The sequence below is a fragment of the Mesorhizobium sp. M1027 genome (assembly GCF_040318745.1).
Lineage (GTDB): Bacteria > Pseudomonadota > Alphaproteobacteria > Rhizobiales > Rhizobiaceae > Mesorhizobium.
This window is the reverse complement of sequence record NZ_JAMYMW010000005.1, coordinates 57,672-173,014: the sequence shown is the minus strand read 5'-3', so window position 1 is coordinate 173,014 and position 115,343 is coordinate 57,672. Positions and strand designations below refer to the sequence as shown.

The 115,343-nt window shown below is 59.8% G+C and carries 85 protein-coding genes and 19 pseudogenes (1 of these 104 only partly in view); 69 read left to right on the top strand and 35 right to left on the bottom strand.

Features of this window, described 5'->3' with window-relative positions; genetic code table 11:
- From NKH50_RS11725 to NKH50_RS11710, 4 genes are all read left to right on the top strand, one after another.
- On the top strand, positions 1 to 683 hold the 3' portion of the coding sequence (locus NKH50_RS11725; protein WP_352494970.1) for a hemin-degrading factor. 385 nt of this gene lie to the left of the window's left edge; only the last 683 of its 1,068 coding nucleotides appear in the window; its start codon lies beyond the left edge, outside the window; its stop codon occupies positions 681 to 683.
- 853 nt (positions 684 to 1,536) lie between these two features.
- A complete protein-coding gene (locus tag NKH50_RS11720) occupies positions 1,537 to 2,754 on the top strand; it encodes a cytochrome P450 (RefSeq protein WP_352615343.1) in 1,218 nt (405 codons plus the stop codon).
- Positions 2,755 to 2,794: 40 nt separating this feature from the next.
- Entirely contained in the window at positions 2,795 to 2,986 is a 192-nt protein-coding gene (locus NKH50_RS11715; RefSeq protein WP_352752948.1) for a ferredoxin, read from the top strand.
- A gap of 355 nt (positions 2,987 to 3,341) precedes the next feature.
- Positions 3,342 to 3,962: a nitrogen fixation protein NifQ gene (locus NKH50_RS11710; protein ID WP_352879121.1), complete on the top strand. Its 621-nt coding sequence runs from the start codon at positions 3,342 to 3,344 to the stop codon at positions 3,960 to 3,962.
- A gap of 173 nt (positions 3,963 to 4,135) precedes the next feature.
- Here NKH50_RS11710 and NKH50_RS11705 read toward each other — a convergent pair.
- Positions 4,136 to 4,672 (bottom strand): annotated as a pseudogene (locus NKH50_RS11705) (transposase family protein); the annotation flags it as partial.
- Positions 4,673 to 5,065: 393 nt separating this feature from the next.
- Here NKH50_RS11705 and NKH50_RS11700 point away from each other — a divergent pair.
- Positions 5,066 to 5,755, top strand: coding sequence for a hypothetical protein (locus NKH50_RS11700; protein ID WP_352878841.1), 690 nt, complete (start codon positions 5,066 to 5,068; stop codon positions 5,753 to 5,755).
- A gap of 359 nt (positions 5,756 to 6,114) precedes the next feature.
- Here the strand turns inward: NKH50_RS11700 and dpdD are convergent, their stop codons facing one another.
- From dpdD to NKH50_RS11605, 19 genes are all read right to left on the bottom strand, one after another.
- Positions 6,115 to 8,385 carry a protein DpdD gene (gene dpdD, locus NKH50_RS11695; RefSeq protein ID WP_352878838.1) on the bottom strand — a complete coding sequence of 757 codons (2,271 nt, stop codon included), beginning with the start codon at positions 8,383 to 8,385 and terminating at the stop codon, positions 6,115 to 6,117.
- A complete protein-coding gene (dpdK, locus tag NKH50_RS11690; protein ID WP_352878835.1) occupies positions 8,382 to 8,921 on the bottom strand; it encodes a phospholipase D-like domain-containing protein DpdK in 540 nt (179 codons plus the stop codon). Before dpdK ends, dpdD begins: the two co-directional genes overlap by 4 nt.
- Positions 8,918 to 13,477, bottom strand: a complete 4,560-nt coding sequence (dpdJ, locus tag NKH50_RS11685) for a protein DpdJ (protein ID WP_352878832.1) — start codon at positions 13,475 to 13,477, stop codon at positions 8,918 to 8,920. The genes dpdK and dpdJ overlap by 4 nt, the downstream gene beginning before the upstream one ends.
- Positions 13,474 to 14,199 carry a hypothetical protein gene (locus NKH50_RS11680; protein ID WP_352878829.1) on the bottom strand — a complete coding sequence of 242 codons (726 nt, stop codon included), beginning with the start codon at positions 14,197 to 14,199 and terminating at the stop codon, positions 13,474 to 13,476. Before NKH50_RS11680 ends, dpdJ begins: the two co-directional genes overlap by 4 nt.
- Positions 14,196 to 17,300 (bottom strand): protein DpdH, encoded by a 3,105-nt coding sequence (gene dpdH, locus NKH50_RS11675; protein ID WP_352878826.1) that lies wholly within the window; start codon positions 17,298 to 17,300, stop codon positions 14,196 to 14,198. Before dpdH ends, NKH50_RS11680 begins: the two co-directional genes overlap by 4 nt.
- A complete protein-coding gene (dpdG, locus tag NKH50_RS11670; RefSeq protein WP_352878823.1) occupies positions 17,300 to 18,205 on the bottom strand; it encodes a protein DpdG in 906 nt (301 codons plus the stop codon). The genes dpdH and dpdG overlap by 1 nt, the downstream gene beginning before the upstream one ends.
- On the bottom strand, positions 18,202 to 20,787 hold the full coding sequence (gene dpdF / locus NKH50_RS11665) for a protein DpdF (protein WP_352878820.1): 2,586 nt from the start codon (positions 20,785 to 20,787) through the stop codon (positions 18,202 to 18,204). Before dpdF ends, dpdG begins: the two co-directional genes overlap by 4 nt.
- Positions 20,784 to 24,017, bottom strand: a complete 3,234-nt coding sequence (dpdE, locus tag NKH50_RS11660; protein WP_352878817.1) for a protein DpdE — start codon at positions 24,015 to 24,017, stop codon at positions 20,784 to 20,786. The genes dpdF and dpdE overlap by 4 nt, the downstream gene beginning before the upstream one ends.
- Before the next feature lie 805 nt (positions 24,018 to 24,822).
- Positions 24,823 to 25,542, bottom strand: coding sequence for a 7-cyano-7-deazaguanine synthase QueC (gene queC / locus NKH50_RS11655; RefSeq protein WP_352878814.1), 720 nt, complete (start codon positions 25,540 to 25,542; stop codon positions 24,823 to 24,825).
- Complete coding sequence (locus tag NKH50_RS11650; RefSeq protein WP_352878811.1) at positions 25,542 to 25,913, bottom strand: 6-pyruvoyl trahydropterin synthase family protein; 372 nt, start codon at positions 25,911 to 25,913, stop codon at positions 25,542 to 25,544. Before NKH50_RS11650 ends, queC begins: the two co-directional genes overlap by 1 nt.
- Complete coding sequence (gene queE / locus NKH50_RS11645; protein ID WP_352878808.1) at positions 25,913 to 26,545, bottom strand: 7-carboxy-7-deazaguanine synthase; 633 nt, start codon at positions 26,543 to 26,545, stop codon at positions 25,913 to 25,915. The genes NKH50_RS11650 and queE overlap by 1 nt, the downstream gene beginning before the upstream one ends.
- Positions 26,546 to 26,549: 4 nt before the next feature.
- On the bottom strand, positions 26,550 to 27,638 hold the full coding sequence (gene dbpB, locus NKH50_RS11640) for a DGQHR domain-containing protein DpdB (protein WP_352878805.1): 1,089 nt from the start codon (positions 27,636 to 27,638) through the stop codon (positions 26,550 to 26,552).
- The gene (gene dpdA / locus NKH50_RS11635) at positions 27,635 to 28,924 is read right to left on the bottom strand and encodes a tRNA-guanine transglycosylase DpdA (RefSeq protein ID WP_352878802.1); all 1,290 of its coding nucleotides are present in this window, start codon (positions 28,922 to 28,924) and stop codon (positions 27,635 to 27,637) included. The genes dbpB (NKH50_RS11640) and dpdA overlap by 4 nt, the downstream gene beginning before the upstream one ends.
- Positions 28,924 to 30,033, bottom strand: coding sequence for a DGQHR domain-containing protein DpdB (gene dbpB, locus NKH50_RS11630; RefSeq protein WP_352878799.1), 1,110 nt, complete (start codon positions 30,031 to 30,033; stop codon positions 28,924 to 28,926). The genes dpdA and dbpB (NKH50_RS11630) overlap by 1 nt, the downstream gene beginning before the upstream one ends.
- A gap of 26 nt (positions 30,034 to 30,059) precedes the next feature.
- Positions 30,060 to 31,025 carry a hypothetical protein gene (locus tag NKH50_RS11625; RefSeq protein ID WP_352878796.1) on the bottom strand — a complete coding sequence of 322 codons (966 nt, stop codon included), beginning with the start codon at positions 31,023 to 31,025 and terminating at the stop codon, positions 30,060 to 30,062.
- A gap of 460 nt (positions 31,026 to 31,485) precedes the next feature.
- Entirely contained in the window at positions 31,486 to 31,866 is a 381-nt protein-coding gene (locus tag NKH50_RS11620; RefSeq protein ID WP_352878793.1) for a hypothetical protein, read from the bottom strand.
- Positions 31,867 to 32,525: 659 nt separating this feature from the next.
- Positions 32,526 to 33,743: an MFS transporter gene (locus tag NKH50_RS11615; RefSeq protein WP_352878790.1), complete on the bottom strand. Its 1,218-nt coding sequence runs from the start codon at positions 33,741 to 33,743 to the stop codon at positions 32,526 to 32,528.
- Positions 33,744 to 33,800: 57 nt separating this feature from the next.
- A complete protein-coding gene (gene rpoN, locus NKH50_RS11610; protein ID WP_352878787.1) occupies positions 33,801 to 35,237 on the bottom strand; it encodes an RNA polymerase factor sigma-54 in 1,437 nt (478 codons plus the stop codon).
- Between the two features lie 70 nt (positions 35,238 to 35,307).
- Complete coding sequence (locus tag NKH50_RS11605; RefSeq protein ID WP_352466644.1) at positions 35,308 to 35,841, bottom strand: peroxiredoxin; 534 nt, start codon at positions 35,839 to 35,841, stop codon at positions 35,308 to 35,310.
- Positions 35,842 to 36,573: 732 nt separating this feature from the next.
- Between NKH50_RS11605 and NKH50_RS11600 the strand changes: the two genes are divergently transcribed.
- The 31 genes and pseudogenes from NKH50_RS11600 (at position 36,574) to NKH50_RS11455 (ending at position 65,136) form a co-directional block, all read left to right on the top strand.
- Positions 36,574 to 36,738, top strand: coding sequence for a hypothetical protein (locus NKH50_RS11600; protein ID WP_352798312.1), 165 nt, complete (start codon positions 36,574 to 36,576; stop codon positions 36,736 to 36,738).
- Between the two features lie 432 nt (positions 36,739 to 37,170).
- A pseudogene (nifH, locus tag NKH50_RS11595) lies at positions 37,171 to 37,363 on the top strand (nitrogenase reductase); the annotation flags it as partial.
- Positions 37,364 to 37,516: 153 nt separating this feature from the next.
- Positions 37,517 to 38,719 carry a cytochrome P450 gene (locus NKH50_RS11590; RefSeq protein ID WP_352878784.1) on the top strand — a complete coding sequence of 401 codons (1,203 nt, stop codon included), beginning with the start codon at positions 37,517 to 37,519 and terminating at the stop codon, positions 38,717 to 38,719.
- A 94-nt stretch (positions 38,720 to 38,813) separates the two neighbouring features.
- Positions 38,814 to 40,103: a cytochrome P450 gene (locus NKH50_RS11585; protein ID WP_352798315.1), complete on the top strand. Its 1,290-nt coding sequence runs from the start codon at positions 38,814 to 38,816 to the stop codon at positions 40,101 to 40,103.
- Positions 40,087 to 40,230 (top strand): annotated as a pseudogene (locus NKH50_RS11580) (ferredoxin); the annotation flags it as partial. The gene NKH50_RS11585 and the pseudogene NKH50_RS11580, both read left to right, overlap by 17 nt.
- A 168-nt stretch (positions 40,231 to 40,398) precedes the next feature.
- Positions 40,399 to 41,241 carry an SDR family oxidoreductase gene (locus NKH50_RS11575; RefSeq protein ID WP_352798338.1) on the top strand — a complete coding sequence of 281 codons (843 nt, stop codon included), beginning with the start codon at positions 40,399 to 40,401 and terminating at the stop codon, positions 41,239 to 41,241.
- On the top strand, positions 41,241 to 42,584 hold the full coding sequence (locus NKH50_RS11570) for a cytochrome P450 (protein ID WP_352879119.1): 1,344 nt from the start codon (positions 41,241 to 41,243) through the stop codon (positions 42,582 to 42,584). The genes NKH50_RS11575 and NKH50_RS11570 overlap by 1 nt, the downstream gene beginning before the upstream one ends.
- 154 nt (positions 42,585 to 42,738) lie before the next feature.
- Positions 42,739 to 43,731 (top strand): polyprenyl synthetase family protein, encoded by a 993-nt coding sequence (locus tag NKH50_RS11565; protein ID WP_352879117.1) that lies wholly within the window; start codon positions 42,739 to 42,741, stop codon positions 43,729 to 43,731.
- Between the two features lie 147 nt (positions 43,732 to 43,878).
- Positions 43,879 to 45,429: a hypothetical protein gene (locus NKH50_RS11560; protein ID WP_352878781.1), complete on the top strand. Its 1,551-nt coding sequence runs from the start codon at positions 43,879 to 43,881 to the stop codon at positions 45,427 to 45,429.
- Positions 45,426 to 46,327 (top strand): annotated as a pseudogene (locus NKH50_RS11555) (terpene synthase family protein). The gene NKH50_RS11560 and the pseudogene NKH50_RS11555 overlap by 4 nt, the downstream one beginning before the upstream one ends.
- An 85-nt stretch (positions 46,328 to 46,412) precedes the next feature.
- Entirely contained in the window at positions 46,413 to 47,462 is a 1,050-nt protein-coding gene (fni, locus tag NKH50_RS11550) for a type 2 isopentenyl-diphosphate Delta-isomerase (protein WP_352646372.1), read from the top strand.
- Positions 47,463 to 47,519: 57 nt separating this feature from the next.
- A pseudogene (locus NKH50_RS28990) lies at positions 47,520 to 47,697 on the top strand (ISKra4-like element ISMet1 family transposase); the annotation flags it as partial.
- A 225-nt stretch (positions 47,698 to 47,922) separates the two neighbouring features.
- The gene (locus tag NKH50_RS11545) at positions 47,923 to 48,249 is read left to right on the top strand and encodes a helix-turn-helix domain-containing protein (protein WP_352879115.1); all 327 of its coding nucleotides are present in this window, start codon (positions 47,923 to 47,925) and stop codon (positions 48,247 to 48,249) included.
- Positions 48,224 to 49,480, top strand: a pseudogene (locus NKH50_RS11540) (type II toxin-antitoxin system HipA family toxin). The gene NKH50_RS11545 and the pseudogene NKH50_RS11540 overlap by 26 nt, the downstream one beginning before the upstream one ends.
- A gap of 479 nt (positions 49,481 to 49,959) precedes the next feature.
- A complete protein-coding gene (gene nifH, locus NKH50_RS11535) occupies positions 49,960 to 50,853 on the top strand; it encodes a nitrogenase iron protein (protein WP_352571098.1) in 894 nt (297 codons plus the stop codon).
- A gap of 97 nt (positions 50,854 to 50,950) precedes the next feature.
- Positions 50,951 to 52,453, top strand: coding sequence for a nitrogenase molybdenum-iron protein alpha chain (nifD, locus tag NKH50_RS11530; protein ID WP_352878778.1), 1,503 nt, complete (start codon positions 50,951 to 50,953; stop codon positions 52,451 to 52,453).
- A 129-nt stretch (positions 52,454 to 52,582) separates the two neighbouring features.
- Entirely contained in the window at positions 52,583 to 54,124 is a 1,542-nt protein-coding gene (gene nifK / locus NKH50_RS11525; protein ID WP_352878775.1) for a nitrogenase molybdenum-iron protein subunit beta, read from the top strand.
- A 64-nt stretch (positions 54,125 to 54,188) separates the two neighbouring features.
- The gene (nifE, locus tag NKH50_RS11520) at positions 54,189 to 55,679 is read left to right on the top strand and encodes a nitrogenase iron-molybdenum cofactor biosynthesis protein NifE (protein ID WP_352879112.1); all 1,491 of its coding nucleotides are present in this window, start codon (positions 54,189 to 54,191) and stop codon (positions 55,677 to 55,679) included.
- A gap of 7 nt (positions 55,680 to 55,686) precedes the next feature.
- Positions 55,687 to 57,069 carry a nitrogenase iron-molybdenum cofactor biosynthesis protein NifN gene (nifN, locus tag NKH50_RS11515; RefSeq protein WP_352878772.1) on the top strand — a complete coding sequence of 461 codons (1,383 nt, stop codon included), beginning with the start codon at positions 55,687 to 55,689 and terminating at the stop codon, positions 57,067 to 57,069.
- Positions 57,035 to 57,532 (top strand): nitrogen fixation protein NifX, encoded by a 498-nt coding sequence (gene nifX, locus NKH50_RS11510; protein WP_352878769.1) that lies wholly within the window; start codon positions 57,035 to 57,037, stop codon positions 57,530 to 57,532. The genes nifN and nifX overlap by 35 nt, the downstream gene beginning before the upstream one ends.
- Before the next feature lie 17 nt (positions 57,533 to 57,549).
- On the top strand, positions 57,550 to 58,029 hold the full coding sequence (locus NKH50_RS11505) for a NifX-associated nitrogen fixation protein (protein ID WP_352878766.1): 480 nt from the start codon (positions 57,550 to 57,552) through the stop codon (positions 58,027 to 58,029).
- A 108-nt stretch (positions 58,030 to 58,137) separates the two neighbouring features.
- On the top strand, positions 58,138 to 58,842 hold the full coding sequence (locus tag NKH50_RS11500) for a response regulator transcription factor (RefSeq protein WP_502906851.1): 705 nt from the start codon (positions 58,138 to 58,140) through the stop codon (positions 58,840 to 58,842).
- A gap of 107 nt (positions 58,843 to 58,949) precedes the next feature.
- The gene (locus tag NKH50_RS11495; protein ID WP_352878761.1) at positions 58,950 to 59,837 is read left to right on the top strand and encodes a universal stress protein; all 888 of its coding nucleotides are present in this window, start codon (positions 58,950 to 58,952) and stop codon (positions 59,835 to 59,837) included.
- 335 nt (positions 59,838 to 60,172) lie between these two features.
- The gene (locus tag NKH50_RS11490; RefSeq protein ID WP_352878758.1) at positions 60,173 to 60,457 is read left to right on the top strand and encodes a hypothetical protein; all 285 of its coding nucleotides are present in this window, start codon (positions 60,173 to 60,175) and stop codon (positions 60,455 to 60,457) included.
- A 155-nt stretch (positions 60,458 to 60,612) separates the two neighbouring features.
- Complete coding sequence (locus NKH50_RS11485) at positions 60,613 to 60,774, top strand: hypothetical protein (protein ID WP_352878755.1); 162 nt, start codon at positions 60,613 to 60,615, stop codon at positions 60,772 to 60,774.
- 429 nt (positions 60,775 to 61,203) lie between these two features.
- The gene (locus tag NKH50_RS11480) at positions 61,204 to 62,511 is read left to right on the top strand and encodes a TlpA disulfide reductase family protein (RefSeq protein ID WP_352878752.1); all 1,308 of its coding nucleotides are present in this window, start codon (positions 61,204 to 61,206) and stop codon (positions 62,509 to 62,511) included.
- Between the two features lie 60 nt (positions 62,512 to 62,571).
- Positions 62,572 to 63,042: a DUF269 domain-containing protein gene (locus NKH50_RS11475; protein WP_352878749.1), complete on the top strand. Its 471-nt coding sequence runs from the start codon at positions 62,572 to 62,574 to the stop codon at positions 63,040 to 63,042.
- 25 nt (positions 63,043 to 63,067) lie between these two features.
- Positions 63,068 to 63,271 carry a CCE_0567 family metalloprotein gene (locus tag NKH50_RS11470; protein ID WP_352516014.1) on the top strand — a complete coding sequence of 68 codons (204 nt, stop codon included), beginning with the start codon at positions 63,068 to 63,070 and terminating at the stop codon, positions 63,269 to 63,271.
- The gene (gene fdxB, locus NKH50_RS11465) at positions 63,268 to 63,585 is read left to right on the top strand and encodes a ferredoxin III, nif-specific (RefSeq protein ID WP_352878747.1); all 318 of its coding nucleotides are present in this window, start codon (positions 63,268 to 63,270) and stop codon (positions 63,583 to 63,585) included. The genes NKH50_RS11470 and fdxB overlap by 4 nt, the downstream gene beginning before the upstream one ends.
- Positions 63,586 to 63,614: 29 nt before the next feature.
- Complete coding sequence (locus NKH50_RS11460) at positions 63,615 to 63,938, top strand: exopolysaccharide production repressor protein (RefSeq protein WP_352878744.1); 324 nt, start codon at positions 63,615 to 63,617, stop codon at positions 63,936 to 63,938.
- A gap of 193 nt (positions 63,939 to 64,131) precedes the next feature.
- Positions 64,132 to 65,136: a 1-aminocyclopropane-1-carboxylate deaminase gene (locus tag NKH50_RS11455; RefSeq protein WP_352878742.1), complete on the top strand. Its 1,005-nt coding sequence runs from the start codon at positions 64,132 to 64,134 to the stop codon at positions 65,134 to 65,136.
- Between the two features lie 424 nt (positions 65,137 to 65,560).
- On the opposite strand, the gene NKH50_RS11450 is transcribed toward NKH50_RS11455, so the two are convergent.
- Together NKH50_RS11450 and NKH50_RS11445 are read right to left on the bottom strand one after the other, a co-directional pair.
- Entirely contained in the window at positions 65,561 to 66,031 is a 471-nt protein-coding gene (locus NKH50_RS11450) for an Lrp/AsnC family transcriptional regulator (protein WP_352878739.1), read from the bottom strand.
- A 98-nt stretch (positions 66,032 to 66,129) separates the two neighbouring features.
- A complete protein-coding gene (locus NKH50_RS11445) occupies positions 66,130 to 66,723 on the bottom strand; it encodes a transposase (protein ID WP_352878736.1) in 594 nt (197 codons plus the stop codon).
- A gap of 1,035 nt (positions 66,724 to 67,758) precedes the next feature.
- Here NKH50_RS11445 and NKH50_RS11440 point away from each other — a divergent pair.
- Genes NKH50_RS11440 through NKH50_RS11430 form a run of 3 tightly spaced genes read left to right on the top strand, consistent with a single transcriptional unit; the run spans position 67,759 to position 72,588 of the window.
- Positions 67,759 to 68,820, top strand: coding sequence for a GHMP family kinase ATP-binding protein (locus NKH50_RS11440; protein ID WP_352878733.1), 1,062 nt, complete (start codon positions 67,759 to 67,761; stop codon positions 68,818 to 68,820).
- A gap of 10 nt (positions 68,821 to 68,830) precedes the next feature.
- Positions 68,831 to 69,892: a cysteine synthase family protein gene (locus NKH50_RS11435; protein WP_352878730.1), complete on the top strand. Its 1,062-nt coding sequence runs from the start codon at positions 68,831 to 68,833 to the stop codon at positions 69,890 to 69,892.
- Complete coding sequence (locus tag NKH50_RS11430) at positions 69,889 to 72,588, top strand: lyase family protein (RefSeq protein WP_352878728.1); 2,700 nt, start codon at positions 69,889 to 69,891, stop codon at positions 72,586 to 72,588. Before NKH50_RS11435 ends, NKH50_RS11430 begins: the two co-directional genes overlap by 4 nt.
- Positions 72,589 to 72,753: 165 nt before the next feature.
- Here NKH50_RS11430 and NKH50_RS11425 read toward each other — a convergent pair.
- A pseudogene (locus NKH50_RS11425) lies at positions 72,754 to 72,917 on the bottom strand (transposase domain-containing protein); the annotation flags it as partial.
- Between the two features lie 18 nt (positions 72,918 to 72,935).
- On the opposite strand from NKH50_RS11425, the pseudogene NKH50_RS11420 reads away from it, so the two are divergent.
- Positions 72,936 to 73,113: pseudogene (locus NKH50_RS11420) on the top strand (transposase); the annotation flags it as partial.
- A 43-nt stretch (positions 73,114 to 73,156) separates the two neighbouring features.
- On the opposite strand, the gene NKH50_RS11415 reads toward NKH50_RS11420, so the two are convergent.
- A complete protein-coding gene (locus NKH50_RS11415; protein WP_352878725.1) occupies positions 73,157 to 74,335 on the bottom strand; it encodes a M24 family metallopeptidase in 1,179 nt (392 codons plus the stop codon).
- A 38-nt stretch (positions 74,336 to 74,373) separates the two neighbouring features.
- Positions 74,374 to 75,192, bottom strand: coding sequence for a hypothetical protein (locus NKH50_RS11410; protein WP_352878722.1), 819 nt, complete (start codon positions 75,190 to 75,192; stop codon positions 74,374 to 74,376).
- 114 nt (positions 75,193 to 75,306) lie between these two features.
- Between NKH50_RS11410 and NKH50_RS11405 the strand changes: the two are divergent.
- Together NKH50_RS11405 and NKH50_RS11400 are read left to right on the top strand one after the other, a co-directional pair.
- Positions 75,307 to 75,546: pseudogene (locus tag NKH50_RS11405) on the top strand (transposase); the annotation flags it as partial.
- A gap of 398 nt (positions 75,547 to 75,944) precedes the next feature.
- A complete protein-coding gene (locus NKH50_RS11400) occupies positions 75,945 to 77,201 on the top strand; it encodes an ATP-grasp domain-containing protein (RefSeq protein WP_352879110.1) in 1,257 nt (418 codons plus the stop codon).
- A 51-nt stretch (positions 77,202 to 77,252) separates the two neighbouring features.
- On the opposite strand, the gene NKH50_RS11395 is transcribed toward NKH50_RS11400, so the two are convergent.
- The 3 genes from NKH50_RS11395 to NKH50_RS11380 form a co-directional block, all read right to left on the bottom strand.
- Complete coding sequence (locus NKH50_RS11395) at positions 77,253 to 77,429, bottom strand: hypothetical protein (protein WP_352878720.1); 177 nt, start codon at positions 77,427 to 77,429, stop codon at positions 77,253 to 77,255.
- A gap of 59 nt (positions 77,430 to 77,488) precedes the next feature.
- The gene (locus NKH50_RS11390) at positions 77,489 to 78,250 is read right to left on the bottom strand and encodes a LuxR family transcriptional regulator (protein WP_352878717.1); all 762 of its coding nucleotides are present in this window, start codon (positions 78,248 to 78,250) and stop codon (positions 77,489 to 77,491) included.
- Between the two features lie 1,200 nt (positions 78,251 to 79,450).
- Positions 79,451 to 80,134, bottom strand: coding sequence for a beta-eliminating lyase-related protein (locus NKH50_RS11380; protein ID WP_352878713.1), 684 nt, complete (start codon positions 80,132 to 80,134; stop codon positions 79,451 to 79,453).
- Positions 80,135 to 80,702: 568 nt separating this feature from the next.
- Here NKH50_RS11380 and NKH50_RS11375 point away from each other — a divergent pair.
- Positions 80,703 to 82,058 carry an aminotransferase family protein gene (locus NKH50_RS11375; RefSeq protein WP_352879108.1) on the top strand — a complete coding sequence of 452 codons (1,356 nt, stop codon included), beginning with the start codon at positions 80,703 to 80,705 and terminating at the stop codon, positions 82,056 to 82,058.
- A 142-nt stretch (positions 82,059 to 82,200) separates the two neighbouring features.
- On the opposite strand, the gene NKH50_RS11370 is transcribed toward NKH50_RS11375, so the two are convergent.
- Complete coding sequence (locus NKH50_RS11370; RefSeq protein WP_352878710.1) at positions 82,201 to 82,458, bottom strand: hypothetical protein; 258 nt, start codon at positions 82,456 to 82,458, stop codon at positions 82,201 to 82,203.
- A 752-nt stretch (positions 82,459 to 83,210) separates the two neighbouring features.
- On the opposite strand from NKH50_RS11370, the gene NKH50_RS11365 reads away from it, so the two are divergent.
- Positions 83,211 to 83,393, top strand: coding sequence for a hypothetical protein (locus NKH50_RS11365; protein ID WP_352879138.1), 183 nt, complete (start codon positions 83,211 to 83,213; stop codon positions 83,391 to 83,393).
- 1,408 nt (positions 83,394 to 84,801) lie between these two features.
- Here the strand turns inward: NKH50_RS11365 and NKH50_RS11360 are convergent.
- A pseudogene (locus tag NKH50_RS11360) lies at positions 84,802 to 85,987 on the bottom strand (IS3 family transposase).
- 359 nt (positions 85,988 to 86,346) lie between these two features.
- On the opposite strand from NKH50_RS11360, the gene NKH50_RS11355 reads away from it, so the two are divergent.
- The 5 genes and pseudogenes from NKH50_RS11355 to NKH50_RS28980 all read left to right on the top strand — a co-directional run.
- Positions 86,347 to 87,294 (top strand): aminotransferase class IV, encoded by a 948-nt coding sequence (locus NKH50_RS11355; protein ID WP_352878707.1) that lies wholly within the window; start codon positions 86,347 to 86,349, stop codon positions 87,292 to 87,294.
- Positions 87,295 to 87,391: 97 nt separating this feature from the next.
- Positions 87,392 to 87,490, top strand: a pseudogene (locus tag NKH50_RS28985) (acyl-CoA dehydrogenase family protein); the annotation flags it as partial.
- A gap of 26 nt (positions 87,491 to 87,516) precedes the next feature.
- On the top strand, positions 87,517 to 88,704 hold the full coding sequence (locus NKH50_RS11350) for a glycine C-acetyltransferase (protein ID WP_352878704.1): 1,188 nt from the start codon (positions 87,517 to 87,519) through the stop codon (positions 88,702 to 88,704).
- A 232-nt stretch (positions 88,705 to 88,936) separates the two neighbouring features.
- On the top strand, positions 88,937 to 90,190 hold the full coding sequence (locus NKH50_RS11345; RefSeq protein WP_352879106.1) for a D-amino acid dehydrogenase: 1,254 nt from the start codon (positions 88,937 to 88,939) through the stop codon (positions 90,188 to 90,190).
- 336 nt (positions 90,191 to 90,526) lie between these two features.
- Positions 90,527 to 90,643 (top strand): annotated as a pseudogene (locus tag NKH50_RS28980) (hypothetical protein); the annotation flags it as partial.
- 24 nt (positions 90,644 to 90,667) lie between these two features.
- Here the strand turns inward: NKH50_RS28980 and NKH50_RS11335 are convergent.
- Positions 90,668 to 90,840: pseudogene (locus NKH50_RS11335) on the bottom strand (transposase); the annotation flags it as partial.
- A gap of 507 nt (positions 90,841 to 91,347) precedes the next feature.
- On the opposite strand from NKH50_RS11335, the gene NKH50_RS11330 reads away from it, so the two are divergent.
- The 11 genes from NKH50_RS11330 to NKH50_RS11280 all read left to right on the top strand — a co-directional run bounded on the left by NKH50_RS11330 (position 91,348) and on the right by NKH50_RS11280 (position 102,791).
- Complete coding sequence (locus NKH50_RS11330) at positions 91,348 to 91,983, top strand: IS110 family transposase (RefSeq protein WP_352878701.1); 636 nt, start codon at positions 91,348 to 91,350, stop codon at positions 91,981 to 91,983.
- Between the two features lie 365 nt (positions 91,984 to 92,348).
- The gene (locus tag NKH50_RS11325; protein ID WP_352878698.1) at positions 92,349 to 93,941 is read left to right on the top strand and encodes an ABC transporter substrate-binding protein; all 1,593 of its coding nucleotides are present in this window, start codon (positions 92,349 to 92,351) and stop codon (positions 93,939 to 93,941) included.
- Complete coding sequence (locus tag NKH50_RS11320) at positions 93,941 to 94,882, top strand: ABC transporter permease (protein WP_352878695.1); 942 nt, start codon at positions 93,941 to 93,943, stop codon at positions 94,880 to 94,882. The genes NKH50_RS11325 and NKH50_RS11320 overlap by 1 nt, the downstream gene beginning before the upstream one ends.
- Positions 94,883 to 94,884: 2 nt before the next feature.
- Positions 94,885 to 95,766 carry an ABC transporter permease gene (locus NKH50_RS11315; RefSeq protein ID WP_352878692.1) on the top strand — a complete coding sequence of 294 codons (882 nt, stop codon included), beginning with the start codon at positions 94,885 to 94,887 and terminating at the stop codon, positions 95,764 to 95,766.
- A 1-nt stretch (position 95,767) separates the two neighbouring features.
- Positions 95,768 to 96,775, top strand: a complete 1,008-nt coding sequence (locus NKH50_RS11310) for an ABC transporter ATP-binding protein (RefSeq protein WP_352878690.1) — start codon at positions 95,768 to 95,770, stop codon at positions 96,773 to 96,775.
- Positions 96,772 to 97,845 carry an ABC transporter ATP-binding protein gene (locus NKH50_RS11305; RefSeq protein WP_352739271.1) on the top strand — a complete coding sequence of 358 codons (1,074 nt, stop codon included), beginning with the start codon at positions 96,772 to 96,774 and terminating at the stop codon, positions 97,843 to 97,845. The genes NKH50_RS11310 and NKH50_RS11305 overlap by 4 nt, the downstream gene beginning before the upstream one ends.
- 39 nt (positions 97,846 to 97,884) lie before the next feature.
- Positions 97,885 to 99,279 carry a CapA family protein gene (locus NKH50_RS11300; RefSeq protein WP_352878687.1) on the top strand — a complete coding sequence of 465 codons (1,395 nt, stop codon included), beginning with the start codon at positions 97,885 to 97,887 and terminating at the stop codon, positions 99,277 to 99,279.
- Between the two features lie 197 nt (positions 99,280 to 99,476).
- The gene (locus tag NKH50_RS11295) at positions 99,477 to 100,967 is read left to right on the top strand and encodes a M81 family metallopeptidase (protein ID WP_352878684.1); all 1,491 of its coding nucleotides are present in this window, start codon (positions 99,477 to 99,479) and stop codon (positions 100,965 to 100,967) included.
- 57 nt (positions 100,968 to 101,024) lie between these two features.
- Positions 101,025 to 101,165: a hypothetical protein gene (locus NKH50_RS11290; protein WP_352878682.1), complete on the top strand. Its 141-nt coding sequence runs from the start codon at positions 101,025 to 101,027 to the stop codon at positions 101,163 to 101,165.
- A 478-nt stretch (positions 101,166 to 101,643) separates the two neighbouring features.
- Positions 101,644 to 101,994: a transposase gene (locus NKH50_RS11285; RefSeq protein ID WP_352823664.1), complete on the top strand. Its 351-nt coding sequence runs from the start codon at positions 101,644 to 101,646 to the stop codon at positions 101,992 to 101,994.
- The gene (locus NKH50_RS11280; RefSeq protein ID WP_352879104.1) at positions 101,943 to 102,791 is read left to right on the top strand and encodes an IS3 family transposase; all 849 of its coding nucleotides are present in this window, start codon (positions 101,943 to 101,945) and stop codon (positions 102,789 to 102,791) included. Before NKH50_RS11285 ends, NKH50_RS11280 begins: the two co-directional genes overlap by 52 nt.
- Positions 102,792 to 102,942: 151 nt before the next feature.
- Here NKH50_RS11280 and istB read toward each other — a convergent pair whose 3' ends face one another.
- Complete coding sequence (gene istB, locus NKH50_RS11275) at positions 102,943 to 103,671, bottom strand: IS21-like element helper ATPase IstB (protein ID WP_027038551.1); 729 nt, start codon at positions 103,669 to 103,671, stop codon at positions 102,943 to 102,945.
- A pseudogene (gene istA / locus NKH50_RS11270) lies at positions 103,604 to 105,170 on the bottom strand (IS21 family transposase). Before istA ends, istB begins: the two are co-directional and overlap by 68 nt.
- A gap of 66 nt (positions 105,171 to 105,236) precedes the next feature.
- On the opposite strand from istA, the gene NKH50_RS11265 reads away from it, so the two are divergent.
- The 6 genes and pseudogenes from NKH50_RS11265 (at position 105,237) to tnpC (ending at position 111,581) form a co-directional block, all read left to right on the top strand.
- The gene (locus NKH50_RS11265) at positions 105,237 to 105,602 is read left to right on the top strand and encodes a hypothetical protein (RefSeq protein WP_352878678.1); all 366 of its coding nucleotides are present in this window, start codon (positions 105,237 to 105,239) and stop codon (positions 105,600 to 105,602) included.
- Positions 105,603 to 106,522: 920 nt separating this feature from the next.
- Positions 106,523 to 106,897, top strand: a complete 375-nt coding sequence (locus NKH50_RS11260) for a hypothetical protein (protein ID WP_352739261.1) — start codon at positions 106,523 to 106,525, stop codon at positions 106,895 to 106,897.
- Positions 106,884 to 108,053, top strand: coding sequence for a M20 aminoacylase family protein (locus tag NKH50_RS11255; protein WP_352878675.1), 1,170 nt, complete (start codon positions 106,884 to 106,886; stop codon positions 108,051 to 108,053). The genes NKH50_RS11260 and NKH50_RS11255 overlap by 14 nt, the downstream gene beginning before the upstream one ends.
- 74 nt (positions 108,054 to 108,127) lie before the next feature.
- Entirely contained in the window at positions 108,128 to 109,360 is a 1,233-nt protein-coding gene (locus tag NKH50_RS11250; protein ID WP_352878672.1) for a M24 family metallopeptidase, read from the top strand.
- A gap of 401 nt (positions 109,361 to 109,761) precedes the next feature.
- Positions 109,762 to 109,956, top strand: a complete 195-nt coding sequence (tnpB, locus tag NKH50_RS11245; protein ID WP_352878670.1) for an IS66 family insertion sequence element accessory protein TnpB — start codon at positions 109,762 to 109,764, stop codon at positions 109,954 to 109,956.
- 54 nt (positions 109,957 to 110,010) lie between these two features.
- A pseudogene (gene tnpC, locus NKH50_RS11240) lies at positions 110,011 to 111,581 on the top strand (IS66 family transposase).
- 77 nt (positions 111,582 to 111,658) lie between these two features.
- Here the strand turns inward: tnpC and NKH50_RS11235 are convergent.
- Positions 111,659 to 112,182, bottom strand: a pseudogene (locus NKH50_RS11235) (transposase); the annotation flags it as partial.
- Positions 112,183 to 112,303: 121 nt separating this feature from the next.
- Here NKH50_RS11235 and NKH50_RS11230 point away from each other — a divergent pair.
- Positions 112,304 to 113,047 (top strand): annotated as a pseudogene (locus NKH50_RS11230) (integrase core domain-containing protein).
- Between the two features lie 83 nt (positions 113,048 to 113,130).
- On the opposite strand, the pseudogene NKH50_RS11225 reads toward NKH50_RS11230, so the two are convergent.
- Positions 113,131 to 113,400 (bottom strand): annotated as a pseudogene (locus NKH50_RS11225) (IS21 family transposase); the annotation flags it as partial.
- A 227-nt stretch (positions 113,401 to 113,627) separates the two neighbouring features.
- Between NKH50_RS11225 and NKH50_RS11220 the strand changes: the two are divergent.
- Together NKH50_RS11220 and NKH50_RS11215 are read left to right on the top strand one after the other, a co-directional pair.
- Positions 113,628 to 114,719, top strand: a complete 1,092-nt coding sequence (locus NKH50_RS11220; RefSeq protein ID WP_352878667.1) for a D-alanine--D-alanine ligase family protein — start codon at positions 113,628 to 113,630, stop codon at positions 114,717 to 114,719.
- A gap of 125 nt (positions 114,720 to 114,844) precedes the next feature.
- Positions 114,845 to 115,261: pseudogene (locus NKH50_RS11215) on the top strand (IS66 family transposase zinc-finger binding domain-containing protein); the annotation flags it as partial.
- Between the last annotated feature and the right edge of the window lie 82 nt (positions 115,262 to 115,343).

Below are 115,343 nucleotides of genomic sequence, written 5' to 3'. Positions count from 1 at the left end.
AATTCTTTGATGCCACCGGCGAGGCGATGCACAAAGTACATCTCAGGCCCGCCTCGAACCTGCACGCCTATCAGAATCTGGCGGCAGAGCTTGTATCCTCCGACCAGGAGCCGATCATATCGGTCGAGGCGAGCGGGGCGCTCGATAATGCAGTGAGTCCAGACCAAGCCGCCACGGTCGACGACCTACGCGAGCACTGGAGCCGGCTGAGCGACGTGCATCAGTTCTACCATATGTTGAAGACCCTGAAGCTCAGCCGCTGCCAGGCGATGCGTATGGCCGACGAGGATTACGCCTGGCTGCTCGACAATGATGCCGTTGGCGCCCTGTTCCAACAGGCGGCCGAAGACGAGATGCCGATCATGTGCTTTGTCGGCAATCGTGGTTGCATCCAGATCCATTCCGGCCCGATCAAGTCGGTCAAGCAGATCGGGCCGCGGATCAATGTGCTCGACGAGAACTTCCATCTCCATCTTAGGACTCATCACATCCGCGAGGTCTGGGCCGTGCGCAAGCCGACGAGGGACGGTCACGTCACGTCCGTTGAAGCCTATGGCGCCGACGGCAAGATGATCGTCCAGTTCTTCGGCACGCGCAAGGAAGGCGAACGCGAGCGCAGCGACTGGCGGTTTCTGGCCGAGAGTCTGCCACGCGTTCCCGGTCCGACCGACCGGGATGTGTAGAGTGCCGACAGGCCCTCGGATTGAACCGGCCGCCATAGGACTCGGCACCACGTTCCGACAGCGGGTCGCGAGGAAATATAGGTCCATGTGCGATAGAGCTTGCCGTGTTAGCGCATACGCACGGTCAGGTGTGCACGCCGGAATTGACCGCATCGATACAGTCAGGCTCGTCGCCGGCCGGATCGCTGCGCACGAGTGCATCGCTCGTCTGACCGGAAACCCTTGCAGCGGCTACAACAACGCATATGCCATCAGCGCCGAACCGAAGCGGAAGCGCGGCCGGGTCTTGTCGGACCGCACCCGAACCTTGCGCTGGATCGCGTCGTTGCTCAATCCGGGCCGTGCGAGCGATCTCCTCGCTCGTCGACCGGAAGGCTGTGCAGCAGCAGCCAAGCCGAACAGCCCGATGTCGCGGACTTGACAAAACCGACCACGGATGTCGGTTGTCGGACGTTGTCCTAAGAGTGATGGACAGGTGATCATCAGCGGCGGGCCTAGTGCAGGCTGGCATTGCTTGGTGCAGCGCCATGGGTACGCCTATCCGGCACGCGACTTGCTTCGACAATTTGATCAGCAGGGCATCAGCAGTGCGTCACGGAGCTCAGAGGTGATTGACCAGCCTCTCAACCCTAACGGGGATAAGCGGCGGCTTTGCTTCATGACCGCAGCGCGGCGGAGATGCCCCTTCTGATCGACTTCGCAACCGATCTCATCCGCGCTGATGCAGGTGGGCTGTATCAGGCGACAGAATCTAGAAGGCGCCCGACAAGAGACGTGCCCATGCTGGAAATCGACTTTATGAACAGCGGTGCAATCTCAATCGAGCCATGAACGCCAATGTAGAGAAAACAAAATGGCGACCAACCCCGTTCCAGATCATGTCCCGCCCGAAATGGTGAGGGACTTCAGCCTGTTTACATCGCCAGGGATGCCACCAACACCCAACGGGGATCCACACGCAGCTGTCGCTTGCGTACATGACGGGCCTCCGATCTTTTACTCCCGCTACAACACGCAAGATGGCCGGGGTACCTGGGTCATCACCCGTGCCGCGGACCAGCGGAAGGTGCTGCAGGACGCAGAGACTTTTTCCAGCCATCGCAGCATCTTCTCCTCCATACTGGGTGAAAACTGGCCGACGATCCCGCTTGAGCTCGATCCACCGGCCCATGGCGTCTTTCGCTCACTGCTCAATCCGCTGCTTTCGCCAAAGCGGGTGTTGGCTTTGGAACCGGCTGTCCGCGAACGGGCGGTCGAGCTGATCGAAAGGATCGCCGCGTCGGGCACAAGCTGCGACGTGATGAAGGATTTTGCCTTTCCTTTCGCGGTGAGCACCTTTCTTCGCTTTCTGGGGTTGCCCGATGACCGACTCGATACATTCGTCGGCTGGGGGAAAGATCTGCTCCACGGCGACGATAAGGAACGACCTGTGGCTGCCCGGACGATCGTGGCATTCATCGACGAACTTGCAGCCATGCGCCGCCAGGAGGCGGTTGACGATTTCATGAGCTTTATCGTGCAGGCACAGGTCGAGGGCCGCCGGCTGACGGACACCCAAGTCCGCGGCATCGGCGTGCTTGTCTTCGTCGCTGGGCTCGACACGGTCGCAGCAGCTATAGGCTTTGACTTGGCGTACCTCGCGCGCAACCTCAAAGATCAGCAATTGCTGCGGAGCGAACCGGACCGCATCCCGCTCGCAACCGAAGAATTGCTGCGGGCCTATCCGCCCATTCAGTTGATCCGCGTGGCTACGAAAGATATCGACTTCGAAGGCGCGCCGATCCGGAAGGGGGACTATGTTTCCTGCGCCACGATGATTGCCAATCGTGACCCGGCGGAATTCGAATGCCCCAACACGATCGATTTGGAGCGGGAGGACAACCGCCACGCAGCGTTTGGCTATGGTCCCCACCGTTGCCTTGGCTCACACCTTGCCCGGCGGGAGATTGTCATTGGCCTGGAGGAGTGGTTGGCGCGCATCCCGGCTTTCAGGATCAAGCAGGGTACGGCACCGATAACCTCTGGCGGCCATGTGTTCGGGATCGAAAATTTGATCCTGGACTGGTCTTAGGCCCGCCCCGACCCGGGGCACAGACAATGGAGGCAGCGCCATGCGCATCATCGTCCAAAAGGCCAAATGCCAGGGTCACGCGCGATGCGCGGCGCAAGCGCCGGACATCTTCAAGCTTGATGACGAGGGCTATATCCTGCCTGGTGACATTGAAGTTGCGGAAGGGGAGGAACTGCCTGCATCGCGGGGCGCGCGATCCTGTCCTGAACGTGCGCTGGAACTCACCCGCTGACGCTTTGAATCAGACGTCATTCAACCAAGAGTCTGGCGGGCTTGAATGGGGTCGACCATGTGGCCGCACTGGAAAGGACGGCACGCGACCTCTGTCCCAGCACCGTCCACGTCCAACTCCGCGGGGGCATTCCCGGCGCCGAGGTGTTCCCCATGAGGCGCAAACTGCAGGGCAGGGGTTCGCGAACACCTCTTCCAATCACAGAATTTGCGTCAGAGCCGATGGACCAGACGAGAATTGCCGAACTACTCGACGCGAGGCGACCCGGAGTGCCATACCGAAGAACTGCCCGACCCATGTTGCGGCAGGCCGGGTCTCTGCATGATTTGATAGGACGAAACCAGGAGAACGCACCATATTTGCCCAACATTATGCCCGGCTCAGCACCGGCCAATGGCCGCACATCGAGCTGGAGAGGAGGTTCGACCAGCATGTGCTTGCCTGTGTGCTTTCACGTGCGCTCGAGGAGATCGATGCCGGCGAGGCGACGGCGACGGAGGCAACGGGACTTTCGCGCGCCGAGTTGCGCGATGTCCTGGTCCGCTGTTTCCCTGCTTTTCCTATCAACGCGTTTGCCTTGAAAGAGGTGAGCGAGCCCGAGCCGGATCTGGAAGAAGAACTTCTGCATGGACTGCTGCTGGCGCATGCCCGACATGGCGACCCGGCGAGCGCCCGCTTCGCCAAGATCATCGCCCGGCGTGCCATGCGCAATGACCACCTCTGGCAGGACCTTGGCCTTTTTAATCGAACCGACCTCGGCCGCCTGCTCGCCTCGCATTTTCCGACGCTGGCGGCTGGCAACACCCAAAACATGAAATGGAAAAAATACTTTTACCGAAAGCTCTGCGAGGCCGAAGGTTTTTCGCTGTGCAGCGCGCCCAGTTGCCGGGAATGCAATGATTTCGAAAGCTGCTTCGGCCCGGAGGAAGGCGAAAGCCGCCTCACACGGATCAAGGACGGCATCGCCTCGGATTGAGCGCCGCTTTCGTCAATGCTACGGCGCCAGCGCTCGCGCCGCGCCATATGTCTCTTGTCGAATGTCGACGGACGCCTTCGAGGAACTTGAATGCTGTGCGCTCGCGATGCTCGCTTCGGCGGGCCGTCATCATGGCGGTGCAGGACCCGACCCGCACCATGCCGCGATCACATCCGAAGGAACCGGACCATCGTCATCTTGTCCGCGGTCGCGTGCAACTGCGCATAAGCGAACTTGGACGTCCGATCGATGGCAACGAACAGGCGCAGCTTGTCCTCGGCGGTCTGCCTGGGCGATATCGATGTGGAAATAGCCGATCGGATAGGCCTTGAACTTCTGCTTGGCCGGCTAGTCGGCGCCCGTCTGCGGCAACCGCGAAATGCCGTGGCGCTGAAGGCAACCATGCAATGACGAGCGCGTCAGATGCGGGATCGTCGGCTGAAGGGCATAGAGACAATCATCGAGCGGCAAGAGCGTGCTTGCGAAAGGCGACGATGGCGGCTTCCTTGTCGAGCGACAGCACCGTCGAGTGCGGCTCTCTGGGACCGTCGGAAGGTCGGCGGGGTCGAGGTCCGGTTGCGCCACTTCGCGACCGTCTTGGGATCGATGCCATAGCGCTTGGCGAGCTTCTTCAGGCTCTCTTGACTATTTTGTATTGCTCGACGGATCGCCTCTGTCGTCGTGGCGCGGCCGTGTAGAACCTGACCCATAGTGCCTCCTTCCATTCCGTGGAAAAGATCGCACCATTAAAGCCAGGGATCAAACATCTAGCCTCCGATAACACTCACTTATCGCGGCCTACATCGCGTATTCGAATGCTCGAAGCCAAACCATCCTTTATTGAGGAGCCAGAGTTCTAAACAAGATTCTGAGCCGCGCTGACGTTTTAGCGAAAGACGATTTGAACTCGTCCATCAACTTCGGATTCCGTTGGACGTCAGACTCAAGCTGCTCCAACCTCTGATAACTCGTTTTCAAATGCTCGCGAGTAGTATCGGGGATTCCTTTTCGAGCCCGGACCTTGGTCAGCCACGCCTCAAGAGCCGACAACGCTGAAAGATATACCGTTCAAGACAAAATTTGTACGTCAATATAGCTTTGTGATGAACTCCGGCCGATCGCCGTCGCTTTGTCCATCCGCGTCCGCGCTTCGGACAGGCAACGTCCAAACAGACAATGAAGGTCGGGACTGTCGGGAAGCGACCGCCCGCGGCAAGAAGCTCGGCTTCCGCAGCCGATCGATTGGAGGCGGGACGGGTGCCATCACCCGCACTCTCGGTCTGCTTGGAGCGATTTTCGCCTGGGGCATCGAGAATGACCGCGTCACTGCGAACCCGGTACGGGCGTACGCGCTTTGCCGATGCTCAGAAGAAGGCGCTGCTGACTGCAACCAGTATCGCCTCCTCGCAGGTAGCCTGAGGGTGCTCGAGTGCAAGCGCGACCGCAACAACCAGCCACTTCACAGCCTGACTGGTATCGCCGGCATCCGCTTCATCGCCATGATCGGCGTGAGGAAGGAGAGTGCGAGCATCTCCGGTGAGAACGAGGTTGATGCGAACGGAAGCTGCATCGCCCTCGAAGAGACAAAGACAGGTTTCTCGCTCCGTCCGCTTGGTCGCGCTGCGTTCGCCACCATCGATGATCTGGACCCGATTTCCGATTTCGTTTTCGCCGCCGAGGCAAAAGGCGCCGGCTACAAGGATTGCCCGGTCTGTGGCGCACGGTCCAGAAGACAGCGCGGCAACTGGCGGCGGCCGCCACGGGGAGGTTCCTCCGCAGCCCGCAGCGCTTGACGGAGTCACCTTGCACAGCCTCAGGCACAGTTTCGCTGGCATTGCCGAAGGGCGCTTCAATGCCCACGATCGCTGCGCTCCTTGCCGCAATCGCGTCGGTGATCACATCGCCATACTCGTGCGCGGCGAGGCGCCGACCGCCCATATCGTACAGTTTCAGCCACGCGGACGAACTAAGACTACAGAGATGCGGGGTGCGGCGAAGCGGCGCGAGGATGCGGGAACCTCGAGTGAAATCAAGTCGCGAGCCGCATAACTGTCACGCACCATGTCCTGCCGAAGGGCCACCGACTCGCTCAATCCCGCGGGGCGGCACACGCAAACACGCGTAGGCGTCCGGACGAACCCGTCTCGCAGAATTACCTAATAGCGTCGCGCACCGCGTTCACCAGGCTCGCCGTTCCCTTGCCTGCCGCGTAGATGGGATCGCGACCGCCTAGAGCATCCTTGACGCAGAAGAAGGCCTGGTGACTGCTACTTCGCCACGCGAACACGAAGATGTCCGCTGTCCTCGCGAGGTTCGTAAGGCTCGAAGTGCACACCGTGTCAGAGTTCACCTCGACGGCGCAGGATGGGAAGAGCTCCCTCAGCGCTGACTTGGCGCGCGCGCCTGCCGCCTCCGTTAGGGTGTAAATTCCGATCGTCTTAGCCGCGAGCATCTCGCCGGTTTCGGCATCGTCGGCCGCCTTAAGGGCCGGGCGGAGGTCCGCAATGGCGGAAGGATCCACACCGTAGTCACGGGCCAAAAGCTTGATCGGCAAGAAATCGTGGGTGCCGAGCCGATGCGCAAAGCCATGCGATTGACTAACGACTTTGAGAAAAAATCGCAATCTGGCTTCGTTCGCTTCACTAGAGGGCGCTGGCGAAATCGCCAGAGCTTCGCATACGTCCAAGGACCACGCCAAATTGGCATATGACGCCACTCGATCTTGGATGGCCTCAAGGTCGGCGACTGTCGTCACATACTCTTGGGTGCTGAGCCCAAACTCGAGCAGCGCGGCGAGGATCGTACTCAGGATCTCAAGATCTCCGCGGGCCACGGCTTCGTCCATTGCGATCAGGAGCAGGATTACAGTCGCCAAAGGCTTAGTTGATTGCGTGGTAGGCTCACCCTCCGGGAAAAAGGCGGGCACTATAAGTGATAGGGAACGTCGCGCTACGTCGGCCGCGCCGTCGCTGAGATTCCCGATCAGGTTGGAAAATTCCCTGCAGAGCTGGACGTTGGACCGCAACGGAACGGCGTTCCACATCGCCCGGTCGTTAAGGACCTCGGCTTCTGCGGTCTCGGGAGGATATCCGGCAGCTAGACGCCGAGCCCAGCGCATCCAACCGGCTGGTTCAAGAGGCCCTTCAGTCTCCGACTCTTCCGAAGGAGCCCCATCGCGCAGGCTCTGTAGGCGCAAAACGAGGGCGCTTGGCAGATCCTCATGAACCGATGGTTGAGCGTCGAATGTGTCGAGCAGCCTGCGTCGGGCTTCCGCCGTGCCGATGAATTGGACGCACGACAGGAGCACGCTGAGCGATTTCCGGTGAAGCGGCTTGGCTAAGTAGAGTTCATATGCCCGATCGTACTGGCCGTCTTCGAATGCTGCTTCGGCCTCGTCCGGCAACTGAGCGACTGGCCCACCCTGCGCCTTGTCCACGACAGCGGACTCGGGTTTGTTCGACGCGCCGATGAATGCATCAGCCCAGGTTGCGTCCTCCGTGGGAAGTAGACTTAATAGCCCTTCGAGAATGGTGGGGTCCGGCTTTGTCTGGATGCTTTCATAGAGAACGAAGGCCTTTACCACGCGGCGTGTTCGGACGCCGTGGCGCGACGCGAACAGCCTCGGAAAGGGCTTGGCGACCCGCTCTTCGAACGCAAGGCGAACCGCTCGGGCGTCGCCTGCCACCTCAGCTTCATCGACATAGATTCGATAAAGAGCCTCGATGAGGTCCGACAGGGTCTGTGGCGGGAGGGGAAGGTCAGCGAGAGTTTTGATCGTCCAGTAGTCGCGAGCGATCTGCTCCCATTGGCCGAGCCCGGCCATGAGCCGGATATCGAGAAATCTGAGGTTCTCCTCGTTCAATCGGCCAGAGCCACGGAGTTCAGCAATAAGTGCTAGTGCACTCACTTCATCCCGAGAGAGCAACGCACGTTCCAGATCGGATCGCACCCGGCCTACGGGTCGCGGTTCGGTTCGGCCTAGATGAGGGCGTTGGCCGTCCAGCTTTGCCAGCAACGCGAGGCGCTCGCCTATTTTGTAGCTGTCGGGCCCCTTGAAAGCCAGGACTTGCTTGCCGAAGCGGGTCCGCATTGCCTCTGCGCTGGGGTTTGCAGAATCGGCGACCTGCAGGTGGGAAAGGTATGATGGTCCGAACCAAGCGCGGAGAGTTGCTCGAAGTCGCTGCTCGCCTTCTTTTGTTGAGGCCGTGGCATACCAGCCGGCTACGGTCCCATTGCGGTACAACGGTAGGATAATCGGCGCGTCGGACGCCCCATCCTTCAGCCTCAACAACCACGGCAGGACGGCGTCGAGCCTATCCGCGGGGGCGGCGCTTTTTTCGATGTCGGCCCAGATCAATTCGTTCGGCGCGCCGAAGAACCGCTCCAGCCACGGGCGCTCGGTTTCGGAAAGGCCGGCAATCATCCCTCTGACCTTCCATAGGATTCGAAATTCACTCGGGCCTCAGCGATCCTTTGGAGGGCCGTGTCGTAGACGACGGTCTCATCGTTAAACTCAAGGCCGCGATACGTGAGGTTCATCGATCCCGTCAGGAGCCCACGTTTCAGCAGAATGCCTTTGACGTGCAGATGTTTGCGCCTAACAATTTTCAATTTTTCTGATAGCCCACCCTCCTCAGCGCCAACCGTTAGCGCGTCCAAAAACGCGCCATTGTGCTCGTCAAAATTGGTGGCGATGCCAATGCTGGTCCCGCGTGCCATAAGATAGAGCGCAATCTCAATAAGACGCACCTCGCGCGCGCCCCATTCCGGATTGACGGCACTGAAGCCTCCGGCGCGGTTGTCGAATAACACCACATTGCTGATCCAAGGGCTGACCAGCCACGCGCGTTGTCCTCCAGGAGAAATCAGTTCGCCCAAAAACATCATCTGAAGCAGTTCGCGAACCACGTTCTGGCTGGTGGCGAGGCTCTTGAAGATGCGTCGACTTTCAAACCTCATTGCACCGCCTCCGCGATATCGAGGTCGATCTCGAAGGCGTCCTGTACACGCCGCACCGCCTGAACACGGGCGTAAACAGAGAGATAGTCGGCTTGTACGGGGTTCGTGGCGAGAAAGCTCAGCGCGTCCGCTAGATCGGATGCCGCGTTCATAGGGCAGATCAGGGTCGCGGCACCTTCGATTGCCAATCGTGCGAGGCACAGTTCTTCCCAGCCCTCAGTGTGGATGGCGATGACTTCAAGCCCGCGACCCAGGTGGGGTTTCAGCAACAGTGGCTCTGCGGACGGCAAATCGCGGAAAGCTGAATACAGACTTAAGCCAGATCGGCGGATGTGGGCGCCGCGAGGCCAGAGGAGGCTGTAGATGACGGAAAAGCGCCACTGATCGGGGTTGATAGTAGGGACCTCAATGCCAGCGTCGACGAGCGCAGCGTCGATGTCAGCGCGGCGTGCGAGGCGATAGGCGATGACGCGCGCATCCAACTCTACGCCGAGCCGTACCTCCTCCGAAGACCAACGAGTCAGTGCCGCGAGCAGGAAGCTATCGCTCGCAGGCCCGGACCCAGGCCGCAATATCCTATTTGCGAGGGCGACAATAAACGCGTGGAAGGTGACATACCCTTCTGCCGCCAAGGTGTGCCTCAGTTCGGTGAAGCGAACATGGCTCTGCTTAGCGCCATATGCTGACCGATATCGGGCCGTAACATCAGCAATATCGCCACCCGGATGCGTCTCCAATTCCTCAAGAAAGCGAACCATTTGGAAATCGCTAAGCAGAAAATCATTGTCCCGCAGAGCGGCGGTCATGAGGCTGAAGAACCGGCGAGGATCATCCGCATACTGCTTCAGAACATCTTCGATCAGGCCATTGCCGCCTGGTGAAAGTTCACTGATCCAGACTTCGCGCGACGAGGCCGCGAAGACATCGTCTGGCTCGCGCGGCCCGGGGTCGATGTCGGCGACCAGGCTGTCGACGTCAATATCGGGGCACAGGCTCGCGATGGCATTCATCGCCGCCGCCGCGACCGTGACCGAGAAGCGTTCTTGTAGCCATGGCTCCCAGGATTGACTGACCGGGATCCAGAGGATCGCCGCCAGACTGTGGAGGTCGGCGACGACGGCGGGGTTTGCTAGGTGGATCGAAAGGGACTGACGCAGCTTGTCTTGCGTGTTGCCATGGGCGTCGGCGTCGTCGACGACGGCCGACTGGAAAAGGATTGTCAGCGTCGCACCGAGCGAAAGGTCGGCGACATCGGTTGCGAGGTTTTCCGCCGCCTCTCGCAGCGAGATCGACTTGGCGATGGCTTCGTTCGACAGGGCGGCGAGCAGAAGATGAGCCAGCCATTCCCGCGCGAAGACGTTGTCGACGCTCGCCAAGTACGGCCCACGGGTCGCCTGGTGATGGAAGCGAGCCGTACGCATGGCGCGATAGAGGGCACTGCCTTCACCCCCGAGCGATGACCAAAGCGCCTCGGGGTGAGCGAGCTTCAAGCACAGCGCATCGGTGTTGAGGCTGTATCCGACGGCCGCTGGATTGCCGTCAGCCTCGAAAGTAAAAGTCTTTTGAGCAGTGCTACCGTTTTTGTACTTTATCTCGGCCGCGCTAGCGACCGCAAAACGCCGAACCTCCACTGGGGCGAGGTTTTGGTGCGTGAAGAATCGAACCTCAGAGACAAGGCTCGACCAAGGGTCCCGTTGAGGCATCTCAAGGACGAGACCGCTCGCCCGCGCAACGATCTGAGTGCGCCACTCCAGTCGAGCCTGGGAGGTGTCGAGGATGTTATGCGGCGTCTGCTCTGTGATGATCCGCAGAGGTCGATGGACGGGGTAGCGGAAGATGCCTATGTCCGTCGTCACCGCCCACTCGCCGAGCGGCTCTGCCTCCAAGATCGACGCCAGGGCAACGCTTTGGCGAGGACTAGTGTCCAAGGTGGGACACACCCAGTGCCGCTCCGCCGCGTGGTTCAAGGCGAACCGGCGAGAGACCCTGCCGGGCGCGAAATCGCGCATCGCCTGCAAGATCGGCATCACCTGAGGAGCGGGGGTCTGTCCGCCCCTGGAAGGCAGAGCGATGAGGACTTCCGGCAAGTTCAGATCGCTGAACAGGTTGGCGGGCGCGAACTCCGGCAACGGGGAGTTATTAATCACGGTCTCGGGGCTGGAGCCCTCGGTTCGCCACGCGGTTTCTAGCCGTCGAAGGGCTGTCGGCAGGACCTCGGTCAGAAGCGGACGGGGATAGTCCCAAAGGAGAAGCGCGACTTCCTTGTCGTCAAGCCGGAGTGCGCGGCCGAGAAAGGCTGCGTAACGGTCACGTTCAGCGGGTTCACTAAGGATGCGTGTGATGGCGCGTGCCATCCGGGCTTGGCGGTCAGTATCGGCGCGCCAAGTGGTCGGACCGCTGAGGTTTCGCCACACGCTACCGTCTGACGCCGCGTCGAGTTGTTGGCCTAAATAGTCGAGCGTCGCGTAAACCGACTGGATCCGTCGGACGTAGCGGTTGCCCGTCGGCAGAGTTCGCACCGCCAACTCGGGATCGAAAAGAAGATCGTAGCCCTGGTAGGCGATGCGGTCGCGCCCGTAATCCGATAGGACCACAATTGTCCAAGGCCGCATCCGGCGGGGGCGGCCGGCCCGGCCTTTCCTTTGCAGAAACTGAGCGACATCCCGGGGAGCCTTGTGCTGAATGACGGCCCCAACTAGGGGGTCGTTGTATCCAACTTCCAGGGCGGCGGTGGCCACGACAATGTCGAGGTTCTGACCGACGCCCGGATCCAACGACATGACACGTCCGACGGCCTTACGGTCGCCGCTATTCAATTCGTGCCCGATATCGAGCGGAGCCTGCCAATCCTGGCCGTGACGCTTGCGCAACAGACTTGCCGCTGGGCGTCTCAAAATGGCCAAACCGCCCTGAGGGTGCTTCTGGGTGTCGAAGTTCCCCCATGAGTTTCGGCCCTCGGCATCCAGCATCGCATAATACATGCGGTTCGTGACATCGAGGTCGTCGGTGAACAAGAACAGGCGCTCGCCGAAGACACCGTGGCTCTTTCGCTCGCGTGGGTTATCCAGAATCCTCGAGGTAAGCATCGCGGCCTGAATCGTGGTCGACATAAGGGCCGCCTGAGATACGGGGTCGCCTCTAAGCGCGAGCATGTACTCGGCGCCCTCGTCGATCATGTCCGATGCGATCGTCGTAATCTCGACCGACGCCTGCTCTGGAAGGCCCGTCAGCTGGGCCAGGAACTTGGCGCCATCTCGCAGCGTTGCCGACAACCCGACAAAGCTAACTGGCTTTCGTAGCAGCGTGCGCCAGCGGCGCAAAAGGAACGCGACCTGCGCGCCGGAGCGACCCGAGTAGGTGTGGACTTCATCCAGCAGCATCATTTCGACGGGGCGCTCTGCTTTAGCGCCCAGCCCAAAAAGGTGATGTGTCTCGGAGTCCGCCATCCGTTGGTTCAGCATCTCCGTCGTGGTGAAGAGGATGTCCGGGCTCTCTGAATTCAGACGCTCACGGGTCAGGATGATCTCGTCCTCCCGGATGCGATGGCCACACGCATCGCAACGGAGGTTCTCCAAATTCCGGTTCCGGTCCTCGTTGAGCCAAACCAAGTTGCCCTGACAGCCCTCTGTCGGGCACCGTATCGATTCACAGACAATGCCATCCCGATGATCGGGCCACTTCCCGCGTTTCTCATCGCCGTACCCGTGCTCGGCTGCCTTCATATTCACCGGCGTAGGGCCAAAGAAGGTGGCGATCAGGACCTTTCGCTTTCCCTGAGCGGCCAAAGTAGCGTCGAGAGCGCGTGCTTGGGAGTAGACCTCGGCGAATTGGTCCTTCAGGAGCTCGTTGCGGGGGTATAGAGCGAGAACCTTAACCCAGCGGGTGCCCGACCTATCACGCCGAATATGTGCGGCGATCTGCGCCATTGCTGGCAGGTAAAAGGCCAGCGTCTTGCCACTACCGGTTCCCGCACTCACCAGGGTGGCCTGAGACGATGGGCTGTCGAGGCCAGAGAGAATGCGTTTGGTGGCAGCCACCTGGAACTTCGACAGCGTGAAATCAGAACCGTAGCCCCGTACGAGGGCGTCGAGTGCGCTGCGGGCCTCGTGATCACCAACTGCTTCGGCTATCTCGGCAATCGCGGCGTCGGCCGAGATGGTTCGCTTGGGATATCGCCGGCGTCTCCAAATGAAACGGAAGTCGGCGACCAGCGTCGGCGCGTCCTGCCAACCGATCGGGCCGGAGTGCTTGGGAAAGAGCTGCCGTAGCCGAAACATTAGCCTGACGCCCTCGGCCATCCTCGATCGAAAGCGCTCTCCGGGTTCCTCCCCGACGTCGAAAACCAGAGTCCGCTGGAGGAGCTTCTCAAGCACATCCGAGGCGTGAAGAATTGTTAGACCATCAAACGAGGGGAGCGCGTTCAACACATCATCGATGATCTCTCGAAGCTCTTGGCCGGTTAGGAACGCGTCGACTAAGCCCCATGAAAGCAGACGAGCCTCTTGCTGCTCTATCTGGTCCAGGACGGTGATCAGCAGTGCATCGTCGGGGGTCATGGCTGGCGCGAGGCCCGGATCAGATAACCTTCCGTAGCTTTGTTGTCGGCGAGCCACTTCAACACTTCGGCGGTCAACAGGGCTAGCGGAGCTCCGCCGCTCTGAACCGCAGCCAGAAATCGCTTCACTTCGGTGCCAACCGCGAAATCAAACTTCTCTGAGATCCGCACCAGATCGCTCGCAAGTTTCTTGGAGGTCTCAACGGTTGCGGCGCTCGTAGGCACTGTCTGGAAAAGAACCGAGAACTGGCTGTAAACCTGATCGTACTCGTTAAGAGCCTGCACATTTTGCGGCGTGCGGGCGATCCGTTTGTCGATCACGCTTGGCGTGTCGCCAGAGTAGACAGCAGTGCGAAAATCTCTCCAACCGTCCAGGAGAGCTCGCTCGATGTCGTTGATCGCCGTGTCTCCGTCGCTCAATAGCGACGTCCATCCCGTTCCCTTCTTTAGGGTTGCGGATTTTTTCTCGGTCCGAAACTTTTCCCTGACTGTGGTGGCTCTCTTTCGAACATTGCTGAGGCTTGTCGGCGGCTGGATCTTGACGCCCAAGCCAGAGAGCATTGTCTGCTGCCTGACTAAGTTCGCAACGGCCTGCGCTGACGTCCCCAGCTCTTTTCGCAATACCGCCAGATCGCTGGCCTCCTTCGCGTTCGCCGTGAGACCTTGAAGTCGAGTCAGCTTCTGCCGAAGCGCTGAAACGCGAAATGGGAGTGCGTCTTTCATTGGAACTCACTTACGCTGTCGTTGGCGAGTAGGGTCAAGAGCGCGTCAATCTCGTCTGCGATTTTGGCCGGATTGGCCTGTTCGTGAGTGGAATAAACACGGTCGACGGTCTGCTCGGCGCCGGTGACGATGACATCCACGATGTTTAAGAACGAGACGGTGCGGTCTACCGATGAGAGATCCAGTGAACCGAGAGCGTTGAGCACCTTGGGCAATTGCTCGGCGTTGGCTTCATCAACGAGCGTCGCCTTGTTGACGAGGTCCACGATTGGGGTGCTTCGGAACTCTATAAGGCGCCGCTCGAAGTCCTTCAGACTAATGTCGTTGCGGGTCCAGTTCGACGTCGACATTAGCAAAGACGCGACCTGTTCAAGCTCTTCGATGAAGGCGCTCTTGTCGAAATCGGCATCAATGTAGCCGCTCAATTGTGCTCGGAAGTCGCGTAACTTCCGAATGACGCTCTGCAATTGAGCCCACAATCGCTTCGCGTTTAGCGGGCTCAGATAGGCTCGCGTCTCCGGGTTCAGGTCCTCTGGCAAAGCGGTTTCCGCCTCGATATCCTTTTCGCCGGCCGCCAAGCTGTCTAGAAGACGCACGCCATCTAGGCCAAAGAGCACCGAGCCGGTTCCCTGGAATGTACCCAGGAGATCAAGCAAGTCCTTCTGAAGAGTTTTTCGGGCCGGTGCGCCGTTCACGTCGCCCCAAACGGAAGTTCGAACCTTCTCCCAGCCTTCGTCGAAGGCCTGGGGCTCCATGGGTGGCAGCTGTTCGAATGTTGCGGCGAGGAGGGCCGGCACGTTGTTCAGCTTCACTGGCGGCGTGAGCCCGGCAACGCGAGCCTGCATGATGAGCCCCCTCGTGATCGCGCTGATTTGGCGACTTGCCTCATCCAAGAGCATGGGCCCAAGTTGCGCGGCTAGCTTGTCAACGAGGTTGCACGTTGCAACGTAATCATCGTCTGCACCCTCGTAAGCCCATCGCTGTTGGTTTCGCGTGTACCTCAAAGCTCCGAGCATAGCGGCGCGGATCCGGCCGTCTTCATCCTCGAAGCGCTCACAGACATGAAGGACCCGCTTGGCGGGAGCGTTGCCCTTGGCATTGGCGATGTGGATTGAGCCTGGACGGATCGACTGCGGTCGTAAACGCAGAGCCGGCCAATTGATCGCGTCCTTGATCATTCCTGCCAACGCCGATCGGATAGCGTTGGCCTCGGCCTGCCCCAATGGGGTTCCGGCCGACCAAGCATCGACTTTGGCTTGGAGGTCGCTGAACCAAGGGTCAGGACCTGTTGCGGCGCGGGAAGGGGCAGGTGTACTGCGCGCTGGCCTTAATGTGGCGGCAGTCGGCGTGGCTTCGACGGGTTCTTCCGGCGCCAAAAAAGTGATGCCGTCCAACTCCGCCGGCGTAGGAAGCCCAAACCCCTTAAAGATGCCTGGCGGCACGCCTGCGATGCCTTCAGACGTCGTCGGGTTTCCGCCCCAAATGGCCAACAATGGGCCAAGGCGTTTGCGGTTCGCCTCCGTCTGGCCCGCCCGTCTGACCCAGCCGACGAGCCAGGAGTTCGGGAGCACGGCCTTCTGATCTGCGGAAGGAAAGGCCTTTGCCTGGAACTCGCTGCGTAACAGCAGCGTGTTGCGCAGGATGAAGTTGATAACCTTGCGGGGGTTAAGGACCAGCTGCCCGTTTTTGACCAAGTGTGCGTCAACTAAGGCTGTGATTGCCTGTCGATTGAAAGGAAATAAGGGATGGCCAGCACGCGATGCCCCGAAGGCGCCAAGAAGGTCCTGGGCAGCGTCGTCATCTTCGTCGCGCCACGTGCCAAGCCAAGAGCCTGCGGTCTGCCCATCAGAGTCGGCGAACTTCCGCCGAAGAGAGTCCTCGCCCCATCGCGCAGCGTTCAGATAGGCGCCAACGAGTTCCACAGCGGATGCTCTGATCTCCTCGTCGGACAGATCGCGACCGCCAACCACCCATTCGCGCTGGGCTCGCGTGTAAATTGTCTCGCGAAATGCGAGCACGCCGTCGGTCAGGGCGATTGCAGTCCGCATCGTCGCGCGCACTGTCTTCCCGTCCCGTTCGCCTTCCTGGATAGAAACTTTCAAAAGAACGTCTTGAATGCCTGAAAGGGCTGCGAAATCCTCCACGAGCAGAACGAGTTCCTTTCCCTCATCGAGAAGAGTCTTCCGAACTGCAAGAATGATGTCTTGTAATGTGATTCCGCCCGTAGACTGTTGGAGTTGAAACACGTTTCCGATTGCAGGGTCGATAGCCTCATTCAGCAGATCTATCGCAACAACTACCCGGGCCGGGTCGGCGCTGGCCACGATCGTTTTGTAGTACTGACGAACTGGAAAAGAGGCATCACCCAGATTCACACTATTCGGCAGGACGAGATCGGCAGGAGTGAACTGCGTCTGATCGACGGCCTCGTCGTCGGCTTCGTTGCGGCCCCGAAGAGAACGCGAAACCACTCGCGACAACACGTTTTCTACGAAATGCTGCGAGAGGGCCGGATCGGAAAAGAGCTTCGGCAAGTCCCTCGCGTGACCGATCTTGGGTCGAAGGTCTGTCCGTTCTGGATGTCGCTGGGCCTCGGCCTCCAGCTTCCTGCGAATATCGGCCAGCGCGTTCTCTAGATGCGCCCGAAAAGTGACGGCAGCGGTCGCGACGTCGACTTCGGCGACGGCCCGCTTGAGTTCCTCACTAGCGTCCTTATACCGGGCGTTGTCCTTGAGGGGCTCGAGGATCAATTCCACAACGTTCCGAAGGCTCGCGCTCTTTGGGATACGGATTACGTGAAGCTTGTCGCGCTTCGGTGATCGCTGGAGCTGCGCGTCAAGCCAACGAATGATATGAGATTTCCCCGCACCCGAGGCGCCGGTGATCGGAAACAAGAGGGTCCCGCCCGGCACGTTGTCCGTCAGAAAGGCGTCTAGCAGATCCTGCTCGCTGACAACCGTGTGCGTGCCGGTGCCAACGTCGATCGTCACCAACGATGAGGGCTGGTGGACTGCCAAAAGAACGGCGACATCCGCGGTCTCGGCCTCGTTCTTGATGCAGGCGTTGACCTGGGATTCCAGTGGCCAGTAGTTGTCCAGCATTACGCGGCTCCGGTACGGGCGGGGCCGCGACGAATGTATGGGAAGGAGCGCCAGCGGCGCCCTCCGAAACCTGTCATCTGAAGGCCTTCTTCGTTGTCGTCTCGTTGTTCGAATTCGAGTTCGGCCGCGTCGACAAGGCGTTCGATTGCCCTGGAGAGCGAAGTCGACAACACGCCCTCGGCGGCAGGCTCCCAGGTCGAATCCTTGAGGGTTTCCTCGACCCGGGCGCGGTACAGGCCGGTGTCGAGCACCGGTAGAATGTCCGCTATTTTGGCAAGGAAGGCGCGGGCGGGGAGCGGCGCGTTGCTGTCAAACACGTCGTCGAGGACCCCTCTGAGGGCCTCAGTAGGATCGACAACGAAGAGCGGGCCTTCGCGGCTGAAGCCAAGATATGTCATCCAGGACTTCAGCGTGTTGTAGCGGGTGTCGTTCTGGAGCATCCGCTTTTGCGGGTCCTTCACCTGGACCGCCTCCAAGGCCTGAATTGCGGCATGGTTCGAGGTGTCGAGCGTGTATACGTCCTGCGCCAGCATCCAAGACAGACCACGGCTCAGGTCTGCGCTTCTAGAGCCCTCTTGCTCCCAGAATCGAGCATTGTTTTCGGTCAGCAACGCGATCTCGCGCGCGACGGCTGGTAGCAGCGTCTCCACTTTAGAGACATCGCTTCCGAGGCGAGATCGATAAGGTTCCCTCAGCGCCGTGAGATCGTCGACCGTCTCGAACAGACCCAGTTCTAACCATCGCAGAAATGACCCGTTCAGCTTCGACTTCTCGACAATTTCGAGATCACTCCCGCACATCGCGAGGAGATCTCCGCGCGACCGGGGCCCGAAGCGAACCGACGCTCTGACGAGCGTGATCAGCGTGTTCACCTGGCCGTCGCTGGCTTGGTTCAGCACCGTCATTGGCGTGCTCCCGAACGGAACTGCTCTAAAGTCAGCGTATTGGCTCCGACCTCACCCAGTCGCCGACCGGGATGATATGGATCGGCAAGCGATGCCGAGGCAACAATAAGGTGCAGCGCCCGCGACATCTCAAAAACATGGTGTGGCGGCGAACTCTGCTCCGAAAGAATGCTCACTCGGATCAGTGGGGCGGTAGACGGGTTTCTGACCTCGTCCTCAAGCGTTTCCAGCAGCACCATTCCGCTGGGTGATCGTCTGTGCAGTGTCTTGAGCGCCTGAGTCGCCGACCTAAAGCGGCGCGACACAGCAACCTCGCGCGCGTTGAAAACGGCGACCGCATCCGACGCGATGGATACTGCAGTTGCGTCGTCCCAAGGGTCCGGAAGGGTCAAAATGATCGGGGCCGCAGCTGAAAGATGCGGAAATTTGGTCATCCACGCCGAGATGTCCTGCCTTACTATCCGCTCGATGCCTGAGACTGCCGGTTCAGCGTAATCCATATTGGTGACGTCATCGCGCCGGTGGCTGGGACAGCCGCCACACGCGCTTGAGACAATAACGGCTCGGCCAGGCGCGTAACTCTGGTAGAGGCCGTGCAACAGTTCCCCGATCTCGTAGTTGCCGCTGATCAACGAGCTGAGCAGTCGGCCATTATCCTCCGCGGCGACAAACGCGCGGGACCGCTCTGAAGCGATCAGCGAGGAGAAACCTGCCTTGTCAAGGTGGTTGCCGAAGTTCACCTCGATGATACAGCGCGTGTAGTAGAACGCCCAATGATCCTCAGTGCGACGATCAAAGTCAGCGTCAGTCTCATCAGTACTCTGCTCTAGGACTTCTGGGGCCATAGCGTCCAGGTCCAACAGACCCGCTCGAGCCATCATGATTAGGGTTCGCATGTTCCAGGCCTGATTGTAGTCGGTCTGGCGGCGAAGTTTGGGTGGCACGGTCGAGACATCGAGCAAGAACCGGCGCCCCACATTGTTCAATTTCGTGGCGTTTCGATACATTGCTTCCCAGCGATCGAACGCGAGTTCGTCACTGATCAGCGATGGCGAGGCGATTCGTTCTGCGACTTCGACATCCGCCTTGCCGTATATCATCAACGATCCTGCGGGGGCACCGTCACGACCACCTCGACCGACCTCCTGGTAGAACCGATCGACCGTTTCGGGCACGGCGGCATGTATCACGGCCCTTACATCGCTCTTGTCGATGCCCACACCGAACGCCGAGGTTGCGACGATGATGTCTATCAGATTTTGAGACCAATCTTCGATGATCTTCAGCCGTTCGGAGTCCGGTGTCTTGCCGTGGAACGTGGCGACGCGGCCGAATCCTTCCGCCTGAAGGCGCCGGCGCCAAGATCCAGCGTCAGCGCGCTTTGTGACGTAGAGGATGAGTGGGCGAGGAGCGTGGCGGACCGCCTCGAGTATTTTCGCTTCTTTGGCGGCGGAGTCGTCCTCTCGGTGTATCCAGTATTGCGGCTCGGGGCGAAGGTGGACGGACGCGACCATCTGCACGAACTCCGGCGGTCCAAACAGCGCGTCGATCGTCCCGATGGCATCCGGCGTGAGGGTGGCGGACATCAAAATCGTCCGGAACGGTTCGTTCCGGCACTCTCGTAGCAGGCCGCGACGAATGCCCGCGATCATCTGGAATGCGGGTCGAAAGCCATCGCCCCACTGACTGAGCAAATGTGCTTCATCAACGATGAAGTAGTCGAGCAGACCGGCCTTTGCAGCGTCGTATAAGGCCGGGAGCAAGGCACCCGTCACGGCTTCCGGCGAACAGTAGAGCACCCCCTGGCGTCCTTGCCGAATAGCCGCTTTGATAAGATTCTTCCTCTCGACAGAGAGGCCCGCATGCCAGGCGAGGTGGAGCTCCCCTGCGCCGGTACGAGCCCTTGCGGCCAGCCTTTCTGACATCTGCCGAGCTTGATCTAGGGCGAGCGCTGTCGTCGGCACGACGCAGAGCGTCAGACCGCCCTCGAGGCCTCTTACCAAGACCGGCGCTTGCGCGACGAGGCTTTTCCCTGAACCGGTGGGCAGGCAGACGATGAGAGTGTCGCCGGGGCGCATCAAAAATACGCTTCGCACTGCCTCGCGTTGGCCCGGCGAAACGTAGGAAGCAAAACCGCTGGGCTCCGCCAGGAAGGGGTCTATTGGGGTGGTCCAATCCTTGCGCACGATCGCTTGCCGAAAGACATCCTCGAACACGGGGACGTCTGATCTCGACAGCCAGGTCGGCGCCCATGGCAGAGCTTCGATCAGCAGGTCGCGATCTGTCTGGCTATGGGCACTGACCCCGAACCGGGCCCATTCCGATTCGCTGGGCCAAGGATTCGTCAGTGGCACCCTAAATTGCGCATTCGCGCCGGCCTGCAGCGACTCCCGCCGCAAGATGTGCTTGAGGATCGGAATAAGGTCAGCAATCGGCAACGAGCCACGGCTAACGCTCGCTGCCAGAAGGATGTGCCGCGCCCTTTCGAAGAGGCCGTCTCGCGCGCTCGCTGGAACAGGGACAGCAGGCCAGCCTGCGAGGACTTCGTAGAGGTGTTCGAAATCAAGAACTGGTCCAGTCATGCACGTGCCAACGCTGCAGCGACCGCCAAGTTCTTGCCGATGAACGATGCGGTGACCGCGTCGAGCGAGACCCGTGGCGACCGGATCCCGACGATCAATTGCTCGGACAAGCCTCGCTCAAGTTCGAGATCACGCAGGTCACCGACTTCCGAACGATGCGCGCGAGCTTGCAGCAGACCGAGGCGCGCTGCATCGGCCATTTCAGCGCGCCGGGCCGCCTCATCTAACCCCTCGTTCAAAAGTGGAAGGGCCCTCAGGCATTCCTCCGCTCGCACTCGGGCTCGGCGACAAACTTCCGGCCATTCCTCTATATGGGGAAGCCCCATTTCCCTTAGGATGCGCCAACGCCTGGGATTCAAGTTGAAGTCCCGCCCGCCTTGGTCGCCGGCCTCGATCGCATAAGGTTTTGACAAAGCGGCGATCAATGCCGCATCCCTCACTTCTAGCAAATCGGCGTCAAGCCAGAGGGTATGGAAGAAGGGTGCCAAGGCCATGTCGCCCCTGCGGCCGACGGATGAGAGCGCCGACGACGTGAGATGACCAGCTAGGTCAAGCACCTCCACTGCAGGCCTAACATCCGTTTCGACGACGAAGTCAAATCGAAAAAAGAGAGGGCCGGCCCCATCCGGGGTTCCTAGCGCGTGCCGCCACACCCCTGTTGAACGACCTCGTTCGTCCCGCTGAGTGATATCGCTGAGACCTGTGAGGAGCGGATCACCATACCTCAGGACCCGAGCGCGAGCGGAACGCCCCTGCCGCGAAAGAGCCGAAAGGCGTCGATAGGTATACGGGGTGGTCCAAACATCGCCACCGACGACCCTCAGCTCAGTGTCGATCGCCGGTCGGCACCGTTGCACGAACGCTTCGAGCGGAATGAGCGTGTGGCGATCGCCCGTCAAATACCGGTATCGGAAAACGCCTCCAGGCGCCGATGAAGCTTCCCTCGCGTCCCGCGCATAGGGATCCTGTCCACGGTCAAACTGCAGCGTTGTTTGCACCCACCCGCTAATGTCAGCTTCGATTTGACGCCATTGATCGTCGAGGTCCGAGAGTGCGTCGAGAGTTTCGGCCCGCGGGGCACCGAGCGCGTCCAATGCGTCCTGTTCGTCGATGCTCTGGATCTCACGCTCGATACGTCCGTCGTCACCGCCGTCTTGTCGGAGAAGTTCCTCGACTCCCTCTACGCCCTCCGCGAGCAACAGCTTGGGCAGGTCTTTGACCACTTCCTCGGTCAGATACTGAAGGCTTGCGATCGATCGATCGAAGACCTTGAGCCCGTCATCCAGGTAACGTGTCCAAGCGACCTCGAGAGGATCACTGTCGCAACAAAGCGCGAGTGATTTGACGGCGCGACCAGATCCATAGCGGTCTACTCGCCCCAGACGTTGTTCGACGCGGTTGGGATTTAAGGGCAGATCGAAATGGACGACGACCTTTTCGCCGCCCTGGAGGTTGAGCCCTTCTTCGGCGCGGTAGTCGCAGACGAGTACCGGTCGGCTCAGGTCGTCGCAAAACGCCCGCCAAGCCTCGCCCGTGGGATCGTGTCGATCGACAACGACCCCAAGACTCGTAGAAAGGCTAGCCGCCAGCGCGTCAGCGGTCTCCGGATCAGAACAGAAAACGATAAACTGCACCTTCGGCAATGATCGCGCGTCAATCGCCCGCGCAAGCGCCTCAAATCTGTCAGCTGACCGTATGGGATCCGTCAGCGCGGCCGCGGCTCGCTGATATATCTCGGAGGCACCCAGGTCTGACGGCGACCATCGTTGGCGGACGCCATCGCAGGCGTACAACCTATATCCCAATCTTTGTTCAGCGAGGTCGAGCGCTGCGGTGAGGCGAACTGACCCTGGATCGCTGAGATTTTGTTCCGACATCTCCGCAAGACGCCAGTCTTCGGCGAGATCGGCCGCCCGCGATGTGGCGACAGAGGTGTAGTGGACCTCCTCCAGGCCCGCCCGATCGGGCGTCACCCCGTTGACGCTCCGCCGTCGATGACGCAGAATCCGTCGATGCAGTCGATAGACCTCGCTCAGGTGGTCTCGAACCTTGGCGATAGCTTCGACGAGTTTGGGGTCGTCCTCAGCGGGCATTTTCGTGAGAAGCTCCCGTAGCCGACCGGTCTCCTGCCCTAGACGCAGGTCGTCCGGGAACAATTCCAAGAGTTGGTCCAAAGTATAGTCGAGGTAGAGGGCGTTCTCAGGAGTGAGGGTGGCGACAATCTCGGCCAAGGCCTTCCGGCTTTCGATGCGGCGCCGGAACGCTTCCTCGCTATCGAGCGGATAGCCCTGGGGGTCCAACAGATGCAGCATGCGGAGAAAGCCACGTTCGTTGTGCAGGGCAGGCGTCGCGGAGAGGAGCAGGACGCGCTCGATTCGCGGGGCCGCTTTCACTAGAAGGTCGTAGACCGACACCGATTCCTTAGCTCCGTCAGTAGCGACGTGATGCGCTTCGTCGATTACCAGCATCGTCGCTTTCGCGACGTGCGAGGCGATGCGTTCACGGCCAGAGAACGGCTCGACAAAGATCGCCTTATCAAGCAGATCCCCGAGGAAAAACTTCGCCGACAGCTCCATCCGCCATTGGGAGACCAACGCGTCTGGTACAATCACAACGATGTAAGCCGTCTCGCGATCGTCGAGAATGCATTGGCGGATCAATACGCCCGCTTCGATCGTCTTACCCAGCCCAACCTCGTCCGCGAGTAGGTACCGCTGGACCGGATCCTGCAACACCTTCCGCACCACCTCGATTTGATGAGCCTCCAGATCGATTGCCGATGAAGGGAGCGCGGACATCCCTAGCGCGGCCGAACGCTGTTGCAAGAGCGTGCGCACGAAAGGGCCCCGTCCATCACCGAAGCGCGGCGTCTCGCTGATTCCAGCACCCAAAAATGACGTTGGATCACTTATCGAGCGATCCCAGCGGACAAAGACCTTAGAGATCGGTAGGTAGAGCGTCTTGCCGTTCGGGAATCTGACCAACTGGCTGTCGCCGTGGTCATCAAGAACCCGACCTACTTCCCAAGAGCCGACTGTAGCGTCGGCGGCATAAACTCGAGTTTGAGCGGCTATCGAGACGGAGCGGAGTTCCGACGACGAGCACTGCCTAAGTAAGGGCTCCAACATCGGCGCATCAAAATATTCAACCGTGCATGTCGGTCCGTCCTGCGACAGCAGCTTGCCGATCCCCCAACCGGCTAATTCACCAGAGATCGCTTTTACGAACACGCAAGATCGCTCGCCGGTGTGCGTAGGGTGCTCGAACCTGCTCGCCGTGCGAAATCAACCCGCTTTAGAATCATTGTGGTCCACCCCCTGAGCAGACTAAACCATTCACGCCTCAGCTAAGCAACTTTCAACATCGCTCCCAACGTTATTTGGAGGCGTTATGGCGCTTGGAACATCTTATCGAACGTCGACGCTTGGCCGCAGGCGGCCAAAGACGCGTTATCCGGACGCGTTGATCAACGCTCTCGACTAAGGCGTCAATATGCCAAGCCGGCGATCCCGCGACCTAACCCAGACCAATACCGGTAGTGCCGCAGCGACCATCCATAACTTACCAAGGATCTGCCCTAGGAGAAGATCGAGACTTCCGAACGCGAGGGTGAGAAAAACGATGCTGTCTATGATCAAGCCCACCACACTGCTGGCAGTCGCTGCTACAACAAGCCGCGACGTTGTAGCGGCGTGTATACAAAAGATCCGCCGTCTCCGACAGGGCGAAGGCGGCCGTTGAGGCGATAACCAACATAGGAGGCGCAAAGAAAGCCGAAAGAACCGTACCGACAGCAATGGCGGCAAAGGACCAGATGAGGCCGAGCCGTCGCTGGACAAGATCGCGGAGAACCAATGCTGCGCCAATCGCGAGAACGCCGCTGGGTGCTACAATGCCCGGCGCAACCGGGATGAGGCACGGCCCATCCGGGGCACAGACAGTGCCACATTTCCGATGAGCCAGTTGGCAAGCGGGATTGTGCAGGTGAAGGCGACCAGGAATAGCGCGCCTTCGATCCTGCGTCTGGTATCCAGATTAGACATCGACTGTCTCCCGAACCACTGAGCGGAAGTTTTGATATCCTCGGGCGCGCAGTTCACAAGCCGGGCACTCGCCGCAGCCACGACCCCATTCGTGGGTGTGCTCGACGTCGCCATTGTAGCAAGTCAACGTGCGGTCACGGATTAGATCTAGCAGGGGAGTTCCCCCTAGATGCTCCGCAAGAGACCAAGTCTGCGCTTTGTCTACCCACATCAGTGGCGTCTCTAGAGCGAAGCGGCTCTGCATGCCGAGATTGAGGGCAACTTGAAGCGCCTTGATCGTGTCATCTCGACAGTCTGGATATCCTGAGAAGTCGGTTTCACAAACGCCTGTCACCACATGCTTCAGACCTCGGCGGAAGGCCACTGCGGCGGCGAAGGTGAGGAAAACGATATTACGACCGGGCACGAAAGTGTTCGGTAGACCGGAAGACGTTGTGGCAATTTCAACTTCACGCGTCAGCGCAGTGTCGCTGATTTGGCCGAGCACCGACAGGTCAAGCACACGATCCTCACCGAGCTTTGCGGCCCAGGCCGGAAAAGCTGTCGTCAAGCCAGCACGGAACTCGATACGCGCGTCGAGTTCTACGCGATGCCGCTGACCGTAGTCGAAGCCAATTGTCTCTACTCGCTCAAACCGGTCGAGAGCCCAAGCCAAACATGTAGCGGAATCTTGACCGCCGGAAAAAAGTACGAGCGCGCTTGAATTGGACATTATTGTGTTTCCGTACCGTAGAAACTACAGGCTCCCGTGTCGCTATCGCGTCTTACGGTCACTCGCCATAAGTTCGGACAAATGGGGGCGACTTTCCGCCAGATCCACGACGAAAGGTTTTCCATTGTCGCGGGTCCAAGGTCATTAATCTCGTCCAGAAAGCGGTGGTCGAGACCATCTCGAGCCTCTTCGAGAGCCTGATCGAGCAGTCCTAGATCGATGACCATGCCACTCTCCGGATCAGGACGGCCGCGGACGACTACTTCTGCGCGGTAGGAATGCCCATGAATCCGGCGGCTCGGCTCGACTTCAACCTGACGTTGGAGCGTGTGCGCCGCGTCGAAGCGAAACTCCTTGCTCAGTTCGTACATTATCTGATCCCCATGAATTTGTGAGTTTGGAGAGATAGGCGCCAGTGCGGATGCTGCAGGCAATAGGCTATCGCCGCGGCCGTATTTGTTTCGACCATAGGACCGTCGAGAGGCTGCAGAAGGAAATGGTCAAATGCGAGATTCTCAAAGATCGCAGGATCCAGGCCCACTTGCGGAAACACCAGTTTCAGTTCATCTCCCGTTGTTTGCGCTAAGGTTGTCGCACCCTTGGGACTAACGGTTATCCAGTCAATCTCATCGGGGGCCGCGAGCGTTCCATTGGTCTCTAAGGCAATTTCGAACCTGCGACCGTGGAGTGCCGACACAAGCTCATCCCCAACCTGTAGAAGCGGTTCGCCGCCCGTGAGAACGACAAATCGCTCGGACGTCCCGGCGCCCCACATATTCTCGATGGCGACTGCCAAAGAAGACGCATCGCTGAACCGCCCACCACCAATGCCATTGACGCCGACAAAATCGGTGTCACAAAAATTGCAGACAGCTTTTGCTCGGTCGCGCTCCCGGCCACTCCATAGATTACAACCCGCAAACCGGCAGAAAACGGCCGGCCGCCCGGTGTGACGACCTTCGCCCTGCAGCGAATAGAACATTTCTTTTACTGCGTAACTCATGGTTTCAGGCTGCCCTTGCGGATTCGGCCAGGCGTCGCTTGAGGACCTGGACTAGGTAAAGTGATAATTGGCGGACATCAGACGGAACGTTCTGAAGCCCGTTCCAACGTCGGCGCTCGGCGCCGAACTCCCACTCGCCCTCGCTCCAAGCAGTCTTTCCCTTTAGCAGCCGCAATCCACTCGCGAATTCGTCGCGTGTGGCAGCACCGGTAACGCTGTTGAGAAAGTCCATGACATATCCAAGCGCGACAATGCCCGTGCCATGGATCAACCGAGAGGTCTTGGGCGTCTTGTCGGCCCAATCTTCTGCAAAGACGTGTTGCACAGCATGATAGAACTCGCTCATCATCGTGACGCCTTGATCTAGCAGAAGCTCATCCTCGCCGGCATAGAGACGCAGCGCGCCGTCACTCAGCGAATTCATGATAACCCTCTGGAGCACAGTGTCCCGGATCACCCCTTTTGGATTGGTTTGCTGCTTGATCAAACCTCTCAGCGACGACCCCTTGCGATAATTGAGAGCCTCAGTAGCAAGTGCCGCTTGTGATCGGCTGGACATGCGGTGCGGCAGGTCTCCCACTTTGGGGAGGAGCTCGTAAACCAGGGCCTTTGGGAGCGGGCGGGTGTTGTTCACGAGGATGAACTGCTTTTGCAACTCCTCCTCGGTCTGACAGATGAAGCCCGACACGAGCACTTCAAAATCACGGCTTCGAAGTTCAGACAGGGCTGTAAAGCGCTGTTGCCCATCGACGATCCAACCAGGTGGGCCGTCGGATGTGTCGATCACCAGTTGGCAGAGTCGGTTTTCTGGGCTCGCTGCCGGCTCGAGCCGAGCATGACCCATGAAAGCCACGACGATGGCATTGGGCAAGATCGCGTTCGGCTTTTCGAGATAGTCACGGATTTCGCGAATGTGCCCCGCGATCTGCGGTCGCTGAAAACCTTGCAGGGCGCCGCCATCATCGCGACCCGCCCGCTCGATTCTAGCAATGCGTGCAACCTGCGCAGCATCCGCAATGAAGGTGAAGACCGTCAGCTTCTCGCTCTGAACCGGCGCCAGCGCATCAAACCGAAGAAAATGATCCTTATTCATAGGCTCTCTCGTCGAAATTCGCTCAAATGGGTGTGAAAGACGTGGAGGTTGTGGATGCCGCGTCGTTTGTTACGATTTGAGGTGCGGAAGATCACGGCCTCTACGCCGCTCTCCCGACAAACTCGGCAGCTACATCGCTCCCAGGGACGATCGCCAAGGGTTTGGGCGTAGACCTTGCGCTGACGGGTTGCGGCGTCGGCACGACGGCTTGGTGACACCTCGTCGTGCCAGTTCAGGGCGGCCCAATAGTCCATCACGGCATCAAGGCTTTGGTCCAGGGTCGCGCCACCGTCAGCGTAAGCGCGGACGCCGCGAAGCGCGGCGTCTTCAAGACGCCTCGCGTCTTCCTGGTTGAGGCTGCCTTCCAGCGCCTTATGCTTGAGCTTGTTGTTCTGGGTGGCCTGCGGAATACGAATTGCGGTGTAGTACGAGAGGTCGCCGCTGGGCGTCCGTACCCAGTAATTTTTCCGGGCATCCTTGAAGGCGCGCAAGAGCGGTGACGTCGTATCGAAACTGGTTACACGGTACTGCTCCAGTACGGCCAGTTCCTCGATTTTCCCAAAACCGAGAAGATGCAGTCGAACCCGGTCGGGGAGAGCATCACGCAGAGCTTGTAAGACTCGGCGAATCTGATCGATCCTCAACGGCACGGTGCCGCCGATCGCCAAATAGTCGTATCCCATGCTGGCCAGGTTGCGGGCAGCTTGCGCCATACTCTCAGCCGACCAACCCTGTATGACCCCCATCGGAGTGAAGCCTGGGCCTATGCTCTTGGCAGATTTGTAGAACTCAGTCGCGTTCTGCAGCGTGATCTCGTAGCGACGGCGCACATCAGCTGGCACGTCGTCCAGGACCCGCGTTACCCCAAGGTCGTCAAAGTCGAAGATAAGGTGATCTGGCGAACATCCATGCGTGAAACCGGCATCAGCATAGAACTCCGCTGTGTCGTCGGCCTTGTAAGGCGGTTCCGGCAGGTTCCGATAGGTGAAGGCGCCGCAGTCGCCTATCAACAAGCTTCCCGGAAATCGATCGATCGGATAGCGCAGAAAGCGTCGAGCGCCCTCCCGACGAAAGCGCATCAACTGAGCTTCTGAATATTTTCCTGGCTGGCGAGCATCGCCGACGATGCCGCGGGAAACCAGGATACCGTCATACGGTGCTTGTTCTAGGAACTCGTGTGGGTACTGGTCATCACGGTGAACCGATCGACCCGCGCCGTTGCGATCAGCAACAAAGTCGTACTCTGGATCGATCGTATCAACGCTGTCAGCGAAAACGAATTGCATTACGCGACCTTTGCAAAGGCATGCATGTGGTCAAGGCGCGCTAGATGCCCAGACAACAATTTAATGTCGCGCCCGACGTTCTGAATCTCGTTCCAGTCGCGCTGCAACTCCGCCCATCTGCCACTCGTCCAGCGACAGTATGGAGCGATGCGCGCCAGCGACCCGGTCGCATGGAGCAGCAGGTCGGTACCAGGAGCCGCGCGAGACATCATGCGGTCCATCAATAGGCTCATCGCTTCGATGCCGGCTGAATGCATAAGCCGGCTTTCGGTCGGTGGACGACCCCACGCCTCAGGAAAGACGCGGCGCACAGCAGTCCAGTAAGCGACAAGTGTGCGGTACATTGCATCGACATCGGCGGGATATTCGGGTGTCGCCTTGTACGGAGCGAGAGCGCCAAGAGCGCTGTTGATGCTATTACGAATTGCCTTGATCAATGCTGAGTCCGTGATCACGGCGATCCCAGAATCTTCAGAAAGCCTTTTGATCAGGCCTTGGAAGGGAGAATCGGGAGAAGTCTGAAGGAGATTGACGAGTTCGCTCGGGATCTTCCGAGACGACAAGTCACGCGGAAAGGCGGTGTCCACTTCTGGGAGCAATTCGTTGATTAGCCGAGGATCGAGCGGTTTGGCTTTGTTGACCAAGATGAACTGTTCGCGATGAACGGACAGTTCCTCCGACACAAAGGCGACGACGGGAACCGGAAAGCTCTTGTTCTGAGCTTGCGATAGTGCAATCGAACGCTGCTGGCCGTCGACAATCCAAGCCGCTTTTGGTCCGTCGTTTGGAAGCGGGATTCGCAGTGTTCCGGCCTCGCACGACTTTACGTCGCCGCCCGGCTTTTCGCCCCGTGTCTGGGTGAAACGCGCGCGCGGCGATAGCGCGAGAATGATCGCGTTTGGGAATAGCACGGGCCCCTGATCAAGGAACTCCGTGATCGCTTGAACATGGCTCTTAATGCCTTTGCGCTGAAATCCCTGCAAGGAGCCTTCGCTGTCACGGTGGACGCGGCTGATCTCTGCAAACTTGAGAAGATCGGCACCGGCCACAAAGAATGCATAGACAGCCTTGTCTGCCTGTTCGGTACGAACGGCACGAACAGCCAGCATTGCTTCGGTGGTCCTTCGCGGACGGGTCATGCTGCTTCTCTTAGCTCCATAGCAGTCCGGTAGAGACGACTGAACCGCGATTGCTCGCACGCGACCCCATCTTCATCTCGAAGCGCACGGAGGATTCGTGCAATACCTGATTGTGTGTGAAGCCGTGCCAAAATTAGCTGGAGGATCTCCGCGTCATTGCGGCGCGGCCGCAACACGCGTTCGGGGGCCGTCACCGAGTTCATAGCCGCCTCCACTGCTGCATAGTCGGCATCCCGGTCATATGAGCCGCCGTTGAAGGCCACCAACCGAGCAAAGTGGAGCAAGGCTCGTTGAGGAAAGTCGGCTCGAGTACCCGGTAGGATCGTATCCAACCGATCGTCATACGGCACAAGCGATGGGCGGAGTGCGACCGGCAAGGCAGATGCAAGGGACGCGCCGAAGATTCGCAATCGCGCCCTGGCTTGAGGTTCCAGTTCACTGAGGCTGTTGCCCACCATCTCGGCATAAGGACGGGTGAGTGCTATCAGCACCCGTCCTGAATTTTGGCCGAACACATCTGTCCACTGATCCGAATGCGGACCTGACAGCAGGTTGGAAAACCAAGCGCCGACATCGAATTCATTTGAAATCCGGTGGGCGACAGACTCCGCGTATCCGTTGGAGACGGTGAGCCCATAGACGGGGACCTGCCGGTCGGCGGCCACCAGGCCCAATCCGGCAGAAATAATGTAGAGTCTGCCCTCAGCGATCTCTGCTGCCTGGGTCGCTAGTCCAAACCCGCGACCAGCATAAAGTGCTCCAGCAAGGAGTTCGGGTCGAAGGGCGCGTAGCTTGTCTATCCAAGCAGTTTGGACGGCATGCTGCGGACCAATTGGCAAAGAAATAGGCGTTGCAGCGAAAGGTGGTCGCTTCTTCTTTCGAAGGGTGCAGATGGTGATGACCACGGCGTCGGGTGCGCTCCCGACATAGCTAGCCGACGCGATATTCGTTGTCGATTTCATCGATAACTGCGCCTCAAATGACCTTTGTTGATTTCGCGCAATGGATATTGTTGCTGCATCTAGCGTATCGTGGCATGGCAAGCCACAACATACAGACAGTATCACAATTGCGGAAAAACAGCTACAGGAAATCGCACGGTTTTCAATTTGAAGGACGAACAACTGCTGGCCTCAAGACGGGTGGTGTTTGAGGGCTGCAGTAAGTGGGGCATTTGTGCGCTACTTCGATGGCGGAAATGTCAGCCAACGATCTGTGCGGTCAGCCGTCTTGGCGCCTCTACCAAATCAAGAGATATTCGATGACGGCCTGTTCCGCGATAAGGGTGAGCGCCGCTCGTAGACATTTTCCCGAGGCAAAGACAGCTTTTGAGGACACGGTGTCGCTTGGCGCTTCTAGGGGGTTCCGCCATCAAAATCGTGACCTTTGCCGCCACCTCTTCAAGGGTGGCGGTAAGGCGGTCTATTTGCGACGCGGTTGCCGCCAGTTCAGGGCCGTAACGGTAACGAGATACTCCGGGTTTTGGCTTAAAGACTGAAGATGCGTGGCGGTTTTCGTGCGAAGGCGCAGCCCGGCTTCCAGCGCGTGTTCTGTTCGCGCCGACAGGTCATGCTGCATTTTGCGGATCTGATTGGGATTCTGCCCGCGCTGGAGCGAAAGCGCGGTCAGATAAAGTTCGATCGCATGGATCGCCGACAATCTGAACGGCGCGCCTGTCAACGGCTTGCCGGGTCGGCCTTGTTGAAGGAGCAAGTTTGCCGCCTTGCGGTATTCTTCCGCCAGTTCGTGAGGCTGCTGCGGGGATGCAAGCTCACCGGGATACTTTCGTTGTTCGATCGTCATTTGCGCAATGTGACGAATCTAAGGGAAGCAATTCGTTGAGCAGAAATCATGGCGCTGTCGTATATCGCTTCCAGCGACGTTCGCTGCAGCCGGGCTGTCGGTCAGAAAGCCATCGGCTGACTTAGTATAGCGACGGCTCGTTGAGATGCGTTAAAATCGGACCAGACCGCACTGGATCGAGTCGGTCAGCCTCTGCGAGTGCCCAACATTTCCATGCTTCCAGTGCGAGGCATCCATATCAGCCGAACCTTCATTGATCGCGCGACGGACGCGCTCAAGAAGCGCGCGAATGTCTGCAGCTTGACGTAGTAGTTCGCCACTGGTCCGCAGGTTTTGGAGGCGCTGTTAGTTGAGTTGTGTCAACCGTTCTTGGCGCTGTTTTTCCTATCCGCTCTTGCTCTGCACGCTCCTCAGCTTCTCGCAGGCTAAGACCGAACTTTTTCTCTCCCGCCACGATGCTGAAGTAGGCGGGACGGACATCGCTGCGCGAAGGCGCTCCGGCAGATCCGTTCAAGGCGGGTCCGTCTGGCAAGTCCCGGCAATCTGCTCGACCGCCTGCTCAAATCCGGCAAGGTCGAAATCCGCTTGCCGCGCCCTGAAAGTAATCCGAACCGCCAGGAAAGTGAGCTGCGCTGCTGAGGACTCTTCTGTCAGACGGTCTAGGTTTCGCGCTTCGGGCCGAGCAGGAACACTATGAGGGCAGCGAGGAACGTGGCAACAGCACTGTAGGCAATGGCACTGGTAATCCCGGCATTGTCCACCAATAGTCCGCCGAAAATCGCGCCGGCTGCGATTGCCACTTGGAATGCTACGACCATCAGTACACCGGCGCTTTCGGCCTGCTCCGGAACGGCCCGCCGCACCATCCACGTCTGTAATCCCACCGGCACGGCGCCGAAAGCAAAGCCCCACCCGGCAACCGCAATCGCCGAGGCGAAGGCCGATGCTCCCACCGTCAGCAGCGAAACAGCGGCTATCGCTATGAGCAGCGGTGCAAGGGCCGCGACTGCCTTGAGACTGTACTCGGCCAGAAGCCCGCCGGCCAAATTGCCGAAGAATCCGCCGATGCCAAAAGCAAGCAACACAAGCGAGATCGTCTCGACGTCCAGCGCGGGAATCTTCTCAAGGAAGGCGCGGATATAAGTGATTCCGGCGAAGTGGCCGGAAGCGACCAACAGGACGACCAAAAGCGCAACTTTGACCATCGGAATCTTAGCCACATCCAGCAGGCTGCGGACGCTAGCCACTCCAATCGGAGGCAGCCTCGGAATGGTTATGAGTTGCACCAGCAGTGTAGCGGCGCCGCCGGCTGCGGCGAGCATGAACGCGCTTCGCCATCCCCAGATATCGCCCACATAAGCGCCAATTGGAGCTGCGCAAACGGTAGCCACGGAAACGCCGGTGAGGATGACCGACATGGCGCGCGGCAGGAGGTGGCTTGGAACGAGCCGCATCGCCAGTGCTGCCGACATCGACCAGAAGCCGCCGAGCGCTATGCCGAGCACAACGCGTGCAGTCAGGAGAACCGCCAGCGACCACGCGCCGGCCGCCAGAACGTCCGACAGGATCAGCAGCAGCGTCATGGTCCACATGACGGTCCTGCGGTCCAGGCGCTTTGTGATGATGGCCACCGTCGGCGCCGAGATCGCCCCGACGATAGCTGTCGCCGTCATCGCCTGTCCAGCCGCTCCCTCGCTGATACCGAGATCATGCGCGAGGGGCGTGAGCAGGCTGACAGGCAGAAACTCTGCCGTGACCAGCCCGAAGGTGCCCAAGGAAAGCGAAATGACCGCACCCCATGCGGGACCAGACGGTGGGACGGGCTTTTCTGGGTCGTGCAGAACAGCGGCCATGACGCCTGCTGCGGATTGGGTCATGAACGAAGTCTCCACTGTGATGCAATGCAACGTGATGTTGGCCGCCTTGACCCAAATCTAAAAACACAAGCGCATTTCCCGGCGGCGTTGCACGGAGGAGGGGATGTTCATTGCTTCGCGATATTTTGTGACGGTGCGGCGCGCAACATCGATGCCGGTTTCCTTCAGCCGGACAGCGATGTCCTCATCGGAAAGCACGTCGCCGGGAGATTCTGCGGCAATGATCGCTTTGATCCGATGCCGGACAGCTTCGGCGGAGTGCGCATCGCCGCCTTGGCAGGACGCGATCGCGACGGTGAAAAAATACTTCAGTTCAAAGACTCCGCGCGGGGTAAGCATGTACTTGTTCGAGGTCACCCGGCTTACCGTCGACTCGTGCACGCCGATCGCGTCAGCGACGGTTCTGAGATTGAGAGGCCGCAGGTGGGCGACGCCATGTTCCAAAAAGGCATCCTGCTGACGCACGATTTCAGCCGCAACCTTAACAATGGTCTTGGCGCGCTGATCGAGGCTGCGGATTAGCCAGGTCGCGTTTTGCAAGCATTCGTCGAGAAATGCTTTATCTTTCGAATTTTGGGGAGTTTGACGCGAGACTTCGGCATAGTAGCTTTGGTTGATCAGCAGCTTTGGCAGCGTGGCAGGATCAAGTTCGATCTGCCACCCGCCTTGCGGCGAGGGCGTGACCCAGACGTCGGGTATGATTGATTCAGACGCACCGGATTGGAATCGGTTCCCAGGCTTGGGATCGAGCGCCCGAATCTCATGCATCATGTCGAGAAGGTCTTCTTCATCGACGCCGCAATGCTGCTTCAGTGCCTCAAAATCGCGTCGCGCAAGCATTTCAAGATTGGCAACCAAGGATGCCATTGCCGGGTCGAGCCGATTTCGCTGGCGCAACTGAATCTCGAGGCATTCTCTGAGACTTCGCGCAAAAACTCCCGGTGGATCAAACTGCTGCAAGGTTCCGAGAACCCGTTCCACAACAGCCTCATGGACATTCAGGCTCTCGGCCAGCTCCAAAAGGTTTGCCCGAAGATAGCCAGTATCTTCCAGATCGGCGGCAAGCTGGCCAGCGATCAGCCGCTCCTGTGGTGTGAACGCAGTGAGGGCGATCTGACGAGCGACATGGTCGTGCAATGTTTCGGCGAGGGTGGCAAACTCGTCGAGGGAAGGGCCATTGCCCGGCGGGTTGTTGGTCGTGTTGCCGAGTGATTTCCATTGCCCGAGCCGTTCAGGCGACCCTGCCCCGGGCGGTCCTTCAACGGCGTTTGCGCCAGGGCCGACAGGCTGATCCGCTCCCGAAATCGAAACATCGCCAAAAGGCCCGCCATCGCTTGATGCAGATTCCAAGAGCGGGTTCTTCTCGATTTCCCGCTCCACGAACTGATGCAGTTCAGTATGCGCCAGTTGCAGCAAGCGAATCGACTCAATGAGTTGAGGCGATGCGACCATGGATTGCTTCTGGCGCTGAAGCAGGCTTGCTGAGGATTGCATGGTGAGCGCGATAATCCTGTCGAGGGAGCCTCTTGGGGCGGGCAATGGCACCAGTGAGACGTTTTCTAGGTCATGCGGCGGCTTTCAGCGTTTCGAGAACGTTTTGCGGAGATGAGACGCCATAGGGGTCGGCCTCGCAGTTGTCGGAGAAACCTTCCTCCTCGAACCACTGCTCCACCACGCCATTGTTGATCAGGGCGGCGTAGCGCCAGGAGCGCATCCCGAAGCCGAGATTGTCCTTTGCGACCAGCATGCCCATCTTGCGTGTGAACTCGCCTGAGCCATCGGGGATGAGCTCGACCTTCTGCAGGCCCAAGGACTTCCCCCACGCATTCATGACGAAGGCATCGTTGACGGAGACGCAGTAAATCGCGTCAATTCCCTCCTTCTCAAACTCATCATAGAGCTCTTCGAAATTGGGCAGTTGGTAGGTCGAGCAGGTCGGAGTGAAGGCGCCAGGCAGCGAGAACAGGATGACGCGCTTGCCGGCAAAGTAGTCGTCAGATGTCTTTTCTTCCCAGCGATATGGATTTGGGCCCTGGACTGACTCATCGCGAACACGCGTGAGAAAGGTGACGAAGGGAACCTTCTTTTGAACGGTCATCAACTTGCTCCTCAGGAAAAAACTGGCGCGCCGGATTCTGGCAGAGGCTGGCGCAATACCGAGCAAAGGCTCGTATGCCGGGCATGAATTGAGGCCCTCGCGGCTCGCACCCTCCTTTTTCCATCCCGATGTAGGGGAACGTCTTGGCTGCTGGTCTTCGTCACCCGAACGCCATCGATCTGAGCAAGTGGAGGCTGTCGAGCCGCTGGGGCAATCTTTCCACGGCTATGGCGCCGGAAGCGGCATCCATCCCTCGCGCTCGTGCCCGGGACAAAGTGATAGCGGGCCCGAAGTAGCCAATATCGAACGCGTGTGGAGGCCTCAAATGTGACTTCACGCAAGAGACCCGCGTTACTGAGCTGGTTCGGCGTATTGTCGAAGTTTGCCAGTGACACGACCTTGGCTTCGGTGGCTCTTTGATGGGGCTGTTGGGCACTCACATGCTGATCAGAACCGGTAGACGGCAATTGCGCGAGCGCCATGTGTTGGCGTGCCGCCATCGGACCAGCCGTGCGCAAAGCGGCTGCCGAGGAGGGACCTCCGGAGGAGATGATGTACCGATGTTCAGCGGGAACAGGCACCGTCTCCTCAGGCCACGGTCTAGAGCTTCGCGTGTCGGGCATGGCGCAAGTCGCTTTCATCGTGTTTTGATGGGCTCTGACCAGGAGCAGCAAGCGGCGTGCCATTTCAAATAGAGATGCTTTTGGAGCGATCCTTTTTCTTGGGAGGACCGTGTCTTCAAGACCGGGCGCGCCCTATAACCGCCTCGTCAGCACGCTCGACAAGGGTGCTGTATGGTGCGGATATGCGGCGCTTCCGCACCGGCTGGACCAAGACGAACCGAAAGCCGAGCCGATGCCCTACCTCACACCGGCGGGCACTGCAGCGATTTCGTAGCGTCTGCCGCAAACGTGTTCTTGCGTGCGCAGGCTCGGCTTTCGCGAACATGCGCCTGTCGCAGCAACCATGAGCGCGCGCTTCGGCAAGCGCCTGACTCCGTGAGGATCGAATTCCCCAATCGTGTCTGTTTGCCACCCTCTTATGTTCGAAACTGGACCAGAATGTCGCAAGCCCGACCGAAAGGTCGCCGAGGCGTACTATCCGACACTGTTCTGTCGCCTTTGTTGGCCCGCGGCACCGGCCTATTTCGCCGAGCTCTTGTCTGGCCTCAGGCTAACCCAATGAAAAGCAATCACAATTTTTTTCTTCTGCTGGGCCGGCCAAATTGGCACGAGTTTTGAAGCTCCTTCGTTGCGGGCCGGGAGCCGCCGACCGACCTTCATTTCGTGAATGGCACCGCGATCGATGGAACGAAGAAAGAAAAGCAAAATGTCAAATCCGCATCAGATAGCCTTCTATGGGAAGGGGCCTCGGCGAAACCGCCCCCTACCAAACAGGCTCGCCGCCCTTGTCGACCCTTGCGCAGGAAATCTTGATGGCCGGCTGCGACTCAAAGGCCCGCCACACTCGCCTTATCCTGAACTCGAAGGCGCAGGATGACGTTCTGCATCTCGCCGCGCGGTATGCCTAGGCAGTTACACGTTGGCCGACCTTGATAATCGAATCGGGCTACGCTGCGGAGGACGTCGTCTACATGCCTTCCTAAGCCATTCGCTGCCCGCAGCGCCTGCCGGTCACCTCCCGCCCTTCCATCGCTTAGAGATCAAGTGCCACCATGTCCGAACAACCCTTGCCGACGCTGCCGATGTGGCGCGTCGATCACATCGAGCCCTCGCCCGAGATGTTGGCGCAACGCGCCAACGGTCCGATCCACCGCGTGCGCTTCCCGTCCGGGCACGAAGGCTGGTGGGTGACAGGCTACGATGAAGCCAAGGCGGTGCTGTCCGACGCGGCGTTCCGGCCCTCGGGAATGCCGCCGGCGACATTCACCCCGGATTCGGTGATTCTCGGATCGCCGGGGTGGTTGGTCTCGCACGAGGGGGGCGAGCATGCCCGGTTACGCACGATCGTGGCGCCGGCCTTCAGCAACCGCAGGGTGAAGCTGCTCGCGCAGCAGGTCGAGGTGATCGCCGCGCAGTTGTTCGAGACACTGGCGGCCCAGCCCCAGCCCGCCGACCTGCGGCGCCACCTCTCCTTTCCACTTCCGGCCATGGTCATCAGCGCGCTGATGGGCGTGCTCTACGAGGATCACGCCTTTTTCGCCGGGCTGTCCGACGAGGTGATGACGCACCAGCATGAAAGCGGCCCGCGCAGCGCGTCGCGCTTGGCCTGGGAAGAACTGCGCGCCTACATTCGCGGCAAGATGCGGGACAAGCGCCAGGATCCTGGCGACAACCTGCTGACGGATCTGCTCGCGGCGGTCGACCAGGGCAAGGCGACCGAGGAAGAGGCGATCGGCCTGGCGACGGGCATGCTGGTGGCGGGGCACGAGAGCACCGTCGCGCAGATCGAATTCGGCCTGCTGGCCATGTTCCGCCATCCGCAACAGCGCGAACGCCTGGTCGGCGATCCATCCCTGGTGGACAAGGCGGTGGAGGAAATCCTGCGCATGTACCCGCCGGGCGCGGGCTGGGACGGCATCATGCGCTATCCGAGTACCGACGTGACCATCGCGGGCGTGGAAATTCCTGCGGAGAGCAAGGTGCTTGTCGGCCTGCCGGCGACGTCGTTCGATGCGCGCCATTTCGACGACCCGGAAATCTTCGACATCGGACGCGACGAAAACCCGCACCTGGCGTTCTCCTACGGGCCGCACTACTGCATCGGCGCGGCGCTGGCCAGGCTGGAACTCAAGGTGGTGTTCGGTTCGATCTTCCAGCGCTTTCCCGCGCTGCGCCTGGCCGTGGCGCCCGAAGAACTGAAGTTGCGCAAGGAGATCATCACTGGCGGGTTCGAGGAGTTCCCGGTGCTCTGGTGATGCGCGGACGCCGCCGGGAATCGCGATCTTCTCCGCAATTTGCCGGCGCTCCTGGCGCGCGCCGGTCAGATCAGCCAGCCAACAGGTAACCAAGATGGACGTGCAAGAAACCACGGCAGCATGCCGGGACGCCTTCGCCGAACTGGCGTCGCCAGCGTGCATCCACGATCCGTATCCATTCATGCGGTGGTTGCGCGAGCACGATCCGGTGCATCGCGCGGCGTCGGGCCTCTTTCTGTTGAGCCGCCACGCCGACATCTACTGGGCGCTCAAGGCCACGGGCGATGCTTTTCGAGGACCGGCGCCGGGCGAACTGGCGCGCTATTTCCCGCGTGCGGCGACCAGCCTGTCACTCAAGCTGCTGGCCTCCACGCTAGCGATGAAGGAATCACCGACGCATACGCGTCTGCGCCGGCTGATCTCGCGCGATTTCACCATCGGCCAGATCGACAACCTGAGGCCGACCATCGCTCGCATTGTCGCAGCGCGCCTGGACGGCATGGCGCCTGCGCTGGAGCGCGGGGAGGCGGTGGACCTGCATCAGGAATTCGCGCTGGCCTTGCCCATGCTGGTTTTCGGCGAACTGTTCGGCATGCCCCAGGACGACACGTTCGGGCTCGTCGCCGGCATCAGCGCCATTCTGGAAGGCCTGAGCCCGCACGCCAGCGATCCCCAGCTCGCCGCGGCGGACGCGGCCAGCGCCAGGGTGCAGGCCTACTTCGGCGACCTCATACAGCGCAAGCGCACCGATCCCCGCCACGACATCGTGTCAATGCTGGTCGGCGCACACGACGACGATGCCGACATGCTGTCGGATGCGGAATTGATCAGCATGCTCTGGGGCATGCTGCTGGGCGGCTTCGCCACCACTGCCGCGGCCATCGGCCATGCGGTCCTGGCGATGCTGGCGTATCCCGAACAGCGGCACTGGCTGAAGGGAGATGCCGTGGGGGTGAAGGCATTCGTCGAAGAAGCCCTGCGCTACGACGCGCCCGCCATGTTCAGCTCCATTCCGCGTATCGCCCAGCGCGACATCGAACTGGGCGGCGTGGTGATCCCGAAGAACGCGGACGTGCGCGTGCTGATCGCGGCCGGCAATCGCGACCCGGACGCCTTCGCCGATCCCGACCGCTTCGATCCCGTGCGGTTCTACGGCACCAGTCCTGGCATGTCGATCGACGGGAAGATCATGCTGACCTTCGGCCACGGCATCCACTTCTGCCTGGGTGCGCAACTGGCCCGAGTGCAGTTGGCCGAGAGCCTGCCGCGGATCCAGGCGCGCTTCCCCACGCTGGCATTGGCCGAGCAGCCGACCCGGGAGCCCTCCGCGTTCCTTAGGACGTTCCGCGCGCTGCCGGTGCGGCTGCATGGGCAGGGGGGCTGAGATGCGCGTCCTGGTCGATCAGGATCTGTGCGGAACTACCGGGCAGTGCGTGCTGACGCTGCCGGGCACCTTTCGCCAGCGCGAACCGGACGGCGTGGCCGAAGTGTGCGTGGCGACGGTCCCGCAGGCGCTGCACGCCGCCGTGCGGCTTGCGGCCAACCAGTGCCCGGTCGCCGCCATTCGGGTCATCGAAAGCGACGCTGGCCATGACGAGCGCGCCAGCGCCGACCCTGCGCCTTCTCCGGCGGAGGCCGAGCGGCATGCTGCGAAAGACCAATACAATTCAGGAGACACGATGGGACGGTTTGAAGGCAAGGTGGCCGTGGTGACCGGCGCTGGCGCCGGCATCGGCAAGGCATGCGCTCTCGCCATCGCGCGCGGGGGCGGCAGAGTGGTGGTGGCCGACATTGATGGCTCGGCGGCCATCGCCTGCACCGCGCAGATCGCGGCCGAAGCAGGCCACGCGCTGCCCATAGGCATGGATATCGCCGATGAGCAGGCGGTGGCAGCGCTGTTCGAGACGGCGGAGCGGCACTTCGGGGGGGTCGACCTGCTGGTGAACAATGCGAGCGCCATGCATCTGACCCCGCGCGACCGCGCGATCCTCGACCTGGACCTAACGGTCTGGGATCAGACCATGGCGACCAATCTGCGCGGCACCCTGCTCTGCTGCCGGCAGGCCATCCCACGGATGATCGCCCGCGGCGGTGGCGCGATCGTCAACATGTCGTCGTGCCAGGGACTCAGCGGTGACACCGCGCAGACGTCCTACGCCGCGTCGAAGGCGGCGATGAACATGCTCTCGGCTTCGCTCGCCACCCAATACGGTCATGCGCAGATCCGCTGCAACGCCGTTGCGCCGGGTCTCGTCATGACCGAGCGTCTCCTCGCCAAGCTGGACGAGTGCATGCAACGGCATCTGCGCCGTCACCAGCTCCTGCAGCGCGTCGGCCGCCCCGAGGACGTGGCCGCGCTCGTGGCGTTCCTGCTCTCCGACGATGCTGCGTTCATCACCGGCCAGGTCGTGTGCATCGATGGCGGCATGCTGGCGCATGTGCCGACATACGCCGACGGTGGCAACAGCTGCGCCGCGCGCCCTGCCGGCGACACCGAATCGGCGGCGGCGGCGCGCTGCTGATCGACATGCTGCTCAACCCGCTCAACCGTCGGCACCGGCTGCGATGCGACATCCCGGTCATGCCTGGCGCTTTCCCCCTGGTCGGGCATCTCCCCGCCATTGTCTGCGACCTGCCGCGCCTGCTCCAGCGCGCAGAACGGACGCTGGGCAGCCACTTCTGGCTGGATTTCGGCCCTGCCGGACACCTGATGACCTGCGTGCATCCGGATGCGTTCGCACTGCTCCGGCACAAGGACGTGTCCTCGGCGCTGATCGAAGAGATCGCGCCCGAATTGCTTGGCGGAACGTTGGTTGCCCAGGACGGCGGCGCGCACCGGCAGGCGCGCGATGCGATCAAGGCGGCGTTCCTGCCCAAGGGGCTGACCCAAGCCGGCATCGGCGACCTGTTCGCGCCCGTCATCCGGGCGCGGGTGCAGGCCTGGCGCGACCGCGGCGAGGCAACCATCCTGCGCGAAACCGGCGACCTGATGCTCAAGCTCATCTTCAGCCTCATGGGAATCCCCGCGCAGGACCTGCCGGGATGGCATCGCAAGTACCGGCAACTGCTGCAGTTGATCGTCGCGCCCCCGGTCGACCTGCCCGGACTGCCGTTGCGGCGCGGCCGCGCCGCCCGCGACTGGATCGACGCGCAGTTGCGCCAGTTCGTCCGCGACGCGCGCGCGCATGCTGCGCGCACCGGGTTGATCAACGACATGGTGAGCGTCTTCGACCGCAGCGACGATGGGCTCTCCGATGACGTCCTGGTCGCCAATATCCGCTTGCTGCTGCTTGCCGGTCACGACACCACTGCCTCGACGATGGCCTGGATGGTGATCGAGCTGGCGCGGCAGCCTGTGCTGTGGGACGCCCTGGTCGAGGAGGCGCAACGCGTGGGCGCGGTGCCGACCCGGCACGCGGACCTGGCGCAGTGTCCGGTCGCCGAGGCGCTGTTCCGCGAGACGCTGCGCCTGCATCCGGCGACCACGCTCCTGCCTCGTCGCGCGCTGCAGGAATTGCAACTCGGCCAACGGCGCATTCCCGCGGGCACCCATCTGTGCATCCCGCTGCTGCATTTCTCGACCTCGGCGCTGCTGCACGAGGCGCCTGATCAGTTCCGCCTGGCGCGGTGGCTGCAACGCACGGAGCCGATCCGGCCGGTGGACATGCTGCAGTTCGGTACCGGCCCACACGTCTGCATCGGCTATCACCTCGTATGGCTGGAAATGGTGCAGTTCTGCATCGCCTTGGCGCTGATCATGCACAAGGCCGGGGTGCGGCCGCGGTTGCTGAGCGGCGTCGAAAAAGGCCGGCGGTATTACCCGACCGCACATCCGTCCATGGCAATCCGCATAGGCTTCTCATGAGCTGGCATCGCATGCCCCGTGTGGCGAGGCAGCGGCGCCGGCGAGGCGCGGCATTGCTGCACTCAGCGCACGCGCTCGGTGCGACGCCGGCAACACCGCTGCGGCTTGGCGCTCGCTGTGGCCATCTCGTGTCAGGTACAAGGACATGAAGAACATGCAGACCGGTTCCACGCTACACGACGACCGAACTGGCGTTTCCGCGCTCGGCGGATTGGGCGCGCAGGCGCGCGGCGCATCCGGCAGGCTGCTGCCGGAGATCTGGATGCAGGACGGCGCAAAGCGGGTCGAACAGGCGCTGGCGCGTCTTCTCTGCGCCGAAGACGACGGTGAGACCGAGCTGATGGCGGCGATGCGCTACGCCACCTTGCATGGCGGGAAGCGCACCCGCGCCTTGCTCTGTCTGGCTGCCGGCGCACTGGCCGACACGCCGGCGCACATGCTCGACGACGTCGGCGCCGCCATCGAGATGATGCACGCCTGTACCCTGGTCCACGACGACCTGCCCGCGATGGACGACGACGTGCTTCGCCGCGGCCTTCCGACCGTGCACGTCAAGTTCGGCGAAGCCACTGCGATCCTGGTCGGCGATGCGCTGCAGGCGCACGCCTTCCTGACCCTGGCGAGCCTGGATGCGCCGGGCGACAACCGTATCGCGCTCGTGCGCGAACTGGCGCAGGCCGTGTCCGCCGAGGGTGCCGCAGGCGGGCAGGCCATGGATCTGTCGCTGGTCGGAAAGCACGCCGAGCTGGACAGGATCGTGGCGATGCACCGGATGAAGAGCGGAGCTCTAGTGCGCGCGTCCGTTCGCATGGGCGCGCTATGCTCCATCGCGGAGGATGCCGCGCACGCTGCGCTTTACTGTGCGCTTGATCGGTACACCGCCTGTTTCGGGCTGGCGTTGCAGGTGATCGACGACATTCTCGACGCCACAGCGGATACCGCGACGCTGGGCAAGACCCCGGGTAAGGACGCGGCGGCGCAGAAGCCGACCTGCGCGTCGATCATGGGGCTGCAGGCAGCGCGCCAGTTCGCGCTGGATTTGTTGCGCGACGCCGGGGAGGCCATCGTCCCGCTGGGGCCGCGTGCGGAACGGTTGGCGCAGATGCTGCAGCGGGCCAACGTGTATCTGTTCGCGCCATACGCATGAGCGCGCCCGTCCGCATGGACTCGCCCCTGTGCTGCTGCGATCGGCCGGCGGGCGGTGCATGCTGCACTGTGTCCGAACCGGCGGCGACGTGCGCGGCGTCTGCCCGATCCTGGTTCTCGTTAGCCCTCTGCAGAAGGAACATCCCGCGTGAACGCGCTGTCCGAACAGATCCTTTCCGAATTGCGCCACCTGCTGAGCGAGATGAGCGACGGCGGCAGCGTCGGTCCGTCCGTCTACGACACGGCGCGAGCTCTGCAGTTCCACGGCAACGTCACCGGTCGGCAGGACGCATACGCGTGGCTCATCGCGCAGCAACAGGCCGATGGCGGATGGGGAAGCGCGGACTTCCCGCTGTTCCGCCATGCGCCCACGTGGGCGGCGTTGCTGGCTTTGCAGCGTGCCGACCCTCTTCCCGGCGCTGCCGACGCAGTCCAGGCTGCAACCCGGTTCCTCGAGCGCCAGCCCGATCCCTACGCGCATGCGGTGCCGGAAGACGCGCCGATCGGCGCGGAGCTGATCCTGCCGCAGTTGTGCGGCGAGGCCGCATCCTTGCAGGGCGGCGTGGCGTTTCCGCGCCACCCGGCGCTGTTGCCGTTGCGGCAAGCGCGCCTGGTCAAGCTGGGGGCGGTGGCGACGTTGCCGAGCGGCCATCCGTTGCTGCACTCCTGGGAAGCCTGGGGGACGTCGCCGACCACCGCATGCCCGGATGACGACGGCAGCATCGGCATCAGTCCGGCGGCCACCGCCGCGTGGCGTGCGCACGCCGTGGCACAGGGGAGCACGCCGCAGGTCGGGCGCGCCGACGCGTATCTGCAGGCGGCATCGCGGGCGACGCGCAGCGGCATCGAAGGTGTCGTTCCCAACGTCTGGCCGATCAATGTGTTCGAGCCATGCTGGTCGCTGTACACCCTGCATCTGGCTGGGCTGTTCGCGCATCCCGCGCTCGCCGAGGCGGTGCAAGTGATCGTCGCAGAGCTCGACACCCGCCTTGGCGTGCGCGGTCTGGGCCCGGCCTTGCACTTCGCGGCCGATGCGGACGACACCGCCGTTGCGTTGTGTGTCCTGCGCCTTGCAGGCCGCGACCCGGCGGTCGATGCGTTGCGCCATTTCGAAATCGGCGAGCTGTTTGTCACCTTCCCCGGCGAGCGCAATGCCTCGGTGTCGACCAACATCCACGCCCTGTATGCGTTGCGAATGTTGGGAAAGCCCGCCGCCGGCACCAGCGCCTACGTCGAGGCCAATCGCAACCCGCACGGTCTATGGGACAACGAAAAATGGCACGTTTCGTGGCTGTATCCCACCGCGCATGCGGTCGCTGCGCTGGCGCAAGGCAAGCCCCAGTGGCGCGACGAGCGCGCGCTGGCGGCACTGCTGCAGGCGCAGCGCGGCGACGGCGGCTGGGGCGCCGGTCGCGCGTCCACATTCGAGGAAACCGCCTATGCGCTGTTCGCGTTGCACGTGTTGGACGGGAGCGAAGAGCCGACAGGGCGCCGGTGCATCGCGCAGGCGGTGGGGCGTGCGCTGGAGTGGATGCTCGCCCGCCATGCGGCGCATGCATTGCCGCAGACGCCGCTGTGGATCGGCAAGGAACTGTATTGCCCCACCCGGGTGGTGCGCGTGGCCGAACTCGCCGGGTTGTGGCTGGCGCTTTGCTGGGGGCGGCGCGTCCTGGCCGAGGGAGCAGGAGCGGCGCCATGATCCAGAACGAACGCGCGCTGCAGCAGGTGCTGGAGTGGGGGCGTTCCCTGACCGGGTTCGCCGACGAGCATGCTGTGGAAGCGGTCAGGGGCGGCCAGTACATCCTGCAGCGCATCCACCCGAGCCTGCGCGACACCAGCGCCCGCACCGGCCGCGATCCGCAGGACGAAACGCTGATCGTGGCGTTCTATCGCGAACTGTCGCTGCTGTTCTGGCTCGACGATTGCAACGACCTTGGCCTGATCGCGCCGGAGCAGCTCGTCGCGGTGGAGCAGGCGCTGGGGCAGGGCGTGCCGTGCGCGCTCCCCGGATTCGAGGGCTGCGCTGTGCTGCGCGCTTCGCTGGCCGCGCTCGCCTACGATCGTCGCGACTATGCTCATCTTCTCGACGATACCCGGTGCTACTGCGCGGCGCTGCGCGCCGGACACGCGCAGGCGGCAGGGGCGGAACGCTGGTCCTACGCCGAGTACCTGCACAACGGTATCGATTCGGTCGCCTACACGAACGTGTTCTGTTGCCTGTCGTTGCTGTGGGGGCTGAACATGGCGACCTTGCGCGCGCGTCCGGCGTTTCGCCAGGTCCTGCGGCTCATCTCCGCGATAGGGCGCCTGCAGAACGATCTGCATGGCCGCGACAAGGACAGGTCGGCCGGCGAGGCCGACAACGCGGCGATCCTGCTGCTGCAGCGCTATCCGGCTATGCCTGTGGTGGAGTTCCTCAACGACGAGCTGGCCGGCCATACGCGCATGCTGCACCGGGTGATGGCGGAAGAACGCTTTCCCGCGCCGTGGGGACCGTTGATCGAGGCCATGGCGGCCATCCGCGCGCAGTACTACCAGACCTCGAACAGCCGCTACCGCAGCGACGCTGGGGGGGAGGCCAGCGTGCGCCGGCCTGAACGCGCGGGAGGCGGCGGCGTGCGCGCGCTGCCGTCGGTCCGATCCGACGCAACGCCGTCGCCCGATGAGACGGATGGAGCGAGCATGAGCGACACCGCCCTGAGCCGGCGCAAGGACGACCATCTGGACATCGTGCTGGATCAGCGAACGGCGCCGGCCACGGTCGCCGCCGGCTGGGAGTACATCCGTTTCGAACACTGCGCATTGCCCGAGTTGGACCTGACGCAGATCGACCTGCGCGCCTCGCTGCTGGGCAAGACCATGCGCGCGCCGCTGCTGGTCAGCTCCATGACCGGCGGCATGCCACGCGCCGAGGCCATCAACCGGCATCTGAGCGAGGCAGCGCAAGCCTTGGGGATCGCCATGTGCGTCGGTTCGCAGCGCGTGAGCCTGCAATCCCGCAACTCCCAGGGGCTGACGCGCACGCTGCGCCGCCTGGCCCCAGACATTCCCTTGCTGGCCAATATCGGCGCCGCGCAACTGCGCGAGGCCGACGGCCTGGACCTGGCGCGCCGGGCGGTGGATGCGCTGGAGGCCGATGGACTCATCGTCCATCTCAATCCGCTGCAGGAAGCGGTACAGCCGGAGGGCGACCGCGACTGGCGCGGCGTCCTGGCGCAGATCGCTCGCGCCGCGCGCAGCGTGGGCGTGCCGATCGTGGCCAAGGAAGTGGGGTCGGGCCTATCCGCCCCGGTGGCCTGTGCGCTCGTCGAGGCGGGCGTGGCGGTGATCGATGTCGCCGGCGCCGGCGGCACCAGTTGGGCCGCGGTGGAGGGCGAGCGCGCCCGCGATGCCGCCGACCGTGCAGTGGCGATGGCGTTCGCCGATTGGGGGATTCCGACCCCGGCCAGCGTGCAGGCGGTACGTCGGGCGCTGCCAAAGGTGAAGCTGATCGCGTCGGGCGGGATCCGCGACGGCGTCGACGTGGCCAAGGCCATCCGCCTGGGCGCGGACATCGCCGGGCAGGCGGCCGGCGTGCTGCGAGCGGCTACGGTATCCACCGAGGCGGTTGTCGCGCATTTCGAGATCGTCATCCGCCAGTTGGCCGTCGCCTGCTTCTGCACCGGCTCGGCTGATCTGGCGGCGTTGCGTCAGGCGCGCTTGTTGCCCTCGGCGCATCTGCCCGCCGGTTGATGCCAGCGTCGCCCGCACGTGGCGGCGGGCGCCTAGTCTTACTGAGTCAGAAAGGATGGAAAGCGCTACCGGGCTGGGCTTCGCCGTCGCCACCACTCTCGCCGAGTCGGCGGTGAACTCAGTCGTCGGGAAACGTATGGTCAAGAAGCAGCAGATGCGCTGGTCACTTCACGGTGCGCATATGCTCGTGCAGCTCCGGGCGGCGGAGATCAACGGCGAACTTCGCAACCGGCTTCGGGCGCCTTTCCGACAGCCAGAACTGAACGGGCCGCCAATAGCCTACGCGCTTTACCGTCTATCTCAGCTGCGCTGTCGATTATGTCCGCAGCCAGGGCATCGATATCCCGCCGAGTTGCTCTCCCAGGTCGCACCGGTCCCTTGGGCTCATATCGCACTCACCGGAGCAATGAGATACCTTTGCGTATCATCGCGCATTGGAATTGATCGTATAGGTATCATGATGGCATCTGAATCGGAAATTCTGCGCGAAATCGGTCGGCTTTTCAGGCAGGCGAGGCTGGCCGCTGCCATGACGCAGGAGCAGGTCGCTGATTTGGCGGGTATATCCCGTCCCCGCTATCGCGACATCGAAAAGGGAGCCGCAGCGGCGCGTGCGACGACGCTCATGAATATCGCTCGCGCACTCGGTCTGGAAATGATGATGGTTCCGCAAGTCATGGTGCCGGCTGTCCAGGCTCTATTGCGTCCGAATGATGATGACGATCGACCCGCTTTTGTTCCTCAACCTGACGATGACGATCATGGCTCCAGTTTTTCGCCCCGCTAAGACGATCCCGTCGCTGGACGTGCTCTTGAACGCACTGAAGGTCGGCACAATCGTTAGGACGCCGGGCGATTTCAATGCATTCAACTTCGATGAGGCCTACCGCGCGACGGGCGGCTTTCCGGTTTTCAGCCTGTCGTTCCGGGCAGCGACGGGAGGATTGCGGAAAGATCCGAAGCCTCTGGCGGGCGCCTTGCCCGCTTTCTTCGCGAACCTACTGCCGGAGGAGAAATTGCGCGAGGCGATGGAAAAGCACCACGAAGGCATTGTCCGGCCAGGCAATGATTTCGATCTTTTAGCGGCGCTGGGCGCCGATCTGCCGGGAGCCGTACGGGCGTTGCCCAGTGACGGCGCGATAGCGGTTTCGCAGGATGCTTCAAAAGATAAGCCCAAGGCACGGTTCTCACTTGCCGGCGTGCAGATGAAGCTGTCGGTCATGAAGAACACTGGAAAAGGCGGTGGCCTTACCTTGCCGATGGACGACGAGCAGGGCCGGTACATCGCCAAGTTCCCTTCGGCGGCGTTTCCGGGCGTTTCCGAGAACGAATTCGCCAACCTGGCGCTGGCTGCAGCGATCGGCATGGAGGTTCCTGAATGCGAACTGGTCGAGAAGTCCGATTTTGAGGGCGTTCCCGAAGAATTCAACACGCTGTAGGAGGGCAAGGTCCTTCTTGTCAAACGCTTCGATCGCGGCGCCGATGGCGAGAGGATACACATCGAGGATTTCGCTCAGGTCTTCGGTGTCTATCCCTCGCGCAAAAATGAGGGGGCCGCTTATCACGACATAGCCTTGGCCCTTGGCGTAGCCGTCTCGCCTACGGCGGCTCTCGAATTCGTCCGCCTTCTGGTGTTGACGGTCATCACCGGCCATGGCGACATGCACCTGAAGAACTGGTCTTTGATTTATCCCGGCAACGGCGACAAGCCGGTGCTTGCACCAATCTACGACGTTCTGTCGACCGTGCCATATATTCCCGCCGACGCCATGGCGCTTTCGCTTGGAGGGGAGCGCTCGTTCAAGGCGCTAGCAGCACCGCGATGGAAAGCATTCGCGAACCGTGCAAGGCTTCCGGAGCCGGCAGTCCTGAAGGCAGTGGTCGAGACCGTCGAACTCGTCAACGAGCACTGGTGGCATCTGCCTGAGCGCGACGTTGTCGCGGCGAAAGTGCTCGAGCGGATCGACGAACATGTGAAGGCGATGACGCCGATACTGAACTCCTGCGCCGATAAGTGAGCCGAGCCTCTTGGGTTGATGATATTGCGGATGATCGCCCGCAGCCCCGAATTGCTGGCGGTGGCTCGCAGGTATGCCAGCGTGGCGCAAGATTCCGCGCAGTGTCGATGAGGGCACGCGAGACCAAGCACGTCAGCTCGCCGGAACAGGAGAGTTCGCAGCATCCCGCAAAAACGCAAGAGGGTCGAGATGCTGTTCGCCCACCTCAACACAACGATGCGGTCCGAACGAATGCGTGACTGAGGATCGCGATCCGACGCTTTGTGTCGCCATTGTCGGGTCCGCTACACGGCTTGTTCCGACGATCCTTTCTGCGGCTTCAAGCTAAATACCTGAAAAACAACCACAAAATTATTCTTCGATTCGACGAGCCAAATTGGCACGAGTCTTGAAACCTTGGGTGCGAGGCGGCGACAGCTGCCCGACCGGCATTCGTGTCGCGGCAGCCGCGATGAATGGAACGAAGGAAGGAAAGCTACATGTCAGGTTTGCGTCAGATCGCCTTTTACGGCAAGGGCGGCATCGGCAAGTCCACCACCTCCCAAAATACCCTCGCCGCCCTTGTCGACCTCGGGCAGAGAATCCTCATCGTCGGCTGCGACCCCAAAGCCGACTCCACCCGCCTGATCCTGAACGCGAAGGCGCAGGATACGGTCCTGCACCTCGCGGCAGAGGAAGGTTCGGTGGAAGACCTCGAACTCCAGGATGTGCTCAAGGTCGGCTACAAAGGCATCAAATGCGTGGAGTCGGGCGGCCCCGAGCCGGGTGTCGGCTGCGCCGGTCGCGGCGTGATCACCTCGATCAACTTCCTCGAGGAGAACGGCGCCTATGACGATGTCGACTATGTCTCCTACGACGTGCTCGGGGATGTAGTGTGCGGCGGTTTCGCGATGCCGATCCGCGAGAACAAGGCTCAGGAAATCTACATCGTCATGTCCGGCGAGATGATGGCGCTCTATGCCGCCAACAACATTGCCAAGGGTATCCTGAAATACGCTCATTCGGGTGGCGTGCGGCTCGGCGGCCTGATCTGCAACGAGCGCCAAACCGACCGCGAGCTCGACCTCGCCGAAGCGCTGGCTTCCAGGCTCAATTCCAAGCTCATCCACTTCGTGCCGCGCGACAACATCGTCCAGCACGCCGAGCTCAGGAAGATGTCTGTGATCCAGTATGCGCCGGACTCCAAGCAGGCCGGGGAATACAGGGCGCTGGCCGAGAAGATCCATAACAATTCGGGCCAGGGCACCATCCCCACCCCGATCACCATGGAGGAGCTCGAGGACATGCTGCTCGACTTCGGCATCATGAAGACGGACGAGCAGATGCTTGCCGAGCTTCAGGTCAAGGAAGCGGCCAAGGCGGCCGCACAGTAACGACCGCTGCCGAACGAGGCGCGGCCTTGACCTGCCGCGCCTTTCAAAGAACGGCGCCTCGTTGGTGAGGCGTCACCCTAACCTTGAAAGGGGTCCCATGAGCCTGGAATACGAGAATGACGGCGCCCTCCATGCGAAGCTTATCGAGGAGGTGCTGTCGCAATATCCTGACAAGGCGGCGAAGCGTCGCAAAAAGCACCTCAGCGTCGCAAAGAGCGGCGACGAGGCTGGCGAGGAAAGCGAGGTCCTTTCCGAATGCGAGGTCAAATCGAACATCAAGTCCATCCCCGGAGTGATGACGATTCGCGGTTGCGCCTATGCCGGCTCGAAAGGCGTGGTGTGGGGTCCAGTCAAGGATATGGTCCATATCTCGCACGGCCCGGTCGGCTGCGGGCAATATTCCTGGTCGCAACGCCGCAACTACTACGTCGGCACGACCGGCATCGACACGTTCGTCACGATGCAGTTCACCTCCGATTTCCAGGAGAAGGACATTGTTTTTGGTGGCGACAAGAAGCTGGAACGGATCATCGACGAGATCGAGGAACTGTTTCCGCTGAACAAGGGCATGAGTGTGCAATCCGAATGCCCGATCGGTCTGATTGGCGACGACACCGAAGCGGTGTCCCGCAACAAGGCCAAGGAGCACGAAAAGACGATTGTGCCGGTACGCTGCGAGGGCTTCCGCGGCGTCTCGCAATCGCTCGGCCACCACATCGCCAACGACGCGATCCGCGACTGGGTGTTCGAGAAGAAGGACGTCCAGTTCGAGGCCGGCCCGTACGATGTCAATGTGATCGGCGACTACAATATCGGGGGCGACGCCTGGGCTTCGCGCATCCTGCTCGAGGAGATGGGCCTGCGCGTGGTCGGCAACTGGTCGGGCGACGCTACGCTGGCCGAAATAGAGCGAGCGCCGAAGGCCAAGCTCAATCTCATCCATTGCTACAGGTCGATGAACTACATCTGCCGGCATATGGAGGAAAAGTATGGCATCGCCTGGATGGAGTACAATTTCTTCGGCCCCTCCCAGACTGAAGCCTCTCTGCGCAAGATAGCCAAGCATTTCGGGCCGGAAATCGAGGCTAAGGCCGAGGCGGTCATCGCCAAATACCGGCCCCTGGTCGATGCGGTCATAGCCAAGTACCGGCCGCGCCTCGAAGGCAGGACGGTGATGCTCTATGTCGGCGGGCTGCGCCCCCGTCACGTTGTCACGGCATATGAGGACCTGGGCATGGTTATTGTCGGCACTGGCTACGAATTTGGCCACAACGACGATTATCAGCGCACCGGCCATTACGTGAAGAAGGGCACGCTGATCTATGACGACGTGACTGGTTACGAGCTGGAGAAGTTCATCGAGGGGATCCGTCCTGATCTCGTGGGCTCCGGCATCAAAGAGAAGTACCCGGTCCAGAAGATGGGCATACCGTTCCGTCAAATGCATTCCTGGGATTATTCCGGCCCGTATCACGGCTACGACGGCTTCGCCATCTTCGCCCGCGACATGGATCTGGCCATCAACAACCCGGTCTGGGGCCTCTACGACGCTCCCTGGAAGAAAAAAGCCGAGCCGTCGGCGGCGATCGCAGCCGAATGAAAAACCTGGCCTCCCGGAAGCCGGGAGGCCGTTGAACGCCTGTGGCCCTTTGTCCGCGGGAGACCTGAAACGTTTCGACGTCCCTGTGCCGCCGTATGGCGCGGCCAGATGGAGAAGAGGTAACCACCCATGCCGCAGTCGGCTGAAAAAGTTCTCGACCACGCGCCCCTGTTCCGCGAGCCGGAATACAGGCAGATGCTCGCCGAGAAGAGGCTGAATTTCGAATGTCCTCACCCGGACCAGGTCGTTACCGACCAAGGCGAATTCACCAAGACGTGGGAATACCGCGAAAAGAACCTCGCTCGCGAAGCGCTTGTCGTGAACCCCGCCAAAGCCTGCCAGCCGCTCGGCGCGGTGTTCGCGGCCGCCGGTTTCGAGCGAACCATGTCCTTCGTCCACGGCAGCCAGGGCTGCGTGGCCTACTACCGCTCGCACCTGTCGCGCCATTTCAAGGAGCCTGCTTCGGCAGTTTCCTCCTCGATGACCGAGGACGCGGCAGTGTTCGGTGGCCTGAAGAACATGGTCGACGGGCTCGCCAACACGTACCAACTCTACGACCCGAAGATGATCGCCGTCTCGACCACTTGTATGGCGGAGGTCATTGGCGACGACCTGCACAGCTTTATCGAGAACGCCAAGGACGAAGGCTCGGTCCCGCGCGACTTCGACGTGCCCTTCGCCCACACGCCGGCCTTCGTCGGCAGCCATGTCGACGGCTATGACGTCGCGGTCAAGGGCATTTTGGAGCATTTCTGGAAAGGCGAGGAGCGAACGGAAGCCGAGAGAACCATCAACATCATTCCGGGTTTCGACGGCTTCTGTGTTGGCAACAACCGGGAACTCAAGCGCCTGCTCGATCTGATAGGCGTTTCCTATACCTTCATCCAAGACGCCTCTGACCAGTTCGACACGCCGTCGGACGGCGAATACCGCATGTACGACGGCGGCACGAAGATCGAAGACGTGAGGAAGGCACTCAATGCCGAGGCGACACTTTCGCTACAGCATTACAACACCCGAAAAACACTGGAGTATTGCGAGGGGGTAGGGCAGGCGACTGCCTCGTTCCATTACCCGCTCGGAGTCCAGGCGACCGACGACTTCCTGATGGAGGTCTCCGCGATTTCCGGCAAGCAAATCCCCGAGGCAATCCGCCTGGAGCGCGGCCGACTTGTTGACGCCATGGCGGACAGCCAATCCTGGCTGCACGGTAAGAAATATGCCATCTACGGCGATCCGGACTTTGTCTACGCCATGGCCCGCTTCATCATGGAGACGGGCGGCGAGCCGACCCATTGCCTCGCCACCAACGGCACCTCGGCATGGGAAGCGGAGTTGAAGGAACTGCTTGCATCATCGCCCTTCGGCAAGGACGCTCAAGTCTGGGCGGGCAAGGACCTCTGGGCCATGCGCTCGCTGCTCTTCACCGAGCCGGTGGACCTGCTGATCGGCAACTCCTATGGCAAGTATCTGGAGCGCGACACCGGCACGCCGCTGATCCGGCTGACGTTTCCGATCTTCGACCGGCACCATCACCATCGCTTTGCGCTCATGGGCTACCAAGGCGGGTTGCGCGTCCTGACGACGATCCTCGACAAGATCTTCGACAAGCTCGATCGCGAGACAAGCGAGACGGGCGTGACGGACTATTCGTATGACCTCACCCGCTAAGGGTGGCGGCCGGCTCTTCGGTGAGGCCGCTCGTCTTCCCGAAGGGACTTCGGAGACCAACGCAATGTCCTCGCTCAGAGCCAAAATCCAGGATGTCTTCAACGAGCCTGCCTGCGAGCAGAACCGCGGCAAGGATGCCAAGGCGCGCAAGGAGGGCTGTTCGAAGCCACTGACCCCCGGGGCGGCGGCCGGCGGCTGTGCCTTCGATGGCGCCAAGATCGTGCTGCAGCCGATCACCGACGTCGCGCACCTGATCCATGCGCCGCTCGCCTGCGAGGGCAATTCCTGGGACAACCGCGGTGCGGCTTCGTCCGGGCCAACGCTGTGGCGCACGAGCTTCACGACCGATCTCACCGAACTCGACCTGGTGATGGGGCGGGGCGAGCGGAAGCTCTTCAAAGCGATCCGCGAGATCAAGGAAGCGTATGGGCCGCCGGCTATCTTCGTCTATCCGACCTGCGTGACGGCGCTGATCGGCGACGACATCGAGGCCGTCTGCAAGCGCGCGGCGGAAAAGTTCAGCCTACCGGTGGTGCCGGTCAATGCGCCAGGCTTCGTCGGCTCCAAGAATCTCGGCAACAAGCTTGCCGGCGAGGCGTTGCTCGAGCATGTCATCGGCACGGTAGAACCGGACGACGCCGGACCCTATGACATCAACATTCTTGGCGAATTCAACCTCTCCGGTGAATTCTGGCTGGTGAAACCGCTCCTTGACCGGCTCGGGATCCGGGTGCGGGCCTGCATTCCGGGTGACGCGCGTTACCTCGACATTGCTTCCGCGCACCGCGCGCGGGCGGCTATGATGGTGTGCTCGACCGCGCTCATCAATCTCGCCCGCAAGATGGACCAGCGGTGGGACATCCCCTTTTTCGAGGGCTCCTTTTACGGCATCACCGACACCTCGGAAGCGCTCCGACAAATCTCTCGGCTGCTCGTGAACAAGGGTGCCGATCCGGAGATCCTCGGCCGCACCGAGGCATTGATTGCAGAGGAGGAGGCGATCGCTTGGAAGAAGCTCGCGGCCTACCGGCCCAGGCTCAAAGGCAAGCGCGTGCTGCTCAACACCGGCGGTGTGAAGTCCTGGTCGGTCGTCCATGCGCTGATGGAGATCGGCATCGAGATCGTCGGCACCTCTGTCAAGAAGTCGACCGTCGAAGACAAGCAGCGCATCAAGCAGATCCTCAAGGACGACAACCACATATTCGAGCAGATGGCAGCGCGCGAGCTTTACGCCATGCTCTCAGAACACAAGGCCGATATCATGCTGTCGGGCGGGCGCACGCAGTTCATCGCGCTGAAGGCCAAGACACCCTGGCTCGATATCAACCAGGAGCGCCAACATCCTTACGCCGGCTATGACGGCATGGTGGAACTCGTACGCCAGATCGACCTCGCCATTCATAACCCGATCTGGTGCCAGGTGCGGGAGCCGGCACCATGGGATTGCCAGCCTGCGGTGAGGGAGGAACTGCCGCGCACAAAGAGCGAGACCGCGACTGTCCAGGCTTTCAAGAAATTCGCCGGCACGATGGCCGACGAACTCGGCGAGTGTTGAGGAGGCCATGGTCCGCATCCTTCCCCAGACCAAAGCGGCGGCGGTCAATCCGCTGAAGTCATCGCAGCCGCTGGGTGCCGCCTTGGCCTTTCTTGGCGTCCACGGTGCGATGCCGTTGTTCCACGGCAGCCAGGGGTGCACCAGCTTTGCGCTCGTGCTGTTCGTTCGGCATTTCAAGGAAGCCATCCCCTTGCAGACAACGGCGATAGACGAGGTGGCGACGATCCTTGGCGGGGCGGACCATCTGGAAGAGGCGATCCTCAACCTCAAGGCCCGCACAAAGCCAACGCTGATCGGGGTCTGCACGACGGCGCTGGTGGAAACCCGGGGCGAAGACTGCGCAGGAGATATCGCCAATATCAGGCTGACGCGCACGGAAGAACTCGCGGGTACGGAGGTGTTGCTAGCCAACACACCGGATTTCGACGGCGCGATCGAAGAGGGCTGGGCCAAGGCTGTCACCGCGATGATCGAAAGGATTACGCGTCCCGGCGAGCAGGCGCGGCAGTCGAAGAAGATCGTGATCCTGCCTGGCTGGAATCTCACTGTGGCTGATATCGAGCATTTACGTGAGATGGTTGAAAGCTTTGGACTGAAGCCCGTGATTCTGCCGGACGTCTCCGGCTCGCTCGACGGTAGGGTGCCCGACCGCTGGATCACGACCACCTATGGCGGCACCAGTGTCGAGGATATCCGTGAGCTTGGCACGGCCGAGCAATGCATCGTCATCGGTGAGCATATGCGCCGCCCGGCCGAGCTGCTGCAGAGGTTGACCGGCGTGCCTTACGTGCTGTTCCGGTCGCTGACTGGATTGAAGGACGCCGACCGGTTCGTCTCGCTGCTGTCCGCGGTTTCGGGCGCGGCGGCGCCGGCTGAGGTGCGCCGTCGCCGGACGCAGTTGCAGGACGCGTTGCTCGACGGACATTTCCACTTTGGAGGCAAGAAAATTGCGATCGCTGCTGAACCAGACCAACTCTACCAACTCGCGAGCTTCTTCATCGGCATGGGCTCCGAAATCGCGGCGGCGGTCACCACGACCGATATGTCGAAAATTTTGGAGGAAGTACCGGCGCAGTCGGTTCAGATTGGCGATCTCGGCGATTTGGAAGCGCTTGGCGCCGGCGCTGATCTTCTCGTCACCCATTCCCACGGCCGCCAGGCGGCGCAGCGCCTCGGCATTCCGCTCATGCGCGTCGGCTTCCCGATCTTCGACCGCCTCGGCAGTCAGCACAAGCTCACAATCCTCTACCAGGGGACCCGCGACCTGATCTTCGAGGTTGCCAACATCTTTGAAGCCAACCGGCACACGCCGACGCCTGAGGCGCTTGATCCACTCCGTAAGCGAGAAATGCCAGATGAGCTCCGTTCGTCGCCTCTCGCTCGTCACTGACGAGGTTCACGCACCGACGCCGGAACGCCAAGCCGGCGCATTGCGCGTGGCTATCGCCACGCAGGACATGATGAACCTCAACGCTCATTTCGGTTCGGCCAGGCGCTTCGCCGTCTACGACGTGACGCGCGAGGAGTGGAATCTCGTCGAAGCCGTGGCCTTCGATGACGTTTCCGACGAGAGCGGGAAGCATCGAACTGATGGCGACGACCGCATCACCCCGAAGGTGGAGGCGCTGAAGGGCTGTCATCTCCTGTTTTGTCTGGCTATCGGGGGGCCTTCGGCAGCCAAGGTTGTTTCGGCAAAAATTCATCCGATCAAAGTGCCGCACCCCCAAAGCATCCAAGAGGTGCTGTTGCGCACGCAGATGATGCTCAGGACGTGTCCTCCCCCTTGGCTGCGCAAGGTGCTGGCGCAGGCAGGTGTCGCCGAACAGAGACCGTCCTTCGAGGTCGAGGACTAAAATGAGGAGTGGGCGAAATGTCTGACGCCGTGGTTAGCCCTGCTGTCGCCGAAGACGAGGCGGCCCTTGCCACCCCGTTCGTCAAATGCCTCGTGCGGCTGGTCCGGGCTCATGATTCCCACGGGTCTTGGGAAGGCAAATCGGACGCCGAGCTGCTAGGCGACTTCATCATCACCAGGGAACAGCGCCGTGCGATCCCGATCATCGGCGATCCCGATCCGGATGTGCTGTGGAGGCTGGAGATGTTTTACACCGCCGTCGGGCTTGCGATCGAGGAGCGCTCCGGCCTGATGGCATCGCCGATGATGGAGATGAGCCATGAGGGCTTCGGGCGCGTGCTTCTCACGGCCGGGCGGTTGGTCGTTCTGTCGAAGACCCTGCGCGACGTCCATCGGTTCGGCTTCGAGACGTTCTGCAAACTCGCCGCGGTCGGTACCAAATTGGCCGGCGATGCGACCGCAGCCATTGAGGCTCATCCCGAGGTGGCGCGGGCGTGATGGAACCGATTTTCGAGCAAGGGGATCATGTCAGGCCTTGAGGACATGCCATGGCCAGCCCACTCAACCGAGGCGGCCGATGCCGATTTGGTTCTTGGGGTAGCGCCGATGAAGCCACTGGTCCTGATCTGTTCGCAAGATGCTGAGTTGTATCTGTTCCTCAGCCACATTCTGGGAGTGGACGGCTTTACGAGTGAGCCGGCAGGCGGGGTGAAGGAAGCACTTGCATTTGCCGATGAGCGGGAGCTCCAGGCGGTAGTGCTGGACTGCGGGCCAGCAAGCGCGACAGGCTCTACAATCTGCGCCCGGCTCAAGGGGGAGCCCCGGACCGGCGGCCTGCCCGTTATTGCCCTGATCGCGCCCGGCGCCGAGAACCAGCACCTCGATCTCTGGAAGGCAGGCATTGACGAGAGCTTTGTGCGGCCCTTCGCGCCGGCCAAGCTGCTTGACTGTCTACGGATGAAGCTGGCGCTGCCAAAGCCGGGTTCAAACGGGATCGAAAACGGCAGCTGGCTCTGCTGCGGCAGCCTTGAGATGAAGCTCGATGCCCACCGAGTTCGCGGCAATGGCCACGACATCCATCTCGGACCGATCGAATTCAACCTGCTGCGGCATTTGCTTGAGAATCCCGGCAAGGTCTTCAGCCGAGACGAGCTGATCGCCGCGGCCTGGCCGGACAATATCCACATCGGTGCACGCACCGTCGACGTCCATATCAGCCGGATCAGAAAGGCGCTGAAGACGGCCTCGCCCGGCAGCGTCATTCGTACCGTCAGGTCGGCCGGCTACTCGCTCGAGAAGCCGGACGACTGAATAGCGAACGGATGTAGTGCCACTCTCCATCTTCGTCGTGCTGAGGGCAAGTCTTGCGGCTTCGAAACGCGCCTACAGGTACGACATACTTAGAAAGAAGCAGTCAGATGGCCTTCAAAAGCGTACTCAGTGTGACGGGAGCCGACCACCCCGATCAGGACGTCAGAACAGCTGCCGGCTTGTGTGCCGAGGTCGGCGCGTACCTTTCCGTACTGATTATGTCGCCTCCGCCGCTCGCTATGTCGCCTCCGCTGCTAGGCGATGGCATCCCCGCGTGGCCTACGCAACGCGCACAGGCCATTGCCAGACTGGAAAAACGGTATAGGCAAATCGAGAGATTTTCACAGGACATGGCCAGACTGGAAACAACATCCAGGGAAATTCACAAACTGCTGAGAGCCACGTGGCGGTGCTATGATGTCGATATTGCCAACTGCGATCAGGCCAGCGTCGGTGATGCGGTGCGAAAGCGGGCGCTCTGCAACGACCTGACAATCGTCGGCCCCGCACTTCTCAACGACATTAACCTCGGACCCCTTGTTATCAACGGCAGCTTGTTTGATACCGGAAAGCCGGTGCTTGTCGTGCCGGAGGGCGCTGAGGCGACTCTGTCGCCACGGCGCGTGCTGGTCGGCTGGGATTCGCGAGTCGAGGCGTCCCGTTCGGTTCGGGAAGCGCTGGATCTGCTAGCCGGTGCTGAGGAAGTTCGTGTCGCACTAGTCGATCCCGAGGCGACCTGCACCGGAAACGGCGCCGAGCCGGGAGCCGACATCGCTGCCTATCTCACTCGGCACGGTGCTCGGGTGTCGGTTGACCGGCTGGCGAGCGCCGGCAAACCGGTGGCTATGGTGCTCGCGCAGCACGCAATCGACACGTCTGCCGATGTGATAGTCATGGGAGCTTATGGCAGCCGCCGGCTGCGCGAGCGGCTCTTCGGTGGCGTGACGAGATGGATAGTTGGGAAGCCGCCATTGCCGCTGTTTTTGGCTCGCTGACGGGTTCCGAAGCAGCACCGACACTGTTCGAAACTCTACTCACTGGGTCACTATCCTGATGCCAAGTCGGAGAAAGATCGCGGCAAACGTGCAAGCTTCGCGAAGCTTCTCGGAGCCAATCTGCACGCGCCGCCCGAGAACATCCCGGACGTCTCCAGCGCGCTCTCCGGGTTCTGCTCGCCCGAGATGATCCGTAACGCGGAGACCAACGGCCGGCAGAGGTACAGGCGCTCCTCAATGCGGTCAAAACCGGGGCTCCGCAGGTCGGCGTCAGGTCGAGAAAGAGCGTCGTTTCAGCGCGGCAGGCCGAGTTCGGACCCGTAGCCGGCATCGTATTGGCGTATCACGATTCCCTCACCACTGGCCGGGAGCTGAACACCCACCGTGCAGCGGCCAAGGCACCGACCTTCGAGTCGGACGGTCGGGCTCTTGCCGGCCTCGGCGCGAACGATGGCATCAATCACGTTGTCATCGCCTGGGATGGTAGCCGGGTCAGCGGCGAGGGCGGCCGCATCTTCAGCGTTTTCAGCCTGCCCGACCCGACCCGCGTGGCGACCGAGCGGCCTTTGGGGGTGGTCAATCCCGACAACGCTCACATTCGAACAAGGTGGTCCCTGTAGCGCCTGAGCACAGGGGGACACAGAAGATAACGACACAAAGCGGGAAATCCCGGAGAGTTCACCAGCCGGCACTCATCATGGCCTTTTTCGCCACGATCATCATCGTCAATCTACGATAGCGGTATTGGCGAGCAGCAGTTGGACCGGGCTTCGTCGTGAAGAACTCCGACGTCGCCAGCCAGGAATTCAATCGCAAGGCGAAAGAGGGCAGGGCACCAGGCGGCGCTCGGATGGAGCGGCCCTTTACAATCGCAAATGGCGAGATCCGCTATCGCCTGAGCGATCGGAACGGCAAGAAGCTCAAGCCGGTGGCGTGAAGCGGACGATGATGGACGAGCCTGGCGGTAGCCAACGCAGTCATGATGTCCATCGGCCACGTCCCTCGGCCCGAATGCATGTTGAGTCGTCCGTGGCTAGGCTTTTCTGGCAACGCGAAACGCGTGATCCTTGTCCAAAACCTGACACCGGCAGAAAACATGTCGGGTTCAATACAGCTGGCTATCTTGGCAGATCGAGGGTTTTGAACGCGAAATCATGCGCTTACTGCGCACCGAGAGCGCCGGCACGCCCTTTGCTAATTGACCTTTGCTGATTGCGATTTGGCAACACTGAGGGAAGGCTGACTGCATGCAAATGCGCGAGACGAGAGCCGCTCTCCTTTCTGCTACCCTTGTGCCCCTCTCTAAGCGGGAAACAAGCTCGCGCATAAAGTCGCGCAACCTTTGGCAATAGCCTTGGAGAGCAACATGGTATTGCAGATGGAGTCACCGGCTCCTTCGACCAAAGTGCAGAATTGGCTGCGTGGCGAGCCCCTCACGAACTTCCAGCCCGGCAAAGTGTACATCGTCGAGTTTTGGGCAACTTGGTGCGGACCATGTGTGTCGGCGATGCCCCATCTGACGCAGCTGCAGGAGAAATACAAGGACAGCGGACTTGAGGTCGTCGGCATCGCGGCTGATGAAGACGCTCCAACGGCCGTCGAGGCCCGAACCAAGTTGGACACGTGGTTGACCGAAAAGTGCTCGAATCTGAATTATCGGATCGCGTTCGACTACACAGGCGAAATGAAGAAGCTTTGGAGGGAACCCAGCTTTTCTGTCGGGATTCCGACCTCGTTCGTGGTCGACCGAGACGGCCACATCGCCTTTATCGATCATCCGATGCGACTCGATGAGGTTTTGCCGAAAGTGCTTAACGGCAGCTGGCGCACCAGCGATCAAGCGAAATCCGCCGATACGGAGCGGATCGCCAGAAATGAACCCATAGCGCGCGAACAAGCGTTGAAGAAGCCGATCAATGACAAATTTTGGGCGGCGGTGAAGACAGAGGATTGGAAGACCGCGCGCTCGGCGATCGAAGACGGCATCGCCTTGTTGCCGGACAACCCCAATTTCCGCCTGGCTCATGCGCATCTGTTGCTTCACAAAATTCAAGACATGTGGACCGGCTTGCCCGTGATGCGTCAATTGGTTCGCGACGCGATCGACAAAAACTCCGAGGACTGGAGGGTTTCGGCGCTAGACCAACTTTTCCACCCGGCTAATGACCATTCGCGCCTTCCCGCTGCCGAGCGCTTCGCGATGGGCAAGGAACTGTCCGAACACATTCTGGCACTGAATCCCCCGCAAGGCGACAGCCCTAAGTACCGGTCTTATCCGGCTGTCGCCCGGTACCATCACGATAACGGCAACAACGATCGCGCGATCGAGTTGGTCGAATTGACATTGAAGTCGCTGGACGGTCCGGAGCCTATCCCGGACGAACTGAAAGAGCACCTTCTACCGGATTTGCTGCAGGCCCTGGCCAACTACAGAGGCGGGAAGGTTTGTTACGGCGCTCTCTGTGCGGCTCCGCAAAACAAGCTTCCCGGAGGTCGAGGTTCGTATCTTGCGATGACCTGCGGCCGCATCGCGGCGGAAGTGATGTTCGACGCGAATTCTGGCCGTGGTGGAAGACCTTGCAGTCGAGCGTCCAAGGTCGGCCACAGGAACGTCAATTGGGTGGAATCGGCCGCCCCGAGCCGGGCGTCGGCTGCGCAAGTCTGCCCGAAGTAGGCGTCTCCGAAAAAGGAAATCGTCCATCGAGGAAGCGGACTGAAATGAGGAGAATATGAAATGCCTGAAGCCCCGGTCAGCCCTGCTGTCAACGTGGACGAGGCGGCCCTTGCCACCCCGTTCGTCAAATGCCTCGTGCGGCTGATCCGTGCTCAGGAGTCCTACGGCTCGCCGGAAGGCAAATCGGACGCCACGCTGCTGGGCGACTTCATTGTCACCAGAAAACAGCGCCGTGCGATCCCCGTCATCGGAGATCCCGATCCGGACGTGCTGTGGAGGCTCGACATGTTTTACACCGCCGTGGGGCTTGCGATCGAGGAGCGCTCCGGCCCGGTGACATCGCCAATGATGGAGATGAAACCCGTGAGGGCTTCGCACGATTGCTTTTCACGGCCGGGCGGTTGGTCGCTCTGTCGAGACATCCACCGGTTCGGCTTCGAGACGTTCAGGAAGCTCGCGGAGGCCGGTACGGAACTGGTCGACGATGCGACTGCAGCCATTGAAGCCTATCCCGACGTGACACGGGCGTGAAGAAACAGATTTCGAGGAAGGATTTATGTCAAAGCTAGATGAGATGGGGAAGAAAGTCCGAAAGCTTCAGCTGCGCGCGGCAATTGCCAAGATGAAATTGCGCGACCTTGCAGAGAATCTGCCGGGAAAATGGACGGAGTTAGAGGATGTTGCCGAGGAAACGTCGGCCGTTTTTGCCGAGTTGGATGGTGCCAAGAGAGCGCTCGCTGCAATGAAGAAGTTACGATGACGAGCACATTCACCACCCGCGACGGCTCCGGATGGGTGCCGGAATATCTCACCGCTATAGACGGCACGACCTGCATCGGCTGCGGCCGCTGTTTCAAGGTCTGCTCGCGCGAGGTCATGCATCTTTACGGCGTCGATGACGCGGGTGAAATCCTCGGCGCCTGCGACGACGAGGATGACGATTTCGATGGCGAGCTCAATCGCATGATCATGGTCGTCGATCATGCCGGCCGCTGCATTGGCTGCGGAGCCTGCGCCCGCGTCTGCCCGAAGAACTGCCAGACCCATATTGCGGCCGACCAGGTCGCAGCATGATCTGAGGAGACAAAACCAGGAGAACGGCGTTGCCCTTAAAAATCTTTTGTCGCGTCCTGGGGCTGGTGCTGTGCAGCAACGCTCTGATTGTCTACTTCGCTTCTCATTCCATCCGCACAGTAGTCGTCACGACGCTGGCTTGCTCGTTGCTCCTTCAGTTGGCCTATTTCGCAAGCGTGCTCTTTCTGATCTGGCGGTCTGGCTGCGTTAGCCGAGCTGGCCAAAGGGCTGAGCATTTCGACAGTTGCAAGGAAGTTGGATCCGAGCCACAAAACCTTGATGAGGTGACGAATGAATCCGCAGATTTACTCCAGCGCGACCAAATGTTGGCCATATCGCTGCTGCTGCCTTGAGGTGCCATGACAAGGTCAGAGCTCAAGCTGGCGCAAATTTTGGACCAACCATAAACATCGAGCAGATATTAGAAGGAATACTGTGCTTGAGAAGTCGATAGTGACCGCAATCCGGTCGATGACAAATCAAAGACGCCTCTAGAAAGAATCGTGAATGGCTAATTCAGCTCCATCGCGTGTTGCCGGAGAGAAAATGCTGGAAAAGTTCGAACGCTATCCGCTCACATTCGGACCCACGCCCATGGAGAAGCTCGACCGCCTCGCCAAGCATCTGGGGGGCAAGGTGGAAATCTACGCCAAACGCGAGGACTGCAACTCCGGTCTCGCGTTTGGCGGGAACAAGCTGCGCAAGCTCGAATACATCATCCCCGACGCGATCGCGTCAAATGCCGATACGCTTGTCACCGTCGGCGGCGTGCAGTCCAACCACACCCGGATGGTCGCCGCGGTCGCCGCCAAGATCGGCATGAAATGTCTCCTGGTTCAGGAGAGCTGGGTAGCGCATCAGGATGCCGTGGTCGGCAACATTCTCTTGAGCCGCATCATGGGAGCGGAGGTGCGCCTGGTCGACGAGGGCTTTGACATCGGCATCCGCCGCAGTTGGGAACAAGCGCTCGATGAGGTCAAGTCAAGGGGCGGCAGGCCCTACGCAATACCGGCCGGGGCGTCTGTTCACCAGAATGGCGGCCTCGGCTATGTAGGGTTCGCGGAGGAGGTGCGCGCCCAGGAGAAACAGCTTGGGTTTGCCTTCGACTACATCGTCGTTTGCACGGTCACGGGCTCGACGCATGCCGGTATGCTCGTTGGATTTGCCAAGGACGGTCGACAGCGGAACGTAATCGGTATCGATGCCTCCACCACCCCCGCCAAAACCAAGGCGCAGGTGCTAAGCATTGCCCAACATACAGCGATGCTCGTCCATCTCGGGACGGAACTCGTCGAGGATGATGTGGTGTTGCTCGAGGAGTACGCCTACCCGCGTTATGGCATTCCGTCCGGGGAAACCAAGGATGCCATCCGTCTGTGCGCACGGCTCGAGGGTATGATTACGGATCCCGTCTACGAGGGCAAATCGATGCAAGGGATGATCGACCTTGTCCAGAAAGGCTTCTTTCCAGAGGGATCAAGGGTCCTCTACGCGCATCTCGGCGGCGCACCGGCGATCAACGGTTACGGCTACACCTTTCGCAACGGCTGACGCTTGACAGATTACGATTTCGCCGTCCTGCTATGTTAGGGAACCGCGTGAAAGGGGGCCGAATACCGATACTCTCGGACTGACGAGACCGAATACCTTCATTCGAAAGGAGGCGCTGACGAACAGCCGGTCCAGCATTGGCACGCATGGCGGCCCAAACGTCGGAGAGGCTAAGGGGGCGCCCGCTGTGAACTTCGGATCAGCAGGAGAGCATAGCCCCCGGTGCGCCGGTGAGCGACGTTGCACGTCGGCACGACATTTCATTCGAATATGCTTCATTTATACGTCGGCGGGCACGGGCCCCAGAACGCATGGTCCGACAGACCGCATGGTCCACACGCGAAAGAAATTCAATCGGAAGCTGAAGGTCCAAGGGCGCTTCAAAGGTGGCTGGATCGATGGCTTCAACGCAATCCGCCGAAAGCTATACCGTGACCCGGGGCTCGAACTTGACACGATCAAGGCTGATCATACTCCGAAATTTTCGCACGTTGGGGTTGGTATAGAGCTTTGTCTTGACGAAGACGTCAAAGGCCTCGACGTCCTCTACCGCTACAACCAGGACGAAATCGGCGTCACCCGTCACCATGTAGCACTGAGTTACCTCCTTCGCCGCGCGCATCGCGCGCTTGAAGTCGTCGACAAGGTCCAGACGTTCACGGTCAAGTTCAACTGTCACAACAACGGTAAGTGATTTGCCAAGAGCCTTCGGATCCACCAGTGAGATATCCGCAACAATCACGCCCTCCGCACGCAACTTGTTCACTCGACGCATGCATGAGGCGGCTGAAGAACCGACGAGTTCCGCGAGATCGGCAAAGGAGTGCCGATTGTTCCTCTGTAGCGCCGTTAGGATCCTTTTGTCTAGGTCGTCCACCGTCTGATGCCCGGCCATACTTGGAGATTTAATATTTACTTAGCTATCTTCACAATTCCATAGATCTCTGCAACGTTTATCACAATTCAGCTGCAAAAATGAAACAAACAAGGCATTCATAACCCGGCAGTTTGATCAAATGTGCACCCCCCTTCCAGATTCAGCCTAGAGGGGTCCGAAGTGCGCCTCATAAGCTGACGACATTTCAAACCGCCCGCTTTGTTTGATCCGCATTTCAGCAGCCGACACGTTTTGGCGCGAACCCCAGAGTTCGATGACGATTGTATCTCCGCCTTCTCTTTGTGCCTCCAGTTAAAAAGCTGCTGTGCAAGCCAGACACTTTTCATTGCCGTATGGCGCGCGCTGGACTGCCATTCATCGGTCTGCTCAAGCACGATGGCTCCGACGAGGCGGATGATGGCATCATCGTTCGGAAAGATTCCGACAAAGTCGGTGTGCCGCTTGATCTCACCGGTGAGCGGCTCCATTTGATTGGTGCTGTTAAGCTCGCAGGGTGCTGGGCCTTCGGCACGGTCAGGTAGACCAGCACGTCGAGTTCGGCATGGTCTAGGATAGCGGCGAGCTTCCGCATCGTGGGCCGAATCTGATCGGCAACGGCGCGCCACTCCAGGTTCGCAGCCTCTGCCGGCTTCGACAAGGCTCTGGCGATGGAGGGGGGGCGACACGCCGCACTCCGCCGTTCTCGGCATGCGCCAGCACATTCTTAGTGAATTGGAGGCGGGGCCATTGGAGAAGTCCGCTTGGGCGAACCGCTTTGAGATGAGACGCGATCCGCCTTCCCATAATGATTTGGCGTGACCCTCAGACTGCTCGTCTTGCCACCGACAGCTCAATCCGGAGCGGCGGAAATACCAGCCGAAGGAATTGGACCAAATATGCGGCTGCCAGCCGCTTGAGGTCCACGGCCGGAGCGTGAGGTAGGCCTAGATCTTCATATATGGAGGAGGCCGCGCCGGGAGCACTGACTACCTTGCCCAATCCTCGGAGAGCCTCGCCGTTAACCTGGATTCGTAGCCCTGTCTGTCGCTCGCATGGTCCGGCAATTTGAACATGCGAAGAAGCCTCGATTGGAAGGGCTCACGCGTTTGGAAGGGCTCACGCGTTCGACGAACGCGCGGATCTCGCGGAGGTTTTCCCCCCCTGCGCGCCGGTTGCCGAGGTGGCGCGCAGACACAGGGTCGCGCCCTGGCAGGTCTGTGACTGGCCCGAGGTCTGATCGGCAGGCACGGCTCGCGTTGCTTTAAGGTGTGGCCTCGGCCACCGGCTTTGCGTCGAGAGCCGGCGCGGAACAAGCGGCGGAGGCTTGCATCGAGACAGTCGCGGGCGACGCCGTGATCTGGGCGCGCATGACGTCGATGCCCGGCATCTGTCGCGGGTGATCAGCGATGTACGTGGGGTCCAACGATCGCGCCGGACGGCCAGATACCAGCGTACGCAAAGCAGGATCACTGAATGCTCAAAACCGTGTCCCTTGAACGTTCGCCTACCGAAATTCGCTGAGACGTTCCATTCGGTGCCAGGGGTGCAGCAGATACTACAAGTAATTTCACAGAATCTTTGCAACCTAAAATCGTGGCAAATGGTACGTTCACACAAACTCTGGGTTTAGGCAGCCGGCACCCAGTTACTTATAAGTGCTCAACTGAAACACGACCCGTGCTCTGATGGTCCAGGTCTCATATCCTCGCAGCAAATCACATATCACCGTACCGAAGGAAAGTGACATGCCGACCCAACATTCCATCAGTTCCATTGACCCTGTAGGAGGCAGGGCGAGTAGCACAATTAGAGAACTTGTAGAAGCGGCTGCCGATGAAGTTTGGAGGCCCCACCTATATCACCAGTCGTTCGGTGACACAGATGCGGCAGAAATTATCGCGGATGATGGGCAGCAGCCAAGGGTTCATTTTGACGACGGCGAGGCTCTCTGTTGCGGCACGTTCGGCGAATTACTGCAAGGCCAGTTACCGGTCGGCTCCGCTCCCCGGGACCCTCACTTCTTGATCACGATGCCCATCGCGCTCTTTGCGCGAGCTCACTTCATGCCGATTGCAGGCACACGATCTGTAACCGTTTTTCCGTCTCATAAAGTCAAAGCAAAACGACTGGCTGAGAATCTCGTGATTGCGCTCGGCGCCTCTGGAGGAATCCTCCTTTTGCAATCTGAGCTCCCCGAAGGCAAAGGGCTCGCAAGTTCGTCTGCCGACCTTGTTGCGACTGCACGGTCAATCGCCGGCTGCTTCAACCGTAGAGTCCGGACATCATTGATCGAGAAGCTAATGGCGGAGATCGAGCCCTCCGACGGGGTGATGTATCCAGGAGTGGTCGCATATCAGCAGCGAGCATGTAGCCTTCTCTCCTTCCTTGGGCAAATGCCGCCGCTTGCAATCGTTGGTATCGATGAAGGAGGGACCGTCGAAACCGTCGACTATGATCAACGGCGAGGTGAAGTCTCCGCCAGTCGCCGAGCAGAATATCAAGGATTACTCGACCGCGCACGGATAGCAATTCCGCAGGGTGACACGGCCACGATAGGCAGAATAGCTACGGCCAGCGCGCTCCTGCATCAGGAACGGGCTCCAAAGGAGCATCTGAACTCGATGCTGAAAGTATCTAAGGCCACTGACGCTCTCGGGGTCATAGTGGCGCACAGCGGCACAATGATTGGAATCCTGCTTGATCGAAGGGCGGCTGACTTTCCACGGAAGCTTAGGTCCGTGCTCGCGCATGTATCGCCGTTCGACAACTCGCCAAAAATATATCTGAACATGGCTGGCTGCCGGTGAGGTAAGCAATATGGACGCTGTTCGCAAACGTCTGCCATTTTTCAGCTATTCTGATGCCTATGCTCTCCCCAGCATTATTAGGTGTGAGACAAACCTCTATCTGGCGCAGTTCGCGTTCATGAAACTTCTGCCTGCGAAGTACATCATTGACCAAGCGCTGGCCCGAGGGGCCTTGACGCAGGGCATGAAAGTTCTCGAGACCTCGAGCGGAACCTTCGCGCTGGGTTTGGCCGTAGTTTGCCGTGAACGTGGATTCCAGCTCGAAATCTTCACAGACCCAGTGATGGACAAAGGCCTGGAAAACAGGCTGAGCTCCTTGGGAGCCGAAGTCTTCATAATAACTGAAAAGGCGAAGCAGGGTGGCTATCAAAGAAGCCGCCTCGACGCATTACACGCCAGAATGAGACAGTTGGGCCACTCCTGTTTCTGGCCCCGGCAATACGAAACGCCAGACAACCCCGCAGCCTATAAGCTCTTCGCCGATCAAATATCGGGGATGTTGGGCGCCAACGCAACGTTGGTCGGTTCTGTGGGGTCGGGCGGCTCTACTTGCGGAACGATAGAGCGCCTCCGCCAAAAAGGCCCTGGCGCGCGCCTGGTCGGCGTGGACACCTTCAATAGCGTCATTTTTGGCCAACTGGACGGCGAGCGGAAACTTCGGGGGCTGGGGAACAGTCTTGTCCCCAAAAACGTGAAGCACGAACTGTATGACGAGGTGCATTTCATCTCGGCTCCGCTTGCATTTGCTGCAACGCGTACTCTTCACGAGCGGCACGCCGTTTTCGCCGGACCGACTTCCGGAGCGAGCTACATCGTGGGGCGCTGGCGCGCTCGGCAGTATCCAGAAGAGACCGTAGTCGTCATATGTCCTGACGAAGGCCACCGTTACGTCGAAGCTGTTTACGACCATAACTGGCTCGAGCAGAACGAATGTCTAAATGAAGGTGTACTCCTGGACGCGCCAGCAAGCCAAAATCATCCCTCGACGGCTCTCCCACCATGGAACCGATATCATTGGAATCGGAGAAGCCGGGAGGCTGTCCTGCACGCACTGGAGAATGCTTCACGATGAACCGAGGTAGCTTCCTTTTCGTGGAAAGCAACACGACGGGCACTGGCGAACTATTGATGAAGCGCGCCCGAGTCCTGGGCTTTGAGCCCTATCTCGTCACGCGCAATCCTGGGCGCTATCCGTTTCACAGGGACTCCGTCGCTCAAGTGATCGAAGCTGAAACGCGTAGTCCGGACGAACTCATTGGGGTCGCCGTCAAATTAAGAAGGCTGGCAGGAATATACTCGTCGTCGGATTATTTTGTGGAAGCAGCGTCACGTGCTGCGACTACGATCGGGCTACCAGCAGCGAATCCGGAGGCTATAGCTACCTGCCGGAACAAATGGAAGCAAGCGGCCGAGTTGCAGCGACAATCAATCAATATCCCTGAAACTCGGCTGGCCACTTCGGTCAAAGACGTGGAGAACATTCTTGCCCAAGCTACTCTGCCAGTGGTCGTGAAGCCGGTCTCCGGAAGCGGTAGTAGTGGCGTGAGGTTATGCGATAGTGCTGCAGCCGCCATTAAGGCATTTGAGAGTGCAAATGACATACTATTGGAACAAGTGGATCTGCCCAGTCCCGACGTCCTCATCCAGCAATATGTACCGGGCAAAGAATACTCTGCTGAGATAATTGCGTACGATGGGGCGCTGCATTGCCTTGGAATTCTTGCCAAGCACAAAGGGCCGGCTCCTTGCTTCGTCGAGGTAGGGCACGACTTCCCGGCCCCGCTACCGGAGCCATCCCTCAAGGAACTGGCTTCTTTCGCTGCGCGAGCGGTATCGGCTCTGGGCCTGAAGTTCGGACCGGCTCATGTGGAGTTCGTGATAACGGAGTCGGGCCCCGTCATCATCGAGGTCAACCCCAGGCTGGCTGGAGGAATGATTCCAGTCATGCTCTCGCATGCCTTGGGCACGTCAATCCTTGACATGGTGATTGGACTTTACGCGGGAGAAGGGTTCACGCCTCCACGCGCGAGCGCAAGGGCGGGAGCCATCCGTTTCCAACTCGCTCATAAATCCGGCAAGCTCAAACGCCTGGGCTTCTCTCGAAAACCAGAGCCGACAGTGCCTGAAGCGGGTCTGCTGAAGTCTGAGGGAGACGAAGTTCAAATAAATGGCGACTTCAGAGACCGAGTAGCTTACGCCGTAGGCGTCGCTGACGATCTCAATGCAGCTGCCGCGGCAGCTGAAAGGATGATCGCCTCCCTTGTGATCGACATTGAGAGGGCTGTGGGTGAATCGGGCAGCAAGCAGCACGGCGGGTCAACCGATGCCAGGTGGACTCTGCATCCCGAAGCGATGAAGTTGCTCGCTCCGCCTATCGAACTCACGCGTGATGGTCGCCTTCTGCAATACCAAGCGGCCATAGACGAAGCACATCTGGTGATGCTGTCGGATCAGGACCTGGTCAGCCAAGCAGCCGCTGCCGATCTCCTCAAGCATATCTTGGACCTCCAGGACGAGGGCTTTCAGTCTTTGGAGGGCCGCCATGCCCCGCGTGGCCTCTATTTAGCTTATGAGGCCGAACTTGCCGCCAGAGTTGGCCCGGAAAATGCCGGCTGGCTACACCTAGCGAGGTCCCGCAATGACTTGAACGCGACCATATCTCTCTTGGTTCTTCGGGAGGCCGCGTGTTCCACCTCGCAGGAAATAGGGATTCTCCAAGATGCCCTGCTTCAGCGAGCGGAAGAGGCATCGAGACTTGTAGCTCCGTTGTACAGTCAGTACCAAATCGCGCTCCCCGGGTCGCCAGGGCACTACCTGCTCAGTGTTTTCTTCGCTCTGGGGCGCGAGCGCCAGCGCCTCCATCGCCTGTTGGAAGACATCAGGAATTGCCCTATGGGAGCCGGTGCGGGCGGAGGCACCAGTTTGCAGATAGACCCCTTGAAAACAGCAAGTCTTCTGGGATTCGAACTGCCGTTCTTCAACTCACTTGATGCGGTCGCGAGCCGCGATCATCACCTGCAAGGGCTTTCAGTTTTCGCTAGCGTTTCAATCTTGCTCAGTCGTGTGGCCCAGGACCTGCAGGTTTGGACCACGCGGGAGTTCGCCCTCTTAGACATTCCTCACAACCTTGCGGGCGGCTCTTCCATGCTCCCCCAAAAGAAGAACCCGTTTCTGCTTGAACACATCAAGGGATCGGCAAGCACCGTGATTGGCGCATATGTTTCTGCGGCAACGGCTACCAGCAAATCGCCTTTCAGCAACTCAATCGAAGCGAGCAACTACGGCTGCTCTCCTTTGGGCCTTGCGGAAGATGCCTTGAAGCGGGCCATAACCCTCACATCGCTCATTGTGCAATTCATGTCTTTCAACGTGAAGCCGATGCGTAAAAATCTGGAAGACGGCTCGTCTATGACGGCCGTCGCCGCCGAACGGATGGCGTTGCGAGGTGTTCCTTTCAGGAAGGCCCACACACTAATTGGTGAGATCGCCAGGCGCCTGTCCCAGGATAACAGCGTCGCGGAGCGCCGAAGCGGTCTGGCCAGCCAACTCGCTGATGATTTGCCGGCGAGTCCTGAAGAATGCAGGGATGCTCTGCAGTTCGGAGGAGGACCCGCAAAAAGATCAACCGACGACCAGGTCTCTGTAGCATCAACGCTATTTCGGGACATGCAGTTGAAATGCGCGGACATACGGGAACGTTGGGCGCAGGCTGAGATGTACCGCAAACAGAGGGTGACAGAACTCATTGATAGGCATCGAGCTCCTTGAAGGATTGAATATACGAATGACGTAGAAAGTCATCGTTCTCGGCGAGCATCTCGGCCAGATATTTGCATAGAGCGGGGAGTTGCGACCCTCGGACGGCGTCAACGATCTTGTTTCGCCTGTGAGCCTAATATGAAAGGCCCGGATCAGCCTTAGCTGCTGCGATCGTCACATGGTTCCAATCCACGGAAGCAAGTCCTCGATCTGGGTAATCCGAATGTTGGTGACGCGGGAGAGGAGATTGGAGCAAGCCAGGCCTGCGGATCGACGTCGTTGAGCTTGGCGATCGTGATCCGCGTCGCGATGAAGGCGGCCCGATTAGCGCAGCGATCGGGCCTACAAACAACAAGACTAAGCTGCTCCGCGCCGTTCGCACCCGTGGACACTTCCCCAGTGACGATGCGGTCAAAAGCTCCTATATCTGGTGCTGAATCAAGCGGCCGAGGAATGGAACGACCGCCGCGCGAATGGTTCGAGGCCAAGACCCAGTTCGCCGTCTTCTTCGGCGAGAGGTTCGTCAGCCAATGACGAAATCGGCCTCGCGCACAGAATTCCTGACCGTCGCATTGTTTTAATTATTGACGATTAGCTCACGCGGGGTTTTGGTAAGGGCTTCGTACCCACCTTCGGATACGACAAAAGACTGCGTAATCGTGATGCCCGTGTCTTTGAGCCACAGTCCTGCCATTAAGTGGAACGCCACTCCGCGCTCCAGCAACGTACGATCCCCGTGACGAATGCTCGCGGTGCGCTCACCCCACGTTGGTGTATAGGCAACTCCGATTGAGTAGCCTAGGCGATTCTCCTTCTCAATCCCATGACTCGTCATCGTTTTCCGCCACGCCAGCTCAATGTCTTCACATGCTACGCCCGGCCGCACTACATCAAGCGATGCGTCAATGCCCTCGATCAAATGAGACGCCAAGTCTCTATAGCTTTGCGGCGGTTTACCAAAATAGATCGTGCGGCTCATCGGCGCGTGGTAGCGCAGACGGCAGCCGGAAATTTCGATATTGGCAACGGAATTGGGATCAATAGGACGATCACCAAAGATCGGGTGAGCTTCACAAGCGCGGACACCGAAACCCATATGCGGTGGGCTCGTAGCCGGAAGCCCACCGAACGATTCCGTGCCTGACATCTGCGCATGATAGATAGCTGCGGCCACGTCGCATTCTCTGACACCGGGTGCCGCGGCCTCAACGGCACGCGCCATCATGCGCTCGGTAATTTCGCCGGCCTCTCGCATGTAAGCAATCTCTTGCTCGCTCTTGACGAAACGCACCCAGTTCACAAGAAGTTCCGCATCCTTGAAGTGAACATTGGGCATTGCCTTCACAAACTCGGCGTGGTCCCGAGCTGTATAATAATAAGCACCCATTTCGACGCCGATCACCTTCACGCGCGGCAACTCCCGAAGGATGATCTCGGCGATGAATTGAGAGGCATGCCGTTCTGCCGTATGAACATAGATATCAGGATAGGGGATGATGCGCTCCTCAGGCAGATAGGTTGTGACGAGCGCTGACGGAGCATCAACCATTCTCCCAATCCAAAACGGCAACTTGATTTCCTGGAATATTACTAGCGCCTGGACAGTATAAAAAGACCAAGCATCGTACCCACTCAAATAGTATATGTTCGCTGGCTCTGTAACAACAAGAGCGTCGAGACCTTCTTCCAGCATTCGGTCTTTTATGCGGCGCAGACGCGATTCATATTCAGCTTCAGAAAAATTCAGTATCCGCATCTGCTCGCCTGTCGTATTTCCAAAGTGTAACGTCTCTGCTAAAGGCTCTCATTGTCGGGTGAGCAAGACGGTTCCGTGCGGAGCTGTTTCTCGACTGCACTGCGCAACTGTCTCTTACAGGAGAGTAGATCGCCGTCACCGTCAATTTTTTCTTGTCGCGCGACCGCGGCATTCGAAGCACTCAAAAGCATCTTCTGCACGTCTTCTCGGGTCAACCAAACGAGCCAGTCGTCGTCGTATATTCCCTGGGCGGGCAAGCGCAGGACTGCCCCATGTGGCTCTTTGCGCAGATAGCCGTGGCGATCTGCTATGCCTTTCTCGATGTTCCAGCCAGCAACCAGCGCGTAAATAAAATCCGGCGACCATTTAGCCCAGGCCAGCCCAAATGCGATCCGACCCAGGAAGGACACGAGCCCGCGCCCCCGAAAATCCTCCCGCAGCCAGAGGTCTCCGCGATATGCCACCAGCCCGGCAATGCCTCGGGCGGACGGTGCGTAGCAGCGACACGAAGAGCCAGGCCCTGCTTTGAGATCAGGGTTCGCGAAGCAGGCTCTGAGCGTCCTGAGGTGCTCTTCAAGGCTGGTATTGGAGAGATCGTACAGCCGCATTGCTTGGACATGCGCTACCCTGTCGTCCCGGTCGCGCCCGATGATCCAAAAAGCCTTTCCAGGTAGAAGATCAGAGCAGTCCGGACGGAAGTGTGGATAGGTCGGCGATTTTCCGGGAAGTTTGCTTGTGATCCCGATATACTTCTCAAAATCGTCTCCCATCGTGATGTGGAGACCGGACTTGCGCGCCAGTACGTGCGCTGTACAGATGAACTTCGAAACGTCCGACCTCGTCACCATATCCTGCATGCCGCTGCATCCTGACGGTTAAAGCAGCCCGGTTTCTAAAGCAGTCGAACTCGGACCGATACTACCGAATTTGGTAGTTAACGTAACGTCTTACAGCCACGATCCATCATCTAAGCCAACCAGGTCCGTCTCGTCCTGCAAACCGCCGCTATCGGCTCATGCGCACGCTGCGCGATGCCGTCCCTCCGACATATCATCGGCGCAAGGCCGAATTCGCAACTTACAGGCTCCGCCTCCTCAAGCTCAGCGCGTCTCAACGAAAGCCCTTGCGCATCCTCTTGGTCTTCGCGGCCACCTGTCCCGAGGCTGCATTCGTCCTATCTCGCCGGCATCCTGCAGTCAGCCGCCCCTTGATCGCCAGCGCAAGCGCGCGGTGGTAAAACCTCTTCAGCCAACCTCAAGCGCTTTCAACAAGTCCAGCCAAAACCGCGGTGACCAACAGCCGACAATAGCCCGACCATCGGCACCACTCGAACCACGCTGCTCATTAATAGGACGGGCTAGCAATGCCGAAGATGTCACGCCCATAAGATCATCTACGTGGCGGGACACGACCAACCACTGCTCGTTGAAAACGATGGCAATCGAAGAGATCCAGTGGCCTTAGCCCGGCAGTAACACAAATTTAAAATATCTTCACGACCCCAAATCGCTGACGATGGTACCTTCACCGCGAGGTCTGAGGTCAGGCACAGCTGGAAAAGTCGTACGCTCGGGATCTCCGCACAGCACGCAACGGAGGGTAAATGGCAATGGCAAGAAGAGCGCTCATTCTGGTTGAAGGCCATAGGCGTATGGGTCTGCGATACGTTCAAGCGGCCCGGCATCTTGAGCTTTTTCCAATTACCCTCTCGGCTGATCCAGCTCAGTACGACTATCTTGCGGCGGAAAGCTGTGAGGCAATCCGTATCGATACAGACAATCTTGATGCGCTGATCCGCGAATGTTCCCGGCTACGTGCCACCTATGACATTGCCGGCATTACTGGCTTTTCGCGCGCCGACGAGTCAGCCTATGCGACGGCTGGCAAGCTCTGCCGGTACTTCCATCTACCCGGACCGAACCCTGCAACGATTGAACGATGCAGCGACAAGTTCGCTCAACGTCAGCTTCTCGCGGAGGCCGGAGTTCCAATACCTGCTTATCGCGTAGCGGACAATGCGACAGTCGTAGAAAGCTCTGCCGCGGAGATCGGCCTGCCGGTGGTTCTTAAACCGGCCGCAGGCAGCGGCGGCAGCGGTGTCCGATTGTGCCGCAATGTCGATGAGTTAGCCGAACAAACGTCCTATCTATTGGGCGGGAAGCACGTATGGCGGTCTTCGCCGAGGATACTGGTCGAAGAGTTCGCCCAAGGCCCCCTCTATGTCGCTCAGATAATGGGAGATGAGGTCATTGCGATTGGCGCTGCTGTATACGGCCCGCCGCCGCACTTTGTCTGTCGTCAGTTGATCTATCCGGCCCTGCTGACTGATGCCGAGCATAAACGTATCGCCGATCTTTCGCTGAGCTGTTTGCGAGCTCTCGGCCTTGGCTGGGGCCCAACGAACATTGAATTCCGGTGGACGAAGCTTGGCCCAGTCGTAATTGAAGTCAATCCGCGCCTTGCTGGCACGCCCGATCCTGAACTGGCTCAGTTGGCTTGCGGTGTTGATCTCGTCACCGAGCACATAAAGCTGGTCATCGGCGAGGAATGGGACTTGCGCAGAAGGCATTCGCAGGCTGCGGCCGCTCGGATCCTAGTCCCTGATCGCGATGGCATTCTCGACTGGATAGATGGCGACAGTCAGGCGGCTGCTATATCAGGCGTCGCTGAGATCAAATTGTATATCCAACCCAAAACATCGATTGTCAGGGAGGGCAATTATTTAGACAAGATCGGACATGTCATTGCTGCGTCAGCCACTGCTGACGGTACTGAGGCGATACTTCAGCGTGCCGTCGACTCAATTAGTTGGTCGATCACACCATTTCCGATCCTTGGCAACGAGGGACAATCTGTACCCCGATAATTTTTCGGGCAGCAGAACGCCATAAGAACCCTAGAGCGTGATAGAGAGATTTCAGCCGGCGGTGAGGATTGCGTTTACGGCGTCGCCCGGCTGGCCGGCGACGTAGTTGCCGCCCACCCAGCGCTCGGTCCTGATGGGTCGATCACGGTTCGATTGGCCCAGCGCCGCCGCATCTGGCGCCTGACGGTGCAGGCTATAGATCTTGTGGCTGCGCTGGCGTAACCGCATCTTGGGCGACTTTCATGCCGGCTTGACGCAATGTTCCAGAAGATGAGAACAAAGGACGCCTATAACTCGATAATTCCGAATTTTATTGCCTTTATAGCTGCGAGCGCTCTGCTAGATGTATCCAATTTTTGCTTTGCTTTTTTCAAATGAAAATTGACAGTATTCACTGATATTCCTAATATCTTTCCTATCTCCCATGACGATTTCCCTCTCGCCGTCCACAGAATACACTCTTTTTCTCTGGAGGAAAGGTGGGGAGGTTCCTCGCTGCCACTCAAACTCGCGAAGTTCGCGACCCTCACATGGAAATGAAACGCGGCAAGTTGCAAGTAGGTCATTGTTCTAGTTTGGAATTCGCGGTCCCAGGATTGAGCAAAGCTCATGATGGCAAAGCTGCCATCAGGGCCATGCAATGGAATGCTAATGCCTGACCTTATGCCGAACGTCGCAGCCTCGTCGAACACGCGCCGTTCGTCCTCAGTCGTGCTTGTGTCATTGTAGACTTCGCTCCATCGAAAGGCGCCTGCCCGCTTTCGACTCGTCTTGATGATTGGGTCTATCTTATCATAGCCCATTTCGATATAGCGCTCCTGCCATGCATCAGGATAATTCAGCATGACTGCCGGATAGCGTCGGACCGGCTCAAAAAATTTCTGGTCGGATGCAAGAAGGCCATAGGCGGTCCACGGGCAATCAAAATTCAAGGCAAAAGCAGATAACAGCTCGAACAACTGCTCAGATTGCGCAGCACCATCAGTCTGATCGAGAAATCGGCCGAACTCGACCGTAAACGCCTCTCTGGCTGCCTTCGGGAGGTGCACCTAGGGGACCAAGGCAAACTGGTCGGACACTCTGGTTGCCAGCCCTCGAAGTTGAGTGACCGCAGTTATCGGCAGGCGTTCCATAGTCTCAGCTCCGCAGCTATTTGCGCTGGATGTTGTCAATGGTGCACAGGTGCACAAAGCTGTCGGTTGCTAGGCTCTGGGCGCCGTCATTCGCCGGCATCACCGAGGCCGGCAGCCCGAAACTTTATCACCATCAACGCACACGTATTGTTAAGTTGAGTTAAGTGTAAGTGTATATTGCGTTTCGGGAGATGTAACTTTGACATTAATGTTTAAATGCTGAAATGTCTCGACAGTGACTTCTAGTAGATCATATCGACATCTGCCCGCGTGATGGGCGATCGGCGGGGCGCTCGGCGGCAGAAGATGATCCAACGTCGAAGTCGCAAGCAGCAACAAACCGACGGTGGTGCGGACGATGCCAGCAATCTCCAAGGCCATGTCTCCCGCCCCAGCCGGGTGGTAGGCCGAGCTTGGCCTCGATCTCGCCGTTGGGCGCGTTTCGCACCGGGCACGTGATGGCCGAGGCCGATGATCCGTGACGTGCGGATCCAGCGGCTGCCTCTCCTACTGTGGCCGCCTCGTCGATCACGGTTATAAAGCCGTAAAGCCCGGCTGCCGTCACGCAATAGGGCAATAGCAGGTGGCAGAGCACTCCGCTCCGCCAGCCCGCATCATGTTCGTGCTTTGCACGTCCAACTCTATGATGGCTGTTCATTGTTTTTCATCGGATAGGTCGCGGGGGCGCCATGCGGCAGGTTCGAAGGCTCGCCGAATCGCAGCGACATAGACGATGAAGTTGGCCACGGGCCTTCTTAACTTCCTAATTGATTGCCGCGGCCAGTTCCGTTTTCGGGTGACGCCTTCACGCACTGAATTAAAGAACGTTGCACCGCCAAGTCGGTCTAGTCCTAGCGTCGCGCAGCGGCCGCTACTGACCCGACGAACGGTCGCGTCGACGATCTTCAAATCACGAAGTAGCGCCTGGAGGGCAGCCACATCGCCGGCGAGAATCCAGCAGCCGAGTTCGACCAATTGTCGAGAAACAAAGCAAAAAGGAGGCATGGGGGTGCGAAGTTTACGCCAAAAGGGCGTCAGCTGCTGAAGCCGGCGGCACAAAATAGTGGGAGTTGAAATATTCGCAGCTTTTGAGAGTCCCAGCGAAGCGCTCCGGCACTAGCGGGAGCTCTGGCAGTCGCAATGCCTCGCATACACCAAAGATCGTATTGCACCTGGTCTTGGTGGCTCCGCCTGCAGGATCGATCGAATGGCGTTTGCCGCCGCGTCGATATCGTTGTCACTGACGAGAGAATGGACAACGGCGCGAACGACGCCTTCGCAGAGAGTGCCGATGCGCACTCCCCGCTCCGACAGCTTAGCCAGAAATCTCAGGGTTGACAGGCCGTCCCGTTCGAGCCGGAAGAACACCATGTCAGTGTCTATGACCCGAGGCTCCAGGCGAATGCCGGGAACGTTCCGAATCTTCTCCGCCAGCAGCTGCGCGCGTCGGTGTTCGATCAGCCGGTCCACCATAGTTTGAAGCGCCACGATACCCGCGCTGGCCATGAAGCCAGCTTGGCGGAAGTCGCCTCCTAGAAGCTTCCGATAACGTCGCACCCGCTCGACGAAGTGCCGTGGCCCGCAACGTCGAAGATCCAGACGTTCACGGTCAAGCTCTACGGTCACGACAACGGTAAGTGATTTGCCAAGAGCCTTTGGATCCACGAGCGAGATATCCGCAACAATTACGCCATCCAGACGCAACTTGTTCACTCGACGCATGCATGAGGCAGCCGAAGAACCGACAATTTCTGCCAGTTCTGTAAATGAGAGCCGATTGTTGTGCGCCGCTACCTCCAACTACGAGCCATCCGGCGCGCTGCGTACCTTCAAGGTGGTCTTCACCGAACGCCCTTCCGGCCACATCAATGCTCGGAGGTAAACTAAATTTAGCCCAGATTTGCTGCCGTTCTGTCACAACACAGCTCGGCCCGCAGTCTTGACGAGCAATTGAGGCACACGATTTTCAACAGTGGCTCGCAGCCCGGCGCGTCGTCGACCGTCGTCCCGCGAAGGAGCGACGTCTTAAGAAACCCCCGCCTATGCCGATCTTTATTATCGCATACTTTTTAGCAAAAATTGGCCATCTCCGGACCTGTCCCGATAGTCGGAGTGGTGCCGCGGATCCTCCTTATTTCAAACCACACCTCCGAACGCGATAACCGTTTCAGCGGGTGGCCTCTTTTGGCACGAACCTCCACCTCAGGTGTCATAGTCTTCAGCGGTAGTTTTGTGGCCGCCAACACCATTTCTCAGGTTAGCTAGAATAGATTTGGCTGATAAGGAAAATCCCTTGAACTTACTGTTCTGAACCTTAGTGCCACCGGAGGGATGTTAGTTGGTCACGAATTTTGCAGTAAACCCTGGAATGTTTCAGGACGCGTTTTTTAGCCGAGATGGATCTGCGCCCGTTCCGCTTATGATCAGAGCGGAAGGGATCTGGATGTTCGATGAGCATGGGAAAGCCTACATCGATGGATCGTCGGGTCCTATCGCCAGCAATATCGGACATGCTAATGAGCGTGTAGCGCATGCGATGTATCAGCAGGCAATGACGCTTGATTATGCTTATCCGCGCGTTGCGCGTCACGCCGGCAACGCCGCGCTAACAGGGCGGCTTTGCAGTCTAGCGGGGGCGCCATTCGAACGGGTCGGTCTCGCGTCAGGCGGAAGCGAGGCTATGGATCTTGCGCTGAAGTTCCTGCGGCAATACGCGGTTGCAAAAGGCTTGTCGAGCAAGCGCATTTTGATCTCCAACATGCCTTCGTATCATGGCGCTTCCATCGGCACGCTCGCGATTTCGGGCGATGAATCCTTAGAACCTTTTCTATCTGGTTTCGCAGTTAGGGGCGCGAAAGTGCCGGCTCCAATGACCTATCGAGGAGAACCGGACTTGTCGCCTGAAGAAATCGCTGAGCAAAGCGTAGCGGCACTTGAGTATGCTATCGTAAATCTAGGCCCAGAAAACGTCCTCGCGTACGTGGTTGAACCAGTGGGCGGTGTGGCAACCGGATGCCTCGTGCCCCCTTCTGTTTATTTTCGGCGCATCCGTGAGTTGTGCGACCGATACGGCGTGTTTCTTGTATTCGATGAGATTCTGTGCGGCGCCGGCCGAACCGGTAAGTTTCTCGCATCACACCATTTGAGCGGCTGCATTCCAGATGTCATTGTCGTGGCAAAGGGAATTGCCGCAGGCTACAGTCCTTTGGGTGCGGTGCTTCTCCCTGCAGAACCCGTTGATGAATTGGCAAAGCTCACCGGTTTTAACTTTTCACATACGTACGGCGCAAACCCTATCTCGTGTGCCGCCGCGCTCGCGGTCTTAGACGAATATGAAGATCGCGATTTGATCACTAACGCCTCGCAAACTGGCCAGCATCTTGGGCAAACATTGCGGCAGCTCATGAACGCCTCACCCATCGTAGGCGATGTGCGCGGAATTGGGCTGCTATACGCGGTTGAATTGGTAGCAGACAAGGAATCGAAAGCTCAATTTCCGTACGATTTCAACGTGACCGAAGTCGCTCGAACCGAGGCGCTGAAGCAAGGCCTCATAATCTACTCGAGGCGTACCTCCGGAGGAAAATATGGAGACTGGTTCATCGTCGCACCGCCACTGACCGTTACCCGAGCCGACTGTGACCAGATTGGCCAGCGATTGGAGCTTATGCTAGAGGGTGTCCGACATGCATTTCAAAGCTGGAGGCGGGGTAGCCGGTCCTGAGAGGTGGTCTGCTTGAGCTAAACAGCTTGAGCCGGAAGTGATCCGATGAGGCCTGAGCATCTGCAATGTAATTCGGCTAGGACAAATATCCGGGTAGTTGCCACGTTGTGGGGAAGTACGCGCTGACGGTCATGGCGATGCTTTATGCCTCACACGATTTCCAGCGGGCGCAGATGATCGTAAACGCATCGGGCTCAGACACCGACTCAATGCCGGCAATGTCGGCATAGTGGACCGATTTGCCGGTCTCTGTGGGACCGGACTGCCCCGAGCTGACCGCCGATCGCATGCTGATCTCGTCCGCTGATGGCTCACGAATACCGGCCTGCAGCTTGCCGGTGGTCGCCGCCTGAGGCTGCGCCAGAGGCTGGCACGCAATCGCAGTTCTCGCTTGCGGCATCCGGCAGGCATTCCGGTCGCGGACAGGCCATCGGCCTGCTGAAGGCGGTGACGGACGGCAATCGGGCTTCGCCTTCCGGGCGGCCGCGACCACTTCAACTTTCTCGCTGCGCGATATACCTGGCATGCGACGTCGCGCCACTTGGTTTTTGGCCAGCTAGTCGACCAGACCGGCCGAAGATTCCGGCCGCAACAGTGAACCAGGGGATCAAGCCGATCCCGTGCGCTTCGTTATAGTCTAGCAGATGCTCTTGGCGCGGTCGCGAGGTTTTAGAGATTCTGCACCGCTGGGAGCGGCACCCTGAGCACCGCTTCGATCTGCTCGACCGAGATAGTCAGGTTAGGCCATTCGCCCTGATTACTCCCCGACGGGTCACCCAGCCTTTGATGGCGATCAGCAGGCCGTCATGGGATACAGTGCCGGTCAGATCGCGATCGCCTGGCCGCTTAAGCGCAGCCCGCTCAGGCCGCTGATCCCGGGGCGCAAGCCCGGTCAAGCATCTTAAGAGATGTCGGCGCCGCCGGCATCACGGCGAGCGGAGCCGAATGCGGGCAGCGTCGATGAAGGTTGAAGCAGCACGACAATCTGAGCGGCGCAACGTGGTTGGCGAAATTGCATCTGCATCTGCTACCCAGCTACATCGTCTCCCTCGGCGTCCATATCAATATGGATGGCCGGCGCGAGTTGGCTATGGATCGGCACGTTGGCCGCCGAGCCGATCTGGACCGAATTCCTGCGCAAGCTGACCCGGAGTGGCCGACCTAGCGACCGAGCTGATCAATGGCAAGATCATCCGGAACGCCGAGGGTCTCGGCATCTTTCCAAATCCACTTGCCATCGTCTGGTTGATCGGCGCTCTGCTGCTCGAAGAACCGGCAGTGCCGACAGCGACAGCCGAGACGGCACTTTCAGTAGGCTGCGGCGCGAGATCGTGAACATGATCATTCCCCATCGTTAGAGCGATTATGGTGGAAAGTGAGCGGCCGGCCTGACATCTCAATCAGACAGGATGGCGCTGGCGCGCCTTCAGAAGAGATAGGTGAGCCGGACCGCTGCAGTGCTAACCCTATTTCGTCGTTCCTCGTACAGCCTTCCTTTGTTTTTCGTTCCCGTCAGTTCATTGCCTCACCGGCAGGTGACACACTCCATCCAGTCGGATAGCCAAAACATGGAAACATTCTCAGTTGATGGACGCCAAGGTCATCCGGCAGATGGTCGTAACGGCGTAGATGGGCAGCCCCCTCATCCTTCGGATCGCTGGCGCAACCAAGGGGAAACCGGTGCACTCGAATAGGATGGCCGCGATTTCGGGATGCACCGCGCAGAGTCGGTCGATGCACACGGCGACATCTGACTCGATGTCGGCGATATCAGTCTCCGGTGGCGGACGCCTCATTTCGTTGTGTCAGAACTTGCCGCCTTCGACCCCGCCGATCACGATCCTCGCCAGATTAGCCGGATCATTGAACCCGACCATACCTTCGCCGCAATGCGTCGAGTCGAAGGTCAGCGCGGCGAGCTTGGCCGCGCGGCAGCTGGCGAAGCAACGTCGACACCAGGAGCAGGCTCGACATCACCACAGGGACACCTACGCCACCACCGCGGCCTGATGCCGGATGAAGAAGCCCCAGTTCGAGCTGATTGCGATGGCACCTCGCTCGATCAGGCGCCGGGCAGTCTGCAATGCAGGCCGGCTCGAGGGCCGGATCACCAGGGACCATTTGATCCGGCCAAGCTCCCGCGACCGCTTGCGAGATGACCGGGAAGTCGAAGGTAGTGGGATTCATCAAATCCCCGCAAATCCGCTTGGGGGGAGGTACGGGGCTGCTGTCCTCGTTCCAGGTTAAGAATTCCAAGTGAGCGCGAGCCCTGCGATGTTATAGACGGTGCTCCGTTGAACCCCAACTCGGGAGGAGGTGGAGATTGCTCAATAAGGAATCATGCGTGATAGGACGTGTGCGGTATGCAGCTGAGTATCCAGGCTGAGATAACCAATGGATGCCGTTGATATTCGGTCACGAGCATCGACACCTTCAAATGGCATATCGTCGGTGCAAGATTGAGCGAAGCACCCACCATACCGGTGACACGCTGTCAGAGGGATAGCTCAGAATTTTGCGGGCATCCATCACCCAAATTGGCAACTACGAAACTCTTCGCTGAGACTTTGATGCCTGAGGTAGAGGTTAGTGCAAAAGGGACCGCCTGCTGAAACGATTATCGCATGCAGAGGTGTGATTTGGAAATAAGCAGGATCCGCGGCACCACTCCGACTATTGAGACAGCCGGAAACGGCGATGTTTGCTAGAGTATGCTATGTGCCGTTGACCTGCCACTGAATTTTCATCCGGCTGCAGTTAGAGCCTCGGCGGGTTTTACGCCGTATGGCGCGGGTTGAGCAACGGGTGATCGGCGGACTGGTCGGGGTTGCGCAGCCGATCGTCCGTTGCGGTGAGATTGGCGGCACAGGCCGCAGGCGTGATGTATCCGAGCGCCGAATGTGGGCGCGATCGGTTGTAGTCGTCTGCCCATTCGGCGATGGTTGTTCGGGCATGGTCGAGGCCGAGGAACAGGGTTTCGTTCAGCAACTCGTCCGCATCCGCCCGTTGAAGCTTTCGCAGAAGCCGTTCTGCATCGGCTTGCCCGGGGCGATGAAGTGCCATTCCACCTGATGATCCTTCGACCAGGCGAGGATCGCGTTCGAGGTGAACTCGGTGCCGTGGTCGGAGACGATCATGCCGGGCTTGCCGCGGTGGGCGATCAGTTCCGTCAGTTCACGCGCCACCCGGCGACCGGAGATCGAGGTGTCCGGGATCGCCGCCAAACATTCGCGCGTCACGTCGTCGACGATGTTGAGCACGCGGAAGCGCCGGCCGCAGGCGAACTGGTCATGGACGAAATCCAGCGACCAGCGGGCATTCGGCTTCGCCTGGACCAGGATCGGCGCCCGCGTGCCGACGGCTCGTCGTCGCGCCCGTCGCTTGCGCACGGCCAGTCCTTCTTCACGGTACAGCCGGTAGATGCGGTTGATACCCGATGCCTCGCCCTCGCGCCTGAGCAGAATGAACAGCCGCCGATAGCCGAAGCGCCGGCGCTCGTTGGCAAGGTCGCGTAGCCGGCCGCGCAGTTCCGTCTCAGGTGGGCGACAAGAACGATACCGGATCATCTTGCGATCAGCGCCCACAAAGGAACAGGCCCGCCGCTCCGACAAGCCCATCGTGGCCTGCAGATGCGCGACGGCTTCGCGCTTGGCGGCGGGCCCCTACCATTTTTTTGAAAGAAGCTCGCGCAGTGCCGACGCTTCGAGCATCTGGTCGGCGAGCAGCTTCTTCAGCTTCGCGTTCTCGTCTTCCAAGGCTTTCAGCCGTTTGGCATCGGAGACGTCCATCCCGCCATACTTCGCCTTCCAGTTATACAGCGTCGCCTCGGAGATCCCATGCTTGCGCGCCAGATCGCCCGCCTTTGCCCCCGCCTCGTGCTCACGCAGAACCGCGATGATCTGCTCTTCCGTAAACCGCTTTCTCTTCATCAGTCCGTCCTTCAATCGAGGCCGGACTCTAATCTCAGATGGAGGAAATTACCCGTGGCAGGTCACCTGGAAGGTAAGCGCTCGCCGTAGTCAAAATGCGCAGCGCGCCGCACGGGCGCGCTATCGCGTCAAATTCGAGCCGCGGGTTACGGTGTAGCGTTTGGGTGAGTTGCGCTGAGGGCGTCAGTCCGGGCCGCCTTTTGAAACCGCCATTGCGCGTCCACCATCAGATTGAGCTTTTTCGCCTGGAGAACTGTGCGATCTAAAGGGCGCAGCCGATGCTGCGACAGGAATGGTCGCGGAACAGACCGGCTCGCCGGGCGCGAACGGAGCAACCGCTCCGAAGCAGGGAACGAAGAATGGCTCAACTCTTAACTGCTATCCCAATTGTCGATGAGCATCATGTTGATCGACGTCGGTATCCACACGGAGTCGCTTTCATCGATGGGCAATACCTGCCCATGTCTGAGGCCAAGATCTCGGTGCTCGATTGGGGTTTTCTGCACTCCGACGCAACCTACGACACGGTGCACGTCTGGAATGGCAGGTTCTTCCGGTTGGACTTGCACCTAGACCGTTTTTGGGGCGGCGTTGAACGTCTTCGGATGAAGTTGCCCCACGACCGCGAAAAGATAGCGTCAATCCTCAACAATTGTGTAGCGCTGTCGGGCCATAAGTCGGCGTACGTGGAGATGATCTGCACGCGCGGTTCGTCGCCGACATTCAGCCGCGACCCCCGCCAAGCGGAGAACCGCTTCATCGCATTTGCTGTTCCTTTTGGCTCGGTTGCCAACAAGGAACAGCTGGAAAGAGGCTTGCACGTGGCGATCAGCGAGACTGTCCGCATCCCGCCTGAATCGGTCGATCCCGCAATCAAGAACTATCATTGGCTCGATCTCGTGAAGGGCCTTTTTGACGCCTACGATATGGGGGCGGAGACGGCACTGATCGTAGATACGAACGGGCACATTGCGGAGGGCCCCGGCTTCAATGTGTTCGTTGTAAGGGACGGATTCTTGAGGACGCCCGCTTTTGGAGTGTTGCCGGGCATCACGCGCCGGACTGTCTTCGATCTGTGCGCCGGGACTGGGCTCTCTGCCACGGCTGCTGATATCAGTCGTGCTGAGATCAAAGCGGCTGACGAGGTGTTCATCACCTCGACTGCCGGCGGTATTATGCCCGTGACGTGCATCGACGGCGCCGCGATCGCCAATGGGCAGGTCGGACCCGTCACCCGCCGGCTCATGGACCTCTACTGGCAAAAGCACACCGACCCGCAATGGTCGACTGCTGTGGAATATCCGTGAACGGAAATGAGCCATGGCGGCGCACTTGGCAAGCGGCTTCGCGACGATGTCAATGAGCTGTCGTAACGCAAACTGGCGAAAGTCGAGCAGGCGCACCTATGACCCCGTGGCGCGCGACGTTGAGCGAATCGACAGCCGTTACCACTCGGTGATGAGCGTCCAGTCCTCGCTGATCATGTGCTTGTGTAGGGCTTACTTCATGCCATTCCTGCGGAGTTGCCGATGAAGAACGCTTTTATTGCCTATTTGTCGGCGGAACTGGCTGGGTCGAAGTCTGCTGGGCTCTACAAATCCGAGCGGGTCATTACCTCGACGCAGTCGTCTGAGATCGAACTCGCGGATGGCAGCAAGGTCCTGAATTTTTGCGCCAACAACTATCTCGGTCTCGCCGACAATCAAGATTTGCGGGACACGGCTAAGGCTGCGCTCGACCGCTATGGATACGGCATGGCGTCGGTCCGCTTCATCTGCGGTACTCAGGAGGAGCACAAGCAACTCGAGGCGCGCATCTCTTCTTTTCTCAAGATGGAAGATACGATCCTTTATTCATCCTGTTTTGACGCCAATGCCGGTCTCTTCGAGGCGCTGCTCGGGGAGGAAGACGCCATCATTTCCGATACGCTGAACCACGCTTCGATCATAGACGGCATTCGCCTCTCCAAAGCCAAGCGCTTCCGCTATGCCAACAACGAAATGGCCGCGCTGGAAGAGGAACTGAACAAAGCCGAAGGCAGCCGCTTCAAGCTGATCGCGACCGATGGCGTGTTTTCGATGGACGGCATTATCGCCAATCTCGGCGGCGTCTGCGATCTGGCGGAGAAATATGGCGCCATCGTCATGGTCGACGATAGCCATGCGGTCGGCTTCGTGGGCAGGCATGGGCGCGGCTCGGCGGAGCATTGCGGCGTCGAGGACCGCATCGACATCATCACAGGCACACTCGGCAAGGCGCTTGGAGGCGCGTCGGGCGGCTACACGTCAGGCAAGCGCGAGGTCATCGACTGGCTTCGCCAGCGCTCGCGGCCGTACCTCTTCTCCAATACGCTGATGCCCGCCATTGCAGAGGCATCGCTGAAGGTGTTCGACCTGATCGAACATGGCGATGCGCTGCGCGAAAAGCTCTATGCCAATGCCGACCGCTTCCGCTCGAAGATGTCGAAGGCGGGCTTCACGCTGGCTGGCGCGGGCCATCCGATCATTCCCTTGATATTGGGCGACGCGACTCTCGCACAGCAGATGGCCGAGAAGATGCTCCAGCGCGGGATTTATGTGATCGGTTTCGCCTTCCCCGTGGTGCCGAAGGGGCAGGCGCGCATCCGCACGCAAATGTCCGCCGCACATTCGAGTGCGGATGTTGACCGCGCCGTCGAGGCCTTCACCGAGGTGGGCAGGGAATTGGGACTCATCTGATGCCCAACATGATTGCAGCGCCTTTGTCCATGCCTACCGGGAATTCATGGTGGTCTTCGACGTTAAGTCCGGGTCGATCTGTGCAACCGGGATGTCGGCCATCTCGTCCAACCTACTGTCGAACTCTAGTGGCACGTTGATGCCTAGCCTGAACGAGGCAGTGCTCGCCTGCCTCGCTAGACTAGGTGAACGTCCCCAGAACCCGCACCGATTTATCTATCTGGAGAGCAAAATGCCAAGAGTTGTTGTCATCGGCGCCGGGATCACCGGTGTATCGACGGCGTATGCCCTTTTGGAGCGCGGTTATGATGTCACGGTATTAGATCGTCAGCGGTATCCTGCGATGGAAACGTCCTTTGCCAATGGTGGACAGCTCTCGGCAAGCAACGCTGAAGTTTGGAACCGCTGGTCGACGATTCTTAAGGGGATCAAGTGGATGTTTAAACGCGACGCTCCACTTCTTATGAACCCTGCGCCCAGTTGGCACAAGTACAGCTGGCTGGCGGAATTCGTGGCGCACATCGCTAATTATCGCGAAAACACCGTAAAGACGACCAAGCTCGCGATCATGGCGCGGAAGCATATGTTTGAGATCGCCGAGCGGGAAGGAATCGATTTCGATCATGTTCGTCGCGGCATTCTTCACATATATCGGGAAAAGGCCGATTTCGATGATGCGCAAGCGGTAAACGAGTTGCTGGTTCAAGGTGGGCTGGACCGACGGCCCGTTTCAGGGGAAGAGATCAGGTCGATCGAACCCACTCTCCGTAGCGCCCTATACGGAGGGTTTTACACGCCGTCGGATTCGACTGGCGACATTCACAAATACACGACTGGTCTCGCACGGGCATGCGAGAGGCGCGGCGCTCGCTTCTACTATGATGCAGATGTGAGACGCGTCGAACGTCAACAGAGTTTTCGAATATTCTACGCAAGTGGTACTGAAGACCGACATGCTGGGCACCATGCCATATGCGCAGACGCCATCGTCATCTGTGCGGGCTGTAGCAGCCGCGACTTTGCCGCGAGGTTGGGAGATCGGCTCAATATCTACCCGGTTAAGGGTTACTCAATCACGGTCGATCTCGATGAGTCGGCGTCACAGGAAGCCGCACCGTGGGTCAGCCTGCTTGATGATCGAGCCAAGATCGTTACGAGCCGATTAGGTTTATCTAGATTCCGGGTCGCCGGAACCGCTGAGTTCAACGGTCTAAACCGCGACGTTCGGGAGGATCGCGTTAGGCCCTTGGTGGACTGGACGCGAATGCATTTTCCGGGGGTAAATACCAAGCGGGTAGTGCCATGGGCGGGGTTGAGGCCGATGATGCCCAACATGATGCCGCGGGTCGGGAAGGGCCGGGCACGCGGTGTGTTCTACAATACGGGCCATGGTCATTTAGGTTGGACCTTGTCGGCTGCAAGCGCCGAGATGGTTGCTGAGATCATTTCGGGTGACCTGCCGACGGACATACGCAAGGTTGCCTGATTGCAATGAAGAGGGTGCGATGAATTTCATACCATACTGCGAACTGCACTATCCGAGAGGCAATCCAGAGGGCTTACGGCGCGGACGCGATCACCGACCTCGACGATGCGGAACAGCGCAAAAGGGCTACAATGCAATGTCGCAGCGAGAAATTTATTGCTTGGGCGAGCCCGCCTGGCTGTGATCTGCCGCATCGTGGAGGGCGCCGCGCCTACTCGAAGGGGTGTCGACCTGGAAATGGGGCAGAGCCCTCGGCCGCGACGGCACGCTTGACCTGATCGCCGCGGTCATGCGAGTCACGGAGCAGGGCGGCGATCGTCGTGCTTCCCCGCAAGATCGCTCGGTTTGACGGGCGTCTCGGAGCTGAAGCCCGACCTGGCCGACGGCCGCGCCGACATGCGGATCGGGACGAAGCTTTTCGGCAAGATCTACCGCATCGTCACCAATGGTACCGCAACCCAGTCGACGCTTACAATGGCCAAAGAAGACGGCGAACTGGGTCTTGGCGTCGAACCACTCGCGCGGCGGTCGTTTCCACTCCTCGGCCGCGTGGTTCAGGACCAGATATAGCAGCCTTATGCCGCCGCGCTTGGGGAAATTGCCCTGCTGCGCACAGTGCGGCACAACTTTGAATTCAGTGCTTCGAACGCGGTTCGGTCTCCGCTGGAGATGATGGGCTTTCGGCATATGGCGCGACTATCCGGGCAAGGGCACAGGAGCGCGCCAAGTCCGGGCAGGCCGGGTTGTGTGCGTCAAGTTCTGCAAACTGAGCCGGTCATGGTGCTGGATCATGCGGCCTGGCGCAGGGCGACCTTCTTGTGCACGCGCAGGTCAGATTCGCACGACATAGGTGCGCCGGCCGATTTCCTCTTTGAGCGCTCAAGTATGTTGGTAACCGCGGTATGATCATGACGGTGCCGCCACTCCTGCTGGAGATAAGCGATTTCCGGCGTATGGCGCGACCATCCGGGAGAGGGGCACCGGAGCACGCCAAGTGCGGGCAGGCCGATGTATTCGATGAGCTGCGAGCTAGCGTTAGTAGCTGGCCGCCCATACGACCTGCCCGGTTGCGGCGAGAGCGCGGATCTGTAGGTGCCGCCTCGCCCGCCGGCTCCCGAATGTTCAAGGAGAGGGAGCCAATGAGACGTGTGATTGGAATGGACATCCACCGCACCTTCGCGGAGGTGGTGTTTTGGGAGGGAGGCCGGCTCCGCCATCACGGACGGATCGACATGACCGGCTTCGGGTTGGAAGGATTCGGCAGCAGCCTGGATGCAGATGACGAGATCGTCGTCGAGGCGACCGGCAACGCCAAGGCGGTGGTGCGGGTGCTGTCGCATTTCGTCGGGCGCGTAATTGTCGCAAATCCGATGCAGGTGAAAGCGAACACACGCAGGATCAAAACCGACAAGATCGATGCCGGCGTTCTGGCGCAGCTTCACGCCAGCGGTTTTTTGCCGGAGGTTTGGCTTCCCGACGAGCGGACCGAGAGGCTTCGCCGTCTCGCCGCACGGCGCAATCAAGTCGTGCGTCATCGCATACGGATGGAGAATGAGGTGCATGGCATCCTGCAGGCGCATCTCGTGCCGAAGCGCCCGCATGCGGACCTGTTCGACAATCGCGGGGCGCGCTTGGCTTGGACGGCACCTGCTACCCGACGACGAACGGGCGGCGGTCGCCATGCCATGCACAGCAAGAAATTCATCGCCTGGGTGTGTGGTCTTCTTCCTAGTTGGAAGTCTGCCGCTAGCGGGCGCAAGCCTCTGATCCGTGCGCGCATGCTCAACATCTGAGGAAGGAGCCGAACGCCAATGACCCGCCCTATATGTGCCCGACCTGCGGCTGGGAAAATTCGGCCGGGTCTGCGCCGACGAGCGCGAGCTCATGGAGAAGGTGGCGTGCCACTTTTAGCAGCTGACCCTGCGTCTGAAGATGAGCTGCCGTGTGCGGTGCACGGATCCTGGCGACATTTCAAACCACGACGCTTTGTGCGGTCCGTATTTCAGCAGCCGACGCATTTTGGCGCAAACCCTCCTGCCCAGGTGCTATCCTATGCGTGCTCGAACATGTTTGTGGAGACGAGTGCTTCGCTCATGGTCGACAAGATCCAATAAGCGCGGGTTAACCGCGCCGGTGGCTCAAAAAGGGGAACTGAAAGATGACGATTTCTCGACGCAATCTCCTCAAGGCGGGTATCGCCGCCGGAGCGGCTTTATCGATCCCTTCCGTCCTTCGCGCGCAGACTTCGCCGACAGTTCGAATGGTAATAGACAACCTTACCGTATTCGATCCGGTCGTTACAACGGCTGATGCTACCCAGACCCATGCACACGCGATTTACGATACGCTATTCGGCGTCGATTCGGAGTTTGCGCCGCATCCGCAGATGGTTGGACAATGGGGCGTTTCCGATGACCGGAAGACTTATACGTTCGAGCTCCGCGATGGTCTGATGTGGCACGATGGTACCCCCGTGACCGCCGCGGACTGTGTAGCCTCGATCCGTCGCTGGGCCCAAGTGGCTCCTGGCGGTCAGGTGCTGATGAAGCGCGCAAAGGACATCTCGAAAAAGGACGAAAAAACCTTCGCAGTCGAGCTCAAAGAGCCTTTGGGTCTACTGCTCGACATCTTGGCGTTCCAGGGTCCATTTATAATGCGCGAGAAGGACGCCAATTTTGCTCCAACGGAGCAGGTGACGGCGAACATTGGATCAGGGCCATTTAAGTTCAATCACGATCTTGCCAGGCCGGGGTCAAGCTTCACCTACGATCGCAATGAGAAATATGTACCCCGCCAGGAGGCGCCGGATGGACTTGCCGGCGGGAAGATCGTGAAGGTCGATCGAGTCATCTGGGACAATGGCCTGTACGGCGATAAGCAGACTGCCATCGCGGCTTTGCAAGCAGGTGAGATCGATTTTCTTTTGAGTCTGCCGGTCGATCTTCTTCCGGTCCTCGAGAGTGACCCCAACGTGGTGTTGGAAGTCTTGGATAAGACTGGCAGTGACATGATCCTGCGGCTGAACTGTCTGCAGCCGCCGTTCAACAACGTGAAGGCTCGTCAAGCGTTGCTTCACCTGGTCGATCAAGAGGCCATGATGCGCGCAGCGTATGGGGATTCGAAATACACCCGTACTGTCACTTCGATGTTCGGAAACGAAACGCCCATCTCGAATGACGAAAATACGGGGTGGTTCAAGAAAGGCGGCGATCCGGAAAAAGCCAAGCAACTCTTCAAGGAGGCGGGATATGCCGGCGAGAAGGTCGTCATCCTGCAACCTACGGACTGGGGGGAGGCAAGCAACGCCTCTCAGTTTCTGGCAGCAACATTGCAGAAGATAGGGATCAATGCTGAGCTCGCGCCGAGTGACTGGGGAGGGCTTGTCGCTCGACGCGCGAACAAGGGCACCATTGAGAACGGTGGCTGGAGCATGTTCATAACCACCGAACCTGAAGCGATCCTTGGCACAGTCATCAGTGACAACACTCTGCCCATGAATGGCGAAAAGGGTTGGTTCGGCTGGCCGCAGAATGAGGAATATGAAGCCCTTCGGGCCAAATGGGCGGATTTAGAAACGCTCGAAGAGCGTAAGGCCCTTGCCCGCAAAATGCAGAAGATATGGTGGGACTATGTGCCTACCGTCCTGTTAGGCCAAAATGTCTCGCCATGCGCGCACCGCAAGACGCTCACTGGCCTCATCGGCGTGCCGGGGGTCGTCCCAATGTGGAACATGCAGAAGACTGAGGCCTAATGGCTGTCTACATCCTCCGCAGGTCAATCTCTGCCATCGGCGTCATGGCGATGGTCGGGATCTTCGTGTTCCTGCTTCTCAGGCTAGCCCCTGGCGACCCTGCGGACATGATCGCTGGCCGCAACGCTACGCCAGAGATGGTTGCGGCCATTCGCGAGCGGCTGGGACTGAACGATTCCTTGCCGCTTCAGTTCATAAATTGGGTTCGGGACATGGTCGGCGGCGATTTCGGTACATCGATTTTTGCCGCACGACCGGTTCTTGAGCTCATATCACAGCGGCTTGAGCCAACCATTTCCCTGTCGCTCCTGACGATGATCGTTTCGGTGACGGTCGGTGTCTCCTTCGGCGTCCTCGCCTCATGGCGAGCTGGCGGTCTTGTTGATCGCATCCTGACGGCATTCGCGACACTTGGTTTTTCTGTCCCGGTGTTTGTCGTCGGCTTCTTTCTCATATACTTGTTCGCTGTCAGGACACATTGGCTGCCCGTCCAAGGATACCAACCTATCGACCATGGCTTCGGGCCATGGCTTGTGCACCTGATCCTGCCGACCGTGACTTTGAGCATTCCCTATATTGCTTTCATCGCCCGGATCACGCGTGCGAGCATGCTCGAGGTTCTGTCGGAAGACTATATGCGAACAGCCGCCGCCAAGGGCGCGTCGTCCTATGCCATGCTTTTCCACCACGCTCTGAAGAATGCGGGTGTGCCGATCCTCACCGTGATCGGCTTAAGTTTCGCAGGTCTGATTGGCGGTGTCGTCATCACGGAAACGGTGTTCAACATACCTGGTGTCGGTCGTTTGGTGCTCGATGCGATCAACAACCGCGACTATCCCATTATTCAAGGTGTGCTCATCCTGGTTTCGGGTCTGTACGTCCTTATCAATCTCGCGGTCGATCTTTCCTACACCCTGGTCGACCCCCGCATCCGGTACTGATTATGACGCTCCTCTCCGCACCAGTTGAATACGTCCCGACGGGTCGCCCGCGAATATCTGACCTTCCCCGTCTGGCAAGGCGGCATCCGCTGGTCGTGATAGGCGGCGGCCTCTTAGCTCTGTTGATCGTTCTAGCACTCGCTGCCCCGCTTTACGCCGGCGATCCATTGAACATGGATCCATTCAAACGCCTTCAGCCGCCCTCCGCCGAGATGTGGTTCGGGACCGACAATTTGGGCCGTGACGTCTTTGCACGAACGATGTTCGGCGCCCGGATCTCACTTTTGGTGGGATTGACGGCGGCGGCGGGCGCGACTCTGGGCGGCCTTCTGATCGGTGTCCTCGCCGGCTTCAACCGCATCTTCGATAATATCGTCATGCGGGTCATGGACGGCCTGATGTCGATCCCGACGATTCTGCTCGCCATTGCTCTTATTTCTCTGACTGCCCACGGGATCGGCATTCTCATCGTCGCCATCACGATCCCCCAGATGCCGAGCGTCACGCGGCTGGTTCGTTCGGCGGTTCTGAGTGTTCGGGAGCGCCCCTATGTGGAGGCCGCGCTCTGCGGCGGTGCGCGCCTGCCGAAAGTGCTGTGGCGGCATATCCTGCCGAGCACCATTCCGCCGCTTATGGTGCAGAGCGCCATTGTCTGCGCCGATGCGATTCTGACAGAGGCCGGGCTCAGCTTCCTGGGTGCGGGCGTGCCGCCCGAGATCCCGAGCTGGGGCAACATGATTTCAAGCTCTCGACTGTATCTCGCTATCGCCCCATTGACGGTCTTCGCCCCCGGTATCTGCCTTGCCGCGATGGTCCTTGCCGTCAACCTGCTCGGGGATGGCCTGCGCGACCTGTTCGATCCCCGCTCAAAGCGGAGGCGCTAACATGCAGATGCATCAAACCGCAGAGAACGACGTGCTTCTCGATGTCCGAAATCTGGAAACGCATTTTTACGGCGAAGAGAGTGTCACCCGCGCCCTTGGCGGCATCAGCTTCCAGGTGAAGAAAGGCGAGACGCTCGGCGTCGTCGGCGAATCCGGATGTGGGAAGAGCGTCACCGCCCTCTCCATCCTTCGCCTGCTTCCGAAGCTGGCCGCCAGGACTGTCGGCGGCGAGGTCCGCTTTCACGGACGCGACCTCCTTGAGCTGTCCGATCGGGAGATGCGACAGATCCGCGGCGGCCAGATTGCCATGATCTTCCAGGAGCCGATGACGAGTCTGAACCCGGTCTATACGGTCGGCCGCCAGATCGCTGAGGCGGTACAGATCCACACCAAGGCCTCGCGGTCGGTTGCGATGGCAAAGGCGCAAGAGATGCTCCGTCTCGTCCGCATTGCGGACCCCGAGCGGCGCGTTAACAACTATCCTCACGAAATGTCAGGCGGCATGCGCCAGCGTGCGATGATCGCCATGGCTCTTGCCTGTTCACCGGAACTATTGATCGCCGACGAGCCAACCACTGCGCTTGACGTCACCATCCAGGCGCAGATCCTGCGGCTCATCGTTGACCTGAAAGAGCGCACGGGAACGGCCGTGATGTTCATCACGCACGATCTGGGCGTTGTAGCCGAGACATGCCAGCGCGTGATTGTCATGTATGCTGGCCGTATCGTAGAACAAGCGAACGTGATAGATTTGTTCGCGCGTCCCGCACATCCCTACACCCAGGGCCTCATGCGATCGGTGCCTGACCGGCGACGCGGCCGACAGCGCCGCCTTCCAGAAATTCCCGGCATTGTCCCAAGTCTTCGCGAGCCCATTGTCGGGTGCAGCTTTGCTCCTCGCTGCCCGTTCGCTATCGACATTTGCCGCGACAAGACGCCCGCCCTGCGTGATGTTGGGTCGAGCCATGCCGCAGCTTGCTGGCGCGCCGAAGAGGTGATGGGCGCATGAACGGTCCTCTGCTGAAAGTCGAGAATCTGACCAAGCATTATCCGCTTGGTGCGGGAATCTTGAAGAAGAGCATTCCGGTGGTGCGGGCAGTGGAGGATGTGTCCTTTTCTGTCGAGACGGGCGAGACGCTCTGCATCGTCGGCGAGTCTGGCTGCGGCAAGTCCACCGTCGCGCGCCTCCTGATGCGACTCGTGGAGCCGACTGGGGGGCGCGTGCTGGTCGACGGGACCGACATTGCCGGTCTCACGAAACACGCGCTTCGGGTGTGGCGACGTCGGATGCAGATGGTCTTTCAGGATCCATATTCATCGCTGAACCCACGCCTCACTGCCGGACAGATCATTACTGAACCTGTCGAGAATTTTGAGCGTCTCAGCCGGAGCCAGCGCCAAGCGCTTGCCGCGGACCTTCTTCAAAAGGTCGGTATGTCGCCCGAGATCATGCACAGGCTCCCCTCCGAGTTATCGGGTGGGCAACGGCAACGGCTCGGTATCGCGCGAGCGCTGGCGTTGGGGCCCTCGCTCATCATCGCCGACGAGGCGGTCTCGGCCCTGGACGTCTCCGTGCAGGCACAGATATTGAACCTTCTTCTGGATCTCCAGCAGCAGATGGGTATCGCCTTCGTCTTCATCTCCCATGACCTTGGGGTCGTGGAGCACATCGCCCATCGCGTGGCGGTTATGTATTTGGGGCGGATCGTGGAGCTTGCGCCGTGTGAGGCGCTCTTCGCCAAGCCGGTCCATCCCTACACCGAGGCGTTGATCGCGGCAGCTCCGGTGCCGGATCCCACACGGGTTCGGCTAGAGGTGCCCGTCGAAGGCGAGGTGCCAAGCCCCATCAATCCGCCGAGCGGATGCGCGTTTCACCCGCGCTGCCCTCTCGCGGTCGATCGATGCCGCATCGAAGTACCACGTCTGGTGCCGATGGCAGATGGGCGGGTCGTGGCCTGTCATGTGCGCGCTCCGGCCATAGAGATCCCGACCCAAACGTCTGCAACGGGCGATCATTCGCCTGCTCACGTGGCTCAGCCTCATAGTCCGGTCCTGAGGTATCGGGAAACGCAAGGATAGCGACGGTGAAGTGCATACTTGTGAAAAGTAGGAGATCGTATGGATTCGCACGAAGATTGCCGCCCTCCGGTCCAGCAGGATGGTGGCTTTGATGCGGTCGGTTCAATTGAAACGAACGTTGCAGACGGCTTCACAATGGCGGCAGTCGGCGACCTTCTCTTTGCGCGGCCCGTGACAAAAGGCCATCATCCTGGCTTGGCAGATGTCCTCAGGATCTTTCATAAGGCCGACGTCACTTTCGGCAACTTGGAAACCAACATCTTGAATGTTCGATCTAAAGGATGCCCGCAGGCTGAGTACGGTGGTGCGTATTGCATCAGCGCTCCGGAGCTGGGACCTGATTTAAAGGCGATGGGCTTCAATATGGTCAGTCGTGCGAACAACCATACGCTCGACTGGGCCATTGAAGGCATGCGCGAAACGAGCCACGCGCTTGATGAAAACGGCATTGTCCATGCCGGCGCAGGCGAAAACCTGGCACAAGCCGGCGCAGCTCGCTTGTTGGAAACCTCGCGCGGTCGCGTGGCGTTGGTTTCGTTTGCTACGACGTTCACGCCGATGTCCCGTGGGTGCAATCCCGCCGGCGAGGCGCCAGGCAGGCCAGGGCTCAACGCCCTTCGTTTGACCAAGACCACCATGGTTCCGGCCGAGATGCTGGAGAGCTTGAGACGGGTGCGCGAAGTGTTACCCGGCTACAATCCCGCCGGACAGGATCCAAGCCGGGTTGTACTTGGCGGGGTGACATACAAAACGGGCGACCAAGCCGGCTACAGCTTCGAAACAGACCCGCGCGACGTCGCCGATATTCTGCGAAACGTCCGTCGGGGCAAGCAGCTCTCCGACTTCTGCATCGTCACTAACCACGGGCACGAGCCCGGGGAATGGAGCGAGGAACCGCCTGACTACGAACCATCATTTGCCCGCAGGCTCATTGACGCCGGAGCAGACGCATACGTCGTACACGGACCGCATCTGTTGCGAGGCATCGAGATCTACAAAGGGCGTCCTATCTTTTACAGCTTGGGGAATTTCTTCTGTCAGGACCTCCGGACGCCCATAGGAGCTGACATGTTCGACGCATACGGCAAGGACCCACGGGTCGACACGGATGCCGAGGTGACGGTCGATGAGGTGGCAAAAGGATACCCGACAGCAGGAGGATTTGTAGGCCCCCAATCCGGTGCGGTCTATTATGAGAGCGTTGTCGCTGTCAGCCGCTTTGAGCAAAACCAGCTTGCTGAATTGAGGCTCTTTCCCATCGAGCTCGGTCGCTTGAAGAGGTTTGCCAACCGGGGCGTGCCGCGTCTCGCTGCCGGGCAGCAAGCAAAAGCCATTCTGGAGCGTTTACAAAAGCTCTCGAAGCCATTTGGAACCCAAATCGACCTCGAGAACGACGTCGGACTGATCCGACTGCGACCCAGCTCGGCGCCATGATGCGGCACGTCATAATGTCTCGGGCGCAGCTTGTTGGCGCTGCTTGGCGATCCCACGTCGGACGGCACTAGACAGAGGCGGTCGGGCCGCGAGGCTTGGGCTCTGCCCAACCGCTGGTAATTGCGATGCCTAGCCTCCACCGGGTTGTCCTGAGCCCGAACTGCTGCGCCATCCCTTTGCAATCCGGAGACTTTCCCATGAACTACCGCATCCTCACTGGCGAGATCGAACATGAGGCAAACACCTTCAGCAATGTGCCGACCACGCTCGAGCATTTCCGGTCCGGCGCCTTGCTGCTGGGCGACGAGATTCCACCAGCGCGGCGGGGCACCCGCACCGCGCTGGGCGCGGCGTTCGAGGCGGCGGAGAAATTCGGCTGGAGGCTCTCTCATCCGCTCGCAGCTAGCGCCACCCCTGGGGGCACGGTGACGAAGGAAACTTTTGAGCAGCTCTGCGCCTGGTTCCTTGCAGGCGCCGAGGGCTGCGATGGCGCGCTCATTAACCTGCACGGTGCGATGGTCGCTGAGGGCTGCGAGGACACAGAAGGCGAGATCCTCGCCCGATTGCGCGCCATTCTCGGACCCGACGCGCCGATCGTCGTCACGCTCGACTTGCACGCCAACGTCACTCAGAAGATGGCGACGAACGCCTCGGCGCTGATCGCCGTGCGCACCTATCCTCATATCGACTACTATGAACGCGCTTGGCACGGGGCCGAGCTGCTCGACCGCGCTCTTCGCGGGGAGATCCGTCCGCGCACCGTCATTGCCAAACGCCCGATGCTGCGCGGTCTTAACGTGGGGCATACCGAGACCGGCCCGATGCGCGAGCTGATCGACCGTGGCGAGGCGCTGGAAGCGTCTGGCAAGGTGCTCGTGGTCAGCGTCTGCGCCGGGTTCTCCCAGAGCGACATTTACGATGTTGGGCCCAGCGTCACCGTCACCGCCAATGGCGACAGCAGGGAGGCGAAGCGCATTGCTGAGGAATTTATGGATTACGCGTGGGAGACACGCGAGTTTGTCTCCGTCCGCGACACTACCATCAGCATCGCCGAGGCGGTGGAACGCGCCAAAACCGGCGAGGCTGGCGCCGACAAGCCACTGGTGCTCGCTGATGTCAGCGACAATCCCGGCGGCGGTGCTTACGGTGACGCGACAAACCTGCTACGCGCGATGATCACGGCCGACCTCCAGAACACGGCCTTCCATGCGATCTTCGATCCAGCGGCCGTGCATGCCGGCATCGCCATCGGCGTCGGCAACAAGGGGCGCATCGTGCTCGGCGGCAAGCACGCCCCGGAGATGGGCGGGGCGCCGCTCGAAGTCGAGGCGCGGGTAGTCTCCATCACCGACGGTCATTTCCGCTGCCACGGGCCCATGGGCGGAGGCGCATGGCGCAGTTACGGGCCGAGCCTGATGCTGCGCGTGGGAGGCATCGAAGTTGCGGTGATCTCGGGGAACGACCAAGCGACCGACCTCGCCCAGCTCACCTCCCTCGGCATCGACCCGCTTCACTGCGCGACCATAGCACTGAAGTCCTATCATCATTTCCGTGCGGCGTTCGAACCGATCGCGCGCGAGGTGATCAGGGTCGATGGTGGCGGGATGATGGGATCCGCCGCCCTCTCAAAAGCCGAGTACCGCCATGTCCGTCGCCCGATTTGGCCGCTCGACAACATCAAGCTCTAGGCGCCTGCCCACAAGGGACCCGACCAACCAGAAGAAATTGTCAGAAACCTGAACCACGTGGATTACGTGCGCACGCTGGCAACGAACGAAGCGAGACTATCGATGGGCAGGCTCGAATTCAAAGGACAGCACTATCTCGACGGCCGCGCGTCCGATCCGAAAGCACTCAGCCGGATGCGCTGCGCCGCCGCCCGCTGACAAGCGCATCACTTTCGAAAGCGACGAATCGCTCAACTTTCCGCAGCTGCGCTGGTCGCTGTCTCACATGCCCGAGCTCGTGCCGTCTGTCAGCATGTGGCGTGGACGGGGCGGGCCTGCGCTGCTCGAACGCAGCGACAAGACCGCCGAAATTGATTAGCTCCCCTTTGCCGGCGCGAAGGCGTGCCCAACAACTCCAAAGGCGCTACTATCTGCCGGAGCTGCGCGCCAGCGCATTCGAGGACGCAACGGTGCGCACAGACTCCTCGATTACGGCGAAAACTACACCGATAGGCACCCCAGTTTCTGGGCGCATGCTCGCGCATGCGACTGGCGGCCTCGGCCGGCTGTGTACAGCGATCCGCAGACTGTCAAACGGCTTCCAAAACTGACCCCCGATTGGAGTGCGCCCCTCGGACCGGACAGGATGAACAAGCAGAATTGACTTGGAAGCCGGGCTTTCGAAGGATGGAAGCCCATGGTGACTTATCGCACGCACAGCATCGAGTTCAAACGTCAGGTAGTGCAGGAGTTCCTGTCCGGCGAGACGCTGCATGGTCTCGCCAGGCGGCACGAACTGCCGCGTAACCTGATCCGCATCTGGGTTCAGAAATACGAGGCCGGCTCCTTCGACGAAGACGTGGCGGCGGCCGACACGATGCAGACCTATGAGGCGCGGATCGCAGCGCTGGAGCGGCTGGTAGGCCGGCAAGCCTTGGAAATTGAGTTTCTAAAGGGGGCTCTGAAAAGCGCACCACGTCCGAGAAGCGGGACTACATCCGTGATCACCGGCCCGGCGGTGTCTCCGTCGCTGAAGGATGCCGGCTGATGGGGATCGCGCGATCAACCTACTACGATCAGCCCGAAACCGCCGTGGATGACACAGCGCTCGTCGAGACGATGGGTGAGATCTCCGACAGCTTCGAAGCTTACGGCTATCGCCGCATGCAGGCGGCGCTGCGGCAGCGCGGCATCGTCGTCAACCACAAGAAGGTCAGACGGTTGATGCGCGAGCACGATCTGCAGCCCAGGATCAGGCGGCGCTTCATCGTCACTACGGACAGCGATCACGAGTTGCCGATCTTCCCGAACCTGGCGAAGAACGTGACACCCGACGGCCCGAACCAGCTCTGGGTGAGCGACATAACATACGTGACGATTGCGGCGGGCTTCGTCTACGTCGCGGTCATTTTGGATGCCTGGTCACGCAAGGTCGTTGGTTACGCCATCGGTCGGTCGATCGACGCGCGCTTGACCGTTGCAGCATTGAAGGCGGCAATCGAACGACGAAAACCCCCGCCGGGCTGCGTCCATCACTCGGACCGAGGGTCGCAATATGCGGCACTCCTCTACCGCAACGTTCTCGCCGAGCACGATCTTATTGGATCGATGGGCCGGCGCGGCAATCCCTACGATAATGCGAAAGCGGAAAGCTTCATGAAGACGATGAAGGTCGAAGCCGTCTATCCGATGGCCTACGAAACCTTCGCCGACCTCGCTGAGGACCTTCCCCGCTTCATTGATGAGGTTTACAACACCCGCCGGTTGCACTCAGCGCTCGGCTATCTCAGCCCGCAACAGTTCGAGGACCAACACGCCCGGCAGATGGTCAAAACTGCGGCTTGACCCTGTCCGGTCCGAGGGGCGCACTCCAGATCGGCGTCCAATTTTGACCCCCTTAGGTTATGCGCGGCGGTCAGCGTTCACCCGGGCGGAGCTGGTCAGGGTTGCGCAGCCCGGGCGAGCGCGGATGGCGCTTGGCAGCTTAACAGGATGATCAGGCGCGGTTCTTGAAGCGCCAGGACTCGTTTCCGGTCTCGATGATCTCGCAATGATGAGTGAGACGGTCGAGGAGCGCTGTCGTCATCTTGGCGTCGCCGAAGACGGCGGGCCATTCGCCGAACGCCAGGTTGGTGGTGACGATGATCGAGGTCCGTTCGTAGAGCCTGCTGATCAGGTGGAAGAGCAATTGCCCGCCGGCTTGCGCGAACGGGAGATAGCCGAGTTCATCGAGCACGACGAAGTCGAGCCGGGTGAGGTAGTCGGCGATACGGCCCTGCTTGCCGCCGCGATGCTCGGTCTCGAGCCGGTTGACGAGATCGACGACGTTGAAGAAGCGGCCACGTGAGCCGTTGCGGATCAGGGCGCGGGCAATGGCGATTGCCAGATGCGACTTGCCGGTTCCGGTGCCGCCGATGAGCACGGCGTTGCGCTGGTCGGCGACGAAGGTGCCGTTGGCAAGGTCCCGGACCAGCACCTCGTTGACCGGCGTGCCGTCGAAGTCGAACTCATCGATGTCCTTGGCGATCGGCAGCTTGGCGACAGTGAGCTGGTATTTGATGGAGCGGGCCTGCTTTTCTGCGATCTCGGCCGACAGCAGATCGCCGACGATCCTCGGCGGCTCGTGCTGGCGTTTGATGCCCGTCGCCATGACCTCGTCATAGGCGCCCCGCATCCCGTAGAGCTTCAACGTCCCCATCAGTTCCAGAACCTGCGTGCGTTCCATCAGCTTGCCCTCCTGAGGCTGTCGTAGCGGGCGCAGTCGGCCTGCGGCTCGTGTTGCAGGCGAAGAGCGTCCGGGGTGAGAATGGTGACGGCCGGCGCCGGATCGCGCCGACGCGCCAGAATGTTGATGATGATGGCGGCGGAGCAGACGTTCTGATCGAGCGCTTCCTGGCAGGCGGCTTCCACCACGTCGAGACCGTCACCGAGAACCGCGGTCAGGATCGCCACCATCTGCCGATCGCCGTCATGGGCCGGCTTCAGTTTGCGCCGCACCCGCTCCATCGCCGAGGGCAGCGTCCAGTCGTGGAATGGCGCACCGTTGCGCAGCGCGCCCGGCTTGCGGGCCAGCACCGGAACATAGTGCCAAGGATCATAAACCGTCTCGTTGCGGCCGAAGCAGCGTGCATGCTCGGCGACGATCACGCCGTCCTGGCGGATGACGATCCGATCGGCATAGGCGTGGATGTCGACCGGGCGGCCGACAGCGGTCGAGAGCACGGAGTATTTGTTGTTATCGAAGCGCACCGTGCAGGTCTTCGACACCGAAGCCGGCATGGCGTGGAAGCCATCAAATGGACCGCGATACTCGACCAGTCTGCCGCGCTCCTCCTCGAACACGTCCCAGATCGTGCGCTCGGGCTGGTCAATATGACGATGCGCCTTGGCGTAGGCGACGCACTTGTCATGCAGCCAGGCGTTCAGCTCCTCATAGGACTTGAAGCGCAGCCGCGGTGTGAAGAAGCGCTCCCGCACCAGCCCGACCTGGTTCTCGACCTGACCCTTCTCCCAGCCGGACGCCGGCGTGCAGGCGACCGGCTGCACCAGATAGTGACTGCACATCTGCAGGAAGCGGCGATTGTATTGCCGGTCCTTGCCGACGAAGATCGTTTCCACCGCCGTCTTCATGTTGTCGTAGATGCCGCGCGTGCAGGCGCCCCCGAAGAAGGCGAAGGCCCGGTCGTGGGCGTCGAACACCATCTCCTGCGTCTCCCGCGGATAGGCCCTGACGAACATCATGCGGCTGTGGCAGAGCCGGACATGGGCGACCTTCACGGTCACCGTCACGCCGTTGATTAGGACGATCTCGTGGCTCCAGTCGAACTGGTAGGCCTCGCCCGGCGCGAAGAACAGCGGCACATAAGCTTCCGCCATCGCCGGCCCCTGCGCCTTCGCCCAGCTCTTCGCGTAACGCCGGACGGCGTCATAGCCGCCCTCGTAGCCGAGGCTGCAAAGCTCTTCGTAAATCCGGATCAGTGTCAGTTGCTCGCGCGCCGTCTTGCCACGGTTGCCATTCAAAAACCCGTCAAGCTGATCCTGCCACGGACCGATCTTCGGCTTGGGCTGCCGCTCGCGTTCGTAGGAGAACGATGTCTCATCGGATCTGAGAATCTTGCGGACGGTGTTCCGCGACACATGCAGTTCGCGGCAAATCCGCTTGAGCGACCATCCTTGCACATGGAATGCGCGCCGAACCCGGGCAATCGTATCCACCGACTTCATCCCCCACACCATCCGCTCGCTAAGACGAGCCGATGGTCGCAAATCAAAGCATCAGGGGGGTCAAAATTGGACGCCGATTCCCCGGCTCATGGGGTCAATTTTGCACGCCGATTCACAACGCAGACCTTGTTTGACTACTTGTGCACCATCCGCACGAAGAGCGAGACCGGCGAATTCGTGGACTACAAGACCGTGAATACCGACGTGCTGGCTTGGGTGACGAACCATCGTGAGGGGGCACTCCTTCACCGAACATTGCATGAACGCCTGTGGGCCCTACTCGGTTGCGAAGAGGACTTATACCTCTTCGTCGATCCCGCAGGCACGGCGATGGCTGGTGCCGTCCTGTCGGCGGCCGTGCGCGACTTGGCTTGCTTCGGCGAGCTTATGCGATGTCACAGCGAGTGGTACGGAAAAACAGCTGGTACCTAACCAGTGATAGAGGACGTGCAAAATGGCGACGCCCCATCCAAATTCGCTTATGAGGAGACGCAGGGCTACGCGCATCGCAGCCATTGGTGGGTGACGCATGATGAGTTGGGGCGTTCCTGGGCCGAGGCATGCACGGCCAGATGCTCTATGTTGCGCCGAAAGCGGAGATGATGGTGGTGCGCTTGGCGTCTCATCCTGCCGCTCCGGAAACATTCCGGTCACTCTGCCATAATACTGGCGTTGGCGCGGACTCTTTCCGCACCACCAGCAGGCGAGCAGGATCGGATTCAACCGCGCCCGCGAGCGCATGGCCTACAACGGCCATGTAGCCGCATTTGAGGGATTTGCGCCTCTGTGGGCGGCGCCCCGCTCGACACGTCCGCGTTCATCCCTGGTGGCCTTTACTGCTCCGCTTCGGCGCTTCGGCGATGAGCGCAAACATGTTCCTGGCTCGGACCCCAAACGACGCTGAGTGTCACCGCTGGCGGTTTCGAGGCAAACTTGGACCGCGTCAAGAAATGGCGCTTCACCCGAGCCTGAGCGGCATCAAAAATCAAAAAACGGCGAGGCCCGATATGTTCCTGAAGAGTCTTTTCCCCCAGGAATTGACGCGCCGACCACCCGAGTATCTCCGCTAGATGGGGATTTTCTCGGTGCGGCTTCCCCGCAGGGTGCGGTTGCGTTTACGGCAGCGACCGCCATCAGCCTACTCGATGTTGCCCTCGCGCAGTAGAGTGGCGGCAACGCTGCGCGTTACCGCTCCGAGGAACCGGACACGCTTGACACACACAAGACGACGCTGACGGGTTCCTCGACGACGATGGACCTGATCTATCAGCCTCTCACTCACATGAGCCAGCAAGGTGAGGCGGTGAGTAGCCTGGGCGAAAGCTGGGAGGTTTGCAACGAGAACGCTCACCTTGAAGTTAAAGGCCGCCATCACCTTCCATGATCGCATGCCCTGCGATGCCGAACCCGTCGCTTGTGAACTTCGCACGCCATCTCAGGCCCGAGGCCGCCTCGCCGAGCGCATTCTTCCTTGGGCCCCACGAAATCTACCAGAAGCGGCGATCTGGCTTCCTTCGACACGTCCCAAGAGCTGGCGAGATTTCAAACTGCACCGCCTTGTGTCATGCACGTTTCAAAAGGCGGCGCAGTTTGGCGGAAAGCTCATCTCCAAAAGGGCTTTATTGAACCTCTGTCCTTTTCCTACCAAAACGTGGCCGGAAAAGACCATCGAAGCGGTTCGGCGCAATGCGTTCAAAACAGGGCTGATGCAACATGAAAAGTCTTGAAGCGTTCGGAGATTTGCAGCGCGAGGCAACCGAATGGCGCCACTATCTCCATGAAAATCCCGAGCTCGATTATCGGTTACACAACACAGCAAAGTTCGTTACCGAGAAACTAGCCTCTTTCGGTATCAATCACATCGAAACGGGAATTGCTGAGACGGGTATCGTCGCGTTAATCCAAGGCGAAGGCAGGGACGGGCCGACCATCGGATTAAGGGCGGACATGGACGCCCTGCCAATCGTTGAGGCCTCAGACAAACCCTGGTCGTCGAAAATACAAGGCAGAATGCATGCATGCGGCCACGACGGGCACACGGCCATGTTGCTGGGCGCCGCAAAGCATCTTGCGAGTACGCGCAAATTTAAGGGCTCCGTCGCCTTGATCTTCCAGCCGGCAGAAGAGATCGAACTACCATCGGGCGGCCTAAAGATGGTCCAGGAAGGAATCATGGATCGTTTCAGCATCTCCCAGGTCTTCGGGATGCACAACAAGCCAGGTATGGAGATCGGCAGATTCGGCATTTGCGATGGCCCGATCATGGGGTCGCAGGACGACTTCGACATTATCGTGAAGGGCAGGGGCGGCCATGCGGCCTCGCCGCATCGAACCGTAGATCCGGTTGTTATTGCAGCACAGATCATCGTTGGCCTGCAAAGCTTGGTCTCGCGCAAGACCGATCCTATGGAGTCGCTCGTGATTTCGGTAACGAAGTTGAAGGCCGCAGAGGCCTATAACGTCATCCCCGATCATGTCGAAATCGCCGGAACTGTCAGGACCCTCGCGCCGAACCTGCGAGACTTCGCCGAACGAGAAATTTTGGCATCCGCACAGGGCATTGCGCGTGGTTTCGGCGCGGATGTCGAGTTCAAGTACCGTCGATCTGTTCCGGTTACCTTCAACCATACGGAGGAAACCAATTTGTCGGTCACGGCGGCAGGCAACCTCGTGGGGGCAGCCTCTGTGGACGACAAGGTCGAAATCAGTATGGGGGCGGAGGACTTCGCCTATATGCTTGAGGCGCGGCCTGGCGCTATGATCTTCCTTGGAAATGGATCATCCCCGTCCCTGCACAATCCAGCGTATGATTTCAACGACGAAGCCCTGTCCTATGGCATCGGCTACTGGGTCAGCTTGGTCGAGACAGTGTTGCCCCTTTGAGTTGGAGTTCGACCGAACTGGTAATCGCCATCCCGACGTCTTTGCGCGCGACGGAGGTATTTAGGAGAAGTGATATGGCCGCTCACGATTTTGCTCGCATTACGACTATCCCTCACTCTCCGTTCTCGAAAATCGAATATCAAGAGCGGGTCGAACGAGCGCGGCATTTGATGAAGGAACATGCTTTCGACGCACTTCTTGTTACCTCGGAACACAACTTCCGCTATTTTGTTGACGACAGTAGCACCACGCCAATTCAGACCACTCGACCGCGCTTTCTTCTAATCCCGTCGTCTGGTGACGCGGTTGCAATTGTTCCCACGGGTGTCGACGAGTTTTTTAAGGAAACCACCTGGATAAGAAAATTCCGCACTTGGCCTGGCCCGAACCCGAAGGATGAAGGTGTATCCGAGCTTGCAACAGTCTTGAATGAATTTTTGCCGCAGGACGCCAGGATTGGGACAGAGCTTGGCGCAGAAAGCAGACTTGGTATGCCTGCAGGGGACTTCTTACGTGTGCGCAATGCGATAAGACCTCGGATATTCGCTGACGCGTCGGACCCGATTTTCACTCCGTTGCGAATGATCAAGTCACCATCCGAAATTGACCGAATTCGAACTGTGTGTGGAATTGTTTCAGAAGCATTCGACAATCTATCGAAAAAGTTGCGTCTTGGTATGACCGAACGAGAGGTTTGCCGCCTCTTTGAACTCGAATGTTTCATTCGCGGTGTCGACAAGACACCCAAGATTGCCAGTGTTTCGGGACGAGGAGGCTACACGCGCCCCTACGGTGTCCCGACCGACAAGGTGCTGTCAGATGGGGATCTGCTTTTTATCGACGCTGGCTGCTTGTTTAATTTCTATTGGAGCGACTTCAATCGCAACTTTTCTTTTGGCGCACCTGATCCGCATACAAAAGATGCCTACCAAGCGGTTTGGGATGCGACAGAGGTAGGAATCGCCGCTATAAAGCCTGGCGTTCCGATCTGCGACGTTTGGGCCGCAATGTCAGATCTACTGGATGGTTCGACGAATCGGGGGAGACGCTCCACCATCGGGCGAATGGGACACTCCATGGGTTTATGGATGCCGGAGCTACCTTCCGTTCAGCCCGATGACCGAACGATACTGAAGCCAGGCATGATCATTAATGTCGAGCCGAGCACGATCTATCCATCGTATTTCGATAATTCGCCGAAGCTAATGCTCCACGAAGAGATTGTTCTCGTAACCAAAGCTGGCGCGCAATTGCTTACGTCTCGTGCTTCTCGAACGATACCGCTCGTCATTAATGAAAGTACTTAGGTGCCGAGAACCGAGGTCGCCGTAATCGCGGGTGACGGTCCTTTGGTTCGTGGCCCCACATCAGGCAATGTCTGTGGCTGCGGCCGACTGCGACGTTGCTGGCGCCGTGTAGCAGGTAGCCGGCATGTGAAGGCCTCGAAGATTATGGCCGACATGAACAAGGACGAGGGGCGCCAATCTTCCAGCTCGCCGAGTGCGGTATCGTCTGCAACGCCTTGCAAATCCGACCGGAGCGGCAAAAGGTGAATTAGGACTGATGCGCAAGGATACCGCTTACGCCACCTCCCAAGGCGTACTGGCCCGGCAGCGAGCTTAGTCTCCTGCCGGGCGCTTTGCTGGGTGTTTGCGCATATTAGCCTGTCTCCGAGCGCCTAATAAAACATGAGCAAGAGTCAGATTGAATGAGCAGTGTCGCAGGCGCAGATCCGGGCTTTGTGCTGGTCCTGAAGCGGCTGACCGAGGACAAGTTCCGGTGGCCGCGCCGGGAGGCAGCGGTGGTCACGCTTACGACCGAGCAATTGCACTGGATCCTCGATGGCATCGACATCGATGCGATGGTCCGCCATCCGGTGCGGCAATATCAGGTTGCCGGTTGAGGGCTCTCGAATTGAGCGGTTGACGCGGCGGCATGCTTTCGATTCAAGAATCTGATGAATCGACCCGGCGAACCGACTGTTGAAGCGTTGATGGCGCGTATTGCTGCGCTGCAGGCGCAGAACCGTCAACTCACCGAACGCGTCGTCAAACTCGAGGAAGAGCTGGCGCTTGCACGACTGCATCGTTTTGCGCCGCGCAGTGAAAAACACATTGACCGCCTCTTCAATGAAGCCGAACAGGCCGCGGATGAGGACGCCGCCGACAGCGAAGATGGCGATGTCGTTGCCCTGCCGAACACGGGCTTTCCGGCGACCGAAGGGGCGACGGGAAAGAAGCGCGGCCGCAAGGCCTTGCCGGAAACCTGCCGCGCGAGCGCGTCGAGTATGACCTTCCCGACGACCAGAAGGCTTGTCCCTGCTGCCGTCACCAGATGCATCGCATGGGCGAGGCCGTTACCGAGCAACTTCATATCGAGGTGAAGGCGAAGGTTCTGCAGAATGTGCGGTTCAAATATGCTTGCCGCCATTGTGAGCGTACCGGCATCAACACGCCGGTCGTGACCGCGCCGATGCCCGCGCAACCCTTGCCGGGCAGCATCGCCACGGCTTCGACGCTCGCCTTCGCGCTCGTTCACAAATACGTCGACGGCACACCGCTCTACCGCCTGGCGCAGGCCTTCGAGCGCGCGGGTGTTCCTGTCAGCCGTGGCGCTCTGGGCCACTGGGTGATCGGCTCGAGCGAAAAGCATCTCTCCCGCATCTATGGCGCGCTGAAGCTGCGGCTCAGATCGCAGCCCCTCATCCATGGTGACGAGACCACGGTCCAGGTGCTGAAGGAAATGGACAGAGCGGCCGCCAGCACCTCGTACATGTGGGCATACCGGAGCGGCCACGACAGTGACGAGCCGATCGTGCTGCTCGATTATCAGCCGGGTCGCGGCCAGATACACCCGCAGACCTTCTTGGGCGATTACCGCGGCATCGTGATGAGCGACGGCTATTCCGCCTGGCGCACGCTGGAAGGAGCAACGCATCTTGGATGCATGGCCCATTCGAGGCGGCGCTTCGTCGATGCCCTAAAGGCGAGGAAGAAAGGCGGCGGCCCGCCGGAACAGGCGCTCCGGTTCTTCGAACAGCTCTATCGGGTTGAAAGGCAGGCGCGGAACGAAATCCCCGATGACGGCGAAACGCGGGATGACTGCATTCGCCGCTTCCGCCAGCAACATAGTGTCCCCATCCTCCAGGCTCTCAAGGCATGGCTCGACGACATCGCCCCAAAAGTCTTGCCGGACAGCAAGCTCGGCGACGCCGTCTCCTACACCCTGAACCAATGGGGATATCTGACGCGTTACACCGAGGACGGCAGCATGCCGATCGACAATAATCTTCTCGAGCGTGACATCAGAATCTTTGCCACTGGCCGGAAAAGTTGGCTGTTCAGCGATACCGTCGACGGAGCCAGGGCCAGCGCCGTCATCTACAGCCTGATGTTGACCTGCCGCGCCTGTGGCGTCGAGCCGTTAGCCTGGCTGCGCCACGTCCTCACTGAACTACCTCAGCGCCCCGAGAACGCAGCCATCGAGGATCTGCTGCCCTTCAACTTCGCCAAAGCAACAGCAGCCTGATCAGACCAGATACCGTTCCCGATTCGAAGGCCATCCGTCGAAAGCGCCCGCGTCAACGTGCAGCGAAAATAGCGCTTACGGTTGACATGGCAGGTCCGCTCACCAACCAGAACCTTGCGTTCACGGCCGATGCGCCGATGGTCCTCCTCCTTGACGCTCGGTACCCTAACCATCGCGCACACGCGCGGCTCGCCTCGTTTGTAGGCGAGCAGCGCACGCACCAACGCCTCACCATCGATCTTGTCGGTCTTGGCACGACGCCGCCGGCGCGACGTGGCAATCGAGGCGGCGTCGACGACATGGCTTTCGATTCCCTCGGCTTCCAGGATTCGATGGATCCAGAAGCCGTCGAGACCCGCCTCCTGAATGACCACAAGCGCAAAGTGCCGGCCGGCGCGCGCCTGTGCCTTGTCCTGAAGCTGGGCAAAGCGTGCCAGCAGTCGCCGCCGCGTACCGCATGTTTCGACATCTTCTCCCCACTGCCCGGCGACAGCGAAGTGATCAACCAGGTCGATTTACTGAGTTCCAAAGAAATGAAGATCGCGCCAAGATCGGTGCGGATAGCGGCAGGCGCCGCAGATCGATCGGCTACAACACGCATGATTGGCCTCCACAGAGTTGTTGGTCAGCAACCCCACTCTGCCAGAGCGCAGGTCGCTATCCACCACCGGTCATGGGATCTTTGATGGAGCATCCTTGTCGTCCGAATCAAAGGATGCGCTATGGGCCAGGTTCTGCACGGGAGCGCCACGACGACAGAGGCGATCCGTCGAGCGATACAACATAGTCAAGCGAGCCTGAGGGCGCTGGCCAAGCGCTACGGGATCAACCAGAAGACGGTCGCAAAGTGGAAGAAGCGGGCTTCGGTCGCGGACGTTCCGACTGGCCCGAAGGAGCCGAGATCGACCGTGCTTTCCGTGGAGGAAGAGGCGGTCATCGTCGCCTTCCGACGCTATACGCTGCTACCGTTGGACGATTGTCTCTATGCGTTGCAGCCGACAATCCCGCACCTGACGCGATCCTCTCTGCACCGCTGCCTGCAGCGTCACGGCATCGGCCGATTGCCGGATGTCGAGGGCGACAAGCCGGCGAAGCGGCTCGGCCGTGCCGCTGATCAGGGAAGCCATCGCAAACGGCGAACTCTTCCGGGCACATGCCTTCGAATACGCCTGCGCCACGAACGACATCGAGCACCGCACGACCAAGGCCAAACATCCATGGACCAATGGCCAGGTCGAGAGGATGAACCGAACCATCAAGGATGCGACGGTCAAGCGCTTCTACCACGAGAGCCACGACAGCTCCGTCGCCATCTCGCCGACTTCGTCACCGCCTACAATTTCGGCCGCAGGCTCAAGACCCTCAAAGGCCTCACACCCTATGAGTTCATCTGCAAGGCGTGGCTTTCCCAGCCGGAACGGTTTTCGCTCAACCCGCTCCAGCAAATGCCGGGACTAAACAGCTAAACGATGGGACTTCGACCAGCGCCGGTCCACCACACGCACTGCCTAAGCGCCCAAAGGCGAGCGGGTCAGGACGCATGCGCCATCAGCTCGCGCGAGATCATCGCCCAATCGGGCTCGTCCAGATCCTGCGGTGGACGGCCAACCCCGGCGAAACAGACGCCGCTCAAGCGATGCGTCGTTCTCACAGACCCGTTGGCAGCGGCCAGCCCGAGACGCCAGCGTCGCGTGTCCGTAACAGAAGGGTCAAAACCGAAGTCTGATCTTCAGCCGTTCCGACATCACAGCACCGAAAGGCGCAGGATCGTTCGTGTGTCCTTCACGCTCGTTCGTCTCGTTTGCTTCTGTCTTGGCATGGCCCCCTCTCAACCCGATGATGAGAGCAAAATGCCAGAACGGCGCTCCCGAGAACCGACCGTCACGTCGATCGCGAAACGTCAGCAAAAATCAAACGCGCGCTCCCGGACACCCTGATCCACAACAATTGGCTCCAGCCCATGTGTCAAGCCACCAAAGTTAGCAGCTCTCGAAAAATGAAAATTAATATATCTTGCTTCCTGTCGTCAACTGAGAAAGACAGGAAATGCTGCCTGAAGTTTCGTTTATATTTGGCGGGATCTCGACGGAGTCCGATTCGTCTATCTCATCATTAGAGCATATTATCTCGTCTTACCTAACCATTCCCGATGCAGAACGACCATTCTCTGTGAAGCATCTATATCATCTTAGCCAAGAAGATTGCCTTGTTCGCACAATTCAAGTCCACAGTGCTTTAACTAGTTCCGATATGCGTGCCTACATCTCCGATACAGGCGCCCGTCGCGGACGCACATTAATCTGCGCGCTCGATGAGATTCAATCGCGCAAAGAGTACGTGGTGAATTTGTTGCACGGACAATTTGGCGAAGACGGAGGAGTACAGACACTTGCGGCGCTTTTAGGTTTACGAGGTACGTTCGGCGACCCATACGTTGCATCGTTGACCATGAATAAGTACGCAATGTCATCGTTCGTTTCCTCGCTATTGCCCAATGAAGTCGTGAAAGTGCCAAGGACAAGGCTAATAAAATCGCAAAATATGATTGATGAAATGCAGATCGCGAAGTCACTACAGGGCCCAATTGTGGTGAAGCCAAACTCGCTTGGGTCATCCTTGTTCACTGATTTATTTCAAGATACTGCCCTATCTGAGCCGGACATAGTCGCACTTCTCCATGCTATACTTGAGTACGATAGTTCCGCCTTATTGCAGGAGTTTATTCCTGGGTCGGAATATTCTTGCGGTTGCATGATAGATTCCTTAGGTGTAACGGTGCTTCCGGTTATCAAAATTGAAACGGAGAGGAGATTCTTCGGCCGAAATGAAAAATGTTCCGGCGACTTGGTCAGGCTGAAGATAGTGGACTGCGGTGATACAATTTCGAATAGAATAAAGTCGATCGTCTCACGCATAGCAACTTCTATTGACCTTTACAATATTGCTCGATTTGATTTTAGAGTTGACGATTCTGCGGGGATTTGGTTTCTGGAATGCAATTATATTCCGGGGCTCGGCAGGGGAAATATTTTTCCAACAATGCTTGAAAGCCACGGTATGACCGTTATAGACTTAATATCTTTCTTATTGTCCAAGTCGAGCCAATTTAAAAGGAAGGACCATCGTATTAGATATTAGGAGCGGAGCGCTTGGTTGAGTGGATAAAATGGCATATATGCTGCTTTCGTGTAGCTCGTTGTCGAGCTGGATGGCGAAGACTTTGAAGGGCACGTCATCCAGCTTGTTGTCGAGCAAGGCGGCAAGGCGTCCCGGAGAACCTGCCGCGTGAGCGGATCGTAATTGCCGCACCCGAGAGCTGCCCGTGCTGCGGCTCTCCAAGTTGTCGAAGCTGGGCGAGGATATTGCCGAGACGCTGGAGGTGATCGCGCGGCGGTGGAAGGTCATTCAGACCGTGCGCGAGAAGTTCTCGTGCCGGCAATGCGAGAGGATAAAGCAGCAGCCGGCCCTCTTCCAGGTGACGCCGCACTGACTTGCCGGACCGAACCTGCTGGCGATGACCCTGTTCGAGAAGTTCGGCCAGCCTCAGCCGCTTAACCGCCAAAGTCAGCTACACCCGCGAAGGCATCCATCTTTGTGTCCCGACATTAGCCCACCAGGTTCGGCGCCTGTGTGCGACGGTGCTGCAGCCGCTCCATGACCTGATTGAGGCCCAGGTTCTGCCGCGGGTCCTACCGGCCCGACCGGATGCTTACGTTAAGGAACCCGACCCTCCCTTGGCTGGCTGCCGCTGACTGTTGCCGT

What these genes read in the sequence shown, in the direction of transcription:
- NKH50_RS11720 (WP_352615343.1), top strand. Translation starts at nt 1,537, where the DNA reads ATGGCGACCAACCCCGTTCCAGATCATGTCCCGCCCGAAATGGTGAGG.
- NKH50_RS11715 (WP_352752948.1), top strand. Translation starts at nt 2,795, where the DNA reads ATGCGCATCATCGTCCAAAAGGCCAAATGCCAGGGTCACGCGCGATGC.
- NKH50_RS11700 (WP_352878841.1), top strand. Translation starts at nt 5,066, where the DNA reads ATGAACTCCGGCCGATCGCCGTCGCTTTGTCCATCCGCGTCCGCGCTT.
- dpdD (WP_352878838.1), bottom strand. Translation starts at nt 8,385, where the DNA reads ATGATTGCCGGCCTTTCCGAAACCGAGCGCCCGTGGCTGGAGCGGTTC.
- dpdK (WP_352878835.1), bottom strand. Translation starts at nt 8,921, where the DNA reads ATGAGGTTTGAAAGTCGACGCATCTTCAAGAGCCTCGCCACCAGCCAG.
- dpdJ (WP_352878832.1), bottom strand. Translation starts at nt 13,477, where the DNA reads ATGACCCCCGACGATGCACTGCTGATCACCGTCCTGGACCAGATAGAG.
- NKH50_RS11680 (WP_352878829.1), bottom strand. Translation starts at nt 14,199, where the DNA reads ATGAAAGACGCACTCCCATTTCGCGTTTCAGCGCTTCGGCAGAAGCTG.
- dpdH (WP_352878826.1), bottom strand. Translation starts at nt 17,300, where the DNA reads ATGCTGGACAACTACTGGCCACTGGAATCCCAGGTCAACGCCTGCATC.
- dpdG (WP_352878823.1), bottom strand. Translation starts at nt 18,205, where the DNA reads ATGACGGTGCTGAACCAAGCCAGCGACGGCCAGGTGAACACGCTGATC.
- dpdF (WP_352878820.1), bottom strand. Translation starts at nt 20,787, where the DNA reads ATGACTGGACCAGTTCTTGATTTCGAACACCTCTACGAAGTCCTCGCA.
- queC (WP_352878814.1), bottom strand. Translation starts at nt 25,542, where the DNA reads ATGTCCAATTCAAGCGCGCTCGTACTTTTTTCCGGCGGTCAAGATTCC.
- NKH50_RS11650 (WP_352878811.1), bottom strand. Translation starts at nt 25,913, where the DNA reads ATGTACGAACTGAGCAAGGAGTTTCGCTTCGACGCGGCGCACACGCTC.
- queE (WP_352878808.1), bottom strand. Translation starts at nt 26,545, where the DNA reads ATGAGTTACGCAGTAAAAGAAATGTTCTATTCGCTGCAGGGCGAAGGT.
- dbpB (WP_352878805.1), bottom strand. Translation starts at nt 27,638, where the DNA reads ATGAATAAGGATCATTTTCTTCGGTTTGATGCGCTGGCGCCGGTTCAG.
- dpdA (WP_352878802.1), bottom strand. Translation starts at nt 28,924, where the DNA reads ATGCAATTCGTTTTCGCTGACAGCGTTGATACGATCGATCCAGAGTAC.
- dbpB (WP_352878799.1), bottom strand. Translation starts at nt 30,033, where the DNA reads ATGCTGGCTGTTCGTGCCGTTCGTACCGAACAGGCAGACAAGGCTGTC.
- NKH50_RS11625 (WP_352878796.1), bottom strand. Translation starts at nt 31,025, where the DNA reads ATGAAATCGACAACGAATATCGCGTCGGCTAGCTATGTCGGGAGCGCA.
- NKH50_RS11620 (WP_352878793.1), bottom strand. Translation starts at nt 31,866, where the DNA reads ATGACGATCGAACAACGAAAGTATCCCGGTGAGCTTGCATCCCCGCAG.
- NKH50_RS11615 (WP_352878790.1), bottom strand. Translation starts at nt 33,743, where the DNA reads ATGACCCAATCCGCAGCAGGCGTCATGGCCGCTGTTCTGCACGACCCA.
- rpoN (WP_352878787.1), bottom strand. Translation starts at nt 35,237, where the DNA reads ATGCAATCCTCAGCAAGCCTGCTTCAGCGCCAGAAGCAATCCATGGTC.
- NKH50_RS11605 (WP_352466644.1), bottom strand. Translation starts at nt 35,841, where the DNA reads ATGACCGTTCAAAAGAAGGTTCCCTTCGTCACCTTTCTCACGCGTGTT.
- NKH50_RS11590 (WP_352878784.1), top strand. Translation starts at nt 37,517, where the DNA reads ATGTCCGAACAACCCTTGCCGACGCTGCCGATGTGGCGCGTCGATCAC.
- NKH50_RS11585 (WP_352798315.1), top strand. Translation starts at nt 38,814, where the DNA reads ATGGACGTGCAAGAAACCACGGCAGCATGCCGGGACGCCTTCGCCGAA.
- NKH50_RS11575 (WP_352798338.1), top strand. Translation starts at nt 40,399, where the DNA reads ATGGGACGGTTTGAAGGCAAGGTGGCCGTGGTGACCGGCGCTGGCGCC.
- NKH50_RS11565 (WP_352879117.1), top strand. Translation starts at nt 42,739, where the DNA reads ATGCAGACCGGTTCCACGCTACACGACGACCGAACTGGCGTTTCCGCG.
- fni (WP_352646372.1), top strand. Translation starts at nt 46,413, where the DNA reads ATGAGCGACACCGCCCTGAGCCGGCGCAAGGACGACCATCTGGACATC.
- NKH50_RS11545 (WP_352879115.1), top strand. Translation starts at nt 47,923, where the DNA reads ATGGCATCTGAATCGGAAATTCTGCGCGAAATCGGTCGGCTTTTCAGG.
- nifH (WP_352571098.1), top strand. Translation starts at nt 49,960, where the DNA reads ATGTCAGGTTTGCGTCAGATCGCCTTTTACGGCAAGGGCGGCATCGGC.
- nifD (WP_352878778.1), top strand. Translation starts at nt 50,951, where the DNA reads ATGAGCCTGGAATACGAGAATGACGGCGCCCTCCATGCGAAGCTTATC.
- nifK (WP_352878775.1), top strand. Translation starts at nt 52,583, where the DNA reads ATGCCGCAGTCGGCTGAAAAAGTTCTCGACCACGCGCCCCTGTTCCGC.
- nifE (WP_352879112.1), top strand. Translation starts at nt 54,189, where the DNA reads ATGTCCTCGCTCAGAGCCAAAATCCAGGATGTCTTCAACGAGCCTGCC.
- nifN (WP_352878772.1), top strand. Translation starts at nt 55,687, where the DNA reads ATGGTCCGCATCCTTCCCCAGACCAAAGCGGCGGCGGTCAATCCGCTG.
- nifX (WP_352878769.1), top strand. Translation starts at nt 57,035, where the DNA reads ATGAGCTCCGTTCGTCGCCTCTCGCTCGTCACTGACGAGGTTCACGCA.
- NKH50_RS11505 (WP_352878766.1), top strand. Translation starts at nt 57,550, where the DNA reads ATGTCTGACGCCGTGGTTAGCCCTGCTGTCGCCGAAGACGAGGCGGCC.
- NKH50_RS11500 (WP_502906851.1), top strand. Translation starts at nt 58,138, where the DNA reads ATGAAGCCACTGGTCCTGATCTGTTCGCAAGATGCTGAGTTGTATCTG.
- NKH50_RS11495 (WP_352878761.1), top strand. Translation starts at nt 58,950, where the DNA reads ATGGCCTTCAAAAGCGTACTCAGTGTGACGGGAGCCGACCACCCCGAT.
- NKH50_RS11480 (WP_352878752.1), top strand. Translation starts at nt 61,204, where the DNA reads ATGGTATTGCAGATGGAGTCACCGGCTCCTTCGACCAAAGTGCAGAAT.
- NKH50_RS11475 (WP_352878749.1), top strand. Translation starts at nt 62,572, where the DNA reads ATGCCTGAAGCCCCGGTCAGCCCTGCTGTCAACGTGGACGAGGCGGCC.
- NKH50_RS11470 (WP_352516014.1), top strand. Translation starts at nt 63,068, where the DNA reads ATGTCAAAGCTAGATGAGATGGGGAAGAAAGTCCGAAAGCTTCAGCTG.
- fdxB (WP_352878747.1), top strand. Translation starts at nt 63,268, where the DNA reads ATGACGAGCACATTCACCACCCGCGACGGCTCCGGATGGGTGCCGGAA.
- NKH50_RS11455 (WP_352878742.1), top strand. Translation starts at nt 64,132, where the DNA reads ATGCTGGAAAAGTTCGAACGCTATCCGCTCACATTCGGACCCACGCCC.
- NKH50_RS11450 (WP_352878739.1), bottom strand. Translation starts at nt 66,031, where the DNA reads ATGGCCGGGCATCAGACGGTGGACGACCTAGACAAAAGGATCCTAACG.
- NKH50_RS11445 (WP_352878736.1), bottom strand. Translation starts at nt 66,723, where the DNA reads ATGCCGAGAACGGCGGAGTGCGGCGTGTCGCCCCCCCTCCATCGCCAG.
- NKH50_RS11440 (WP_352878733.1), top strand. Translation starts at nt 67,759, where the DNA reads ATGCCGACCCAACATTCCATCAGTTCCATTGACCCTGTAGGAGGCAGG.
- NKH50_RS11435 (WP_352878730.1), top strand. Translation starts at nt 68,831, where the DNA reads ATGGACGCTGTTCGCAAACGTCTGCCATTTTTCAGCTATTCTGATGCC.
- NKH50_RS11430 (WP_352878728.1), top strand. Translation starts at nt 69,889, where the DNA reads ATGAACCGAGGTAGCTTCCTTTTCGTGGAAAGCAACACGACGGGCACT.
- NKH50_RS11415 (WP_352878725.1), bottom strand. Translation starts at nt 74,335, where the DNA reads ATGCGGATACTGAATTTTTCTGAAGCTGAATATGAATCGCGTCTGCGC.
- NKH50_RS11410 (WP_352878722.1), bottom strand. Translation starts at nt 75,192, where the DNA reads ATGCAGGATATGGTGACGAGGTCGGACGTTTCGAAGTTCATCTGTACA.
- NKH50_RS11400 (WP_352879110.1), top strand. Translation starts at nt 75,945, where the DNA reads ATGGCAAGAAGAGCGCTCATTCTGGTTGAAGGCCATAGGCGTATGGGT.
- NKH50_RS11395 (WP_352878720.1), bottom strand. Translation starts at nt 77,429, where the DNA reads ATGCGGTTACGCCAGCGCAGCCACAAGATCTATAGCCTGCACCGTCAG.
- NKH50_RS11375 (WP_352879108.1), top strand. Translation starts at nt 80,703, where the DNA reads ATGTTTCAGGACGCGTTTTTTAGCCGAGATGGATCTGCGCCCGTTCCG.
- NKH50_RS11370 (WP_352878710.1), bottom strand. Translation starts at nt 82,458, where the DNA reads ATGCCGCAAGCGAGAACTGCGATTGCGTGCCAGCCTCTGGCGCAGCCT.
- NKH50_RS11355 (WP_352878707.1), top strand. Translation starts at nt 86,347, where the DNA reads ATGGCTCAACTCTTAACTGCTATCCCAATTGTCGATGAGCATCATGTT.
- NKH50_RS11350 (WP_352878704.1), top strand. Translation starts at nt 87,517, where the DNA reads ATGAAGAACGCTTTTATTGCCTATTTGTCGGCGGAACTGGCTGGGTCG.
- NKH50_RS11345 (WP_352879106.1), top strand. Translation starts at nt 88,937, where the DNA reads ATGCCAAGAGTTGTTGTCATCGGCGCCGGGATCACCGGTGTATCGACG.
- NKH50_RS11330 (WP_352878701.1), top strand. Translation starts at nt 91,348, where the DNA reads ATGGACATCCACCGCACCTTCGCGGAGGTGGTGTTTTGGGAGGGAGGC.
- NKH50_RS11325 (WP_352878698.1), top strand. Translation starts at nt 92,349, where the DNA reads ATGACGATTTCTCGACGCAATCTCCTCAAGGCGGGTATCGCCGCCGGA.
- NKH50_RS11320 (WP_352878695.1), top strand. Translation starts at nt 93,941, where the DNA reads ATGGCTGTCTACATCCTCCGCAGGTCAATCTCTGCCATCGGCGTCATG.
- NKH50_RS11315 (WP_352878692.1), top strand. Translation starts at nt 94,885, where the DNA reads ATGACGCTCCTCTCCGCACCAGTTGAATACGTCCCGACGGGTCGCCCG.
- NKH50_RS11310 (WP_352878690.1), top strand. Translation starts at nt 95,768, where the DNA reads ATGCAGATGCATCAAACCGCAGAGAACGACGTGCTTCTCGATGTCCGA.
- NKH50_RS11305 (WP_352739271.1), top strand. Translation starts at nt 96,772, where the DNA reads ATGAACGGTCCTCTGCTGAAAGTCGAGAATCTGACCAAGCATTATCCG.
- NKH50_RS11300 (WP_352878687.1), top strand. Translation starts at nt 97,885, where the DNA reads ATGGATTCGCACGAAGATTGCCGCCCTCCGGTCCAGCAGGATGGTGGC.
- NKH50_RS11295 (WP_352878684.1), top strand. Translation starts at nt 99,477, where the DNA reads ATGAACTACCGCATCCTCACTGGCGAGATCGAACATGAGGCAAACACC.
- NKH50_RS11285 (WP_352823664.1), top strand. Translation starts at nt 101,644, where the DNA reads ATGGTGACTTATCGCACGCACAGCATCGAGTTCAAACGTCAGGTAGTG.
- istB (WP_027038551.1), bottom strand. Translation starts at nt 103,671, where the DNA reads ATGGAACGCACGCAGGTTCTGGAACTGATGGGGACGTTGAAGCTCTAC.
- NKH50_RS11255 (WP_352878675.1), top strand. Translation starts at nt 106,884, where the DNA reads ATGAAAAGTCTTGAAGCGTTCGGAGATTTGCAGCGCGAGGCAACCGAA.
- NKH50_RS11250 (WP_352878672.1), top strand. Translation starts at nt 108,128, where the DNA reads ATGGCCGCTCACGATTTTGCTCGCATTACGACTATCCCTCACTCTCCG.
- tnpB (WP_352878670.1), top strand. Translation starts at nt 109,762, where the DNA reads ATGAGCAGTGTCGCAGGCGCAGATCCGGGCTTTGTGCTGGTCCTGAAG.
- NKH50_RS11220 (WP_352878667.1), top strand. Translation starts at nt 113,628, where the DNA reads ATGCTGCCTGAAGTTTCGTTTATATTTGGCGGGATCTCGACGGAGTCC.